The organism is Betaproteobacteria bacterium, assembly GCA_016713305.1.
Lineage (GTDB): Bacteria > Pseudomonadota > Gammaproteobacteria > Burkholderiales.
Window position 1 is genome coordinate 459,496 of the sequence record JADJPK010000031.1, and the last position, 115,343, is coordinate 574,838.

Annotated in this window: 98 protein-coding genes, 1 tRNA gene and 5 pseudogenes (1 of these 104 running past the window's edge); 58 read left to right on the plus strand and 46 right to left on the minus strand. The window is 65.2% G+C overall.

From position 1 onward, the window contains the following. The 3 genes and pseudogenes from IPK20_23690 to IPK20_23700 form a co-directional block, all read left to right on the plus strand. Positions 1 to 811 (plus strand): annotated as a pseudogene (locus IPK20_23690) (DUF1015 domain-containing protein) (it extends 429 nt beyond the left edge of the window). 86 nt (positions 812 to 897) lie between these two features. Next, entirely contained in the window at positions 898 to 1,731 is an 834-nt protein-coding gene (locus IPK20_23695; protein MBK8019381.1) for a mechanosensitive ion channel, read from the plus strand. Beyond that, positions 1,728 to 2,669 carry an esterase gene (locus IPK20_23700; GenBank protein MBK8019382.1) on the plus strand — a complete coding sequence of 314 codons (942 nt, stop codon included), beginning with the start codon at positions 1,728 to 1,730 and terminating at the stop codon, positions 2,667 to 2,669. Before IPK20_23695 ends, IPK20_23700 begins: the two co-directional genes overlap by 4 nt. A 19-nt stretch (positions 2,670 to 2,688) precedes the next feature. Here IPK20_23700 and IPK20_23705 read toward each other — a convergent pair whose 3' ends face one another. The 3 genes from IPK20_23705 to IPK20_23715 all read right to left on the minus strand — a co-directional run bounded on the left by IPK20_23705 (position 2,689) and on the right by IPK20_23715 (position 4,259). Further along, entirely contained in the window at positions 2,689 to 3,102 is a 414-nt protein-coding gene (locus IPK20_23705) for a BLUF domain-containing protein (protein MBK8019383.1), read from the minus strand. A 159-nt stretch (positions 3,103 to 3,261) separates the two neighbouring features. Beyond that, positions 3,262 to 3,337, minus strand: a tRNA-Thr gene (locus tag IPK20_23710). A 139-nt stretch (positions 3,338 to 3,476) separates the two neighbouring features. After that, on the minus strand, positions 3,477 to 4,259 hold the full coding sequence (locus IPK20_23715) for an enoyl-CoA hydratase (GenBank protein ID MBK8019384.1): 783 nt from the start codon (positions 4,257 to 4,259) through the stop codon (positions 3,477 to 3,479). Between the two features lie 153 nt (positions 4,260 to 4,412). Here IPK20_23715 and IPK20_23720 point away from each other — a divergent pair, with 153 nt between their 5' ends. Further along, entirely contained in the window at positions 4,413 to 5,204 is a 792-nt protein-coding gene (locus IPK20_23720; GenBank protein ID MBK8019385.1) for a 2-(1,2-epoxy-1,2-dihydrophenyl)acetyl-CoA isomerase, read from the plus strand. Positions 5,205 to 5,225: 21 nt separating this feature from the next. Here IPK20_23720 and IPK20_23725 read toward each other — a convergent pair whose 3' ends face one another. After that, the gene (locus tag IPK20_23725) at positions 5,226 to 5,654 is read right to left on the minus strand and encodes a transcriptional repressor (protein MBK8019386.1); all 429 of its coding nucleotides are present in this window, start codon (positions 5,652 to 5,654) and stop codon (positions 5,226 to 5,228) included. Positions 5,655 to 5,984: 330 nt separating this feature from the next. On the opposite strand from IPK20_23725, the gene IPK20_23730 reads away from it, so the two are divergent. From IPK20_23730 to IPK20_23755, 6 genes are all read left to right on the plus strand, one after another. Beyond that, a complete protein-coding gene (locus IPK20_23730) occupies positions 5,985 to 6,440 on the plus strand; it encodes a prepilin-type N-terminal cleavage/methylation domain-containing protein (protein MBK8019387.1) in 456 nt (151 codons plus the stop codon). Position 6,441: 1 nt separating this feature from the next. After that, complete coding sequence (locus IPK20_23735; GenBank protein ID MBK8019388.1) at positions 6,442 to 6,978, plus strand: GspH/FimT family pseudopilin; 537 nt, start codon at positions 6,442 to 6,444, stop codon at positions 6,976 to 6,978. A 14-nt stretch (positions 6,979 to 6,992) separates the two neighbouring features. Further along, complete coding sequence (pilV, locus tag IPK20_23740) at positions 6,993 to 7,439, plus strand: type IV pilus modification protein PilV (GenBank protein MBK8019389.1); 447 nt, start codon at positions 6,993 to 6,995, stop codon at positions 7,437 to 7,439. A gap of 9 nt (positions 7,440 to 7,448) precedes the next feature. Next, entirely contained in the window at positions 7,449 to 8,618 is a 1,170-nt protein-coding gene (locus tag IPK20_23745) for a PilW family protein (protein MBK8019390.1), read from the plus strand. A gap of 10 nt (positions 8,619 to 8,628) precedes the next feature. Beyond that, entirely contained in the window at positions 8,629 to 9,213 is a 585-nt protein-coding gene (locus IPK20_23750; GenBank protein ID MBK8019391.1) for a hypothetical protein, read from the plus strand. 88 nt (positions 9,214 to 9,301) lie between these two features. After that, on the plus strand, positions 9,302 to 13,420 hold the full coding sequence (locus tag IPK20_23755; protein ID MBK8019392.1) for a PQQ-binding-like beta-propeller repeat protein: 4,119 nt from the start codon (positions 9,302 to 9,304) through the stop codon (positions 13,418 to 13,420). 93 nt (positions 13,421 to 13,513) lie between these two features. Here the strand turns inward: IPK20_23755 and ispH are convergent, their stop codons facing one another. The 10 genes and pseudogenes from ispH to murJ all read right to left on the minus strand — a co-directional run bounded on the left by ispH (position 13,514) and on the right by murJ (position 26,680). Next, positions 13,514 to 14,437: a 4-hydroxy-3-methylbut-2-enyl diphosphate reductase gene (gene ispH / locus IPK20_23760; protein MBK8019393.1), complete on the minus strand. Its 924-nt coding sequence runs from the start codon at positions 14,435 to 14,437 to the stop codon at positions 13,514 to 13,516. A 28-nt stretch (positions 14,438 to 14,465) separates the two neighbouring features. After that, complete coding sequence (ileS, locus tag IPK20_23765) at positions 14,466 to 17,729, minus strand: isoleucine--tRNA ligase (GenBank protein ID MBK8019394.1); 3,264 nt, start codon at positions 17,727 to 17,729, stop codon at positions 14,466 to 14,468. Positions 17,730 to 17,751: 22 nt separating this feature from the next. Beyond that, a complete protein-coding gene (locus IPK20_23770) occupies positions 17,752 to 18,699 on the minus strand; it encodes a bifunctional riboflavin kinase/FAD synthetase (GenBank protein ID MBK8019395.1) in 948 nt (315 codons plus the stop codon). A 167-nt stretch (positions 18,700 to 18,866) separates the two neighbouring features. Further along, positions 18,867 to 19,676 carry a uroporphyrinogen-III C-methyltransferase gene (gene cobA / locus IPK20_23775; protein MBK8019396.1) on the minus strand — a complete coding sequence of 270 codons (810 nt, stop codon included), beginning with the start codon at positions 19,674 to 19,676 and terminating at the stop codon, positions 18,867 to 18,869. Next, the gene (locus tag IPK20_23780; GenBank protein ID MBK8019397.1) at positions 19,676 to 20,947 is read right to left on the minus strand and encodes a 50S ribosome-binding GTPase; all 1,272 of its coding nucleotides are present in this window, start codon (positions 20,945 to 20,947) and stop codon (positions 19,676 to 19,678) included. Before IPK20_23780 ends, cobA begins: the two co-directional genes overlap by 1 nt. A gap of 34 nt (positions 20,948 to 20,981) precedes the next feature. Continuing rightward, positions 20,982 to 21,968 (minus strand): sulfate adenylyltransferase subunit CysD, encoded by a 987-nt coding sequence (gene cysD / locus IPK20_23785; GenBank protein MBK8019398.1) that lies wholly within the window; start codon positions 21,966 to 21,968, stop codon positions 20,982 to 20,984. After that, positions 21,902 to 22,654: a phosphoadenylyl-sulfate reductase gene (locus IPK20_23790; protein MBK8019399.1), complete on the minus strand. Its 753-nt coding sequence runs from the start codon at positions 22,652 to 22,654 to the stop codon at positions 21,902 to 21,904. Before IPK20_23790 ends, cysD begins: the two co-directional genes overlap by 67 nt. Then, complete coding sequence (locus IPK20_23795; protein MBK8019400.1) at positions 22,651 to 23,199, minus strand: DUF934 domain-containing protein; 549 nt, start codon at positions 23,197 to 23,199, stop codon at positions 22,651 to 22,653. The genes IPK20_23790 and IPK20_23795 overlap by 4 nt, the downstream gene beginning before the upstream one ends. Further along, positions 23,192 to 24,907 (minus strand): nitrite/sulfite reductase, encoded by a 1,716-nt coding sequence (locus IPK20_23800; protein MBK8019401.1) that lies wholly within the window; start codon positions 24,905 to 24,907, stop codon positions 23,192 to 23,194. The genes IPK20_23795 and IPK20_23800 overlap by 8 nt, the downstream gene beginning before the upstream one ends. A 238-nt stretch (positions 24,908 to 25,145) precedes the next feature. Further along, a pseudogene (gene murJ / locus IPK20_23805) lies at positions 25,146 to 26,680 on the minus strand (murein biosynthesis integral membrane protein MurJ). 122 nt (positions 26,681 to 26,802) lie between these two features. Here murJ and rpsT point away from each other — a divergent pair. The 8 genes from rpsT to IPK20_23845 all read left to right on the plus strand — a co-directional run bounded on the left by rpsT (position 26,803) and on the right by IPK20_23845 (position 32,732). After that, positions 26,803 to 27,066 (plus strand): 30S ribosomal protein S20, encoded by a 264-nt coding sequence (gene rpsT / locus IPK20_23810; GenBank protein MBK8019402.1) that lies wholly within the window; start codon positions 26,803 to 26,805, stop codon positions 27,064 to 27,066. Positions 27,067 to 27,270: 204 nt separating this feature from the next. Beyond that, positions 27,271 to 28,455 (plus strand): aspartate aminotransferase family protein, encoded by a 1,185-nt coding sequence (locus IPK20_23815; GenBank protein MBK8019403.1) that lies wholly within the window; start codon positions 27,271 to 27,273, stop codon positions 28,453 to 28,455. Between the two features lie 32 nt (positions 28,456 to 28,487). Beyond that, positions 28,488 to 29,405: an ornithine carbamoyltransferase gene (argF, locus tag IPK20_23820; protein MBK8019404.1), complete on the plus strand. Its 918-nt coding sequence runs from the start codon at positions 28,488 to 28,490 to the stop codon at positions 29,403 to 29,405. Positions 29,406 to 29,470: 65 nt separating this feature from the next. After that, positions 29,471 to 29,974: a hypothetical protein gene (locus IPK20_23825; GenBank protein MBK8019405.1), complete on the plus strand. Its 504-nt coding sequence runs from the start codon at positions 29,471 to 29,473 to the stop codon at positions 29,972 to 29,974. A gap of 31 nt (positions 29,975 to 30,005) precedes the next feature. Continuing rightward, complete coding sequence (locus IPK20_23830) at positions 30,006 to 31,256, plus strand: argininosuccinate synthase (protein ID MBK8019406.1); 1,251 nt, start codon at positions 30,006 to 30,008, stop codon at positions 31,254 to 31,256. Position 31,257: 1 nt separating this feature from the next. Beyond that, positions 31,258 to 31,569, plus strand: coding sequence for a pyrimidine/purine nucleoside phosphorylase (locus IPK20_23835; protein ID MBK8019407.1), 312 nt, complete (start codon positions 31,258 to 31,260; stop codon positions 31,567 to 31,569). Between the two features lie 48 nt (positions 31,570 to 31,617). Further along, the gene (locus tag IPK20_23840; GenBank protein MBK8019408.1) at positions 31,618 to 32,199 is read left to right on the plus strand and encodes a hypothetical protein; all 582 of its coding nucleotides are present in this window, start codon (positions 31,618 to 31,620) and stop codon (positions 32,197 to 32,199) included. 47 nt (positions 32,200 to 32,246) lie between these two features. Next, positions 32,247 to 32,732 carry a YajQ family cyclic di-GMP-binding protein gene (locus IPK20_23845; GenBank protein ID MBK8019409.1) on the plus strand — a complete coding sequence of 162 codons (486 nt, stop codon included), beginning with the start codon at positions 32,247 to 32,249 and terminating at the stop codon, positions 32,730 to 32,732. Positions 32,733 to 32,760: 28 nt separating this feature from the next. On the opposite strand, the gene IPK20_23850 is transcribed toward IPK20_23845, so the two are convergent. Both IPK20_23850 and IPK20_23855 read right to left on the minus strand, forming a co-directional pair. Next, entirely contained in the window at positions 32,761 to 33,222 is a 462-nt protein-coding gene (locus tag IPK20_23850) for an isoprenylcysteine carboxylmethyltransferase family protein (protein MBK8019410.1), read from the minus strand. Positions 33,223 to 33,260: 38 nt separating this feature from the next. Further along, positions 33,261 to 33,971, minus strand: a complete 711-nt coding sequence (locus IPK20_23855; GenBank protein ID MBK8019411.1) for a type 1 glutamine amidotransferase — start codon at positions 33,969 to 33,971, stop codon at positions 33,261 to 33,263. Positions 33,972 to 33,987: 16 nt separating this feature from the next. Between IPK20_23855 and IPK20_23860 the strand changes: the two genes are divergently transcribed. Beyond that, on the plus strand, positions 33,988 to 34,635 hold the full coding sequence (locus IPK20_23860) for a TIGR02281 family clan AA aspartic protease (GenBank protein ID MBK8019412.1): 648 nt from the start codon (positions 33,988 to 33,990) through the stop codon (positions 34,633 to 34,635). A gap of 48 nt (positions 34,636 to 34,683) precedes the next feature. Here the strand turns inward: IPK20_23860 and IPK20_23865 are convergent, their stop codons facing one another. The 4 genes and pseudogenes from IPK20_23865 to IPK20_23880 form a co-directional block, all read right to left on the minus strand. Beyond that, a complete protein-coding gene (locus tag IPK20_23865) occupies positions 34,684 to 35,487 on the minus strand; it encodes a GTP cyclohydrolase I FolE2 (protein MBK8019413.1) in 804 nt (267 codons plus the stop codon). A gap of 31 nt (positions 35,488 to 35,518) precedes the next feature. Next, positions 35,519 to 37,371: pseudogene (gene dxs, locus IPK20_23870) on the minus strand (1-deoxy-D-xylulose-5-phosphate synthase). Then, positions 37,368 to 38,234, minus strand: coding sequence for a polyprenyl synthetase family protein (locus IPK20_23875; GenBank protein ID MBK8019414.1), 867 nt, complete (start codon positions 38,232 to 38,234; stop codon positions 37,368 to 37,370). The pseudogene dxs and the gene IPK20_23875 overlap by 4 nt, the downstream one beginning before the upstream one ends. 13 nt (positions 38,235 to 38,247) lie before the next feature. Continuing rightward, on the minus strand, positions 38,248 to 38,502 hold the full coding sequence (locus IPK20_23880) for an exodeoxyribonuclease VII small subunit (protein MBK8019415.1): 255 nt from the start codon (positions 38,500 to 38,502) through the stop codon (positions 38,248 to 38,250). Positions 38,503 to 38,887: 385 nt separating this feature from the next. Here IPK20_23880 and IPK20_23885 point away from each other — a divergent pair, with 385 nt between their 5' ends. The 4 genes from IPK20_23885 (at position 38,888) to IPK20_23900 (ending at position 42,697) form a co-directional block, all read left to right on the plus strand. Next, positions 38,888 to 40,003 (plus strand): aromatic ring-hydroxylating dioxygenase subunit alpha, encoded by a 1,116-nt coding sequence (locus IPK20_23885; protein ID MBK8019416.1) that lies wholly within the window; start codon positions 38,888 to 38,890, stop codon positions 40,001 to 40,003. Positions 40,004 to 40,154: 151 nt separating this feature from the next. Then, positions 40,155 to 40,991, plus strand: coding sequence for a DMT family transporter (locus tag IPK20_23890; GenBank protein ID MBK8019417.1), 837 nt, complete (start codon positions 40,155 to 40,157; stop codon positions 40,989 to 40,991). Positions 40,992 to 41,077: 86 nt separating this feature from the next. Next, a complete protein-coding gene (locus IPK20_23895; GenBank protein MBK8019418.1) occupies positions 41,078 to 42,295 on the plus strand; it encodes an STAS/SEC14 domain-containing protein in 1,218 nt (405 codons plus the stop codon). A 15-nt stretch (positions 42,296 to 42,310) separates the two neighbouring features. After that, on the plus strand, positions 42,311 to 42,697 hold the full coding sequence (locus IPK20_23900; GenBank protein ID MBK8019419.1) for a DUF2784 domain-containing protein: 387 nt from the start codon (positions 42,311 to 42,313) through the stop codon (positions 42,695 to 42,697). Between the two features lie 9 nt (positions 42,698 to 42,706). Here IPK20_23900 and IPK20_23905 read toward each other — a convergent pair. Next, positions 42,707 to 43,968, minus strand: a pseudogene (locus tag IPK20_23905) (flavin-dependent oxidoreductase). Next, positions 43,965 to 44,432 (minus strand): hotdog fold thioesterase, encoded by a 468-nt coding sequence (locus tag IPK20_23910; protein MBK8019420.1) that lies wholly within the window; start codon positions 44,430 to 44,432, stop codon positions 43,965 to 43,967. Before IPK20_23910 ends, IPK20_23905 begins: the two are co-directional and overlap by 4 nt. A 117-nt stretch (positions 44,433 to 44,549) precedes the next feature. On the opposite strand from IPK20_23910, the gene IPK20_23915 reads away from it, so the two are divergent. Then, entirely contained in the window at positions 44,550 to 45,035 is a 486-nt protein-coding gene (locus tag IPK20_23915) for a DNA-binding protein (GenBank protein MBK8019421.1), read from the plus strand. 114 nt (positions 45,036 to 45,149) lie between these two features. Beyond that, positions 45,150 to 45,506, plus strand: coding sequence for a hypothetical protein (locus IPK20_23920; protein ID MBK8019422.1), 357 nt, complete (start codon positions 45,150 to 45,152; stop codon positions 45,504 to 45,506). 335 nt (positions 45,507 to 45,841) lie between these two features. Here IPK20_23920 and IPK20_23925 read toward each other — a convergent pair whose 3' ends face one another. Both IPK20_23925 and IPK20_23930 read right to left on the minus strand, forming a co-directional pair. Continuing rightward, complete coding sequence (locus tag IPK20_23925; protein ID MBK8019423.1) at positions 45,842 to 47,134, minus strand: hypothetical protein; 1,293 nt, start codon at positions 47,132 to 47,134, stop codon at positions 45,842 to 45,844. Then, on the minus strand, positions 47,131 to 48,189 hold the full coding sequence (locus tag IPK20_23930) for an AAA family ATPase (protein MBK8019424.1): 1,059 nt from the start codon (positions 48,187 to 48,189) through the stop codon (positions 47,131 to 47,133). Before IPK20_23930 ends, IPK20_23925 begins: the two co-directional genes overlap by 4 nt. A 125-nt stretch (positions 48,190 to 48,314) precedes the next feature. Here IPK20_23930 and IPK20_23935 point away from each other — a divergent pair, with 125 nt between their 5' ends. Beyond that, entirely contained in the window at positions 48,315 to 48,866 is a 552-nt protein-coding gene (locus IPK20_23935) for an NUDIX hydrolase (GenBank protein ID MBK8019425.1), read from the plus strand. Between the two features lie 16 nt (positions 48,867 to 48,882). Next, positions 48,883 to 50,451 carry an AMP-binding protein gene (locus tag IPK20_23940; GenBank protein ID MBK8019426.1) on the plus strand — a complete coding sequence of 523 codons (1,569 nt, stop codon included), beginning with the start codon at positions 48,883 to 48,885 and terminating at the stop codon, positions 50,449 to 50,451. A gap of 70 nt (positions 50,452 to 50,521) precedes the next feature. Here the strand turns inward: IPK20_23940 and IPK20_23945 are convergent, their stop codons facing one another. After that, positions 50,522 to 51,622: a ribonuclease H-like domain-containing protein gene (locus IPK20_23945; GenBank protein MBK8019427.1), complete on the minus strand. Its 1,101-nt coding sequence runs from the start codon at positions 51,620 to 51,622 to the stop codon at positions 50,522 to 50,524. Then, on the minus strand, positions 51,619 to 54,081 hold the full coding sequence (locus IPK20_23950) for a DEAD/DEAH box helicase (GenBank protein ID MBK8019428.1): 2,463 nt from the start codon (positions 54,079 to 54,081) through the stop codon (positions 51,619 to 51,621). The genes IPK20_23945 and IPK20_23950 overlap by 4 nt, the downstream gene beginning before the upstream one ends. A 152-nt stretch (positions 54,082 to 54,233) precedes the next feature. Between IPK20_23950 and IPK20_23955 the strand changes: the two genes are divergently transcribed. From IPK20_23955 to IPK20_24000, 10 genes are all read left to right on the plus strand, one after another. Continuing rightward, entirely contained in the window at positions 54,234 to 54,626 is a 393-nt protein-coding gene (locus tag IPK20_23955) for a DUF488 family protein (protein ID MBK8019429.1), read from the plus strand. A gap of 145 nt (positions 54,627 to 54,771) precedes the next feature. Continuing rightward, complete coding sequence (locus IPK20_23960) at positions 54,772 to 54,969, plus strand: hemin uptake protein HemP (protein MBK8019430.1); 198 nt, start codon at positions 54,772 to 54,774, stop codon at positions 54,967 to 54,969. Positions 54,970 to 55,114: 145 nt separating this feature from the next. Then, positions 55,115 to 56,188, plus strand: coding sequence for a hemin-degrading factor (locus IPK20_23965; GenBank protein MBK8019431.1), 1,074 nt, complete (start codon positions 55,115 to 55,117; stop codon positions 56,186 to 56,188). Then, entirely contained in the window at positions 56,185 to 57,039 is an 855-nt protein-coding gene (locus tag IPK20_23970) for an ABC transporter substrate-binding protein (protein MBK8019432.1), read from the plus strand. The genes IPK20_23965 and IPK20_23970 overlap by 4 nt, the downstream gene beginning before the upstream one ends. 113 nt (positions 57,040 to 57,152) lie before the next feature. Further along, positions 57,153 to 58,148 (plus strand): iron ABC transporter permease, encoded by a 996-nt coding sequence (locus IPK20_23975; protein ID MBK8019433.1) that lies wholly within the window; start codon positions 57,153 to 57,155, stop codon positions 58,146 to 58,148. 50 nt (positions 58,149 to 58,198) lie between these two features. Continuing rightward, entirely contained in the window at positions 58,199 to 58,942 is a 744-nt protein-coding gene (locus IPK20_23980) for a heme ABC transporter ATP-binding protein (GenBank protein MBK8019434.1), read from the plus strand. A 15-nt stretch (positions 58,943 to 58,957) separates the two neighbouring features. Continuing rightward, a complete protein-coding gene (locus IPK20_23985; GenBank protein MBK8019435.1) occupies positions 58,958 to 59,224 on the plus strand; it encodes a hypothetical protein in 267 nt (88 codons plus the stop codon). A 41-nt stretch (positions 59,225 to 59,265) separates the two neighbouring features. Further along, positions 59,266 to 59,976, plus strand: coding sequence for a PEP-CTERM sorting domain-containing protein (locus tag IPK20_23990; protein MBK8019436.1), 711 nt, complete (start codon positions 59,266 to 59,268; stop codon positions 59,974 to 59,976). Between the two features lie 123 nt (positions 59,977 to 60,099). Beyond that, the gene (locus tag IPK20_23995; protein ID MBK8019437.1) at positions 60,100 to 62,241 is read left to right on the plus strand and encodes a TonB-dependent receptor; all 2,142 of its coding nucleotides are present in this window, start codon (positions 60,100 to 60,102) and stop codon (positions 62,239 to 62,241) included. 95 nt (positions 62,242 to 62,336) lie between these two features. After that, positions 62,337 to 62,795 carry a YbaN family protein gene (locus IPK20_24000; protein ID MBK8019438.1) on the plus strand — a complete coding sequence of 153 codons (459 nt, stop codon included), beginning with the start codon at positions 62,337 to 62,339 and terminating at the stop codon, positions 62,793 to 62,795. Positions 62,796 to 62,801: 6 nt separating this feature from the next. Here the strand turns inward: IPK20_24000 and IPK20_24005 are convergent, their stop codons facing one another. Together IPK20_24005 and IPK20_24010 are read right to left on the minus strand one after the other, a co-directional pair. Then, the gene (locus IPK20_24005) at positions 62,802 to 63,506 is read right to left on the minus strand and encodes a haloacid dehalogenase type II (GenBank protein MBK8019439.1); all 705 of its coding nucleotides are present in this window, start codon (positions 63,504 to 63,506) and stop codon (positions 62,802 to 62,804) included. A 163-nt stretch (positions 63,507 to 63,669) separates the two neighbouring features. After that, a complete protein-coding gene (locus IPK20_24010; GenBank protein MBK8019440.1) occupies positions 63,670 to 64,749 on the minus strand; it encodes a tartrate dehydrogenase in 1,080 nt (359 codons plus the stop codon). A 97-nt stretch (positions 64,750 to 64,846) separates the two neighbouring features. On the opposite strand from IPK20_24010, the gene IPK20_24015 reads away from it, so the two are divergent. Then, a complete protein-coding gene (locus IPK20_24015) occupies positions 64,847 to 65,779 on the plus strand; it encodes a LysR family transcriptional regulator (GenBank protein ID MBK8019441.1) in 933 nt (310 codons plus the stop codon). Positions 65,780 to 65,798: 19 nt separating this feature from the next. Here the strand turns inward: IPK20_24015 and IPK20_24020 are convergent, their stop codons facing one another. Then, complete coding sequence (locus IPK20_24020; GenBank protein MBK8019442.1) at positions 65,799 to 66,875, minus strand: COX15/CtaA family protein; 1,077 nt, start codon at positions 66,873 to 66,875, stop codon at positions 65,799 to 65,801. Positions 66,876 to 67,251: 376 nt separating this feature from the next. On the opposite strand from IPK20_24020, the gene IPK20_24025 reads away from it, so the two are divergent. Further along, positions 67,252 to 69,576, plus strand: a complete 2,325-nt coding sequence (locus IPK20_24025; protein MBK8019443.1) for an alpha/beta fold hydrolase — start codon at positions 67,252 to 67,254, stop codon at positions 69,574 to 69,576. A 157-nt stretch (positions 69,577 to 69,733) separates the two neighbouring features. After that, on the plus strand, positions 69,734 to 70,129 hold the full coding sequence (locus tag IPK20_24030; protein MBK8019444.1) for a hypothetical protein: 396 nt from the start codon (positions 69,734 to 69,736) through the stop codon (positions 70,127 to 70,129). Positions 70,130 to 70,187: 58 nt separating this feature from the next. On the opposite strand, the gene IPK20_24035 is transcribed toward IPK20_24030, so the two are convergent. The 6 genes from IPK20_24035 to IPK20_24060 form a co-directional block, all read right to left on the minus strand. Then, entirely contained in the window at positions 70,188 to 70,397 is a 210-nt protein-coding gene (locus IPK20_24035) for a DUF2788 domain-containing protein (GenBank protein MBK8019445.1), read from the minus strand. 9 nt (positions 70,398 to 70,406) lie between these two features. Beyond that, positions 70,407 to 71,174 carry a DUF2189 domain-containing protein gene (locus IPK20_24040; GenBank protein ID MBK8019446.1) on the minus strand — a complete coding sequence of 256 codons (768 nt, stop codon included), beginning with the start codon at positions 71,172 to 71,174 and terminating at the stop codon, positions 70,407 to 70,409. Between the two features lie 57 nt (positions 71,175 to 71,231). Next, on the minus strand, positions 71,232 to 73,877 hold the full coding sequence (locus IPK20_24045; protein MBK8019447.1) for a UvrD-helicase domain-containing protein: 2,646 nt from the start codon (positions 73,875 to 73,877) through the stop codon (positions 71,232 to 71,234). A 101-nt stretch (positions 73,878 to 73,978) separates the two neighbouring features. Then, positions 73,979 to 74,539, minus strand: coding sequence for a UvrD-helicase domain-containing protein (locus IPK20_24050; protein MBK8019448.1), 561 nt, complete (start codon positions 74,537 to 74,539; stop codon positions 73,979 to 73,981). After that, on the minus strand, positions 74,536 to 77,322 hold the full coding sequence (locus tag IPK20_24055; protein ID MBK8019449.1) for a PD-(D/E)XK nuclease family protein: 2,787 nt from the start codon (positions 77,320 to 77,322) through the stop codon (positions 74,536 to 74,538). Before IPK20_24055 ends, IPK20_24050 begins: the two co-directional genes overlap by 4 nt. Continuing rightward, on the minus strand, positions 77,319 to 77,642 hold the full coding sequence (locus tag IPK20_24060; protein MBK8019450.1) for a ferredoxin family protein: 324 nt from the start codon (positions 77,640 to 77,642) through the stop codon (positions 77,319 to 77,321). Before IPK20_24060 ends, IPK20_24055 begins: the two co-directional genes overlap by 4 nt. Positions 77,643 to 77,843: 201 nt before the next feature. On the opposite strand from IPK20_24060, the gene trxA reads away from it, so the two are divergent. The 9 genes from trxA (at position 77,844) to IPK20_24105 (ending at position 88,440) form a co-directional block, all read left to right on the plus strand. Further along, a complete protein-coding gene (gene trxA, locus IPK20_24065) occupies positions 77,844 to 78,173 on the plus strand; it encodes a thioredoxin TrxA (protein ID MBK8019451.1) in 330 nt (109 codons plus the stop codon). A 190-nt stretch (positions 78,174 to 78,363) separates the two neighbouring features. Then, a complete protein-coding gene (gene rho, locus IPK20_24070) occupies positions 78,364 to 79,623 on the plus strand; it encodes a transcription termination factor Rho (GenBank protein ID MBK8019452.1) in 1,260 nt (419 codons plus the stop codon). A gap of 517 nt (positions 79,624 to 80,140) precedes the next feature. Next, positions 80,141 to 80,407 (plus strand): type B 50S ribosomal protein L31, encoded by a 267-nt coding sequence (locus IPK20_24075; protein MBK8019453.1) that lies wholly within the window; start codon positions 80,141 to 80,143, stop codon positions 80,405 to 80,407. Between the two features lie 132 nt (positions 80,408 to 80,539). Then, complete coding sequence (locus IPK20_24080) at positions 80,540 to 82,234, plus strand: glycosyltransferase family 39 protein (GenBank protein ID MBK8019454.1); 1,695 nt, start codon at positions 80,540 to 80,542, stop codon at positions 82,232 to 82,234. A 20-nt stretch (positions 82,235 to 82,254) separates the two neighbouring features. Then, complete coding sequence (locus IPK20_24085) at positions 82,255 to 83,877, plus strand: AMP-binding protein (GenBank protein MBK8019455.1); 1,623 nt, start codon at positions 82,255 to 82,257, stop codon at positions 83,875 to 83,877. After that, a complete protein-coding gene (gene hslO / locus IPK20_24090; GenBank protein ID MBK8019456.1) occupies positions 83,874 to 84,743 on the plus strand; it encodes an Hsp33 family molecular chaperone HslO in 870 nt (289 codons plus the stop codon). The genes IPK20_24085 and hslO overlap by 4 nt, the downstream gene beginning before the upstream one ends. Before the next feature lie 675 nt (positions 84,744 to 85,418). Beyond that, on the plus strand, positions 85,419 to 85,901 hold the full coding sequence (locus IPK20_24095) for an RNA-binding S4 domain-containing protein (protein ID MBK8019457.1): 483 nt from the start codon (positions 85,419 to 85,421) through the stop codon (positions 85,899 to 85,901). A 150-nt stretch (positions 85,902 to 86,051) separates the two neighbouring features. Further along, positions 86,052 to 87,230, plus strand: a complete 1,179-nt coding sequence (locus IPK20_24100; protein ID MBK8019458.1) for an acetyl-CoA C-acetyltransferase — start codon at positions 86,052 to 86,054, stop codon at positions 87,228 to 87,230. A gap of 19 nt (positions 87,231 to 87,249) precedes the next feature. Beyond that, positions 87,250 to 88,440, plus strand: coding sequence for an acetyl-CoA C-acyltransferase family protein (locus IPK20_24105; GenBank protein ID MBK8019459.1), 1,191 nt, complete (start codon positions 87,250 to 87,252; stop codon positions 88,438 to 88,440). A gap of 9 nt (positions 88,441 to 88,449) precedes the next feature. Here IPK20_24105 and IPK20_24110 read toward each other — a convergent pair whose 3' ends face one another. Further along, positions 88,450 to 90,957, minus strand: coding sequence for an EAL domain-containing protein (locus IPK20_24110; protein ID MBK8019460.1), 2,508 nt, complete (start codon positions 90,955 to 90,957; stop codon positions 88,450 to 88,452). A gap of 127 nt (positions 90,958 to 91,084) precedes the next feature. Between IPK20_24110 and pgi the strand changes: the two genes are divergently transcribed. After that, positions 91,085 to 92,746 carry a glucose-6-phosphate isomerase gene (pgi, locus tag IPK20_24115; GenBank protein ID MBK8019461.1) on the plus strand — a complete coding sequence of 554 codons (1,662 nt, stop codon included), beginning with the start codon at positions 91,085 to 91,087 and terminating at the stop codon, positions 92,744 to 92,746. Positions 92,747 to 92,885: 139 nt separating this feature from the next. Continuing rightward, on the plus strand, positions 92,886 to 93,203 hold the full coding sequence (locus tag IPK20_24120; GenBank protein ID MBK8019462.1) for an Hpt domain-containing protein: 318 nt from the start codon (positions 92,886 to 92,888) through the stop codon (positions 93,201 to 93,203). A 13-nt stretch (positions 93,204 to 93,216) separates the two neighbouring features. Here the strand turns inward: IPK20_24120 and orn are convergent, their stop codons facing one another. After that, the gene (gene orn / locus IPK20_24125) at positions 93,217 to 93,762 is read right to left on the minus strand and encodes an oligoribonuclease (GenBank protein MBK8019463.1); all 546 of its coding nucleotides are present in this window, start codon (positions 93,760 to 93,762) and stop codon (positions 93,217 to 93,219) included. A gap of 70 nt (positions 93,763 to 93,832) precedes the next feature. Here orn and IPK20_24130 point away from each other — a divergent pair, with 70 nt between their 5' ends. From IPK20_24130 to rsgA, 4 genes are all read left to right on the plus strand, one after another. Beyond that, positions 93,833 to 95,092 carry a M48 family metallopeptidase gene (locus tag IPK20_24130; protein MBK8019464.1) on the plus strand — a complete coding sequence of 420 codons (1,260 nt, stop codon included), beginning with the start codon at positions 93,833 to 93,835 and terminating at the stop codon, positions 95,090 to 95,092. Positions 95,093 to 95,425: 333 nt separating this feature from the next. Continuing rightward, the gene (locus IPK20_24135; protein ID MBK8019465.1) at positions 95,426 to 99,067 is read left to right on the plus strand and encodes a DUF1631 family protein; all 3,642 of its coding nucleotides are present in this window, start codon (positions 95,426 to 95,428) and stop codon (positions 99,065 to 99,067) included. A gap of 77 nt (positions 99,068 to 99,144) precedes the next feature. Further along, complete coding sequence (aroG, locus tag IPK20_24140; GenBank protein MBK8019466.1) at positions 99,145 to 100,221, plus strand: 3-deoxy-7-phosphoheptulonate synthase AroG; 1,077 nt, start codon at positions 99,145 to 99,147, stop codon at positions 100,219 to 100,221. 59 nt (positions 100,222 to 100,280) lie between these two features. Then, on the plus strand, positions 100,281 to 101,216 hold the full coding sequence (rsgA, locus tag IPK20_24145) for a ribosome small subunit-dependent GTPase A (protein ID MBK8019467.1): 936 nt from the start codon (positions 100,281 to 100,283) through the stop codon (positions 101,214 to 101,216). Between the two features lie 136 nt (positions 101,217 to 101,352). Here the strand turns inward: rsgA and IPK20_24150 are convergent, their stop codons facing one another. Both IPK20_24150 and IPK20_24155 read right to left on the minus strand, forming a co-directional pair. Beyond that, the gene (locus IPK20_24150) at positions 101,353 to 102,324 is read right to left on the minus strand and encodes a CobD/CbiB family protein (protein ID MBK8019468.1); all 972 of its coding nucleotides are present in this window, start codon (positions 102,322 to 102,324) and stop codon (positions 101,353 to 101,355) included. A 123-nt stretch (positions 102,325 to 102,447) separates the two neighbouring features. Continuing rightward, positions 102,448 to 103,137, minus strand: coding sequence for an RraA family protein (locus IPK20_24155; GenBank protein MBK8019469.1), 690 nt, complete (start codon positions 103,135 to 103,137; stop codon positions 102,448 to 102,450). 486 nt (positions 103,138 to 103,623) lie between these two features. Here IPK20_24155 and IPK20_24160 point away from each other — a divergent pair, with 486 nt between their 5' ends. Continuing rightward, a complete protein-coding gene (locus IPK20_24160) occupies positions 103,624 to 106,896 on the plus strand; it encodes an EAL domain-containing protein (protein MBK8019470.1) in 3,273 nt (1,090 codons plus the stop codon). Here IPK20_24160 and IPK20_24165 read toward each other — a convergent pair. Continuing rightward, entirely contained in the window at positions 106,871 to 108,367 is a 1,497-nt protein-coding gene (locus IPK20_24165) for a PLP-dependent aminotransferase family protein (GenBank protein MBK8019471.1), read from the minus strand. The two genes, IPK20_24160 and IPK20_24165, sit on opposite strands and share 26 nt — an antisense overlap. A 186-nt stretch (positions 108,368 to 108,553) precedes the next feature. Between IPK20_24165 and IPK20_24170 the strand changes: the two genes are divergently transcribed. Next, positions 108,554 to 109,099 (plus strand): DUF2917 domain-containing protein, encoded by a 546-nt coding sequence (locus IPK20_24170; GenBank protein ID MBK8019472.1) that lies wholly within the window; start codon positions 108,554 to 108,556, stop codon positions 109,097 to 109,099. Here the strand turns inward: IPK20_24170 and IPK20_24175 are convergent. Further along, complete coding sequence (locus IPK20_24175) at positions 109,071 to 109,334, minus strand: hypothetical protein (GenBank protein MBK8019473.1); 264 nt, start codon at positions 109,332 to 109,334, stop codon at positions 109,071 to 109,073. The genes IPK20_24170 and IPK20_24175 overlap by 29 nt on opposite strands. A 50-nt stretch (positions 109,335 to 109,384) precedes the next feature. Further along, positions 109,385 to 109,783: a hypothetical protein gene (locus IPK20_24180; protein ID MBK8019474.1), complete on the minus strand. Its 399-nt coding sequence runs from the start codon at positions 109,781 to 109,783 to the stop codon at positions 109,385 to 109,387. Positions 109,784 to 110,089: 306 nt separating this feature from the next. Here IPK20_24180 and IPK20_24185 point away from each other — a divergent pair, with 306 nt between their 5' ends. Continuing rightward, on the plus strand, positions 110,090 to 110,731 hold the full coding sequence (locus IPK20_24185; GenBank protein MBK8019475.1) for a TetR/AcrR family transcriptional regulator: 642 nt from the start codon (positions 110,090 to 110,092) through the stop codon (positions 110,729 to 110,731). 47 nt (positions 110,732 to 110,778) lie between these two features. Here the strand turns inward: IPK20_24185 and IPK20_24190 are convergent, their stop codons facing one another. The 4 genes and pseudogenes from IPK20_24190 to IPK20_24205 all read right to left on the minus strand — a co-directional run bounded on the left by IPK20_24190 (position 110,779) and on the right by IPK20_24205 (position 115,139). Then, on the minus strand, positions 110,779 to 112,077 hold the full coding sequence (locus tag IPK20_24190) for a right-handed parallel beta-helix repeat-containing protein (protein ID MBK8019476.1): 1,299 nt from the start codon (positions 112,075 to 112,077) through the stop codon (positions 110,779 to 110,781). Between the two features lie 185 nt (positions 112,078 to 112,262). Then, positions 112,263 to 113,938 (minus strand): annotated as a pseudogene (locus IPK20_24195) (ubiquinone biosynthesis protein UbiB). A 69-nt stretch (positions 113,939 to 114,007) separates the two neighbouring features. After that, a complete protein-coding gene (locus IPK20_24200) occupies positions 114,008 to 114,412 on the minus strand; it encodes a translational machinery protein (protein ID MBK8019477.1) in 405 nt (134 codons plus the stop codon). Positions 114,413 to 114,497: 85 nt separating this feature from the next. Next, entirely contained in the window at positions 114,498 to 115,139 is a 642-nt protein-coding gene (locus IPK20_24205; GenBank protein MBK8019478.1) for a hypothetical protein, read from the minus strand. Positions 115,140 to 115,343 lie beyond the last annotated feature (204 nt).

Sequence of the window (115,343 nt, forward strand, 5' to 3'; positions counted from 1 at the left end):
ACCGGCCCCGTATTGCTCGCCTACCCCCCGGCGGGCGATGTCGACACACTGCTTGCCGAAGCCACGTCCGCCGCTGCTGACGATGTCGCGACCGGCCCCGGGGGCGTCGAGCACGCGTTGTGGAGCATCGGCTCGGGGAGGCTGCAACAGCAGCTATCCGATGCGTTCGAGGCCATGCCGGCGCTGTACATCGCCGACGGCCATCACCGGTCTGCTGCCGCCTCCCGGGTGGCCAGCCAATCGCCGAGAGTCAGGCAGTTCACCGGACCAACCGTCGCAACGGTTCCTGGTCGTGGCGTTTCCTCATCACCAGATGAAGATCCTCGCCTACAACCGCGTCGTCCGCGACCTCGGCCGCCATGGACCGGAAGCGTTCCTGCGTGCGCTGGAAGAGCGATTCGAGGTTCAGGAAGAGGCGCAGGCCGTGACGCCGTGCAGAGCGGCTCAGTTCGGACTGCGGCTGGGCCCTCGTTGGTACCGTCTCACGCTCAAGGCCCGATGGACTGAAGCCGGCGATCCGGTCGGGAAGCTCGACGTGAGCCTCCTCGCCGCGCACGTGCTCGAACCGCTGCTCGGCATCACCGATCCGCGGCGGGACAGGCGGATCGACTTCGTAGGCGGCATTCGCGGCGTGGCCGAACTCGACCGGAGGGTCGATGGTGGTGAATGGGCCGCGGCCTTCTCGATGTTTCCCACGCAGATGACGGATCTCATGGCTGTCGCCGACCAGGGCATGATCATGCCGCCGAAATCCACGTGGTTCGAACCGAAGCTCGCCGACGGCATGGCGTCGCTCATGCTGGACGGCTGATTCCTGCCGGACCGCCGGTGTTGGCGGCAGTCCGGCCTTTCGGACAACACGGACATCCTCCACTGAACTCGAGACATCAGAACAACATGGACGAACATCTCGAAACCCTGAGTCAGGTCAAGGTCGCAGCGGTAGACATCGCCATCCGGTTCGGTCCCAAGCTGTTCACCGCCGTCGTCATCCTCGTGGCAGGCGTCGTCGCGGGCCGATGGGTCGCCCGGGCCCTGGACGGGGGCCTGGACCGGTTCGAACTGGAGCCGCCGGTGCGCGCTCTGCTCACGCGGGTCGTGCGGATCATGGTCTTCGGCCTGTTTCTCATCATGGCGCTGCAGAATCTCGGTGTCGAACTGCTGCCGCTCATTGCGGGCCTGGGCGTTGCCGGCGCCGGCATCGCCCTGGCCATGCAGGGCGTACTCAGCAACGTGGTGGCCGGCCTCACCATCATCTTCACCAAGCCCTTCCGCGTGGGCGAATACATTTCGGTCGTGGGCGTGGAGGGCGAAGTCGCGCACGTTGCCCTGTTCAGCACGACGCTCCAGCATGTGGATCTCTCGCGCGTCGTGATACCGAACCGCAAGATCGTGGGCGAGATCCTGCACAACTACGGCCGCATCCGTCAGGTCAGGAACGTCGTGGGCGTGTCCTACGACACGGACCTCGGTGCAGCCCTGCGGGTCGTACGTGAAGTGCTGGCAGCGCACCCCAAAGTGCTCCAGGATCCGGCCCCGGACGTGCAGATCGAAACGCTGGCGGACTCCTCCATCAACATCGCGATCCGGCCCTGGGTGAACGTGCCGGACTACGGGCACGTCTCGGGCGAGCTGAACCAGGCCGTGGCCGAGGCGTTCCGCGACAGGCACATCGTGATTCCCTTCCCCCAGAGAGAAGTGCGGCTCGTGGGCGGCGTCGCATCCGCATGACCAGCCTCGCGGCTCTGCGCCGGCTCGCCGCCGCCTTTGCGACCGTGCTGATCGCGCCGTGCGTTCTGGCACAGTCGGCGCCCCTTCGCGAGACGCTTCAGCACGGGGGCCTTGCAAGAACGTACTTGATGCAGGTGCCGCGAGGTGGATCGGCCACCGTACCGCTCGTGATCCTGCTTCACGGGGGAACCCAGGACGCCGAGCGGATCTGGCCCAGGACCCGCTGGCCGGAGGTGGCAAGACGCGAAGGAGTGCTGCTGGTGGCGCCGGATGCCGTCGACGGCAACTGGAATGACGGCCGCCGCGTCTACCTGTCGGGCGGCGATCCCACCGCCATCGACGATGTGGGTTTCCTGTCCGAACTGGTGGGATCGCTCGTGGCGCGGCATCGCGCGGATCCCGGCCGGGTGTTCGTGACCGGCGCATCGAACGGCGGCGCCATGGCATGGCGGTTCGCCTGCGAACGCAGCGAGATCGTCACCGCCATCGCGCCGGTCATCGCGACGATGCTGTCCGATCCGGATCGGCGTTGCCCTGCCTCCCGGCCCGTCGCGGTACTCGCGATCTTCGGCACGGCCGATCCGCTGATGCCTTTCGACGGGTCTCCTGTCCGCACGCGTACGGGACAGATGAGCGAACCGCGCCTGTCCGCTGCCGCATCGGTTCAGTGGTGGGCGCAGCGCAATGGCTGCGGAACGACACCTGTCGCCGAGGATCTCCCCGACAGGGTCACGACCGACGGTTCGACGGTACGCCGGTTCGTCTATCCCGGCTGCCCCTTCAACGCCGACGCCATACGGATCGACGTGCTGGGCGGTGGCCATACGTGGCCCGGGGGACGGACGGGCTGGTTGCAGAAGCAGGTGCTGGGTCCGACCAACCGGGACATCGACGCGGCCGAGACTGCGTGGAACTTCTTCCGGGAAAGACGGCGCTGAGCGGCCCGAAAGCAGATGTTCAGCCGGACGATCCGAGCGAGAGCGCGTGCATGAACTTCATCGCAGCATCGGCATCGGCCGCGAGCGAGAGGAATCCGTCGGGACCTGCAAGACGCTCGATCAGCTCGCGGGACTCCCCGAGGCCGGCGTAGTTCATCGACCAGGCAGCGAACCGGCGCTGGGCCGGATAGCCGAACTGCAGGATCGTCACGTCGCGGTGCCGCGCATCCCGAAGTATCCGGTAGAAGGTCCGGCAGACGGCTTCCCGCGGTCCTTCCAGCAGTTGCAGGAACAGATCGCCCCCATACACAAGCATGCCGGTGACGCCGTCTGCGGCATTGCGCCGCCGCGAGGCCTCGAGAATGGTCATGAGTTCCCGGCTCGACGGAGCGTCCACCGCGAAACTCGTGTAGATGAGATGCACCAGTGGCATGAGTGATGTCCCCGACGAAGGCCCGATCGACGCGCGCGAAGGGCGCCGCAGGCAGAGTCGGGCGATGCACGGCGAAGTATGAGACGACCGGCGGTCCGAAGTGAAGCCTTGCCGCACGTGAAACGGGGCCCGGATCTGCATCCGGGCCCCGCGAGAACTTGGTGCTGGTGAGACGAATCGAACGTCCGACCTACTGATTACGAATCAGTTGCTCTACCGACTGAGCTACACCAGCGAAAGAGGGCGCGGAGTATATCCCACGCCCGCCGATTTCTCCAACCGGAAAAACCCCCTTCGAGGGGAAGGCGCCAGGCGTCTTCCTCGGGACCGCCGTATCGGATCCGGCCAGGGCTCATGCCCCGGACGGGACCGCGTCAGCGATGCTTGAACGCGGGCTTGCGCTTTTCCACGAAGGCCGACATCCCTTCCTTCTGATCCTCGGTGGCGAATGCGGAATGGAACAGCCGGCGTTCGAACCGGACACCTTCGGCCAGGGTCGTTTCGAACGCGCGATTGACCGACTCCTTGGCCATCATCACGATCGGTTGGCTCAACTCCGCGATCTTTGCGGCTGTCGCCACCGCTTCTTCCAGCAGACCGGCGAGCGGAATCACCCGGCTCACGAGACCCACCCGCTCCGCCTCGGCGGCATCCATCATGCGTGCCTGGCCCAGCAGCACCATCTCCATCGCCTTGGACTTGCCCACGAAACGCGGCAGCCGCTGCGTGCCGCCCGCCCCGGGGAGGATGCCCAGGTTGATCTCGGGCTGCCCGAACTTCGCGTTGTCGGCCGCCAGGATGAAATCGCACATCATGGCCAGTTCACAACCGCCGCCCAGCGCGAAGCCGGCGACCGCCGCGATGACCGGTTTGCGGCAACGGGTGACACGCTCCCATTCGGCCGTGATGAAATCGGACTTGTAGACGTCCATGTAGGACTTGGTCTGCATGTCCTTGATGTCGGCACCGGCGGCGAAGGCGCGTTCGCTGCCGGTGATCACGAGAGCGCCGATGTTCTCGTCCGCCTCGAAGGTGTCGATGGCCGAGGCAAGCTCGCGCATGAGGGCGGGCGACAGGGCATTCAGCGCCTTGGGGCGGTTCAGCGTGATGAGTCCGACCTTACCGCGGGTCTCGACCAGGATGTTTTCGTACGTCATGACCTTTCTCGATGACTCCGGCCGGCCTTCGCGACGCTTCTGGACCACGGCAAAGCGCCCTGACCGCAACCGGTGGATGGGATAATTGGGCCTCCCCGCGCGATGACCTCGCCGAGAGCAGGCGCGGCGGCACGATCGCGATGAGGATGCACGATGGACTACAGCTCGATTCTATTGGATGTCACGGAGGGCGTCGCGACCCTCACCTTGAACCGGCCCGACCGGTTGAATGCCTTCACGGCGTCGATGCACGTCGAGATCCGGGATGCGCTCACACGGATCGAAGCGCCCGGCGCGGCACGGGTGCTGGTCATCACGGGGGCCGGGAGGGCGTTCTCCGCCGGCCAGGATCTCACCGAATCCGGGAACATCGACGGTCCGGAGGCCTTCGACGCCGGCAGGGCGCTGGAGGACAACTACAACAAGCTGCTGCATCGTCTGCACGCGCTCCCCATGCCGGTCATCGCCGCCGTCAACGGCGTTGCCGCGGGCGCCTCCGCGAACATCGCGCTCGCCTGCGACATCGTCATCGCCGCGCAGTCGGCCACCTTTCTTCAGGCGTTCGCGCGCATCGGGCTGATCCCCGATGCAGGCGGCACCTACGTGCTGCCCCGGCTCGTCGGAATGGCCCGTGCCATGGGCCTTGCGATGCTGGCCGAACCCCTCTCCGCGGAACTGGCCGCGCAATGGGGGCTCATCTGGAAGTGCGTGGACGACGCATCCTTCGCTTCGGAGGTCTCCGCGCTGGCGGGCCGTCTGGCCGAGGGACCCACCGGAACCTACGCGCTCATCAAGCAGGCGCTCTACGCGTCGGTGGACAACGATTTCGCGAAGCAGCTGGCGTGCGAGGTGAACCTGCAGCGCAAGGCCGCTGCAGCGCCTGATTTCCGCGAAGGCGTGTCCGCCTTCCTGGAAAAGCGCGCCCCCCGATTCTCCGGCGGCTGACACCGCCGGCCGCGCACCGCGTCAGGCAGCGCCGTCCCTGCTGCCCTTGACGCGGATGATGAGATCCACCCCCGCGCACACCTTGCCGGAAGGAAGTTCCGGGAGTCCGGTGATCGATATGTGGGAGGCATCGATGTCGGTGATCTCGCCCGTCTCCACGTCGAACAGATGGTGGTGAGGGCCGGTGTTGGGATCGTAGAAGACCTTCGCCGGGTCGACGATGACCTCTCTCACGAGGCCGGTTTCCACGAACAGCTTGAGCGTGTTGTAGACCGTCGCCTTCGATGTCTCGGCATGCCGCTCGTTCACGATGGCCAGCACCTGGTCCGCCGAGACGTGGCTCATGCGGGAGAAGAGGGCGTGGGCAATCTCCAGGCGCTGATGCGTCGGACTGATTCCGAACGAACGCAGCCGCGCGGTGAGATTCTCGCGGGAAAGGCCATTTTTCATCATGTCCCGAAGTCTAAGATAAGAATTGGACTCTGTCTAATAACGTCGGAGCGGGCCGTGGACCTCGGTCCCGGGCACCAGGCCTTGGTGCCAAGACCCTGGTACCGAGACCCTGGTTCCCAGGAGGTTCGGGGCGGCCTTCGGCGGTCGATAGAGCCCAAGGCTGCGGCTGACCGGCCCTCGGGACCAGGCACTGAAGACTGTGGCTCGGGTCCGGAGAACCGCCGGATTCGACCGGTCGTTCCGTCAATCCGACCGCCCGTCGGGCTCCGGTGGTCAGCACGTCCCTCCCCTTCTACCCTTCCCATCGTCAAAAGCGGAGATGCGCCCATGAAGCAGCAAAGCGGTGTGACCCTCATCGAGCTCCTGATCGCCTGTGCCATCGTGGGTGTGCTCGGTGCGATTGCACTACCGGCCTATCGGGATTACGTGATCCGGGGCAAGCTGACCGACGCGCAGTCCCAACTGGGCGCCACCCGCACCCGTCTCGAACAGTATTACCAGGACAACCGCAGCTATCCACCCCAATGCGGCGGGACCGCGGCAGGTCTCCCGGCTTTCACGCTTCCGGAGACCACCAGCTATTTCGCGGTGACCTGCGCAGCCGGCGCAACTGTCGGCCAGACCTTCCTCTTGACCGCGACAGGCCAGACCGGAGGCGGCACCGGAGGCTTCATCTTCACCATCGACGACCAGGGCAATCGGAACACGACAGGCGTGCCCTCCGGCGGCGACTGGAGCACGCGGACCGGTTGCTGGGTCGTCAAGAAGCCGAACAACTGCTGACATGCGTGCCCGACAGTCTGGCGTCACCCTGATCGAGTTCATGATCGGATTCCTGATCCTGGGAATCCTGGTCGGGCTCGCCGTGCCGTCGTTCCGCGACTGGATCATCAACAGCCAGGTGCGCACCGCCACGGATTCGATCAACGATGGACTGCAGCTCACGCGGGCCGAAGCGGTCCGCCGCAACAGTCCGGTCCGCTGGCGACTGCCTGACGAAACCACGTCGGGCTGGGTGATCGAGGCGCTCAACCGCACCACGGCCGCGTGGGACCAGATACAGGTCCGAAATGCCGGGGAGGGAACCACCAACGTCGTGGTCGCTGCGTCCCAGACCACCGTCACCTTCGTCGGCTCCGGCTTCGTGTCGCCACTGCCGGCGCAGAACATCACCATCAACGTATCGAATCCCAACGGCGGTGACTGCCTCACCCAGGCAGGCGTGGGCGATGTGCGGTGTCTGCGAGTGACCGTCACCCCGGGCGGTTCGATACGCATGTGCGATCCGGCGTCGCCCTCCACCAGCGCGTCCGCCTGCTAGGAAGGTCATCTGTCATGCGCGCATCCCTCAGAACGGCAAGATCGCAGAGCGGCGTGATGATGCTCGAAGCGCTCATCGCGATTCTCATCTTCTCGCTGGGCATCCTGGCCATCATCGGTTTGCAGGCGGAGTCCATCCGCAACAGCTCGGAGGCGAAATTCCGGTCGGATGCGAGCTTCCTGGCCAATCAGGTGATCGGTTACATGTGGGCCGACCGGGCGAACCTCGCGCTGTACGCACACCGGCCCACCGGCCCCATCTGCGCACCGACGGGGGCGAACTCCGCGAACGCCAACGTGACGGCATGGCTCGCGAACGTCGCGGCGCTCCTGCCCAGCGCCACGTCCGCCAAGCAGTCGATCACCGTCAACGCGGCCAACCGCCAGGTCACGGTACGGGTGTGCTGGGAGTCGCGTACGGGCCAGCACAACTTCATCGTGACCACCCAGCTCAGCAACTGAGGAATCGCCATGGCTGAACGCTACCCGGGCCGCATCACCGATCAGCGCGGCATGAGCCTCGTGGACATCCTCGTCGGGATGGTGATCGGCCTGATCGGCATGATCATCGTGTTCCAGTCGTTCAATGCGTTCGAGGGGCAGAAGCGCACGACGACCGTCACGAACGACGCGCAGGAAGGCGGTCTCATGGCGCTCACGACCATCGAGCGCGAGATCCGGCTGGCCGGCTTCGGCATGTTCTACGCAGCCAACCCCATCTGCAATTCGTATCGCCAGTGGGCCAACAACGCCGTCGACACGGTGGCGAGCTTCATGCCGGTGACCGTGACGAACGGCGCATCGAACGCGCCCGATTCGGTGACGCTCGCGTTCAGTTCCTCCGGCTTCGGATCCACGCCCTCCCAGGTACAGGTCACTTTCAACGGAACCGTTGCCGAGATCGTGGTGGACAACGCGCTGGGCAATCGGGTCTACAACGTCGGCGACTACATCCTGGTCGGCAAGACCGGATCGGCTTGCACGCGCCTGCAGGTGAGTGGCACTCGCCCAAGTCCGGACAACCCCCAGTTCCTCGCGCTCAAGGTGGAGCCCACCACTGCGGCACCGGCCAATCCGCCGCTGGGCAATCTCGCGTCGTTGCTGCCCTCGGGCGGATACTCCAACGAGAAGATGACGCCCACCTCGCTGTCCGTGGTGAGCAACATGGGCCAGATGCGCCGGGTCACCTACGCGGTCGTGCTGGACGCCAACAACAACGGCAAGCTGCAGCAGCAGGACCTGACCGGTGGCGGTGCGGCCATCGATCTGGCCGAAGGGATCGTCAACATGCAGGCGCAGTACGGCATCTCCACGTCCGAATCGGTCCAGCAGGTATCGAGCTGGGTCAATGCCTCGGGCACCTGGGCGGCCCCGGCATTCTCGGATCAGGGCCGGATCAAGGCGATCCGCATCGCGGTCGTGGCGCGCAGCCAGCTGCGCGAGAAGGACATCGTGCAAAGCGTCAATGCGACGTGCTCCAACACCTCGGGCACGAACAACAACGGCCCCTGCGCATGGCGCGACAGCGTGGCCAACCCCGCGCCAATCATCGATCTCTCGGCGAACTCCGAGTGGCGCTATTACCGGTATCGCGTGTACGAAACCATCATCCCGCTTCGCAACGTGATGTGGCAGTACTAGGAGCTCTCCCGTGACCACAATCGCTCTTCACATGCGCAGGACGCAATCCGGTGTCGTGCTGGTGATTTCCCTGATCGTGCTGGTGGCGCTCACGCTGGCGGGCATCGCCCTGGTCCGCTCCACCGACACTGGCAACATGATTTCGGGAAACATGGCCTTTCGCATGGCCGCTCTCCAGGCCGTGGATACGGGGGTCGAATCGGCCTTCTCCGCGATCACGACGGCAGGCGGATTCGCGTCCGCGCCGACCACTCAGACAAGCACCGCGGCGGGCCGCTACTACCCTGTGCTCCTCGACGATACCGCCCCGGCGGACGGACTTCCCGACGTGGACTGGTCCGGCGTCCCCGGGACAGACATCTCCGGCAACACGGTGCGGTGGATCGTGGAGCGGATGTGCTCGCAGAACGTGTCGACATCCAGCGAGCTGGAGCAACGCTGCGCGGTCATGCCCAACAACCAGTTCGTTCAAAGCTACAAGGCGGGCGAGACGACGCCCAGTGCCAATGCGATCGTGGTGTCCTACCGGGTCACCATCCGCGTCGAGGGACCGAAGAACACGATCGTGTATTCCCAATCGGTGATCACGATGTGACGACGCGTCCTGCGCCGGATCGCTGCGCCGTCGTGGCAGCGCTGGTCGGGACGTCTTCGAGCTGTCAGGGTTTGCGAGGAAGAACGTTATGAACTCGACGTATTCGTGGAAGCGGCGCATCGGCGCCTACGCGGTGATCTGCAGCGTGACCTGGGCCCAGTTGATCCCGACGGTCCAGGCCGCGGCGACCGACATCGGCGACATCCCCATGGCCACCAAGGGTCGAGCCAAGCCGAACATGATCCTCGTGGTCGACGACTCCGGGTCCATGGACGGCGAGATGCTTCCCGTGAAGGGCTTCTCGACGAACGACGGCGCCGTGTGGTGGAACACGACGAGCCGGTCCTTCATCGGCTACGGCGCCACCTCCACCGCGAACGTGTGGCAGGGTGGGGGTACCACACCGACGGCGGGAGGAACCGGCTTCTTCAGCACGACGCCACCGACCGGTCCGATCAACTTCAACTTCGCCGGGGATGCCACGACCACCTGGCGGAAGTACATGTACCTGTTCCCGAACGGGCAGTGCGGCAGCAATTGCGAGACCCGCAGCTACTCCGATTCCGGCAACGATCACTTTGCGATTCCGCCGACGCGGGAGTTCGCCTGGACGCGCAGCCCGCTCTACAACGCGCAGTACTACAACCCGGCGATCAACTACGACCCTTGGCGCCCCTACAACAACGGCACCACGACGACCACGCTGCCCAACTACGACAACACGGCCGCGTCGTGGAGCACGGTACGCAGCCATCCGATCTACCCCACGAGCGGCACCGCCACGACGGTCAATCTGACCGCCACGCTGGCCCAGCCGGGCGATGCTTCGGCCACCAATCGCACGTTCCCCATGTTCGCCGGGATGATTCTTCCCGGCAGTTCGCGGTACAGGATCTGCGCGCAGGACGGGACAGGTTGCGGAACGTGGACGAACGCCGCCGCGAGCGAGCAGTGCATCGTCGAAACGGCAGCGCAGACGACGGACTATTGCCACTTCGCAGCCACCTACGGGGTGACCACGACCCTCGTGATCGGGGCGTCGAAGCGCCTCGACGTGCAGATCGCCTACTATCCGGCGACCTACTGGCTGCTCTCATCGGCCACCGGCCCGCTCGCTGCGGATGAGGCCTACGGTCCGGATGGACGCCGGATACAACGTGTCCAGGTGACCTCCTCGGTGACCAGCTACACCAAGCCCGCCACCCGGAGCGACTGTGTCGGCACCGTGTGCACCTACCAGGAGGAGATGACCAACTTCGCGAACTGGTACGGCTACTATCGCAAGCGGCACATGATGCTGAACGGGGCCCTCGGATTGGCATTCGATCAGCTGACTGGTCTGCGGGCCGGCTACTTCCTGTTCAACAACCAGTTCAACGTCACGATGCGCGACTTCGACAGCGCGTCGGACACGACGAACGCCAAGCGGCTGCTGTACGACCTCTACCGTACGAAAGGCGACGGCGGCACGCCCACTCGGGATGCCCTCGAGTACGCCGGGCGGCAATACCAGCGCACGGACGCAAGCGCTCCGATCACGGCCGCGTGCCAGTTCAACTCCGCATTCGTCATCACCGACGGCTTCGCGAGCAACGACGCTCCGCCGACGACATTCGCCAACTGGGATGCGACGACGTCCAACCGTTACACGATTCCCTACAGCACGACGGAACCGAACCTGAATTACGGCAATGCGACGCCGGCCGGGAACATTCCGTTGCCTCCGAGCAGTCCCCTGCCGGCCGTTACCGTCACACCGCAGCATCACTATGCCGATGCGGAAAGCAATACGCTCGCTGACATCGCGATGTTCTTCTATCTGGTCAATCCCCGGCCAGCGATGACCGCGCGCCAGGTGGCCGTGGACCTGCACGACGAGTCTCCCAACGCGGATCGCAACGATTACCTGCACATGAACACGTATGCGCTGGGCCTCGGTGTGCAGGGTTTGATCTTCGGCCGCACGGATACCGCCGACAACATCGCCATCAACGCCAATCCGTTCGACACTTCCGTGACCTGGACGTGGCCGACCGTCCGCAGCGGTGGCGGTTACCTGTCCCGACATCCCGCGGCCGTCGACGAACTCTGGCACGCCACGATCAACGGACGCGGCCTCATGCTCTCGGCCAGTTCGCCGGAGGAGACGCGCGTGGGCGTCGTCGATATCGTCAACAACGTCGGTGCGAAAGGCGGCGCCGGGGCCGCGGTCGCGGTGGCGAACCCGAACGTGGTGCCTGGCGACAACTTCTCGTATGCGTCCAGCTACAACTCCGGGCCCTGGGCCGGCGACATCAACAAGTACGAGATCGACACGGCGACCGGTGCCGTGAGTTCGTCGGCATTGTGGAGTCCCTCGCCGCAGAAACAGCTGGCCTCGCGCCCACCGGGCAACCGCGTCATCGCGACCTACGATGGCACGAACGCCATTCCGTTCCAGTGGGCCAGCCTCACCACGGCGCAGAAGAACGTGCTCACCTCCACGGTGAGCGGCGTCACCACGGTCGATCCCCAGGTGCTGGATTTCCTGCGCGGAGACCGCTCCCGTGAAGTGGAGAAGTTCCGTTCGCGCGGCCCCCGCCCGCTGGTCGACGCTGCCACGGGCGCGTATCAGCTGAGCGGCGGTTCGTACGTCTACGCCAACAACCGGATTCCCGACGACATCTCGGTGCTGGGCGACATCGTCAATGGCGAACCGGTCGTGGTCCGTCAGCCGAAGTACAGTTACTTCGACAACGGCTATCAGGACTTCAAGACGAACAACGCGTCGCGCTCCGGCGTCGTCTATCAGGGCGCGAACGACGGCATGCTCCACGCGTTCGATGTCACGACGGGCAGCGAACTGTGGGCCTACGTGCCCAGCATGCTGTTCAACAACCTGCGCAACCTGTCGGACCGCCTGACCTTCCGTCACCTCTACTACGTGGACGGCACACCCGCGGTGGGTGACGTCGATTTCTCCTATGTCGTCACGAGCGACCTGTCGAGCCCGCCGACGCCGGATTGGCGCACCATCCTGGTGGGCGGTCTGCGCAAGGGCGGCTTCGGCTACTACGCCATCGACGTGACGAACCCCAGCATGGGCAATGAGACGACGCTGGCCTCGAAGGTCCTGTGGGAGTTTCCCAACGCGCAGACCGACAGCGACGATCCCTCCATTCGCGCCAATGTCGGCTACAGCTTCGGCAAGCCGCTCATCGTCAAGACGCGTGCGGCGGGCTGGGTGGCGGTCGTCACGTCCGGCTACAACAACGGAACCGGAACCGGATCGAGCGGCGGTGACGGCATCGGCCGCGTCTGGATCCTGAATCCGGTGACGGGCCGTGTGATCCGCGAACTGTCCACCAATGTGGGCACATCCACGACACCCAGCGGACTCGCTCACCTGTCCGCATTCGCGCAACGGCCCGACGTCGATCCCACGGTCGAGGCCGCGTACGGCGGCGACCTGCTCGGAAACGTCTGGCGCTTCGATCTGTCCGGTACCACCACGGCGTCGTGGTACGTCGCCAAGGTCGCCGAACTGAAGAACAGCAGTTCCGAGTACCAGCCGGTGACGACCGAACCGGAACTGGGCGTGATCCAGGGCAAGCGGGTGATCTTCGTCGGCACCGGCCAGTATCTGGGAGACAGCGACGTGCTGAACAGTGCCACGGAGAACACGTCCATGTCCCGCCGCCGCCAGAGCTTCTACGCCCTGCGCGACGACCCCAACCACACGTCGTCCAGCACGGCCCTGATTCCGAACCGGTCGACGCTCATCCAGCAGACCGTGACGAAGTCCGGGACGTCGATCAGCATCACCTCGACCGCCGTGAGCTTCATCACCAACGCGGGGTGGTACATCGATCTACCGGAGACGGGCGAACGTGCGGTGACCAATCCCGTCCTGTCGGGCGGCATCATCGCCTTCACCAGCAACATCCCCGACAGCGTGGACCCCTGCAACCCGGGCGGCAGCAGCTGGCTGTACTTCCTCGACTACGCGACAGGCGGAAAGCTCGTCGGGGCGACCTCCGCCGGCAAGAAGCTGGGAACGTTCCTCGCGAGCCGGCCGGTGCTGATCAAGCTGCCCTCGGGTCAGATCGTCGGTCTGATCCGCACGTCGTCCGCGAATACCGTGACCGAGAATGTGCCGACGCGGCAGAACGTGACCTCAGGACGCAGGCTGTCGTGGCGGGAGATACCGGACACGTTGGACCACTAGGGAAGACCCCGTTCTCGTGCCCAGCCTGTGCGGGGCACGAGCCGCCCGGTTCGTCAGTCGAGATGCGGAGGCGGTGACCGCGTCGATGCGCGGTCAGACGACGAGTGACTTCGGCAGCGGAAAGGTGACGTCCTCCACCACGCCTTCCAGTTCCACCAGTTCGTCCGCACCGAAAGTCTTCAGCCGCTCGATGACATTCCACACGAGGATGTCCGGGGCGGAAGCGCCCGCAGTGATACCGACGGTGCCCGTGCCCTCGAACCACGCGCGCTCCAGCTGGTCCGCGTCGTCGACAAGATACGCCCGCCTGCCCGACAGCCGCGCGACCTCGCAGAGCCGGTTCGAGTTGGAACTGTTGGGCGAGCCTACGACCACCACGACTTCCGCGTCTTTCACGAGCGCCTTCACGGCATCCTGCCGGTTCTGCGTCGCGTAGCAGATGTCGTCCTTCTTCGGGCCGACGATGTCCGGAAACCGGGCACGCAAGGCATCGATCACGGAGCGAGCATCGTCCACGGAAAGCGTCGTCTGTGTGACGTAGGCAAGTTTCGAGGGGTCCGACACCTGCAGATTGGAAACATCGCGAGCGCTTTCCACAAGATGCATGCCGCCGGACGTCTGACCCATGGTGCCTTCCACCTCAGGATGCCCGCGGTGCCCGATCATGACGATCTCCCGGCCCTGGTCCCGCATCCGTCCGACTTCGACGTGGACCTTGGTGACCAGGGGGCACGTGGCATCGAAGACCCTCAGGCCCAGGGCCTGTGCCTCGTCTCGAACGCCGCGCGAAACTCCGTGGGCACTGAAGACGACCGTCGCGCCGGCGGGCACAGCGGACAACTCGTCGACGAACACGGCACCTTTGCGGCGCAGGCCGTCCACCACGAACTTGTTGTGGACGACCTCGTGGCGGACGTAGATGGGCGCACCGTGCTGGGCAAGGGCTCTCTCCACGATTTCGATCGCGCGGTCGACGCCCGCGCAGAAGCCGCGTGGATTCGCGAGAAGGATCTTCATGGCCTGTCCTGTGATGGAAGCGGCGACGTCATGACGGCTGCCCCTGCTGCGTCGACTTCCTGTCGAACACGCTGTCGAGAACCAGCAGCACGGCACCGCACGTGATGGCGGAGTCCGCAAGGTTGAACGCGGGCCACGAATACTGCTGAATGTGGAAGTGCAGGAAATCCACGACCGCGCTCAGGCGGAACCGGTCGATGAGATTGCCGACGGCGCCTCCCAGAATCATCCCCAGCGCAACCCCGAACATCCAGCGGGCCCGGTGCCGGACGATGAGGACGCTCATGAACACGGACGCGGCCAGCGCGATGATGATGAAGAATTCCCGCTGCCAACCAGACGCCGAGGACAGGAAACTGAACGCAGCGCCAGGATTGAAGATCAGGACGAGATCAAAGTAGGGCGTGATCATCACGCCCTCCCCCGGTCCCAGGTACTGCTGCACCAGGTGCTTGGTCCATTGGTCCAGCCCGGCCACGACGGCCGCGACGAGGAACCAGCGGCCGGACTCAAAAGCAAAGGCACGCGGCTCTCCGCTGCCGTACAGGTTCGCCGTGCAACGGCCGCAAAGTTCCGGATGCTCGGGATCGTGCCCGACATCGTCCCTGTAGTGCCAGCAGCGGCCGCACTTGGCGTGGCCGCTGGCCGTGATCTGCACGTACTCCTCGTCGAGCGAATCCACTTCGGCAAGAGCCGTGCGGGACGTGATCAGCACGAAGCGCAGATCGTCGCCGATGGACGCGCAGGCGGTGTAGCGGTGGCCGTGCAGTGCCAGCTCCGCCTCGGCCTGGAGCGAGGACCCGACGGTGCCGGATACGCGGACTTCCTCGATGCGTTTCTGCACCTCCGCGCGGACTTCACGCAATGTCTCCCAGCGCGCAACGACGGCGGGCTCGTCCTGCGGCTCCGGAAGCACGTGCCAGGTATGGAGAAGCACGCTGTCCTGGGGCTGGCCGCTCAGCACGGTCCACGCCTCTTCGGCCGTGAAAGTGAGGATCGGCGCCATGAGCCGCACGAGCGCCTGAGTCAGATGCCACAGCATCGACTGCGCCGCGCGGCGGGCCTCGCCCGCGGCCTGCGTGGTGTAGAGACGATCCTTGAGGATGTCCAGGTAGAACCCGCCGAGATCCTCGGAGCAGAACGTCTGCAGCCGATACACGACGGAATGGAACTCGTAGCGCGCATAGGCCGACGTGACGTCCTCCTGCAGCGCGCGCGTCATCGCCAGCGCGTAGCGGTCGATGTCAAGCCAGCGCTCCACGGGCACCATGTCAGCCGATGGGTCGAAGTCTGAAATGTTCGCCATCAGGAACCGCAGCGTGTTCCTGATGCGGCGGTAGCTCTCGACCACCCGTTTGAGAATCTCGTCCGAGATGGAAAGCTCGCCCGAGTAGTCGGTGGCGGCCACCCAAAGCCTAAGGATCTCCGCGCCCAGCGTGTCGGCGATCTTCTGCGGGACGATGGTATTGCCCAGGGACTTGCTCATCTTGCGCCCCTGGCCGTCGACGACGAAACCGTGCGTGAGCAGCTGGCGGTAGGGCGCCCTGCCGTCGATCGCGCAACCGGTCAGCAGCGAGGATTGGAACCAGCCACGATGCTGATCCGATCCCTCGAGATACAGATCGGCGGGCTTGTCCAGATCGTTCCGGCGCTCCAGCACGCTGACGTGGGTCGTGCCCGAATCGAACCAGACATCCAGGGTGTCCGGAACCTTCTCGTACTGGTCCGCATCCGCACCCAGCAACTCGCGTGCATCCAGCGCGAACCACGCCTCGATGCCGCCCTGCTCCACGCGCTGCGCCACCTGCTCCATCAGTTCCTGCAGACGGGGATGCAGCGCACCGGTTTCCTTGTGCACGACGAGCGCCATGGGCACGCCCCAGTTGCGCTGGCGCGAAACGCACCAGTCGGGCCGGTTGCCGATCATGGCCTCCAGCCGGGCTCGTCCCCATCCAGGGAAGAATTCCGTCGCCGCGACCGCAGCCCGGGCCACGTCGCGCAGGGTGCTCCCTTGGGGGCCCGTGTGCTCCATGCCGATGAACCACTGGTGCGTCGCGCGAAAGATCACCGGCGTCTTGTGACGCCAGCAGTGGGGGTAGCTGTGCTCGTACGCGACGTTCTGCAGCAGCAGCGTCTTCTCCTCCAGAACGTCGATCACGGTCTTGTTGGCTTCCCACACGGTCTGCCCGCCGACGAGCGAGAGGTTCTCGCGAAACCGCCCGTCCGCGCCCACCGGATTGTCCACTGGCAGGTCGTACTTGAGGCCAACCTCGAAGTCCTCGACGCCATGAGCGGGCGCCGTGTGCACGAGCCCCGTGCCCGCATCGAGCGTGACATGGTTACCAAGAATGATCGGAACCCTGCGCGGCTGGAACGGGTGCCACACCTCCAGGCGCTCGAGCCGGTCGCCCGTGACCGTCCCGACGATCTTGTAGTCGGCCACGCCGTACCGCTGCATGCACGATTCGACCAGGTCCTTCGCCAGCAGCAGGAAATACTTGGGCCCCTGGACCAGCGCGTACTCGAACTCCCGATGGGCCGAGATGGCCTGGTTGGCCGGAAGCGTCCACGGTGTCGTCGTCCAGATCACGACATAGGACGGAAGGGGCAGATGGGTGAAGCCGAAAGGCTGGGCGAGCTCCGTCGCGTCCTTGGCGGGGAACGCCACGTCGATGGCAGGAGACACCCGGTTCTCGTACTCCACCTCGGCCTCGGCGAGCGACGAGCGACAATCGAGACACCAGTGGACGGGTTTCGATCCCTGGTACAGATAACCGCGTGCCTGGATGCGCGCGAGCGACCGGATGATGTCGGCCTCGGTGCGGTAGGCCATCGTCAGATACGGATTGTCCCAGTCGCCCAGCACGCCCAGCCGGATGAAGTCCGCCTTCTGCCGGGCAATGTGGGAGGCGGCGTACTCGCGGCACAGCGTGCGGAACGCATTGGCCTCGACGCCCCGCCCGTGCTTCTTTTCCACCTGGTGCTCGATGGGCAGTCCGTGGCAGTCCCAGCCGGGCACGTAGGGCGCGTCGAAGCCATCGAGCGTCTTGCTCTTGATGATGATGTCCTTGAGGACCTTGTTGACGGCGTGTCCGATGTGGATGTCGCCGTTCGCGTAGGGCGGGCCGTCGTGCAGAACGAAACGCGGCCGCCCCTTGGCGGCCTCGCGAATCCGCTCGTACAGCCGGCTTTCCTGCCATTGCCGCACCCAGCCTGGCTCGCGCTTGGCGAGATCGCCGCGCATGGGAAAGGCGGTGTCGGGAAGATTGAGCGTGTTCTTGTAATCGGCCATGGGTAACGGACTTCTCGAGGGTTCAGACAGCGGCCCGCGCCGGAGGGCGCAGGCGAAAGAATTCGCGGGTGGCGCTCACGTCCAGACCGATCTGGTTCCGGAGCGCTTCCAGCGTCGGATACTTCTCTTCGTCACGCAGCTTATGCAGAAACTCGACCCGCACGCGACGTCCGTAGATGTCCCCGTCGAAATCGAGCAGGAAGACCTCCAGCGTCGCCTTCCCCGACGAATTCACCGTGGGACGCACGCCCAGACTCGCTGCGCCAATCTTCGGTGCGGTGCCGAGCCCGCGCACCGTCACTGCATAGATACCCCAGAGCGGGGGACGGTTCAGGCTCATGCGGATGTTGGCCGTGGGAAACCCCAATTCGCGGCCGATCCGGTCCCCACCCACCACCCGTCCGGTGATCGCATAGGGACGACCAAGAAGCCGCTGTGCACGTTCCAGCAGGCCACCGGCCAACGCCTCGCGGACGGCCGTGCTGGAGGCACGCACCCCGTCGACCTCGACAGTGTGCATGCTTTCCACTTCCATACCGAATTCCGGAGCGAGGCGGCGCAACAGATCCACGTCACCCGAACGGCGCGCCCCGAAGCGGAAATCGTCGCCGGTGAGCAGCCACTTCACGTCCAGACCGCGAGCAAGCGCGTCTTTCACGAATGCGTCGGCGCTCTGGGTCGCGAAGCTGGCGTCGAAGCGGCACACGTACGCCCGGTCCACCCCCAACTCGGCGAGGCGCTCCAGCTTTTCCCGGAGGGGAGACAGGCGGGCGGGGGCGTCCGCCGGCGAAAAGAACTCCCGCGGATGCGGCTCGAAGGTCATCACGGCAGCGGGGAGCTTCCTTGCCCGCGCAGCCGCAAGAAGGCGCCCGACCATCGCCTGATGGCCGCGATGGACGCCGTCGAAGTTGCCGATGGTGAGGGCGACGGGCACGTCCGCGCATCGCGGAATGCCCCGGAAGAGCCGCATGGAGGAACTGCCGGACAGCCGGAAAAGCTGCGATTCTAGGGAAGGTCTGACCAATGTGCACGGATCGCGTTGCGGCGGGCAACCGACGGTGCGGCCCGGCTGCAAACGGGACCGACTGTCCCTCGCCCCTGGAGAATCGCGCCCCCGGGGGTGAACGTGCGCGCGATTCAGAGCGCGGCCGATCGACTCTCCGTGCGTGCCGGCACCCCCACCCCCGCCGGAATCTCGTCCAGAAGCTCGCGGTACACCTCGCCCAGCAGCAGCAGGACGGGACCCTGCGACTCATCGACGGGAAGGTCTGCCAGCCGGGACAGCGTGGTGGCGCTGCGCCGCGAGCCCGGCAGGGACGCGTTCTGGACCACGACCACCGGGGTGCCCGCATCCACTCCTTCCGCCATCAGCGCCGCGGCTGTTTCGGCGCGGGCGCTCCCGGCCATGTAGAGCACGGCCGTATCCGCGGCGGCGGCCTGTGCTGCCCACTCCGAATCGCCTTCGCCAGGGCCGATTCGGGGCGTCGCGAAGGTCACGCTGCGGCTCGATCCCCGGCGCGTGAGCGACACGCCCAGGTCTGCGCTCGCCGCAGCGGCTGCCGTGATTCCGGGCACGACCTCGAAAGGCACGCCCGCCAGATTCAGAGCGTCGATCTCTTCCTGGGCACGGCCGAACATCATCGGGTCTCCGCCTTTCAGGCGCACGACGGTTCGGTGCTGGGCAGCAGCCTCGACGAGATGCCGGTTGATGAAGCGCTGATCGGTGGACACCCGACCGGCGCGCTTTCCAACCGACACCATCTTCGCCCGACAGGCCAGAGCCAGAGTGTCCGGGTGCACCAGGGCATCGAAATAGACGATGTCCGCCTGCTCGAGCAGCCGCACGGCGCGCAGCGTGAGCAGATCGGGACTGCCGGGTCCGGCACCCACCAGATAGACACGGCCGATCACCTGACGCAGTTCGCTCGCGTGCCGGGACGCCCCCATCATTCGATCAACCCCGCGGCAACGGTGTTGTTGGTGGCCTCGTCGATCACGATGAAGCTCCCGGCCGCACGATTGCGGGCATAGGGTTCGAACACCAGAGGCTGCGCCGTCTTCACGGTGACGCTGCCGATGTCGTTCATCGCGAGCGTCTCGGCGGGCTCGTTGGAAAGCGTGTTCACGTCCACTCGGTACCTGGGCTCGCCGATGAGGGCCTTTACCACGCGGGTACCGTGCTTGATCAGATACCGGCGGTTCCGGCCCAGCGGCTCGGTGTCGAACCATGCCAGCGTCGCATCGAACTCGCGCCCGACGCGTGGCGCGTGGCCGGCATGCACCAGCACGTCGCCCCGCGACACGTCGATCTGGTCGTCCAGCACCAGCGTCACGGACTGCCCCGCGATGGCGTCGGCCAAGATCACGTCGAAGGACCGGATGGCCTTGAGGCGGCTCTTGCGTCCGCCTGGCAATACGGTGACGGCATCGCCTTCGCGTACGTGGCCGGACTCGATGCGTCCGCTGTAGCCTCTTGCGCCTTCCACGCCGCTGTCTCCCGGACGCGCGACCCACTGGACCGGGAAGAAGAATTCACGCTGGGCACCGGAGCCTCCCGCATCGGCCTGCTCCAGGACCTCCAGCAGCGTGGGTCCGGTGTACCAGCCGAGCTGGTCGCCGCGTTCCACCACCATGTCGCCGACCAGGGCGGACAAGGGAATGGGATCGATGCGGTGGAAGCCAAGTCCCTGCGCGAACTCCTGGAACCGCGCCGAAATGTCGCGGAAGACGGCTTCGTCATAGCCGACGAGATCCATCTTGTTGACGGCAAGCACCACGTGCGGAATCCGCAACAGTCCGGCGATGAAGGCGTGGCGCCGCGACTGCGTGAGGAGGCCCTTGCGCGCGTCGACCAGCACGATGGCGAGATCGGCCGTCGAGGCGCCCGTGACCATGTTGCGGGTGTACTGCTCGTGACCGGGCGTGTCGGCGATGATGAACTTGCGGGTGGGGGTGGCGAAGTACCGGTAGGCCACGTCGATGGTGATGCCCTGCTCGCGCTCGGCCAGCAGGCCGTCCGTGAGCAGGGACAGATCGACCTCTTCCTGGCCTCGCCCGCGACTGGTGCGTTCGAGCACGGCGAGCTGATCCTCGAAGATCGCCTTGGTGTCGTAGAGCAGGCGCCCGATGAGGGTGCTCTTGCCGTCGTCGACGCTGCCGGCCGTGCTGAAGCGCAGCACGCCGGTGTCGATGGGAGAGAAGCGTTCGATCGCGGACATGGTGGTGTTCTCGGGGATTCGGGTGCTCACGCGCTCAGAAATAGCCTTCTTTCTTGCGCAGTTCCATGGAGGCCTCGGACGTCTGGTCGTCCATGCGCGTGGCGCCCCGCTCGGTGATGCGTGTGACGGCGGTTTCGGCGATGATCTCGGCAGGTGTGGAAGCCGTGGACTCCACCGGGCAGGTGCAGGTCATGTCGCCGACCGTGCGGAAACGCACGGTGATCTCCTCGACGGTTTCGCCGGCCCTGGGCTGAACCAGTTCAGACACGGGCAGGAGCCCGCCGGGGCGGCGAACCACGGGCCGGCGATGGGCGAAGTAGATGTCGGGGACGGCGAGCCCTTCGCGCTCGATGTACTGCCACACGTCGAGCTCGGTCCAGTTGCTGATGGGAAAGACGCGCATATGCTCGCCGGAATGCACACGAGTGTTGTAGAGGCTCCACAACTCGGGGCGCTGATGCTTCGGATCCCACTGGCCGAATTCGTCGCGGAAGGAAAAGACGCGCTCCTTCGCCCGCGCCTTTTCCTCGTCGCGGCGGGCGCCTCCTATGCAGGCATCGCACCCGTGCTCGGCGATCGTGTCGAGGAGCGTGACCGACTGGTGCGGATTGCGGCTCTCGTCCGGATGGCGCAGGCGCACGCGGCCCTTGCGGATCGATTCCTCGACACTGCCCACGATGAGCCGCTCGCCAAGCTCGCTCGCGCGGCGATCGCGAAAGGCGATCACTTCGGGAAAATTGTGGCCGGTGTCGATGTGCAGCAGCGGAAAGGGAAACCGCCCGGGCCGGAACGCCTTCTCCGCCAGCCGGAGCAGGCAGATGGAGTCCTTGCCGCCGGAAAACAGGAGGGCCGGATGACGGCACTCCGCTGCGACTTCGCGCAGGATATGAATGGCCTCCGACTCGAGCCAGTCGAGGTGCCCGAGGCGACGGGACGTGATGTCCGCAGCAGTGCTCACGCGCGTGTGCTCCCTGTCATGGTGCCGGCCCCGTCCATGACGGAGGCCACGTGCAATCCGCATTCTCGGCTGTCCGAGGATTCCCACCACCAGCGTCCGGCACGGATGTCCTCACCAGGACGGATCGCACGGGTGCAGGGCTCGCAGCCGATGGAAGGATAGCCCTTGTCGTGGAGGGGATTGTAGGGAACGTCGCGGTCCCGGAGGTATTGCCAGACGTCGGCCTCTTCCCAATCCGCGAGAGGGTTGAACTTGAAGATGCCATGCTGTTCGTCGAAAACGCGTTCCGGCAGGTCGTTGCGGGTCGCCGACTGCGAGCGACGCAGCCCGGTGATCCAGGCATCCGCAGAGGCGAGCGCCCGGCGGAGCGGTTCCACCTTGCGGATGTGGCAGCAGCGTTTGCGCAGTTCGATGCTTTCGTAGAATGCGTTGGCGCCGTGAGACGCCACGTACCCCGACACTGCCTCGGCATCCGGCCGCACGATCTCCACCGCGCAGCCGTAACGATCGGCGATCCGGTTCACCAACCCCAGCGTTTCGGCGTGAAGACGGCCGGTATCGAGGGTGAAGATGCGCACGGGGTGCGCCCCCGTGAGAATGGCGTCGGCCAGCACCATGTCCTCGGCCCCCAGGCTGCTGGCGAAGGCCACCCTGGGAAACTCGCCGGCGATCCGGGCAAGACGTTCGTGCAGGGATCGATGCAGTCCATTCGCAGATTCGACCGCACGCCCGGGCGCTGGCGTGCTCATGCGGCCACCTGCCCTTCCCCGCGGGTCAGATCCGCCTGAGGACGCGCTGCCCGGCGAAACGCCGGGAGCGGTTCATCCCAGGACCCCTGGTAGGCATCGCTGAACGCGGCGAGAGCCTTCAGCGCGTGCTCGGCCTTGCGGTCGGGCCGGAGGGCGAACGAATCGAATCCGACCCTGGCCATGTAGAAGACCTGGTCGGGCAACACATCGCCGATGGCCCGCAGTTCGCCGCGGTACCCGTAGCGGGTGCGCAGGAGATACGCCGTGGAGTAACCCCGGCCGTCGGTGAACCTGGGAAAATCGATGGCGACGAGCGCCACGCTGCCTATGAACGGGAGCAGAAGCTCCGGTTCGTCCGCAGGTGCCAGCCACACGCCCACGCCGCTCCGGGCGGACAGTTCGTCCTGCCGGGCGATCCAGAGCGCCAGCGGTACCACGATCGGGCCGTCCGGAAGGGACACGTCGGAAAGCACGGCGCCGGCCTCGGGACGAACGACGGTCCAGTCGTCCTGTACCACCTCTCTTCCGCGAATGACTTCAGGCATGGGCGATCTCCCGGGAAGCAGCGCCGGACGATGACGGCGATGGCACATCGTAGACGGCCGACTTGAATGGCGCGATGCCCAGCCGGGCCACCGTGTCGACGAACCGCTCGCCGTCGTGTCTCACTGCAACATAGGTCTCGATGAGTCGTGCGATCACGGCGGGCACGTCCGGCGCATGGAACGACGGGCCAATGACCTTGCCGATGGCACTCCGGCCCCCGCCGGCGGCAGATCCGTCGGCTCCGCCGATGGAGATCTGATACCACTCGTCACCGTCCTTGTCGACACCGAGAATTCCGATGTGGCCGGCATGATGGTGTCCGCACGAATTCATGCATCCCGATATGTTCAGGTTCAGCTCGCCGATATCGTGCAGATAGTCGAGGTCGTCGAAACGATCCTGGATCGCGTTGGCGATGGGAATGGACTTGGCGTTGGCAAGGGAACAGAAGTCTCCGCCGGGGCAGGCGATGATGTCGGTCAGCAGGCCCGCATTGGGCGTCGCCAGTCCGGCCTCCTTGGCCTCGGTCCAAAGGCGGAACAGATCGGTCAGCCGCACATCCGGAAGGATGAGATTCTGTTCGTGCGACACGCGGATCTCGCCGAAGCCGAAACGTTCCGACCAACCGGCCACCAGTTCCATCTGCTCGGCCGTGACATCCCCGGGTGCAATGCCGTTTGGCTTGAGGGATAGCACGACGGCGCGGTACCCCGGCACACGATGAGGTTTCACCGAACGACCCGCCCAGCGGGCGAACGCCGGGTTCGAAGCAAGCGTGGCAGACGTGTACTCGTCCTCGTCTGCAAGCGGGGCATACTCGGGCGCCGTGAAGTGCGCCTTCACGCGCTCCAGTTCCTCCCCGGTCAGGGTTCCCGGGCCACCTTCGAGATGCGCCCACTCCGCCTCCACCTGTCGCGCGAATTCCTCGGAGCCCAGCGCCTTCACCAGGATCTTGATCCGCGCCTTGTACATGTTGTCGCGGCGACCGTGCCGGTTGTAGACGCGGAGGATCGCCTCGACGTACGTTGCCATGTGCTGCCACGGAAGGAAATCGCGAATGACCGCGCCGAGGATCGGCGTGCGCCCCATGCCCCCGCCTGCGAGCACCCGCAGACCGATGCTGCCGTCCGCCGCCCGGACCACATGCAATCCGATGTCGTGGAACGCCACGGCGGCGCGATCCTCCTCCGAACCGCTGATGGCGATCTTGAACTTGCGCGGAAGAAAGGCGAACTCGGGATGGAAGGTCGACCACTGCCGCAGGATCTCGCAGTAGGGACGCGGATCGACGATCTCGTCGGGCGCGATGCCGGCGTATTCATCCGAGGTGATGTTCCGCACGCAGTTGCCGCTGGTCTGGATGGCGTGCATTTCCACCGCTGCAAGATCGGCGAGGATGTCGGCGGAGTCCTCCAGCCGGGGCCAGTTGTACTGGATGTTCTGACGGGTGGTCAGGTGCCCGTAGCCCCGGTCGTACTTCCGCGCGATGCCGGCAAGCGCCCTGAGTTGGCCCGCGGAGAGCAGGCCATAGGGAATCGCGACGCGCAGCATGGGCGCGTGTTTCTGGACGTAGAGGCCGTTCTGGAGGCGCAGAGGCCGGAACTCGTCCTCGGACAGTTCCCCCGCGAGGTGCCGCGCGAGTTGATCGCGGTACTGGGCGACACGCTCCTGCACCAGGGTGCGGTCGATGTGGTCATACACGTACATCGTCGTGCTCGTTCCTCGGGACAGATCGCGCGCGGGCGACCGGATTTGTGCAATGGCAGACGCCGCAGGAGAAATAACCCGGCGAAGCGTGGGCGGGATTTCAGTCGTGGTCCGCGGTACTGAATCGCGGAAGGACGGCGAGCGCTGCTGTTCGAGGACTGGATACTAGGAGGGAGGGAATATATTCTCTACGACTTTTTCGTAGATAGTTTATCGATGCCAGGCATAAGCGGCTCGGTCACGCGGCGCGCTTCTGGAAGTCCGAGGGACGCACGCCCAGAGCGAACAGCGTGGCGAAATAGGCGATCGCACCGGCCACGACGACGACCGTCAGCCGGATAGACCGCGCGACCACACTGCCCTCCAGCCAGTACTGGTCGGGGCCGGCGGCGAACCAGATCACGCATCCCATCACGGCCATGGCGACTGCCAGCCTGCCGAAGAAGCGCAACCAGCCGGTCTGCGGAGCGTAGATGCCCTTGTCGCGCAGTTTCCGGTACAGCAGACCGGCATTGAGACAGGCGCCCAGGCCGATGGCGAGCGCGAGTCCCGCATGGCCCAACGTCCAGACGAAGGCGAGATTCAGGACCTGCGTGACTGCCAGCGTCACGACGCCAATCTTCACAGGGGTCCGGATGTCCTGGCGAGCATAGAAACCCGGGGCGAGCACCTTGACCAGGATGAGCCCGATAAGTCCCAGGCTGTAGGCCGCGAGCGCCCTGCGGGTCATCTCCACGTCGTGCGCAGCGAAAGCGCCATGCTTGAACAATGTCGCCACGAGCGGCAGCGAGAGCAAGGCCATGGCAAGAGCCGCGGGGGCCGCCAGCAGCAGCGTGAGCCGCAGCCCCCAGTCGAGCAGTCTGGAGTATTCGGCCACCGACCCCGATGCGTGGCTGCGGGAAGGCTCGGCAGCAGGATGGTGCCGAGGGCCACGCCGAGCACCCCGGTGGGAAATTCCATCAGCCGGTCGGCGTAGTACAGCCACGACACCGAGCCCGTCTGCAGGAACGAAGCGAAGATCCCATTGATGAGCAGCGATATCTGTCCGATCGACACCCCGAAGATCGCCGGCCCCATGAGCTTCAGGATGCGCCACACACCTTCGTCGTGCCAGTCGATCCGGGGCCGCGGCAGCATGCCGATGCGCTTGAGGAAGGGAAGCTGGAAGCCCAGCTGCAGAATCCCGCCGAAGAACACGGCCCAGGCAAGCGCCATGACCGGCGGGTCGAAATACGGGACGAGAAACAGGGAGACGACGATGAACGAGACGTTGAGCAGCGTCGGGGTGAACGCCGGAACGGAAAAACGGCTCCACGTGTTGAGGATGGCCCCGGCGAAGGACGACAGCGATATGAACAGGATGTACGGAAACGTCACCCGCAGCAGGCTGGTCGTCACCCGCATCTTGTCCGGATCGCTCGCGAAACCGGGGGCAGTGGCATAGACGATGAACGGCGCGGCGACGATGCCGATCACGGTGACGGCGAACAGCGCAAGGGCGAGCAGCGTGGCGACGTGATCGACGAGGTCCCGCGTCGCCGCGTCGCCGCGCCGACCCTTGTACTCGGCGAGCACGGGAACGAACGCCTGGGAGAATGCGCCTTCCGCGAAGATGCGGCGCAGCAGGTTGGGCAGCTTGAAGGCCACGAAGAACGCGTCGGTGGCGAGCCCCGCCCCGAAGGACCGCGCGATCACGGCATCGCGGACGAAGCCCAGAATGCGGGACAGCAAGGTCATGCTGCTGACGGTGGCCAGCGCCTTGAGAAGATTCACCGGAGTTTTCGTTCTTCGACAGGAATGGGTCCTGGGTGGAGCGGCCGCCCACCTTGCGTGACCCGGGAAAGGCCGGTAGTATCGCGCACTTTTCCTGAATTTCCCAAGGATCGGTAACCGTCATGGCCAATACGGCACAAGCCCGCAAGCGCGCGCGCCAGACCGAGAAGCGCCGGCAGCACAATGCCAGCCTGCGTTCCGAAATGCGCTCCGCCATCAAGAACGTCCGCAAGGCAATCATCGCCGGCGACAAGACCGCTGCCCAGAACGTCTTCGTCAAGGCTCAGGCCGCGATCGACTCGATCACCCGCAAGGGCCTGTTCCACCCGAACGCAGCATCCAGGTACAAGAGCCGACTGTCGAGCGCGGTCAAGGCGATGGCCTGACGCGACGCACAGTCCGCAGGACGCCGCCGAGGAGGCAATCCCGGCGGCGTTTTGTTTTTCCCGGAGCGCCGTCGCACCTGCCGGGTCGGCAACCTGATGGCGAGAAGGGCCGAAAGCGGCACAATGCTTCTTTCGTGAATGAAACCCGAGGGCGGCAATGCAGCTGCCGGATGGCCATGTCGAGGTGTTGAAACGATGCACCTGATGAACACCTATGCCCGTCTGCCGGTCGCCTTCGAGCGCGGCGAGGGAGCGTGGCTCTGGGACACGGAGGGGCGGCAGTACCTGGACGCCCTGAGCGGCATCGCGGTCTCGGGCCTTGGTCACGCGCATCCCCGACTGGTGGCGGCCATCGCGGCCCAGGCTGCCCGCCTGATCCACTCCTCCAATCTGTACCGCATCCCCGAGCAGGAGCAGCTTGCTGCGACACTGTCCCGGCTGGCCGACATGGATCGGGTGTTCTTCTGCAACTCCGGCTGCGAGGCGAACGAAGCGGCCATCAAGCTGGCCCGCCTTCACGGCCACCAGCGGGGCATCGATCAGCCGGCCATCGTCGTGATGGAGAAATCCTTTCACGGCCGGACCATCGCCACGCTCTCCGCAACGGGCAGCCGGAAGGTGCAGGCCGGCTTCGAACCGCTGCTGGGCGGATTCGTCCGGGTTCCCTACAACGACCGACACGTCATCGAACAGGTCGCCGCCCACAATCCCGGCATCGTGGCCGTCCTGGTGGAGCCGATCCAGGGGGAAGGGGGTGTCAATGTTCCCGACGATGGATATCTCGCCTACCTGCGGCAACTCTGCAACGAGCGGGGCTGGCTCCTCATGCTCGATGAGGTGCAGAGCGGGATGGGCCGCACCGGCAGGTGGTTCGCTCACCAGTGGACGGGCATCCGGCCGGACGTGATGACCCTGGCCAAGGGTCTGGGCAACGGGCTGCCGATCGGTGCCTGCCTCGCCAGCGGTGCCGCAGCCGATGTGTTCTCGCCCGGCAAGCACGGCTCGACGTTCGGGGGCAACCCGCTGGTCTGTGTCGCCGCGGCAACGACGCTGCAGATCATCAAGGACGAAGACCTTCTGCTCAACGCAGCACTCATGGGCGAGCGGATTCGCACCGGGCTCGCCCAGTCGCTCACGGGATTGGACCTGGTCAAGGACATCCGTGGCATGGGACTGATGATCGGCATCGAACTCGATCGCCCGTGCGGCGAACTGGTGCAACAGGGCCTCGCCGCCGGCGTGCTCCTCAACGTCACGGCGGATACCGTCGTGCGCCTTCTCCCCCCGCTCATCCTTCAGCCGGCGCAGGCCGATCTGCTCGTGCAGAAGACGGCGGAACTGATCCGCGCACTTGCGCGCACTCCCGTGCCCAGCGCGGCAGCCGGCTGAGACCGGACAAACGTTCGACGGGCATTCGAGCCATGGCCACTCCAAGACACTTTCTGCAGTTCCGGGATCTGGACCGCGACACCATCGACTACCTCTTCGACCGCACGAGGTGGATCAAGGAACGGTTCGCGCGATACGAGCGGTACTGGCCGCTGCAGGATCGCACGCTGGTGATGATCTTCGAGAAGCAGTCCACCCGGACCCGGCTTTCGTTCGAGGCAGGCATGCAGCAGTTGGGCGGTGCGGCCATCTACCTGAACACGCGCGACACACAACTGGGCCGGGGCGAGCCCGTCGAGGACGCGGCCCAGGTGATTTCCCGCATGTGCGACGCCGTGATGATCCGGACCTTCGAGCAGGAGATCATCGAGCGCTTCGCGCGCAACTCGCGGGTGCCGGTGATCAACGGACTCACCAACGAGTACCATCCTTGCCAGATCCTCGCCGACATCTACACCTACGTGGAGCACAGAGGATCCATCCGCGGCAGGACGGTTGCGTGGATCGGCGACTCCAACAACGTGTGCAACACGTGGCTTCAGGCGGCCGAGATCCTGGATTTCAACGTGCATGTCTCCACTCCACCCGGCTACGAAGTGGAGGCCGAGCGCGCGGGACTGTACGGCAACGACCACTACGAGCAGTTCACGGATCCCATGGAAGCCGCGCGCGGCGCGGATCTCGTGACCACCGACGTGTGGACCAGCATGGGTTTCGAGGCGGAAAACGAGGAACGCCGCCGGGCGTTCCAGGACTGGCAGGTGGATGCCGACATGATGCGCGCCGCCTCGCCCAGTGCCCTCTTCATGCACTGTCTGCCGGCTCACCGGGGCGAGGAAGTCACGGCCGAGGTGATCGACGGGCCGCAGAGCGTGGTGTGGGACGAGGCCGCCAACCGGATGCACACTCAGAAGGCCTTGCTGGAATTTCTCCTGCTGGGCAAGGTGTGAGCCTGCCGGCCGGGATCCGTGCCCGGTGGCGGGGACTGGGCAAACTTCACGGATAGGAGCACACCATGTACTTCGCGACCTTCCTGCGCGCTTTCGCCGGATTTCTCATGCTGCTGCCGGCCGCGGTGCCGGCCGACGAGAACGTCAACTACATCCGCGACCAGAATGGCTGCGGAATCGTGAATCCCTCGCCGCGTGCGGAAGAGACCGTCACCTGGTCGGGTGCGTGCAAGGACGGCCTGGCGGAAGGCACCGGCGTGCTGCAGTTCTACCAGTCCGGTGTGGCGGACGAGCGCTACGAGGGCGAGATGAAGGCCGGCTACGCGGAGGGCAACGGCGTCCAGACCATGCTGGACGGCGGGCGCTACGAGGGAGAATTCTCCCAAAGCCGCCAGCATGGCGAAGGGACCTTCTACGCGGCGGACGGAAGCATCTACAAGGGCGGCTGGAAGAACGGCAAACCCCACGGATTCGGCTCGTATCGGACGCCCGAGGGGCGTGTGATGCGCGGCCAATGGATCGACGGAGAATTCCAGAACGAGGAACCGGCCGATCCGAACCGCACCTGATCCACAACTCCAAGACGACGAACAACGGAACATGAGCGCCATCAAGAAAGTGGTACTCGCCTACTCGGGCGGGCTCGACACCTCGGTCATCCTCAAGTGGCTGCAGGACGTCTACAAGTGCGAAGTGGTCACGTTCACCGCCGACATAGGCCAGGGCGAGGAACTCGAGCCGGCACGCAAGAAGGCCATCCAGATGGGCATTCCGCGCGCCAACATCTTCATCGAGGATCTGCGCGAGGAGTTCGTGCGCGACTTCGTGTTCCCCATGTTCCGGGCGAACACGGTGTACGAGGGGGAATATCTGCTGGGAACGTCCATCGCCCGGCCGCTCATCGCCAAGAACATGGTCGAAGTGGCCAGGCGGGTCGGTGCCGACGCCATCTCCCACGGAGCCACGGGCAAGGGGAACGATCAGGTCCGATTCGAACTGGGCGCCTACGCGCTCATGCCGAACGTGAAGATCATCGCGCCCTGGCGCGAATGGGATCTGCTCTCGCGCGAGAAGCTGCTGGCCTACGCGGACAAGCACAAGATTCCGGTCGACTTCAAGAAGCGCAAGGGCGGCGCCCCCTACTCCATGGATGCCAACCTCCTGCACATTTCCTACGAAGGCGGCATTCTCGAGGACCCCAACTACGCGCCCGAGGAGTCCATGTGGCGCATCACCGTTTCGCCCGAGAAGGCGCCCAACCGGCCCGAGATCCTGGAACTGGAGTACGAGAAGGGCGACATCGTGGCGATCAACGGCAAGAAGATGACGCCCGCCAAGGTGCTCGCGACGCTGAACACCGTCGGCGGCAAGCACGGCATCGGACGCCTGGACATGGTCGAGAACCGTTACGTCGGCATGAAGTCGCGCGGCTGCTACGAGACCCCGGGCGGCACGATCATGCTGAAAGCGCATCGTGCGATGGAGTCCATCACCCTCGACCGCGAAGTGCTCGCGCTCAAGGACGACCTCATGCCGCGGTACGCCCGGATGATCTACAACGGATACTGGTTCAGCCCCGAGCGCGTGCTGCTGCAGGGGCTGATCGATGCGTCCCAGGCAAGCGTCAACGGCGTCGTCCGTCTGAAGCTCTACAAGGGCACCATCATGTGCGTCGGCCGCGAGTCCAAGAATTCGTTGTTCGACGCCAGGATCGCGACTTTCGACGACGATCAGGGCGCCTACAACCAGGCTGACGCGGCCGGTTTCATCAAGTTGAACGCGCTTCGCATGCGCATCGCCGCCAATCTCCGCAAGCCGGCGCGCCGCGCGGCAGTCCGCAAGGGGAAGTGACATGGACAAGTTCGACAACGTCGCCGTCGTCAAGAAAGCCAACATCTATTTCGACGGCAAGTGCGTGAGCCATACGGTCGTGTTCCCCGACGGCACGCGCAAGTCGGTCGGTGTGATATTTCCCAGCAAGCTCGTGTTCAACACGGGGGCGCCGGAGATCATGGAACTGAACGCGGGCCGTTGCCGGGTCAAGCTGCCCGGCACCGCGGAGTGGACCACCTACGGTGCGGGCGAGAAGTTCAGCGTGCCGGCCAATTCGTCGTTCGAGATCGAGACCGTCGAAACGTTGGACTATGTCTGCCACTTCGGCTGACCGGCGCGGCAGGACCGTTCCCGGACCCGGGTTCATGGGTGAACCGCCATGACCACGGTGGCCGTCGTCCGCAAGAACGGCATCGCGGCCATCGCGGCCGATACGCTGACCAAATGGGGGCCGGTCAAGGAATCGGCCACCTATGTGGTCAACCACGAGAAGATCCTGCGGGTGGGCGAGAGTTACATCGCGATCACCGGCAACGCCACGTTCAAGCACATCGTCGCGGACTACTTCGAAGGCTTCGAGGAGGCACCGCGCCTGGATTCCGTCGGAGAGATCTTCCGGGTCTGGAACCGGATGCACGCGGACTTCAAGGATCGTTACTTCCTGCAGTCCGAGGAGGACAAGGAAGAAGCGATCGAGTCGACGCGTCTGGACGCGCTCATCGCGAACTCCAGCGGGATCTTCGGCGTCTCGGGCCAGCGCACCGTGCAGGAGTTCGCGAAGTTCTATGCCTACGGCAGCGGCAGCGACTATGCGTTGGGCGCTCTCTATTCGGTCTATGACCGGCCGGAACTCGATGCGGCCGCGGTTGCCCGGCATGCCGTTCGTGCCGCGTCCGAGTTCGACGATGGCACCGGCGAGCCCATCCACTGTTTCACCGTGCCCCTGCTGCAGAAAGTCTGATCTGCGGGGCACACATCATCGTCACTTGAAGTAGCGGAGTATTGACCATGCCTTCCTTCGATATCGTCTCCGAGGTGGATCAGGTGGAAGTCCGCAACGCGGTGGACCAGTCCAACAAGGAAATCACCAACCGTTTCGATTTCAAGGGGTCGGACGCCCGCGTGGAACAGGCGGAGAAAGTGCTCACCGCCTTTGCCGACGACGATTTCAAGCTGAGTCAGGTGCGCGATGTCCTGACCGGCAAGCTCGCCAAGCGGGGCGTGGACATTCGCTGCCTCGATCTCGGTCAGATCGAGAAGATCAGCGGCAACAAGGTGAAACAGGTCATCACGGTGAAGACGGGCGTGGAAACGGAACTCGCCAAGAAGATCGTGAAGCTCATCAAGGACAGCAAGCTCAAGGTGAGCGCGTCCATCCAGGGAGACGCGGTGCGCGTAACTGGCGCGAAGCGTGACACATTGCAGGACACCATCGCCCTGGTTCGCAAGTCGATCACGGATTTCCCGCTCCAGTACCAGAACTTCCGCGACTGAGCGGGCCAGGGGGGCGATCCGGCCCCGATCAGAACACGAAGGGAACCAGCCGCCAGGACCTCGACCGGTAAGCCGCGTAACCGGGGAAGTGTCGCAGCAGCAGCCGCTCCTCGAACGAGAGCTTGGCGACCAGTACCAGAGCCAGCACCAGCACGACCGCAATGGAACGCGCCGAGGGTTCCACGATCGCCGGCGGAAGCGTCACGGCGAGAATGGATGCGTACATCGGGTGCCGGATCCAGCGATAAGGCCCGTCCTGCACGAGGTGGGAGTGTCCCGTCGGATCCGGCGAGACGCGGAACAGCCGCCTCTGGGCGCGGGACATCGTGACGAATGCCCACCCCGCGAGCACCAGGCCGCCGGCTTGAACGGCCAGAGCGGCCGTGCCCTGGGCAATCGTGGCGCGGCCCGTCAGCCAGAGACCCAGCAGCAGGAACTGCGCTGCGACCAGCCCGCGCGCATACCAGCTTTCGCGCCTTGAGACGGACACGGTCTGGCCAACGTGGCTGTCTGTCACCGGCGGGCCCGTCAGGTCCTCGCCACGCCTTCCATCCAGTGATCGTAAAGGCGCTCAGCGACGGCGTGCAATGCCTGGACCCGGGAATCGATGTCCTTGTGAATCTGGGCCCGGTTCTGCACTGCGGGTCCCGGGCTCGCCTCGATTTCGCCCTGCCCGCTCTCGCACCAGGATCCGATCAGTTGCTGCGTCATTTCGACGTGGCATTGCATCCCCAGATGCTTGCCGATCGCAAAACCCTGATTGCCGCAATACTCGCTCGCCATGATGCGGATCGCGCCAGGCGGCAGGGAGAAAGTCTCGCCGTGCCAGTGGAACGACAGGAACTCGCGTATCCCGGGCCCGAACCAATCATGAGCCACGGGATTGTCCTCCACGACGATGCGCCCCCACCCGATTTCCTTGGTGGGATTGCGCGATACCACCCCGCCCAGGGCCTTGGAGATCAGTTGCCCCCCGAGGCAATGTCCGAGCAGGGGAACATCCGCGCCGGCAGCGGATCGGATGAGTTGCAGCTCCTGAGGAATCCACGGAAGATCGTCGTTGACGCTCATGGGCCCGCCCATGAAGACCAGTCCGCTGTAGCGGGTGGCATCGTCCGGCACGGGCTCGCCGGCGTCCACGGCGACGAGTTTCCAGGGGACGAGGTGGCGATCCAGATACTCGGCGAAATAGCCGGGCCCTTCGGTGGGAGAGTGGCGGAAGATGGCGATGGGCTTCATGCGGTTCCCTGCGGCAATGCGGCGTTGCATCAATGCTAGTGCACTTATCGCTGCGGCGACAATGCCGTGTGCGAACGCATGGTGCACGGAGGTCCAGGTCGTCGGCCTGTTCAGCGACAAGGCGCTGGTCGTGATCGACGGCGGGCGGCCCAAGGCGATGTCGGTGGGGCAGGCAATCGGTGGCGTGAAGCTGGTCTCCGCCTCCTCGGATTCCGCCATTTTCGAGATCGACGGCAAGCGCCGGACCCTGTCCTTGGGCACCACCTCGATCACGGGCAACTACAAGTCCAGCCAGCCCTCCGTGACGCTTTCGGCCGATCACGGCGGCCACTACTACGCCGATGGGACCATCAACGGCGCGCCCATCCGGTTTCTCGTGGACACCGGGGCCACCATGATTTCCATCGGAAATTCCGACGCACGGCGCATGGGCATCAACTATCTGGCGGGCGAACGGGCCATCAGCCACACGGCGAATGGCCCGACCGTGGTCTACCGGGTGAAGCTGAACGTGGTGAAGGTGGGCGCGATCACGCTGAACGGCATCGACGCCCTGGTGCACGAGAGCAACGACTTGCCGTTCGCACTTCTGGGCATGAGCTTCCTCAACCGGCTGGAACTCAAGCACAGCGCCCAACAGCTGACCATGACGCTGCGCTTCTGAACGCCAGCCAGGTCGACGCGCTGCAGCCGCGGCGAACCGTCCGGAACGTCAGACGGCCCGCTTGTCCTTCTCGATGCGGGCGTAGGCGGAGTGGTTGTGAATGGACTCGAAGTTCTCGGCTTCCACCACGTAAGCCAGCACGCGGGAATCGCGGTTCAGCACGGTGGCGACATCGCGGACGATGTCTTCGACAAACTTGGGATTGTCGTAGGCCCGCTCGGTCACGTATTTCTCGTCGGGGCGCTTGAGCAGCCCATAGACCTCGCAGGAAGCCTGTTCCTCGGCCACCCGGATCATGTCCTCGATCCAGACGAAGCCCTCGGTCACAGTGGAAATCGTGACGTGCGAGCGCTGATTGTGGGCCCCGTAGTCGGAGATCTTCTTGGAACACGGGCACAGGCTGGTCACCGGTACCACGACGGTCATCCTGAACGTGTACTCCCCCTTGTCCACCTCGCCGACGAAGGTCACTTCGTAGTCCATCAGGCTGCGCACGCCGGACACCGGTGCCGCCTTGTCGATGAAGAAGGGGAAGGTCATCTCCACGTGGCCGGATTCCGCCTCGAGGCGATCTACCATGTGGCGCAGCATCGCCTCGAACGAATCGACGGCAAGTTCGCCCTCGTGATCGTTGAGGATCTCCACGAACCGGGACATGTGCGTGCCCTTGAAGTTGTGGGGCAGATGCACGTACATGTTGAACATGGCGACGGTGTTCTGGACACCGCCGTTGCGGTCCCTCACCCGTACGGGGTGCCTGAGTGACTTGATGCCGACCCGGTCGATGGCGATGCGGCGGGTGTCGTGCGACCCTTGAACGTCGGGAATCGCCATGTGCTCTCTGGAATTCATGGACCGATTATAGTCGCCCCGGGGCCTGCCTTCAGCGATGGAGCCAGGGCTGGATGGATCGGTGGATGCCCTCGGCGTCGAGTCCGCAGAGCGAAAGCAGCGAGGCCGGATCCCCGTGTTCGACGAAAGCGTCGGGCAGTCCCAGACGCAGGACACGCCGGTCGATCTTCTGCCTGGCCAGGCTTTCCAGCACCGCGCTGCCTGCTCCGCCGTCCAGGACGTTCTCTTCGACGGTCACGAGAAGCTCGTGGGACAGCGACAGTTCCGCCACGAGGGCGTCGTCGAGAGGCTTCACGAACCGCATGTTGGCGACCGTGGCATTCAGGCGCTCCGCGGCCGCCAGCGCCGGCATGAGCATGGCTCCGAAGGCGAGGATCGCGACGCCCTGCCCCTTGCGGCGAATCTCGCCCTTCCCCACCGGCAGGGCCTGCATGGCGGACTCGAGCGCCACGCCGGGACCGGTGCCTCGGGGATAGCGCACGGCCGTCGGACTATCGAGCATGAATGCGGTATAGAGCATCTGCCGGCATTCGTTTTCGTCCGAGGGCGCCATGACCGTCATGTTGGGCAGACAGCGCAGGAACGACAGATCGAAGGCGCCATGGTGAGTGGGCCCGTCGGCCCCCACGAGCCCGCCCCGGTCGAGCGCGAAGACGACCGGCAGATTCTGGATGCACACGTCGTGGATGAGCTGGTCGTAGCCGCGCTGGAGGAACGTCGAATAGATGGCGACAACGGGCTTGAGCCCCTCGCAAGCCAGCCCGGCTGCGAAGGTGACGGCGTGCTGCTCGGCGATGCCCACGTCGAAATACCGGTCCCGGAACTGCTGGGAGAACCGGACCAGGCCGGAGCCCTCCCGCATCGCCGGGGTGATGCCCACCAGGCGGGAATCGAGTGCGGCCATGTCGCACAGCCAGTCGCCGAAGATCTGCGTGTACGAAGGCTTCGTGGCGGGCTTTGGGACGATCCCGGCGGCGGGATCGAACTTGGCCACGCCGTGATAGAGGATGGGGTCGTCCTCCGCCAGGGACATTCCCTTGCCCTTGCGGGTGATCACGTGGAGGAACTGCGGCCCGTCCAGCTTGCGCACGTTGCGCAAGGTCGACACGAGCACCTCCAGGTCATGGCCGTCGATGGGGCCGATGTAGTTGAATCCGAATTCCTCGAACAGCGTGCCCGGCGTCACCATGCCTTTCACGTGTTCCTCGGCGCGCCGAGCCAGTTCCCACGCAGGCGGCACAGCCCGCAACATGCGTTCGCTCGCCTTCCGTGCGGTCGTGTAGACCCTTCCTGACAGGAGACGGGCAAGATAGTTGTTCAACGCCCCCACGTTCTCCGAGATCGACATCTCGTTGTCGTTCAGCACGACGAGCAGATTGGCGTCGGTCGCCCCGGCGTTGTTGAGCGCCTCGAACGCCTGCCCGGCGGTCATGGCGCCGTCGCCGATCACAGCGACCGAATGGCGGCGTTCGCCCTTGAGCCGGGAGGCCATGGCCATGCCAAGCGCCGCACCGATCGATGTGCTCGAGTGCGCGGTACCGAAGGTGTCGTAGCGACTTTCCTCCCGACGGGGAAAGCCCGCGAGGCCGTGCAGCTGGCGCAGGGTCGACATGGCCTCGCGCCGTCCCGTGAGCACCTTGTGCGCATACGTCTGATGACCCACGTCCCAGACGATCCGGTCATCGGGTGTGTCGAACACGTAGTGCAGCGCGATCGTGAGCTCGATCGTGCCCAGGTTGGAGGACAGGTGTCCGCCGGTACGCGACACCGAGTCGATGATGAATTCCCGCAATTCACGCGCGAGCTGGGAAGCTGGCGGCGATCGAGCTTCCGCAGATCGGCCGGGTCGGAGATGTTCTCAAGCAGCCGCGGCGGCTCTGTCATGACTTGCGCGTCACGATGTAACGTCCCAGCTGCTGGAGCCGCGCCGCCCGTTCACCGAGCGGGCGCAGGCCGCTCAGCGCGTCCGCGAGCAATTCGCCGGCAAACTCCCGGGCTCGTTCCACGCCCAGTACGCTCACGTAGGTCGCCTTGTCGTTGGCCGCATCCTTCCCGGCCGTCTTGCCCAGGGTTTCCGTCGATTCCGTGGCGTCGAGAACGTCGTCGACCACCTGGAATGCCAGACCGACGAACTTGGCGAAGTGCGAAAGACCTTCCAGTTCATCGCCGGAGAGGCGGCCGCAGGCGGCTCCGAGGGTCACGGCGGCACGGATGAGCGCCCCCGTCTTGTGGATGTGCATGAATTCCAGCTCGGGCACCGTCAGCGTCTTCCCGGTGCTCGCGAGGTCCACGGCCTGCCCACCTGCCATGCCGCGGGATCCCGCAGCCCGTGCGAGCAGGCCCAGCATATCGACCTGAGCGGCCGCATCGTCCGTCAGCGGAACGCCGGTCAGGCATTCGAACGCGAGACTTTGCAGGCTGTCCCCCACGAGCAAGGCCGTCGCCTCGTCGTACGCCACATGAACCGTGGGGCGCCCGCGGCGCAGGACGTCGTCGTCCATGCACGGAAGATCGTCGTGGACCAGCGAGTAGACATGGATGAATTCCACTGCCGCGGCTGCGCGGTCGACTCGCGCCGGATCGGCGCCTGCCGCCTCCCCGGCCGCATAGGCCAGCAGAGGCCGCACGCGCTTGCCGCCGCCGAGCGCCGCATAGCGCATGGCGTCGTGCAGGCGTTCGGGCGCAACGGTGGCCGCCGGCAGCAACGTCTCCAGGACGGTTTCGATGCGTGCCTGGTGCGTGCGCATCCAGGCGGAAAGATCACTGCTGGGAGTCTGCACCCGGGAAGTCACGCAAGGTGTCGCCCTCGAGCACCTTGATCTGCTGCTGTGCATCTTCGAGGACGGAACGGCAGAACCTGAGCAACTCGGCCCCGCGCCGGTAAGCGGCAAGCGACGCTTCCAGAGTGAGCTGCCCGCTTTCCATGGACGCGACGACCCCTTCCAGTTCGCTCATTGCGGATTCGAAGGAGGCGGAGCCGGCCGGCTGACAGGATTCTGTGGATGGAGGAGCCATTTGGCGCCCGGAAAACCTGTGAATCTACCCGAAGCCTCGTCGGGGGGTCAACGAACCGGTGCTCCCTGGCGCAGGCGCTGGACCGCTGGCCCGTTTCCACTGGCCCTGCCGCCGAGCGGCCCCATACGGCGTTACTGCCGCATCCGAGTCCTCACAAGAGGTCTGCAGCTTGCCCCGCTCCCGGAATGAGGGGAGAATCCACCGGCTGGGGTATGGGGTTTTGTGACTGCGTATCAGGACCTTGCTCACATATCCCGGAGTGTGGGCCGTTCCACGCATGGTAGCGGGGGCGGCTTTTTCATTTTCATCCGACACAACGTCGAAAGCGGTTGCCATCCCGGTTGGCGCGGATGCGGCCGCGGACTTAGGAGGTGGCACGCGCATCATGACCGATCTGGCCAATCTTTCGGCTCTCACCACGACGCCCACCCAATTGCCGGTGGACTGGTACTTCGACCGGGGGATCTACGAACTGGAGCTGAAACTCCTCTTCGACCAGGGGCCCGGCTACGTCGGCCATGAGCTGATGGTGCCGGAGACCGGGGACTATCACACGCTGGAGTGGTCAGGGCACGGCAAGACGCTGTTCCGCAACGCGAACGGCATCGAACTGCTGAGCAATGTGTGCCGTCATCGCCAGGCGATCATGCTGAAGGGCCGCGGCCGCAGCGAGAACATCGTCTGTCCGCTGCATCGGTGGACTTACGACACTCAAGGCAAGCTTCTGGGCGCCCCGCACTTCCCGGGCAATCCATGCCTGGATCTGGGCAAATCGCCCCTGCAGAACTGGAACGGACTTCTTTTTTCCGGCAAGAGGAACATCGCGGCCGATCTGGCAAGCGCGGCGCTCAGGCGCGATTTCGACTTCTCCGGCTATCTGTACCACAACACGGTGATCGAGGAATACCCGATCAACTGGAAGACCTTCATCGAGGTGTACCTCGAGGACTACCACGTCGTGCCGTTCCACCCGGGACTGGGGCAGTTCGTGAACTGCGACAGCCTCAACTGGGAGTTCGGCGACTGGTACAGCGTCCAGACCGTAGGTGTCTTCCAGCGCCTGGGCAAGCCCGGCACGAACACCTACAGGCGCTGGCACGAACAGGTGCTGAAGTACTACGGAAACCAGACGCCTCCCCAGGGTGCGATCTGGCTCACGTACTACCCCAACATCATGGTCGAGTGGTACCCGCACGTGCTCGTGATCTCCACCATCATTCCGCGCGGCATCGAAGCCTGCACCAACGTGATCGAGTTCTACTATCCGGAGGACATCGCGCTCTTCGAACCGGAATTCGTGGCTGCCGAACAGGCAGCGTACGACGAGACGGCGGTGGAGGACCGCGAGATCTGCGAGCGCATGCAGGAGGGCAGGCGCGCCCTGTGGTTGCGGGGGGAGAACGAAGTGGGGCCTTATCAGTCGCCGATGGAAGACGGCATGGTCCACTTCCATGAGTTCATCCGGCGCCACCTCGAACCCGCTCTGACGTCGTTCAAGTAGTACCGTACCGACAACGCGGGGAGGTCCGCCTCCTCGCGCCGGTATCCTCCGGTTGTCCCGGTTTCCTTGCCCGGCCCGACCGGCGTCCGCCCCCCTCCGTACCCTACCTCACCCATCGTTCCTTCCGCCGATCGCCATGGGATCGCTCTGGATGCTCGCCGCCGGACTGGCCTTCGCCAGCATGGGCGTGTTCGCGAAGCTCGGTGCCGAGCATTTCTCCAGCGCGGAACTGGTCTTCTACCGGTCGGTGGTGGGCACGGTGACGCTTGGCGCCCTCGCCAGGTTTCGCGGCTGGCGGATCGCCACTCCCCACTGGCCGCTGCATCTGACCCGGGGACTGTTCGGCGTGGTTTCGCTGGGCCTCTATTTCTACTGCATTGCACACCTGCCGCTCGCGACGGCCGTCACGCTCAATTACACGTCGCCGCTCTTTCTGGCCGTCATCACCATGGTCCTCCTGCGTGAGCGGCCCCATGGACCGCTCGTGGTGGCAGTCCTCGTTTCGTTCTCGGGCGTGTTGATGCTGCTCGAGCCCACGGTGAGACAGGAACAGCTCTTCGAAGGCGCGCTCGGTCTGGGGTCCGGTCTGCTGGCAGCCTTCGCCTATGCGAACGTGAAGCGTCTGGGCGCCAGCGGCGAGCCGAGCTGGCGGGTGGTCTTCTACTTCACGGCGTTCTCCACGGTCATCGCAGCGATTGCCATGGCTTTGACGGGGGTGCATGCGCTTGGCTGGCACAACCTCTGGATCGTTCTGGGCATCGGGGCCACGGCGACGATAGGTCAGTTCGCGATGACCCGGGCCTACCACACGGGCAACACGCTCGTGGTCGGCGCCCTGTCCTTCTCCACGGTGGTGTTCTCGGCCCTGCTGGGGTGGACACTCTGGGACAAAACCCCGGCGGCGGCCGGATGGACGGGCATCAATCTCATCGTCGCCGGAGGTCTCATGAGCCTGGGTACCATGGGCCGATTGCCCAGGAAGACCTGAAGCGCCGCTCCCGGCCGCCCGCTCGAGCCGTCCGTCTGCAGTCACGGTATGCTCCGCCTGTCCAGGCCAATACGCGTTCCCACACCATGATCACCATTCAGCACGAAGGCGCACTCATCACCGTCGGAGTCTTCGGCGAGTTCGCCGTGAACGACTATCGCGAATTCGAGAAGGAAGTGCTCGCGACCGTGCGTCTTTCCGGAAAGGTCGATCTGCTCGTGGACCTGCGGGACATGATGCGCTACACGCTGGACGTCGCATGGGAGGACATCCGCTTCGTCCGTGCCCATGCGCACGATTTCCGCCGGGTCGCCGTGATCGCGCGCGACGAGCTGACCGTGTGGCTGGGATGGCTCACCCGGCTCATTTCCGGCGCGGACGTCCGCGTGTTCGACGACGAGTCGCAAGCACGCGAATGGCTTGCCGAGAACGTTCCCTCAACACTTCCACTCACCACGATGAACTTCACCTCGCTCATTTCGATCGCCGATCTCGCCCGCAACCTCGGTGACCCCGGCCTCGTTGTCTTCGATTGCCGCCACGATCTCGTCAACAAGACGATCGGCACCGAGTCCTACGCCAAGTCACATCTGCCTCGCGCCCGCTTCGCGCACGTCGACAACGATCTCGCGGGGGCCCTGACGGGTACGAACGGCCGCCATCCTTTTCTTGAGCGGGACGCGTTCGTGGCATGGCTGGGCCGCATGGGCGTCACGCGCGACACCCAGGTCGTGGGTTACGACGCCAGCGGGGGCACCTACGCAGCACGCCTGTGGTGGATGCTCAAGGTCTGGCTCGGCCACGAGAAAGTGGCCGTGCTGAACGGCGGCTGGGACGCCTGGGTGCGAACCGGCCATCCCACGACCGTCGACGTGCCCTCGCCCAGCCCCGTCCGGTACGAACCGCGGGGCGGCGCAGATCTGACCGTGGATGCCGATCAGATACTCGCGCACATCGGCAAGGGCGAACTCCTGGTGATCGACGCGCGCGCGGCAGACCGCTTCCGGGGTCAGAACGAAACCATCGACCCCGTGGGAGGGCACATCCCCGGTGCAGTGAACCGCTTTTTCCGGGACAACCTCGATCCCATGGGGTTCTTCAAGCCGGCCGAGGAACTGAGGGCCGCCTTCGCCCCCCTGGTGGGGTCCCGTCCGCTGTGGCAGGTGGTGAATTCCTGCGGTTCCGGCGTCTCCGCCTGTCACAACCTGCTGGCCCTCGAGATTGCCGGCATGGGAGGCACCAAGCTCTATCCCGGTTCCTGGAGCGAATGGTGCGCCGACCCGGCTCGGCCTGTCGAAACCTGACCCCCGGTCTCGATCATGGCGTGGGCGGCCGACCTGGTGCTGGTGGTCCACGCGGCCTTCGTGCTCTTCGTGACCGGAGGCTTCGCGCTGATCTGGCTGGGCCATTGGCGACGCTGGGGCTGGATCGGGAATCGTGTATTCCGCTCCCTTCATCTGGCCGCCGTCACTTTCGTCGCGATCGAAGCGCTCATCGGGTTGGCGTGCCCCCTCACCGTGTGGGAGGACGCCCTGCGGGGGCACACGGACGATCGTTCCTTCGTGGCCCGTGTGCTGCATGCGGTGATCTTCTACGATTTTCCCGAGTGGGTCTTCACCGCGGCCTACGTCGCGTTCGCTGCAGTCACCATTGCGACCAACCAGGTCGTGCCCATGGACGGCTGGCGGAGCCGGCGACGGCCGTGATATCCGGTTTCATGCTCCGGCCGTCCGCCCCCGGTTGACCGACTCACGATCGAATCCTGCCGTCTGCTTGTAGCTCCGGGCGATCTCCTCGAGCTCCGTCCGCGGAATCACCTGAAGGATGTCGTCGAAGCCGTTCGGCGCTCGGTCCTCCGCCAGTTGCAGCACCCGGTCGGGCCCCCCCTTGCGGTTGGCGTGCACGACCGCGGGCGTGGCGGGAAGCCGGGCAGCCTCGTAGGCGGCGAGCGCGTCCTCGACCGTCGGCGCGGAAGTCCACTGCCGTGCCAGTTCCGCCGCATCGAGAATGGCTTGCGATGCTCCGTTGGAACCCACCGGATACATGGGATGCGCGGCGTCCCCCAGCAACGTCACGCGGCCGTACGTCCATCGCGGAAGAGGATCGCGGTCGACCATCGGGAATTCGAAACAGGCCTCCGCCCCGTCGATCAGTTCGGGCACGCTCAACCAGCCGAAATCCCACCCCGCGAACGGTTCCCGGAACACCGACTTGTCGACTTTGCGGTTCCAGTCGCTGCGGGGCGGCGTGAATTCCAGCGGCACCTGCAATTCCGCGATCCAGTTGACCAGCGAGCGGCCACGCCTGCGTGCGGGCTCGGAAATGGGATAGCACACGAACTTCTGCCGGTCGTGGCCGGCCCACACCATGGATCGCCCGGTCAGGAACGGGGCTCGCTCCGTGGTCGCCCGCCAGAGCATTCTTCCCGAGAATCGAGGCAGACCCTCGTCCGGATAGAAGGCACGCCGGACCATCGAATGGATGCCGTCCGCGCCGATCAGCGCACAGCCTTCCACATCCACGTGCGTGTCCGAATCGCGATCCAGGAAGCGCGCGGCCACCCCTCCTTCGAGTTCTCGAACGCCGACAGCGTGCACCCCGTCCGGACCGATCCTGGCGGCAACGCGGCCATGGCCGCCCGATGGAGGATCATCTGCAGTTCGCCGCGGTGGATGGAGTACTGCGGCACCACATAGCCCGCCGCACGCCCCCTCGGCTCCTGCCAGATGTGCTGGCCGAACTTGTTCACGTAGATCAGTTCGGCCGTTTCGATCGCCGTGCAGGCAAGCGCCTCCTCGAGACCCAGATCGTGAAGCACCCTCACGGCGTGGGGCTGGAGATTGATGCCCACACCCAGAGGCCGCACTTCGGCAGCCGCCTCGTAGACTTCCACGGCTGCTCCGGCGCGATGCAGACACAGCGCCGTGACGAGACCGCCGATGCCGCCCCCGGCGACGATCACCTTGCCTTCATTCATTCGTGCGCTCCCTTGTCCGCTTCCCCGGGTGTCCGCGTTTGCCGACCGGCCGGCATGACGGCCATGGTGATCCGCGAAAGACAGACGCGGCGTCCCTCCCCGTCCCGAATATCGATCTGCCACACGTGAGTCGACCGACCAAGGTGGATGGGGTCGGCTCTCCCGTGAACCCACCCGTCACTCACGCTGCGCAGGTGGTTGGCATTGATGTCCAGCCCCACGCAGTAGAACCTGTCGCGGTCCAGGCAATACGCGGCTGCGCAGCTGCCGAGCGTCTCCGCGAGCAGCACCGATGCGCCTCCGTGGAGAATGCCGTGAGGCTGTCTGGTGCGCCCATCGACAGGCATCCGGGCCGCGAGGAAATCGTCTCCGATCTCGGTGAATTCGATGCCCAGTGCCTCCACCGCCGTATGGCGATGGCTTGTGGCGAGTTCCTGCAGGGTGGGGCGCGTCATCCAGATCATGGGGGAATGCCGATAGAGGGAATCCAGGCCCAAAGATATCCGGAATCCGGAACCGGTGCGGGTCCGTTCGGCATCCGCCCCGTCGATCCGACGTCCGCCGGAGAGTACCCTTCACGGATGGAAACCTGGCCCCTTCGTCTGAAACCGGGAACGGATCTGCGGCAGGAACTCGAAGCCCTGACCAGGGAGAAGGCCTGGATGGCCGCCTTCGTGGTGGCGGGCATAGGCAGTCTCTCGAAGGCGTCCCTTCGCCTCGCATCCGCGCCGCTCGCCTGCCGCATCGACGGAAATCTGGAACTTCTCTGCCTCTCCGGAACGCTCTGTCCCGACGGTGCGCATCTTCATGCGAGCGTATCCGACGCTGACGGCCAGATCCTGGGCGGGCACGTGGGACAAGGATGCATCGTCCGCACGACGGCGGAGATCCTCGTTGCCGTACTGCCCGAGTGGCGCTTCGCGCGGGAGTTCGATGCATCCACAGGCTACGTGGAACTGGTGATCCGCGAGGCCACGGCACACTCGACGTCTGAGATCGCGTATGGCAGTCCCGGTTTGGTCCCCCAGCCCGACGGCGCGCCCCGCCGTCAATCGCCGCACGATTGACGCATGTCAGCATGCATGTCGGTACTGCACGGTAACGTGGCGGTGAATCAGGTAAGGGCGTTTGATCGCGCCTTGTCTGGCTGACGCAACATCACATCACCGGGAGAAGCGCACATGAACGACAAGCCGGACACGTTGGGCCGCCGCCGGACTTTGCTCGCGGGTGGCGGGTTGGGTTGCGCACTCGCAGCCCTGGGCGGTGTCGTCCTTTCGGCCCGTGCGGATGAGCACTCCGCGCATCGTGCGGGAGCCAAGGGTGTTCCGGCCGTGGTGGTGGATGGCACGCGGGAGGGCATCTGTGCAACCTGCCGGTTCTGGGGAGGAATGCGAAGGGTCGCCGACGACCGGAAGTCCGTGTTCGCGGAATCGCTCGGCTGGTGCAACAACCCGGACAGCCCGCACTTTCAGTCAATGCGCTCGCCGGAAGCGGGACCCATGAAAGGCTGGCGGAAGTGGGAGGCGCTGGGTTGAGGCGGGCCTGACTCGCGCCTGATCCGCTCGCGGCGCATGGCCGGAGATGCGGGTCAGGCAAGGTCCGATGCAAGTGGAATGGGCGCGGTCGCAACGCAGGCAGCGGCGTGGCGGATGTTGCGAATGACAGTCAGCTGCATGCTGGAGCACGCCAGGCTCCGGCAGACAAGGTCAGCCGGCCGCCGGGCCGCGCCCATGCCGGTGGTACTGGACCCCGGCGCTGGGAGCGTTGGATGGTTCGGCGAGATGTCCCATCTCACCGCGACCTCCCGCCCTGCCATCGCCCGATTCCGCGTGTCGCACGATTGGGTCGTACATCGGAACCGACCTTCCCGTCAGTTGAGCTGCACGCGCTCTCCGAACGGTACCGGCGCCCGTCCCTTGACGAGCCACAGCACCGGATAGGGGGGCGCGCTCTCCGGGAACTCGCCCTGCGCATCGGTGAAGTAGATCAGAACGTCGGGGCGCACCCTGTCGGCCTCCACCCAGTCGAAGACCGGCGTGAATCGCGTGCCGCCGCCTCCTGCGAGCGTCTGGGGAAGCGCGACGGGCTCCCAGGGATCGAATATCCATGGCCCTTCGGGGGCGAGCCGCTCATCGCACGCGTGCAGGACCAGTTCCGCCCGGACCTGCCCTTTCAGGGCGTCCAGTTCGCCGGTGAATTCGTTCAGCTCGCGCGCGGTGATGGAGCCGCTGGTGTCCAGAATCGCGACCACGCGCAACGAGCCCCGCGCCAGCCGTGGAAGGATGGCCTCGCTTTCCCGGCGCGGAGGTTGCTGGAACGTGTAGTCGTCCCGGGCAGCGGTGACCAGGAACCGGGCAAGCAACGCCCGCCACGGCAGTGGCGGCTCGATGAGCGCCTCCAGAATCCGCATCCACGATCGGCCGAGCCGTCCCGCCTCCCGCGCCTCCTGGGCCGCCGTCGCCAGGCGTGACTTCCACCACTGTTCCAGTTCGGCCATGTCCATCGCCGGCGGCGCCTCGGAGAAACCAGAGTCGGATGGAGCGGAACGCCGCGCTTCCTGTCCTGCGTCGTCCCAGCCCTCGACAGTGTCGACCTGCGCTCCGAGGTCCGCCCCTGGTTGCGCCACGGTTGCGCGGTCGCCTCCCTCCCGGCCATCGCCAAGCGCTTCTTCGCCCAGCCAGCCGGACAATCCTCCGGCCGAAGTGCCTTCCTCGAACGCATGGAGGTCCAGAGGCGGGGTTGCCCCCGACTCGGGCATCAGCGGATAGATTTCCTCGGCAGACAATCCACGGAAGGACGGATCCACGATCACCGTGCGCGGAACGAGGAATCCGTCGTCCTGCAGCAGGGCGTTCACGGCGTGATCGCATGCGGCGTCCCAGCGGTCACGCACGCGATGGCGCCGGCGCGCGAAGTGTCCCAGCGCGCAGTGGAGGGCAGCATGGGCGAGCCAGAACTGCAGTTCCGGCATGGCCACCGATTCGACGAAAGCGGGATTGAACCAGAACTGTCTGCCATCCGTCCCTACGGTGGGACATGCGGCGGGATCGGCCGGCCGTTCGATCAGGTGCAGCGAGAGCGCGCCGACAAAAGGACGATCGAGAATGAGCCGCGTACGCGCCACCGCAAGCCGGGCACGCGCGCGGTCCAGGGTTTCGCTCATTCGCCGGGCGCCGCCCGATCGTTCAGCACGAGATCGCCGAGGCTTTGCGCCCAGTCGGAGAACCCCGGCACGTCGATGAGCGGTCTGCCGATCGAGCGCTGCAGATCGGCCACCAGCATCACGCCCAGCTCGCGCTGCGGCAGCAGGCTCGCGTACCTCAGAACGCTGGACAGGCCTGCGGTGCCGCCGGCCGCCTGGGACTTCACGGCGCGGCGGACAAGCGCCGCCGCGACGCCGTATTGGAGATCCACGGACTGGGGAACCGGCTGCGCTTCGCCGCGAATGATCGCGTCCACGTCGGGCAAGCGGTCCATGTGCTCGACGAATGCCACGAGTTCGGCGGCCGCCGCCTTGCCGACACAGGCCTCCAGCGCCCCGGCCAGCAACGTGGACCGGCCGGAAAACTTCTCCAGTGCGCGGTGCGCGTATTCCCAGGTCCGGGGGGAAGGAAACGCGATAGGACTGCGCGCCGGTTGGAAATCGAACAGCAATTCCGGACGAAAGCGGATGAAGGCGACGATCCGGCTGTCGATTCCGTGTGCGTGAGCCCAGGCCACCCAGTCGTCCACGTGCGGCTCCAGCTCATAGTGCGTGAAGCGATTGGCCAGAGGGGCGGGCATCGCGTAGGTGACGCCGCGATCGCCCTGCCGGTTTCCGGCCGCGAAGATGGCCCAGCCCTCGGGCACGGCGTAGTCGCCAAGACGGCGGTCCAGTATCAGCTGATAGGCGGCCGCGGTGACCGTGGGCGCGGCAGCGTTGATCTCGTCCAGGAACAGGATGCCCTGGCTGCCGTGTCGCGCCGACTCCGGAAGCAGGGACGGAACGGACCACTCCACGCGCCGCCCTTCCCTGAAGGGAATTCCGCGCAGGTCCGTAGGCTCGAGCTGTGAGAGGCGCAGATCGATGACGCCCACGCCGGCCCGTCTTGCGGTGTCGCGCACGAGCTCGCTCTTGCCCACGCCCGGTGGCCCCCAGATCATGACCGGCGTGTGCAATCCGCCGGCGGTGGCGGCGAACTCGCGTTCCAGGATGGCAGCAACGTGCAGGGGTCTCATGAATCGAATCAGTGAAGGCGACGTGCGATTCTACGGCGGCGGCGGAGGCGGCAGTCAGCGACGGCGAGTGATGACGAACCAGTCCTTTCGAGGATAATGGAGTCATCCATCCAAGCGCATGCGCCATGAAATTCTGCAGCGAATGTGGTGACCGGGTGTCGCGCAAGACGCCTCCGGGGGACAACCTTCCCCGCTGGGTGTGCGATTCCTGCGACACCATCCACTACGAGAACCCCAAGCTGGTGGTCGGCTGCATCCCCGAATGGGAGGACCGCATCCTGCTGTGCCGCCGCGCCATCGAGCCCAGGCACGGATTCTGGACGGTACCCGCAGGTTTCATGGAGAACGGAGAGACCACGGCCGAAGGGGCCGCCCGCGAGACGCTGGAAGAGGCGAATGCACGCGTCGAGAATCTGACGCTGTACGCCATCTACAACATCCCGCACATCGACCAGGTCTACATGCTGTTCCGCGGACGTCTGCTCGACCTCGACTTCCACCCCGGTTCCGAGACGCTCGAGACCCGTCTGGTCAGCGAGACCGAGGTTCCGTGGGACGCGCTTGCGTTCGCGACCGTCCGCAACACGCTCAAGCACTACTATGCCGACCGGCTGAAGGGCGAATACCGCTTCCATATCGGCACGATCGAGCCGATGGGTACACCGAGAAAGACATGACCAGGAGGAGCTTGCCGTGATCCACCGCAGCCCGTGGCCGGATGTGGCCGTGCCCGATGCCGGCCTGTACGAAACCGTCACCGCCAGATTCGCCGAATTCGGGGACCGCGCCGCGGTGATAGACGGTCCTTCCGGGCGCGTGCTCTCGTACGTGCAGCTCCATCGGGATATCGACCGCATGGCAGCATCGCTGGCGGCGCGAGGCTTCGCCAAGGGCGACATGTTCGCCATCTGCAGCCCCAACGTTCCGGAATACGCCATCGCGTTCCTGGCGGTGAACCGTGCCGGCGGCACGGTCACGACGATGAATCCGCTCTACACGGCGGAGGAGATCGCTCACCAGTTGGAAGAAACGGGGGCGAAGTTCCTGCTGACGGTCGGCGCGCTCGTGGAACGGTGCGCCCAGGCCGCGAAGGGCACGGCGGTCGAGGCGATCTTCGCGCTGGGTGCGGCCGAAGGCGCGATCGAATTCGGGGAACTCCTGCAGGCAGCTGTGCCTCCCGCACCGGTGCAGGTGGACCCGTCCAACGACCTGGCGGCGCTGCCTTACTCGAGCGGAACGAGCGGTGTGCCCAAGGGCGTCATGCTGACTCATCGCAACGTCGTGGCTCAACTCGTCCAGGCGGAATCGTTGCTGCAGCGGGACGCGAGCACGGTGTCGATCGCGGTGCTGCCGTTCTATCACATCTACGGAATGGTGCTGATCCTGCTGCATGGCCTGCGAAACGGCAGCACGCTGGTGTCCATGCCGCGATTCGATTTCGTCCAGTTCCTCGAGTGCGTGCAGAAGTACAGGGTGACGTATGCGCCTCTGGTCCCGCCCATCATCCTCGGCCTCACCAAGCACCCCGCCGTCGACCAGTACGATCTGTCGAGTCTCAAGCAGATCGGCTCCGGTGCAGCGCCGCTGGGCGCGGAGGTGGAGCAAGGGTGTGCGAAGCGGCTGGGTTGCTCCGTGATGCAGGGCTACGGCATGACCGAGTTCGCGGGGGCATCCATCTCCAAGCACGAAGGCCCCACGCCGGGCAAGATCGGGTCGGTGGGCTGGTGCTGGCCCAGCATGGAGGCCCGCATCGTCGACGTCGAAACCGGCCAGGATGTCGGCGTGGGTGACCGTGGGGAGCTGTGGATGCGGGGACCGAACGTGATGCGTGGTTACTTCAAGCGGCCCGACGCCACCGCCGACATGCTGCTGGCGGACGGCTGGCTGCGCACCGGCGACATCGCGTTCGTGGACGCCGACGGGGAGTTCTTCATCGTCGATCGGGTCAAGGAACTCATCAAGCACAACGGCTATCAGGTGGCACCCGCTGAATTGGAAGCCGTGCTGCTGCGCCATCCGGCGATCATGGACGCCGCCGTGATCCCGAGCCCGGACGAGGAAACCGGCGAAGTCCCCAAGGCGTTCGTGGTGCTGAAATCTCCGGTGGAGACGGATGCCATCCTCGCCTTCGTCGCCGAACACGTCGCACCGTACAAGAAGGTGCGGCGCATCGCGGTCGTCGATGCGATTCCGAAGTCGCCTTCGGGAAAGATCCTTCGCCGCGTGCTGATCGAACAGGAGAGAGCGTCGCAGTCGCGCTGAATGCCTGCGTCACCGGCGCAAGTGGTGCAAGCCGGGTGGAGGAACAAGGACGGCGCTCTGCACACGTTTGCTACGCCCGGCGACTTGACGTCAAGAACGTCCGGGCGGCAGTGGACCGCGCCACCGCCCGCATGATGAACCGGTATCGGTCTTGACCTTCGTCAGATCCTCGGACGCAGAGCCTCAGACGCCGGTCGCCGGGCCGTGTCCCCTGCCCGCAGAAGGGGCAGACGCGAAAAGCGGGCTGCCGGCCTCGCATGAATTGAGCAGTTCGATGATCGATGCGAGCGAGATCAGATCGTCCCGGTTGTGATCGAGGATGCGGGGAATCGCCTCCGCGTCTGCGCGGGTCAGCCAGCGCTGCCACGCTCCGGGCACTTCCGGAACCCGGAAGATCGTCCGTGCGGTCGAAGCCCAGCGCGCGTGACTCCGTGGTCTTCAACCGGCAGTCGGGCCAGTCCCGCTTCAACAGCCGCCGCGAGGCATGCAACAGATCGCCGTGCAGTTTGCCGGCAAACGGATCCTCCCGGCGGGCCAGTGCGCACCGCGTTCTGAGCACCGGCACGTCGAACGACTTGCCGTTGAACGTGACGAGGCATTCCGAATCCCGCAGTTCTTCGGTCAACGCATCCAGAAGCCCGGCTTCTCCCGCGAACCCTGTGGCAAGGTACTGCCGCACGGTCAGCGCTCCATCACGGACCTTCGCCAGACCCAGCAGGAACACGAACGTGCCGGTCCCGCCGGAGAGGCCACTCGTTTCCGTGTCAAGGAACAGCAGGCGTTCCGCCGGCACGGTGACCGAGAGTCTCGCCCGCACCGGCACACAAACCGGCCCCCCGAGCGCGGGCCCCAGGCGCACGCGCCCATGCATCGAAGGTAGCGCCAACGTCTTCTCGGCCAATGCGAAGCTTTCTCCCAGCGGACGAGCGCCCGTCAGACGAAGCAGCTGGGCGAGTCCCTGCGCTCGCGATGCACTGCGTGCCCGAGCCATGCGTCCCAGACGCTCCGACAGCGATCGCCGGTTCTCCGCCTGTTCCGCCGGTGCGTTCAGACCAGGATCGGCCACGTCCGCCGGTTCGGCCGGAAGAGAGCACGCGGGTGCCTTCCCGGTGTCGGTAGCGCCCGCCTGACGGCGCAGTGCCGAGAGCCGGTTCCGCAGCATCGTGGTCACTGCGTCATCTGCGGTAGTCCGGCAGCCGTATCGCCCTGCATGAGTGCCAGAATCCTGAGCGCGGAAGACTTGGGGGAATGTCTGGCCCGCGCATCGGGCGGCAACACCGGTCCGATGCACGCAGGACAGCCATGGGTGCACGGGCAGTCGCGAACCAGCTCCGTGGCGCGCTGGACGACAGCCGATCGCAGATCGAACAGCGGCGCGCTCAGGCCGATGCCGCCCGGATAGTTGTCGTACAGGTGCACGGCCGGGTGGAATGGAAGATGCGCCGCGCCGATATCCACGGGCTGCCCGTCGAGCGACTGCGCGCTGGGCCGCCCCTGGGCATCGAGCGTCGCCGACCACCCGGCCTGACCGTCGCCGACCGAACGTCCGATATCCCGCAGTTCTGCGAGACTCAGCATGGCTGCCATGTGGTGCAAGGCGTAGGCCGCTCCGAGAAATCCGTCCAGCGCCTCGAAGCGGCTCGCGAACTCCGCAGCCAGGATGTCCGGCTCGAGCTGCCACCAGACGGCGGTCGTGTGCATCTCGTGGTCCGGCAGATTCACGTTGCCGTAACCGATGTTCTCGTGGGTGTAGTAGCGAATCTTCTTGTACCCGGCCACCCGCCGCACGACGTGCACCTCTCCATGCCTGCAGGAGCCGTCGGCATGATCCTGACGCTCGAATTCGTCGAGCACCTTCAGCTTCGTGTAGTCGATCGCATCGGTGTAGTAGTCGACGGCCACCTTTCTCGCATAGGCCTTGCGCCCTACCCAGTCGAGCTTTTCCACCTGCCAGGGGGATGCCTGGATCAGATGAATGGCACCTTCGTAGAGTGTGACCGCTGCCGCGGAGTAATCGACTTCCGCGATGATGCGCTTGGCACCGTCCGTGATGTCGACCACCAGGAAGTTGCCTTCCGCGATGGATCGCAGACTCACGGCGTTGGCGGGATAGCTGTCGGCGATCCAGTGCCAGCGGTTCGCCTCACGATGCAGTACGCCCTGCTCTTTCAGATAGTCGAGCGCCTCGCTCACGGCGAGGCCGCCGAAGGTTTCGCCGTCGTCGAACGGCAGTTCGAACGCGGCGCAGCGCACGTGATCCATGAGGATCAGCAACTGATCCGGGTCGATGCGCGCGTGTTCGGGGCTCGCCTCCAGAAAGAACTCCGGGTTTCGTGCCAGGTACTGATCGAGCAGATTGCTGGAGCACACCAGGACACCCAGTGCAGGCCTGTTGCGGCGGCCGGCCCGGCCGATGCGCTGGAGTGCACCGGCGATCGTTCCCGGATAGCCGTTCAGTACGCACACATCCAGGGCACCGATATCCACGCCCAGTTCCAGAGCGGACGTCGCGACCACGCAATCGATGCGCCCGGCTCGCAGTCTCTTTTCCTTGTCCCTGCGGTCTGTCGGCAGATATCCGCCACGATAGGAAGCCACACGCGGAGGGGTGCGGGGATCATTGTCGAACGTGTCCTTGAGGTACTTGGTGAGCACCTCCACTTCCAGCCGCGAATTCGCGAACACGATGGTCTTGAGTCCCATCCCCACGGCTGCTTTCGCGATGCGGGTGGACTGGGAACGTGCCGAGGCCCGGAGCCCAAGGTCGGCGTTGACCACGGGGGGATTCCAGACGAGCAGCTGTTTGCGCCCGTGAGGGGCGCCCGATTCCGTCACCGCGCTGACCGGCGATCCCAGGAGCCGTTGCGCGAGTTCCGCCGGATTCGCGATGGTGGCCGAGCACAGGACGAACTGCGGTTCCGCCCCGTAGAACCTGGCGATCCTCCGCAGCCGGCGGATCACGTTGGCCATGTGCGAACCGAAGACGCCACGGTACGTGTGCAGTTCATCTACCACGACGAAGCGCAGGTTCTCGAAGAACTGCGCCCACTTGGTGTGGTGCGGCAGGATGGCCTGGTGCAGCATGTCCGGGTTGGAGACGACGATGTCCCCGTGCGTCCGTACCGCGCGCCGTGCGTCGCCCGGCGTATCGCCATCGAAGGTCATGGCGCGAATGCCGAGGTTCCCCGCGGCGTTGAGTTCCAGGATCTCCGCCACCTGGTCCTGTGACAGCGCCTTGGTGGGAAAGAGATACAACGCCTTCGCACGCCCCGACAGCGCCGCCTGCAGCACCGGCAGGTTGTAGCAGAGCGTCTTGCCCGAGGCGGTGGGCGTGACGACGACCACATGATTCCCGTTCGCCACGTGATCCCAGCACTCGCGCTGATGGCTGTACAACCGCTCGATGCCACGCTCTCGAAGGGCGCCGACCAGGCAGGGATCCAGCCCCGGAGGAAACTCGGCATGGCGCGCCTGTCTTTCCGGTACGACGAGTTCGGCGACGATGCGCTCCGGATGCCGGCGCTTCAACGCAGCTGCCAACGCATCGGCGCTGCGAAGGCGGGGATGGAAATCCGTGTCGGGCACGAGATCGAAAAACAGGTCGCCACCGCCTGCGCCGGACTGTTCCATGGCTGTTGCTCCTCGCATTCCTTTGCAATCATTGTGTGCATCGGGGTGGCTCATGGGATGAGCCACCCCGGTTCGATGCGGCCGGTATCGCGCGCAAGATCCGGCTCGGCCCCTCGGGTCAACCACCGCGCAACGACAAAGGAGGTCTGGCCATGGCAATCAGCATCGTCCGGCTCGGTTCGCCCCGCGAACCCGGAGAGGGACTGCGCCTGGGAACGGTCCGCAGGCCGCCCCGAGGCGTGCCCAAGGCCGAGTTCTCGTCAAGGGACTTCTACGATGTCTGGCTTCCGTCGCTCGCACCGAGCGAGGTGTTGCTGAAGGAAGCCCGCCTGGCCGGAGACGAGCGGGCCTGGAAGGCGTTCGTCCGGCGTTTTCGTTCCGAGATGAAGCAGCCCGATGCCGCCCATCTGATCGCCCTGCTCGCCGCTCTTTCTCACACCACGGACTTCTCCGTGGGCTGCTACTGCGCCGACGAGGCGCACTGTCACCGTTTCGTTCTGCTCGAACTGCTGCGCGCGGCAGGCGCGCGGCTTCGGGAGGTCTGACGATCGGATGAGTGTCGCCGGTCACTCGGTGGGCGGCCGACCTCTTGGGAGTTCTTCCCAGTCAGATCGTTGAAAGCACGGAGAATCCTGCCCTGCAACAGCACGATGGTTGACACGCGTTAATGAGAACGATTATCGTTACTTCATGCGTGATCAATCAGACCAGCCCGACGGCGATTCGCGGGGAAACCGTGCCGGCAACGGCAACGCGCCCCTTGCGTCCGTTCGCCGGGTGACATCCAAGGAACTGATCGGCCCGGCGGGAATGCTCGAGATCGAGCACGCGGGCCGCATCTACTGCCTTCGCATCACGCAGCAAGGGAAGCTGATTCTGACGGCCTGACCGTTCGCCGCCTGTCCTCGACGGAACAGGCGGGTGTCCGTGCCGGGTGTCATCGTCAGCGCTCCGCCAGCCAGCCGCACCGGTTCCGGTGCCTGCCAGCACGCCGAGCAATTCGATTCGTGACTGGAGGTGACGAGGAATCGCCATGGAGATCATCCGGGGTGTGATCGAACCGTCCGCGCTGCGCGGGCGCTGGGAGCAGTTGAAGGCAGAACGCAAGGTCCGCAACCGTGAGGCGGCATCCTTGCTGGGCGTCAGTGAAGGGCAGCTCATCGCCTCTCTTTGCAAGACGGCGGCAACGCGGCTTGATCCGCGTTTCCCCGAGATCCTCAAGTCCCTGCAGAACGCAGGCCGCACCATGGCGCTCACGCGCAACGAAGCGTGCGTGCACGAGCGCGTCGGCGTCTACGAGGACGTGTCGCACGACGGGCCCGTCGGCCTGGTCCTCGGTCCGGACATCGACCTGCGCATCTTCTACCGCGGCTGGTCCGCCGGCTTCGCCGTCGACGAGTCGCACGATGGCGGTCCGGGCCGCAGCCTGCAGTTCTTCGACAAGCACGGCCAGGCGATCCACAAGATCTACATGCGCGACGAAGGCGCCCGGGGCGCGTGGGAGCAGGTGTCGCGCGAGTTCGCCTTCGGCGACCAGTCGGGAACCCTGGCCGTCGAGACCTACACCCCGCCGGTGAAGAACCTGCGTCCCGACGAGGCGGTCGACGTCCCCGGATTCCGCAAGGCGTGGGCCGGACTGCAGGACACCCACGACTTCTTCGGCATGCTCAAGAAGTTCGATGTCGCGCGCACCCAGGCAATGCGGCTTGCCGACCGGCAGTTCGCGTGCCCCGTGCCCCTGGACGCTCCCACGCAGGTCCTGCGCGCCGCCGCGGAATCGGGAGTACCGATCATGGTGTTCGTAGGCAACCCCGGATGCATCCAGATCCATACCGGCGCGGTGAAGAACGTGCAGGCCATGGGACCGTGGATCAACGTGATGGATCCGGAATTCAACCTGCACCTTCGGCAGGACCTGGTGGCGGAGGCGTGGGTGGTACGCAAACCCACCGTCGACGGCATCGTCACTTCGCTGGAGATCTTCGACAGCGAAGGCGAACTGATCGCGCAGTTCTTCGGCGCCCGCAAACCGGGCATTCCGGAGAAGGCCGAATGGCGCGACCTGCTCGACGCGACCTTTCCCGCCCTGATCGGCACCCGGCAATGAGGCAGGACCGCAGACGCCTCCTCGCGGCGCTGTGCGCCGCGGGAATGGTGTCGCCATTCGTCGCATACGCAGGTCCGCCGCGCCGCGTGGTGTCGGTCGGCGGGGCAGTCACGGAGATCGTGTACGCACTCGGCGCGGGCGACCGTCTCGTCGGCGCGGACTCGACCAGCCTGTTTCCCGAGGCGGCACAGAAGCTCCCGCGGGTCGGCTACATGCGCCAGATCTCCGCCGAAGGCGTGCTGTCGCTCCGTCCGGAACTCGTGGTCGCGACGGCGGAGGCCGGGCCCCCGGCCGTGCTGACCCAGATCGAATCGGCGGGGGTGCCGATCAAGCGGCTGCCGGTGCGGCATTCGTTGGAATCGCTGCGGGACAACGTCCGCGAAATCGCGGGCGTCCTGGGCATGCCTGAAGCCGGCAGCCGTCTGCTCGCGGATCTGGAGGTGCACTGGTCGAGGACGTCCCGGCGCGTGGCGTCCTTTCCGGGCCGGCCCAGGGCGCTGTTCATCCTGGCGCATGGCGGAGGCGCTCCGATGGTCTCCGGCGCTGGCACCGCGGCGGACGCGATGATCGGATACGCCGGCGCAGTGAACGCCGTGCAGAGCCTGGAGGGCTACAAGCCGCTCACGGCGGAGGCGGCCATCGCCTCGGCACCCGACGTGATCCTCATCACGAGCCAGGGGCTGGACGAAACCGGCGGCATCGACAAGCTGCTGGCCCGGCCCGGCCTTTCGCTGACTCCTGCGGGGCGCAGCCGGCGTGTCGTCGCCATGGACGCGTTGTACCTGCTGGGTTTCGGTCCGCGGCTGCCTGAAGCGGTGGCGGATCTGTCGGAGAGGTTGCGCAAGTCGTGACCGCCGCACAGGCCCGGGCACAGGATGCCCGCATCCGGGGCTTTCTGCCTTCGCCCCACTCCCGGCACGGACGGCAGCGGCTGCTGGCCCCGGTACTGACCGTGCTCGTCGCGATGCTGTTCATCGCGAACCTCAGCACGGGCGCCTTCGCGATTCCCGCCATGGAGGTGGTCAGGGCGCTCGTCGCGATGAGCGGCCTCGGCAGCAGCCTGGATGTCGGTGCGCAGGAACTGGCAGTGCTCACCGGCATCCGGCTGCCCCGGGCGATCATGGCGGCCGGGACCGGTGCAGGCCTTGCCCTGGCCGGCGCGGTCCTCCAGGGCCTGTTCCGCAATCCGCTCGCCGACCCTGGCGTCATCGGCATCTCCGGCGGTGCCGCCTTCGGCGCTGCGGTCGCCATCGTCGGCCTGGGCTACCTGCCGACCGGCTGGAGGGAAACGCTGGGCGGCTACGCGTTGCCTGCCACCGCTTTCGTCTTTGCCCTGATCACGACGCTCGTCGTCTACCGGTTCGGGCGGGCCCACGGCGGTTCGTCTGTCGCCACCATGCTTCTCGCGGGCATCGGATTCAACGCCCTGGCGCTGTCCGGAATCGGGTTCCTGTCTTTCATCGCATCCGACGAGCAGTTGCGCAATCTCGCTTTCTGGAACCTCGGCAGCGTCGGCGGGGCGACCTGGAACCAGCTCGCCCTGAGCGCCGTCGCGTGCGTTCCGGCAGGCATCGTCCTGCTGCGCCTCGCTCCGCCGCTGGACGCGCTGGCACTCGGATTCGCCGAAGCGCGGCACGTGGGCGTCGACGTGATCCGCCTGCAGAGGACGGTGGTGGTGCTGTCCGCGCTCATGGTGGGATGTCTCGTGGCTTCCACCGGAGTCATCGCTTTCCTGGGACTCATCGCGCCCCACATCGTCCGCCTGGCGATCGGACCGGCGCATTCCCGTCTGCTGCCTGCCTCCGCGCTGCTCGGCGCCGCGTTGCTGCTGGCCGCGGACCTTGCCGCGCGGACCCTCTTCGCTCCGGCCGAATTGCCCGTGGGCATTCTGACGACCGCGGCCGGCGCGCCGTTCTTCCTCTGGCTGCTGCTTCGCTCGCGACGGGAGGCCTTCGCGTGAGTGCGCCGCTCGTGGAGGCCAGGGGCGTGCGGTGCCGCCTCGGGCGGCGGATGGTGCTCGACGGCATCGATCTGTCGGTGCGCTCGGGTTCCCTCATGTGCCTCCTGGGACCGAACGGCGCGGGCAAGTCGACCTTGCTGCGCATGCTGAGCGGCGAACTGGCCGCGGGTGAAGGCACTGTGCAATTCGACGCGCGGGATCTCGCGTCGTGGTCCCCGGTTGCACTCGCCAGACGCCGGGCGGTCATGTGCCAGAAGCCCAATGCGGCCTTCGAGTTCCACGGCACCGAAGTCGTGCTGCTGGGCCGCTATCCGCACTGCGAGGGCAGGCCCGGGCGAACCGACGAGCGCATCGCGGAAAGGGCCCTGGCCGACGCGGAGGCGGCGCACCTCGCCTGGCGGATCGTGACCACGCTGTCGGGAGGCGAGAACGCCCGCGTGCATTTCGCCCGCGCGCTCGCGCAGGTGGCCTACGAGGAAGACGGGTTGCCCCGCGCGCTGTTCCTGGACGAACCCACCGCCAGCCTGGACCTCGCACACCAGCACGCGCTCATGCGGCTGGCGCGAGATCTTGCACACGGACAGGGACTGGCGGTGGTTGCCGTGGTGCACGACCTGAACCTGGCGGCCCGCTACGCCGACGAAGTCGTGCTGCTCTCCGACGGACGGATTGCCGCCGCGGGAACGCCGCGCCATGTCCTGACCCGGGAGCACGTCAAGGCGTGCTTCGGCGTCGACGTGATTGCCGTGACTGCCGCGGGACAGGATGCACCCGCATTGCTGGTGACGGCGTGATGAGAGGCCAACGACATGAATCCCCGAGATGACGTGAAGGCCAGATTGCTGGCCGTGTACGAAGAACTCCTCCGGCACGAAGGCTACGGCTCCTTCAAGGTGGAGATGCGCATCCTCAAGCGGGGGCAGAAGGAAGTGATCGTCGATTGCGGCAAGCAGTACCGCTTCGTCGTCGACTTCCGGCCGGCATCGGCCCTTCACGAGTTCAAACCCGGCGACGAGGCGTCGCGGGACATCCCCGAAAGAACGCAGCTGACGGAGCTGCAGGGCCTGTCAGCCTGACACGGGTCGGGTGAAGGTTCGAACAGATGGAGACTGGACGCATGAACACCAAGACTCTGCCGCGCATCGCGGCACTAACGGCAATGCTGGCGATGGCCGGCAGCGCCTCCGCGGCGACGGGAATGTGGGATACCGCGCTGGGACCGGGCAGCGGAAACGGCGCCACCAGCGCGACGCCATGGATCGCCTCCCCCGCCGCCGGCAGCCTGTACGCCGAGTGGAATTTCTTCAACGACAGCGACTCGTCGACGCCGCTCACGATCCAGGATGCCACGCCCGACATTGCGGCCGCAGGATTGGGCAGTGGTGTGGCCCAGTTCGCGGAGACGACGGGCGGTGCATTCATCACCGGCGGCGGAAACGTCTACAGCCCCACCGTGGCAACGGCCTTCACGGTGAGTCTGCCGGGTGTATCCGGAGCGACGGAGGTGTGGTTGCGCGCGGCCACTCTGGGCTCGCTCCTGGAAGCGTCCGCCACCCTCAACGGCGTGGCGGCGGAGGCGCAGGAGAGCTACAGCGTGCCGATCCCCGGAGGCGGCTTCGGCGGTGACGAGAAGGAGTGGTACTGGCGCTGGACCCTGCCCACCGCCGCCAGCTCGCTGCAGTTCTCGTTCGCCTCGTCGGCCTCGTCGGTAAGTCTGGACCAGGTCGCGGTCTATGCGGCACCGGTGCCGGAGCCCGGGACCTACGCGATGTTCGGTCTCGGACTTGCCGGCCTGGCAGCCTTCGCCCGCCGCTGCGCGAAGCGCTGATCGACGTATCCGCGGCACGGAGGGGAACGTGCCTCTGTGCCGCGGCCGGGCCGCTCGGCCATGTCCGCCGTCGGCTCGCTCTTCCGACGGCTCCCTCCACGACCACTGCGCGGGCCGGCTCGCGTGACCTTCGCCGGAATGCGCCCGTCCTTCCCACATCTGCTGTTCGCCGCCTCGGCACTGCTGTCCATCGCGGCGTCCCCGGTTCGTGCCCAGGTGACGGCTCCCACCGTGACGGTCACGGGCGCGACACCCGGGGAAACGGATGCGGCAAAGGCCACGTCGGTCACCAGGATCGACCGGACGCGGATCGAACGCTGGCAGCCGAGCACCGTCTTCGAGGCGGTTCAGGGCACTCCCGGGGTGGCGCTGAACGGTGGTCCCCGCGCAAGCGGCATGTCCTTCAACATCCGCGGCTACGGTGACAGCGAGGACGTGCTCATCAAGCTCGATGGTGCACAGAAGAATTTCGAGAAGTACCGCTTCGGCGGCACGTTCATCGAACCGGAACTGCTGAAGGGCATCGCGATCACGCGCGGGCCCGATCTTCTGTCGGGTGCCGGTGCGCTGGGCGGAACCGTCTCCGCCACGACGCGCGATGCCGCGGATTTTCTCCGGCCCGGGCAGAGATTCGGAGCGCGACTCAAGTACGGCACGGCCACAGGCAACGACCAGATCGAGCGCAGCGCCATCGGGTTCGCACGTCCGCGCGAGGACGTGGACCTCGTGGTCGCGGCGACCCGCCGCACGGCGGGTGACTACCGGATCGCCGATGGCACCACCCTGCCCGACTCCAACCTCAATCAGCGCAGTCTGCTGGGGAAGGGCACCTGGTTCGTGACAGAGCGCCTGTCGCTGGGCTGGTCGAGCGCCACCGTCGACAACCGCAGCCGCGAGGCCTACGACGCGACCGGCGGCGTCCCGGGGATCTTCGGCAGCGTCGTGCGCGATACCGAGGATGCGACACACACGTTCAATACGCGCTACGAAGGTGCGGGCGGGCTCGTCGATTTCGCCGGCACCGCCGGCCAATCGACCACGCAGGTCAAGGATCTGCACCGGCCCGGGCAGTCCCTTTTCGCCAACAACATCACCGGGAATCTCAACGATTCCTTCGACTACGACGTCACCACGCTGGACCTCAAGAACACGGCGCGATTCCGCACGGGCGCCGTCTCCAACGAGCTGGTGACGTCGATACAGGGCGTGCGCAATGCGCGGGAAGTTCGCCGGGTCGCGGACAACCCGGCCATCAATGCGTCCCTGTACCCCGGCGGCTTCAACCCCGCCCAGCCGTCCGGCACGCGGGAAAGCATGGGCCTCGTCGCAGTCCACACGTTCGGCTGGGGACCGTGGACATTCTCGCCAGGCGTGCGCTGGGATCACTACCGGGTCACGGCCGACGGCCGCGCGCGCGAGAACATGATCCGGTTCGGCCAGGCGTGGGAAATCACCGAGGTCGAGAAGAGCGGCAGCCTGGCGGGCACCTGGCGTCTGCCCGTGTCGGTGCCCCTGCTGCTCGGCTACCGCTACGTCCAGGCCTTCAAACCCCCGCTCATCGACGAGTACTTCACGCAAGGCGCTTTCAGCCGGTGCACGGTGCCGAATCTGGGGCCGCTCACGCCCGCGTCCGGCATCTGCGGCTCGCTGTATCGCCCGGAACGGGCGGACACCCAGGAATGGAGCCTGACGCTCCCCGCGCTCGCACTCTCGGGGGGAATCAAGGTGGACAGCCGCCTTGCCTACTTCCGCAACGAGCGGCGCCATCTGCTCTTGTCGCTCAAGCGGGTCGGGAACGAGGTGGGGCAACCGGGCTGGGAACACCGCGAAGGGTTCGAGTTCGAGGCGAACGCGACGGGCCGCGTTCTGTTCGCTTCGCTCGCCTACACCGCCATTCACGGCCGCGTGTACGACGGCATCTTCCACACCGACCTCTTCGACGCGCCAGGCGACACGGCAGCGGTCACTCTGGGTGCCCGTTTCCTCGGCGGCATCTTCGACGCCGGACTCAGGTACCGCGACGTGGGGGCGCGCTCCGTTGCCATCGGCCTCACCACCGGCAACCGGCCCGTCGTGGGGCGCCAGGAGGGCTACGAACTGGTGGACCTGTTTCTGGGTTACCGGCCTTCGGCCGACGTGGAAATCCGCGTCGCTCTGGAGAACGCGACCAACGAAGCGTACTTTCTCAACAACGGATTCGGTGGCAGCATCGGGGCACCGGCGCCGGGCCGGAGCCTGCGGTTCGCGGCGGCGCTGCAGTTCTGATCGATCGTACCGGGGTCGTCACGGCGCCGGATTCCGCGACGTCGCGACACCGGGGAGCGTTGCCCCCCCTCCGCCTTCGTTCACGCTGCAACCCCATGGATTCACCGCCCCCCGATTACAGCGACGAAGTCCGCAAACACCGGTCGTTCACGGTGCGTGTCGTCCTGGTGGTCATCGGGTCCGGATTCGTGGTGCTGGGGATCGTGGGCGTCTTCACGCCCGTGCTGCCCACGACGCCTTTTCTACTGGTGGCCGCGGGTTGCTATGCGAGAGCATCCACCCGCTTCTACAACGCTCTGCTGCGGCAGCCCACGTTCGGACCGCTCATCCGGGAATGGCAACGGCACCGCAGCATCCCCTATCGCACCAAGCTGCTGGCGATCGCGATGATGGCGGTATCGCTGTCGGTGTCGATCGTCTTCTTCGTGAAGCCGCCATGGCTTCAGGGAGCATTGGCCGTGATGGGCGCGGGGCTCGCAGCCCGGATGTACCGGATTCCGTCCCGGGACCATCCCGCGCCGCCGCATCGGCGGCGGCGGCAGCGGGAACCCTGACGTCCCTCAGGGAGCCATCTTCGCGGCGAACTCCTCGAAGGAACCGGCAGACACGTCGACCCGGACGGTGGGCCCGGGTTCGCCGGTCGACGGGCCGAACTCGTCGAGTTGCGCCACGTGCGCCGTGCTCAGACCCGCGGCACCCGCAGCCTCCAGGTCGTTGCTATGGGCTGCGACCATCATGCACTCCTTCGGCACGAGGTTGAAGGCTTCCGCGGCGACCAGGTAGACGCGAGGCTTCGGCTTGTAGTCTCCCGCGATCTCGGCGCCCAGAATGGCGTCCCACGGGAAATTGTTGCGCCGGGCCAGATCCGCCATGAGCGCGATGTTGCCGTTGGAGCAGGGCGCGAGGAGATAGCGGGAACGCAGCTGATGAAGAGCGGCCGTCACGCCGGGCCACGCATCGAGCTTGTGCCAGGCGAGATTCAGGGTCTGGAGCGTCGCCTCGTCCAGCTTCTGCAGCCCGAATCGGGGACGGATGCGTTCGAGCATGCCTCTGTGAACGATGTCGAGCTTGGAGAACGGCTTCCTGCCGGAGCGGATCTCCTCCATCCCCGGCTGATACTCCGCCCGCCAGGCATCGGCGAAGGCGATCCAGTCCAGCTTGTAACCGAGCGGCTCGAGCAGGGCCTTCGACTCGCGCGCCACGCCCGTGCGCCAGTCGACCAGCGTGCCGAACACATCGAAGACCATCGCTTTCACACCGTTCATGGGTTCTCCCGCTTGCGTTTTCGACCAGGCGGGGCGAGCCCCCGCCACTTCCAATCCCCCGAGCAATGCCGCCGTGCCCAGCATGCCGGCTCGGCTCAGGAATGCCCGGCGTGGTACCGAGTTCATGAGAGATTCTCCCTTTGGGTTCTTGACACGGGCTCGCCTACCGATGCGTTGGCGCTCCGACGGCTTCGCATACCGCGGCAGTCACGTCGTCCGTCGTGGCCGTGCCACCCAGGTCGCGGGTGTGCAGCGCGGGCATGGCGGTCACCTGTTCGATGGCGGCCATGACCCTGCGCGCCGCGGCCTGTTCCCCGAAATGTTCGAGCATCATGACCACGGACCAGAACGTGCCGATGGGATTGGCGAGTCCCTTGCCCATGATATCGAAAGCAGAGCCGTGTATCGGCTCGAACATGGACGGAAAGCGACGTTCCGGATCGATATTGCCCGTCGGCGCGATGCCCAGGCTGCCCGCGAGCGCCGCGGCCAGATCGCTGAGGATGTCCGCATGCAGGTTGGTGGCGACGATCGTGTCCAGGGACGCGGGCCGGTTCACCATACGGGCCGTGGCCGCATCCACCAGTTCCTTGTCCCAGGTCACGTCCGGAAACTCCCGGGCGACCCCGGCCGCCACTTCATCCCACATCACCATCGCGTGACGTTGCGCATTGGACTTGGTCACCACCGTGAGCAGCTTGCGCGGACGCGACTGCGCCAGACGGAAAGCGTAACGGATGATCCGTTCCACCCCGGCACGGGTCATGATGGTGACGTCGGTGGCCGCCTCGATGGGAAAGCCCTGGTGGACCCGGCCACCGGCTCCCGCGTACTCGCCTTCTGAGTTCTCGCGGACGATCACCCAGTCCAGCGCACCCGGGGCACACCTCTTCAAGGGGCCATCGATGCCCGGCAGCAGGCGCGTCGGCCGCACGTTGGCGTACTGGTCCAGTCCCTGACAGATGCGAAGGCGCAGGCCCCAGAGGGTGACATGGTCGGGAATGTCCGGATCGCCTGCGGATCCGAACAGAATGGCGTCCTTGCCCTTCAACTGCTCCAGCCCGTCGGCCGCCATCATCACACCGTGCCGGCGGTAGTAGTCGCCTCCCCAGTCGAAATTCTCGAATTCGAAAGCCAGGTTGTCGTCCGCGGCGGCGAGAGCCTCCAGGACTCTCCGGCCTGCGGGCACGACTTCCTTGCCGATTCCGTCTCCGGGGATGGTGGCGATGCGATACGTGGTCATGGATGGCTCGGTGAACGTGAAGGAAACGCTAATGTAGGATCGGACATCATTTCACGAACGTGCCGAAAGTGAATCCACCGTTAACTGGAACTCAACAATGGCGCTGACCCGCCCGACCGTCGTGCCCACCGATCTGAGCTTCTTCGCCGCGCTGGCGGCGTGCGGCAGTCTCAGCGCGGCGGCGCGGGAACTGGGAGTGACGACTCCCGCCGTGAGCAAGCGGCTCGCGCTGATGGAAACCCGGCTGGGCACGGCGCTGGTCAACCGCACCACGCGCCGGATGAGCCTCACACCGGAGGGAGAGCTGTTTCTCGAGTACGCTCGGCGAATTCTCGGCGAGATCGACGAACTGGCCGAATCGTTGAGCGTTGCTGCCGCCGAACCGAAGGGCCTGCTGCGCGTGAACGCCACGCTCGGCTTCGGGCGGCGGCACGTGGGTCCCGTCATTTCCCGCTTCGTACGTCAGCATCCTCAGGTGCAGATCCAGTTGCAGCTTTCGGTGGACCCGCCTGCCCTCACCGATGACAGTTTCGACGTATGCATCCGGTTCGGCGCCCCGCCGGACGCGCGCGTGATCGCCACGCGGCTCGCCCCCAACCGCCGCCTGCTGTGCGCGTCTCCCGCCTACATCCAGCGGCACGGACAGCCGCGCACCCCGAACGATCTGTCCAGGCACAACTGCATCTGCATCCGCCAGGGGGATGACGCCTACGGGGTGTGGACGCTGTCGGGCGGCCGCGGCGGAAAGCACGTGGAGACGGTGAAGGCGCGGGGAAACCTCATCACCAACGACGGCGAGATCGCCGTGCGGTGGGCGCTCGACGGGCATGGCATCCTGATGCGCGCGGAATGGGACGTCGCCCCTCACATCCGTGCCGGCCGCCTGGTGCCGGTACTGTCTGCCTACCGGACCGCCGATGCCGACATCTACGCCGTGTACCCGCGGAGGCGGAACATCGCCACGCGTGTGCGCGCGTTCGTCGACTTCACCGCAGAGGCATTTGCCCGGAGCCTCGAAGCCGCCAACTGACCCGCCCCCGCGGCGATCGTCAGCCGTGGCGAAGCGCGTGCGCCGTCCACAGCGCCAGGGCGAACAGCACCAGGGCGCCACCCTGGTGTGCGGCGCCGAGGGCCACGGGCACATGCATCAGCAGAGTGGAGATGCCCAGACCCAGTTGAACGAACAGCATGGCAAGCAGGAGATTCAAGGGCCGCCTCGCGGAGGCGGGGAGATCGGCCTTGCGGGCTCGCCACCAGAACAGCGGAATCGCCACGAACAGACCCCATGCGATGAGGCGGTGGTCGAACTGCACCGTGGTGATGTTGTGGAACAGGTTGTCCCACCACGGTTCCATCGCCCCGAGTCCGGGCGGCACGACATGGCCGTCCATGAGGGGGAACGTGTTGTAGGCATATCCGGCTCGCGTGCCGGCGACCAGTGCGCCGGAGAGGACCATCACGAACACGGCCGCAGACAGCCACCCCGCCAGCCGCGCGAGCCGCGCCTGATCGGCCGCGGGACGGAACCTGCCGCCGTCCGGCGTCAGCAGTCCAAGCGCGGTCCACCACATGGCCGCGAAAATGAGGAAAGCCATCCCCAGGTGAATGGCCAGGCGCACGTGGCTCACGCGCGGCGTATCGATGAGCCCGCTGCTCACCATCCACCAGCCAATCGCACCCTGGAGTCCGCCAAGGCAGAAGATCGCCAGGAGCCGGGGAATCATGGCCTTCTCGACCCGGCGCCGGGCCAGAAACCACAACAGCGGAACGATGAAGACGATCCCGATGGCTCGCCCCAGCAGGCGGTGGATGTACTCCCACCAGAAGATTCCCTTGAACTCGGGGAGACTCATGCCCTGGTTGACCTTCAGGTACTCGGGCGTCTGGCGGTACTTCGCGAACATCTGTTCCCACTCCGCCTCGTTCAGGGGCGGAAGCGTGCCCGCGATGGGTTGCCATTCGACGATGGACAACCCGGAGCGCGTGAGCCGCGTGACGCCGCCGACGACGACCATGACGAACACCAGGGAACAGCAGACCAGCAGCCAGAGGGCGATGCGGCGCCGCGAGGCGGCGGATCGGGCCGGCGCGGAGCCGGAGGCGAAAACGGAGAGTGTGTGATCCATGGGGGAATTCTAGCCCGGGCCACAGAGCAGGCCGGGGTTCGACATCGCCCCGTGTCGAGCGCTTGCGCTTGGCCGGATCCTCTTTGACCTTGAAGGAGCGGCGCGCGACCACCATGTCCCGGAGGAGGCCATGGCCGCCGGCCGCGTTTCGAGCTGCGCTAGGCCGAGTCGCATATCGACGCGGGATGCGCGCCGGCGCACGCTGGCAACGACCCTGCCAGCAGCGTCTGCCGCCTCCATGACGGCCGGCCCGAAACTCGCTTCTCGTTGCGAGGGGTCTTTCCGGTGATTTCGATCCTCGTTCACCGGGACACCGTTTGACGGTCGGACACGGGCGCGCCCGATGAGGCGCCAGGACGACCGGGGAGCCATGCCGATGCCGTCTGAACTCGATCTGCCGATCAATCCTTCCGCCTACGAATGGAGCGGCCGGTTCATGCGGTTCCTGCGGCGAGTGCTCAAGGTGAACATTCGCCTGCATCACGACGAAGGCCAGATCGATTCCGGCGACATCTTCGTCTTCAACCACTTCGCGCGCTTCGAGACGTTCATCCCGCAATACCTGTTCTGGGAACATTCCGGCGCGTACTGCCGCTCGATCGCGGATCGAGGACTGTTCGCCCGCCGCGATCGGTTCTCCCAGTATCTGCAGGCTGTCGGCGCCGTCCCGAACGATCATCCGCACCTGCTCACCTTCCTGGCGGCGGAAGTGCTGAGGGGCCGCAAGATCATCGTGTTTCCGGAAGGGGGAATGGTCAAGGACCGGCAGGTCGTGGACGTCGACGGCGAGTACAGCATCTACTCGCGCACGGCGCAGGAGCGGCGCAAGCAGCACAGCGGCGCGGCTGTCATCGCCATGGCGCTGGAAGTGTTCAAGAAGGCCGTCGTGCTGGCAGCGGAACGGGATGACCGCGCGCGGCTGGACTCGTGGTGCTCGCTGCTGGGTGCCGAAAGCCATGACTCGCTGCTCGCGAAAGCCAGGCGTCCCACCCGGATCGTGCCCGCCAACATCACCTTCCACCCCATGCGTGTGCAGGCCAACGCGCTGCAGCGTGGCGTCGAACTGTTCAACCGGGGCATCAGCCCGAGGATGCGCGAGGAACTCCTGATCGAGGGAAACATCCTGCTTCGCGACACCGACATGGACATCCGCCTGGGCGATCCGCTGCGTGCGACGAGTTTCTGGACGCAACGCGAGCATCGGATGGTCGCCGAAAGGGCGGCACGGCTGGGAATGCTGGAGGATGCCTTCACGGCACACGGGGACCGGGCGGACCGCCGCATGCACGCAAACGCCACGAGGCTGCAGCCTGAAAAGCTGCGCGATGCCTACATGCACGAGATGTATCAGCTGCTGACGGTGAACCTGGGTCACCTTGCGGCGCTCCTTGTCTATCGTCACCTCGACGGCGGCGAGACCTCTGTGCCGGAGCTCGCGTTCCATCGCACCCTCTACCTCGCGATCAAGTATCTGCAGCGGGAAGACGGCGTCCACCTGCATCGCAGCCTTCGCAACCCCGATCGCTACGCCGGCCTGCCGGACGGCGCCTGCGTGACGCTGCAGGAATTCATGGCCACCGCGGATCGCCTCGGCCTCATCCGGCGGGAAGATGGCAATTACCGGTTCCTGCCCAAATTGCGGCAGGACCATCACTTCGACGAAGTGCGCCTCGAAAACCCCATCGAGGTGTCGGCGAACGAGGTCGCACCCATCCGCGCCGCGCGGGACTGCGTGGACCGCGCAATGCGTGACGCGGCGGCGCTCTCGGCGCCGGATCTGGCAGGGCTTCTCTTCGACGACGAGCGACGCTCGCACGACTGGGACCGCAACAGCTTCAGCAAGCCCCGCCACGCGGCCATCAACGCATTGCAGACCCATCGGGAGGATGCCGCTCCCTTCCTTCACCATGCCGACGCGCCCCGCCGAATGGGCGTTCTGCTGGTCCACGGATTTCTCGCCTCGCCCGCCGAAGTGCGCGAGTTCGGCCGGCACCTCGCTCAGCACGGATTCGTCAACATGGGGGTTCGTCTGAAAGGCCACGGCACCTCGCCGTGGGATCTCAACGAAAGGACGCGGCACGAGTGGATTGCATCGGTGCGACGCGGCTACGAACTGCTGGCCCCTCTGGTCGACGAAGTCTGCGTGGTCGGGTTCTCGACCGGAGGTCTGCTGGGGCTCGAGCTGGCTTCAACGCTTCCGGCCCGGCTCGCCGGCGTGGCGGCGATCTCCGCACCCGTGCGCTTCCGCAATCGCAACATGGCCTTCGTACCTCTGGTCCACGGCACCAACAAGCTCGCGAACATGGTCGGGCGCAAGGGCGTGGTCACCTTCCGGCCGAACGCGTCCGAGCATCCGCACATCAACTACGTGCACCTGCCCATCCGCGCACTGTACGAGCTCGGACGCCTGGTCGACCAGGTACGCCGCAGACTCGCCCTCGTGCAATGCCCGGCGCTGATCCTCCAGGGCGATCGCGATCCCGTCGTCGATCCGCTGAGCGCCATGCTGCTCTTTCGCGATCTGGGGACCGGCGACAAGCGGGTCCGCATGTTGCCTTCCGCTCGCCACGGGATTCTCTACGAGAACGTGGGCGGCACCTGGACGGAAACTCTGGCTTTCCTGCAGCATTGCGAAGCCCGCCCGGCGATGCCCGAAGTTCCGGATGGCATTTCCGCCATGCCGGTCGAAGCCGTGGCCTGAAGGGCCGGCACCGCTCAGGCCCGCGGCCCCGCGGGCCGATCGGCCCGCGCGCGCGAATCGACGCAGGCCGGTCAATCGCTGCTAACCTTCCGCTTTTATGTTCCGAACCCAGGTGACGACCATGTCCGAACGTCCCGACGAATCGATGGATGCCGAAATGGATGCATCCGACCTTTACCGCGAAGAAATGATCACCGACCGCCGCGTCGGAACCATTCGCGTCCTGCAACCGATCACCGCGGCAGGCGCGCCCGATCCTGCGCGCAAGGCGCAGTACATCGGAGAGGCGCAGATCATGACCTCGATGGGCGCCCTTCCGCTCAGCTTCGAACTGCCCGACGATTCCCTGGCCGCGGCCGTGGCCGGTTACGGCGCCGCCGCCAAGACAGCGATGGAGCGCGCGATGCGGGAACTGCAGGAACTTCGCCGCCAGGCCGCGTCGTCCATCGTGCTCCCGCAAGGCGGGGCCGGCGGTGCGATGGGAGGCGGCGGATTCGGCGGAGGCGGATTCGGCGGACCAGGCCGGGGGGGCGGCAAGCTCCAGATGCCCTGAGCGGCATCACCGGACGGCGGATCTCCTTGCGGCGCGGTGATGCAGGCACCGCGCCGCGTCAGAGTCCCATGAGCCAGGTCATGATCGACTTGGCGATGAAGCCCAGCATTCCGAACGACAGGACGAAGAAGAGCACGAACGTCCCCAGCCGGCCCGCCTTCGATTCCCTGGCGAGATTCCAGATGATGAAGAGCATGTAGCCGATGAAGGCGGTCAGGCCGAAGGTCAGGCCGAATTCCGAAACCTGCTCTTCGCTCAGACCGAACATCGCATCGTCCTATCGCCGCAGAGGCAATCCATCGGTGTCCACGAGATCCAGATAGGCATGCCAGGTGGCGTGACCGATCAGGGGGATCGTCACGATGAATCCGAGCAGGCCGGTTGCGAGAGACAGCATGGTGGCGGCGAGAATGATGCCGGCCCACAGAGCCATGGCGACGGGGTTGTCCCCCACCGCGCGGACACTCGCCAAGAGCGCGGGCCGCAAGGCGATATCCCGGTCGAGCAGCAGCGGCACCGACACGGCCGTCAACGCGAACACCACGGCAGAGCCGAGCCCGCCGAGAACCAGCCACAGGGCGAAAAGACCTTGGCCCTGCGACACGAGCGCATAGCGCAGGAACTCGGCGGGTGTGGCGAACCGTTCGCTCACGAACAAGCCAAACAGCAGGGCGGATACGACGACCCAGGCGGTGGCAGCGGCGAGCAGAAGCAATCCGAGCTGGACCAGCGGCCGCGTTCCCCTCCGCCATGAAGCAACGACGTCGGAGAACTCCGCGGGCCGCCCGAGCCCACGAAGACGGCTCAATTCGTACAGCCCGGTGGCAAGGATGGGCGCTATCAGCACGAACCCGGAGAACGTCCCGGGCAGCAGCGGCCAGAAGACAAGCGTGACGGCGAGAATGACCCATCCACCAGCCGTGACGGCGACGCCGTGGGCAACGCTGGGCCACCCGACTGTCAGGAAATCACGCCATCCGCGCGCAAGCCACTGCAGCGGGCGCGCTGTGTCAACGATGCGGGCGTTGGGAATGGCGACGTTCATGGGTGGGGTCCCTCCGCAGTGCGCGGCAGACCCCGAAAGGGCAGGGGCTCGTTCATGTCAGGCATCGATCTCGTGGAGAAAACCATCGGAGGCGATCAGCGCGGTGCGGATCCGCAAGCCCGGCCAGAGCAGCGATGCGGCTGCCCGGTACTCGCGCAACTGGACGATCCACGGCGAGTCCGCCGGCAGATCCTGGCGCAACGACGTTTCCCCTGTCTTGTAGTCGATGACCCACAGCTCGTCCTGCAGGCACACGACGCGATCCATGCGTCCCAGCTCGCCGTCCCCTCGAACGTAGGCGACTTCGTTGCGAGCCCACCGGTATTGTCCGGGATCGAAGAAGCGTTGCAACCCCGGGGATGAAAGCACCGAGCGCGCGACCTGCAGCGCCTCCTCGAAGAGTTCTCCCGATACGCCGAGCCGGCGCCTGATCCACGAAAGGTCCGCGACCGATGCGGGCGGTGCGAGATGCTGCAGCAGCCAGTGGATCCGGCTGCCGCGTTCCGTCGCGGGAGTGGAATCCTCGTTTCCGCGAGATCCGAACTCGCCGGTCCACACCGGGAATTCGTCGAGGACAGCCTGCGACGCTTCTGCCACGGTCGGTCCGCCCTGGGCGTCGGATACCTCTTCCAATCCGGCGCCGTGGCCGTACTCGTCCCCCAATGCGCAAAGAGCGGTCTCGATACGCCGATACCAGGTCGACGGTGCGGGCCGGGAGGACGAGGTTCCGCTCACGACGAGCATCTGTTTCGCGCGCGTCATCGCGACGTACAAGGCGTTGGCTTCCTCCCGGTTCGCATTGGCGGCTGCGGAGTCGAGCAACGGCCGTGCAGACGGGACGTCCTCTTCGCGCCTGGTCCGCGCGTGAAAGCGGGAAGGCGACCGACGGCCGGCCGGCCACTCCACGAGGATGTGAAACGAGTCGGTCCTGTCGAAGACATGTGCATCCACGACAAAGACGATGGGCGCCTCGAGACCTTTCGCCCCATGGACCGTGAGAAGCCGTACGGCATCCTCGCCGGCGTCGGCGATTCCTTCATCCGGCGCTTCGTCGTCCGTGCCCCCGAGGAGGTCCTCCAGTGCATGCAGGAATCCCGGCAGGCTCGGATAGCGCCCGGAATCCAGCGCAAGGGCCAATTCCAGGAACGCATGAAGGTTCGCGGTCACCGATTGGACCAGGGCCGGCGGAACCGCCGCGCGATATCGGCGGACCACGTCCGCGTCGAAGAAGATACGATCGAGAAGATCGTGCACAGGCAGGCGGTCCGCGACTGCGAGCCAGGACTGCAGAAGTCGCCGTGCCCGGGCAAGTGCCGGACTCGCGCGGCCCGCGACGTCGATCGACTGCAACCGTACCCACCAGGTCTCTCCGTCCGACGCGGCAATGGCCTGAAGGTCGGCATCGCTGCAGGAGAAGACCGGCGAGCGCAGCGCACGTGCGAGATCCAGGTCGGCGAACGGCGTGATGAGGAAACGGAGCAGCGCCTGGAAGTCGCCGCTCTCCAGACGCTCGAGCAACCCGCCCTGCCGGCTCGTGACATAGGGAACGCCGGCAGCGCGCAGCGCCGCTTCGAAAGCGTCCAGGTGCCTGCGTTTGCGGATGAGGATCATCACATCACGGTAGCGGGCCGGGCGCGCCACGCCCCGGTCATCCACGAGCATCCTGCCCACGATCTCAGCGATTCGCAGGGCCACCTCGCCGGCCTCCGCGGCGCGCGGACCTCCACTGAGCGTGGGCGGGGGACGGCTCAGCGGATCGGCCTGTCCCATCCCTTCTCGAGGCACATCGTGGTCGATCTCCGGCACCGGAGCGAGCGGCAGCAGTTCGACCCGGCCGCGCAAACCTTGCCGGGCGGACTCGTGGGGGACGAAGCCGTCGTATACGCCGTTGTCCCCGAACACCTGGTTCACGACGTCCAGTACCGCAGAAGCACATCGATACGAGACATTCTGTTCGCTCACTGCCGCGCCCCGATGAGACCTGAGGTGTTCGCGAGCCTCCCGGAAGAGACGTGCATCCGCCCCACGGAAGGCATAGATGGATTGCTTGGGATCTCCCACGAGGAACACAGTCGGTCCACTGCCCGCTTCCTCGGCCGCGCGCAGCCATGCGAGCAGCACCTGCCACTGCAGAGGATTCGTGTCCTGGAACTCGTCCACCAGAATGTTTTCGTATCGCGCGTCGAGCCGATGCAGCATGTACTGCGCGTTGTCGGACCGCGAGACGAGCTGGTGGACCCGCCATTCCACGTCGGTGAAATCGACGAGCCGGCGGTGGGCCTTGAGTTTCTGCAATTGGTCGAGACAGGCGGCCCCGCAACGGAACACGGCCGCGTTGACGCGGAAGGCGGACTGTTCCGCCCGCTGGGTGCGGACCTCCATGAACCGGTCAGCACACGACGCGTGGAGTGCGAGAAAGCGCTCCTGACCAGCCACACCCAGGCGATTGGCCCCTGCGTTCGTCGCCTTGCACTGGAAGGGATCGCCCCGGCCACCTTCCTTGAACAGGGCCTGGCACACGTGCTCGAAGAAGCTGTCGTCGTCCTCGCTGTCGAGCGCATTCAGCAACAGGCGGGCGCGGCTTTCGTCGCGCGCAACACCCTTTTCCCCACTCACGGCAAGCAGTTCCGCCAGCTCGCGCAGCTCGGCCACGGCTTGCGCGGACGACCGGGCTTCCGCGATCAACGGGGCTTCGGGATCCACGGGCGCTTCCTGCCGCAGCAGACGCAGCGCCGAATCGAGCGCATGTTCGCCTCCGCCCGTCCATGCCCACCAGTCCGCCCGCCGCCGGACGAACTCGCCGATCAGTGCGTGAGTGTTGTGAAGATCGTACCGATCGACCAGGAAGTCGAATGCGGCGACGAGTGCGGGATCCTCCCCCGGGCGACTTCCTCTGCGAACAAGCGACGAGCTTCCTTCAGCAGCGGCGACAACCGTTCTTCCAGCATGCCACCCACGGAAGGTTCGTCGAGGGGTGCGCGCTGCAGGAGTCCCAGGAACCAGCCGTGAAACGTGCTGATCGTGATGCCGGGCACCGCATCCATCGTGCTTTCGAGCAGCGCTCGCGCAGCGTCGATGTGCGTCGCCGCCTCGACCGGATCGACCGCGCGCTCCTCCAGAAAGGCGAGTATGGTGCGATCGTCGGCGCGTGCCAGCTCGCGCAGCCAGGTCCGCAGGCGCGACTGCATCTCGAGCGCCGCCTTGCGAGTGAAAGTGATCGCAAGAATCGACGAAGGTCTGGCCCCCGCGAGGAGGAGCCTGACGATGCGGGAGACGAGCAGCCATGTCTTGCCCGAACCCGCGCACGCTTCGACGACCACGGATCCGGAAGGATCGAGCGCAGTCCCGTTCCGGGAGATCGTCATGGATCGTTCCAGTGATCCTTGCGGCACAGACCGCGCATCTCGCAGTATCGGCACGCGGACTCATCGCCGTTCGCAGGCAAGGGAACGCCCGCGCGCACGTCGGTGAAGACACGGCGCAACCGTTCGATCTCAAGCCGGGCAGCCGCCCCGGCCTCCTCCGTCAGAGGAAGCTCGACGACCTCGCGGTCGTCGATGCAGACATAAGCGGCATGTGTGGCGTCCGGCTCGAGAATGGCATAGCAGGCCAGCTGGACGTCACTGCCGGCTTTCAAGGCATCCTGGAGACTCTTGCGGGCCCGGGTCTTGTAATCGAGCACGGCCGTGTGCCGACGCACATCGCCATCCCGGCGCTCGTCGATACGGTCGATGCGTCCATGCAGCCGGACCGTCCCGCCGTCATCCAGCGCGATGTCCGCCGCGCGTCTGACTTCGGAGTCTGCCCAGCGCCAGCCGGCATCCTCCCGTTCGCGCTGAAACTGCAGATACGCGGGAATGTGCTTGCGCCATTTGCGTTCCCACGCACGGGCGAGGGGGTCGCGATGTGCCGCCTCCGCGAAGACATCCCCGGTGATCGACTCCAGCTCTTGCTGCAGGCGCGGCCCATCCTCCGCGGCCATCAATGGAAACCGTCTATGAAAGCGATCCAGGATCCGATGGACGAGTTCACCATATTCGCGCTTCTCCAGATCCTCGCGCAGCGCCTCGAGGTCCTGCAGCCGCAACAGTTCCGCCGCAAAGTAGCGATACGGACAGGCGATGAGCGCCCCGTATGCGCTCACGGATACGAAGTGCGTCGCGGCAATGCCGGCGACGGGCGCGGGCGCCCGCGTGCGAACGGGCACTTCGGAGACATCCGGCACGGCATGGGAATCGCGCAGCCAGCGCCGGAACCAACGATCGTCGATGAGCCGCCCGCCGAAGACTTCCTCGTGCAGCGTATCGAGCAGCTCGAGCCACGGGCTCATCGGAACGGGTTCCCCAGCGTCTTCGCTCTGCCAGACGGCGAACACATCCCCCGCATCGGCCACGAGCGCCTCGAGGTCGTCCAGCAGGACGCGCCTGCGCTGACGGGACGTGGGCAACCCCAGTTCGGAACGCACGTTGTCGTTCAGGAACAGCCCGGTCGTCTCCGCGGCCGGCAGGCGTGTCACGTCCGCACCGAGCAGCAGCACTGCCTCGAACACCCGCCCCCGGGCCGCGCCGAGATGCGTGATGATCACCGGGCTGCGGATGTCGCGATCACGAAAAAGTGCCGACTCGAACGCCGTATCCAGCCACTGCCGCCATTCCGCCAGCGACAGGAGCACCTTGTCACCCTCCACCGCATCGCGCAAGGATTGCAGCCGGTCCAGAACCTGCCGTCCTGCGGCGTCCTGCGCAAGCCCGGCCCGCACGCCCAGGGTCTCGAGTGTCCTCTCCAGCGCATCGAGCCACTTGCCTGCGCTGCGGCGTCCCGCGGGCCAGCTTCGCACGGCGTCGAGCAGCCGCGACACGGCCTGCTCACCGGGCAGGCCCGTCGAACCCCCGCCGAGCGCTCCACGCAGTCCCTGGAGGCCCGACACGAGATTGCGGGAACGCACGCCGCGTTCGATCTCCACGATCGCCGCCTTGCGCGTTCGTTCCGGCCAGTCGGTGAACAGGTAGGGGGACTTCGTGAGATCGAGGAGGTCCCGATGGTGGAAATCCCCCGTCACGCAATCGAGCCAGCGAGCGATCACCGTCGACGCCGCCACGGTGGACAAGGTCCAGCCCGTTTCGTCCTGCACGAGCACGCCGGCGCGTTCGAGAAGCGCACGAAGCCTTCTGGCCGCGACACGGTCGAACGCGACGATGGCGATGCGTTGCGTACCCTGCGCGAGCCAGTGCCGGATGCGCAGATCGGCAGTGCCGGCCTGCGCTTCGAGACTGGGCGTGCCGCACAGCGCGATCGACCGCACCGGCGATTCCATCGCCGTTCTGTCGTGCAGACGAGCAGCGCGCACCTTGAGGGAATCGCGCCGGTCTGCCGACCACGCCGAATGAAGCACTGCGTCCCTGGCATCGTCCGACATGCCGGTGACGCCCCGGATCACTCTCACGGGTTGGCGCGCATTCCACTTGCCGATGAATTCCTGCTCGACCGGAAGCAGTTCCGCGGAATCGAGAACCCACAGTTCGCCCTGGGCACACTCGGCTGCACGTGAGAGGCCGGCCGAGTAGATGAAGGCAGCATCGGGTTCTCCCGCCAGATGCCGCCATGCCTCGAAGGCCACACGCGCCTCGAATTGGACCGTACGACCCACCTGCATGCCGTAGTACCGGGCGAGCTTCTCCGTGAATGCTTCCAGCGTGGGCGCGAGGCCGATCCGATGCCGCGAAAGCTCGTCCATGAGCCGGGAAAGTTCGCCGGTCGCCTGCCACAGCAGGCCGGGATCGAGGAATGCCTGATCGCGCAGGATGCTGAAGAGCGTGAGCTGACGACGCACGTCGGAAATGAGGGCATGAGGGACAGGCTGGGCTTCGGCGAGCTGCCCGAAGGTGGTGATCGTGGGCAGCGTCAGGGCCGCGCAGCGGGACTCGGCGACAAGCATCCGGGCGAATTCCGATGCTGCCTGGACACCCGGCAACACGACCGTAACGCTGGAAAGATCCGGCAGGAGATGCCGGTGCCGGTCGACGATCAGGGACGCGACCGCCTGCAGAAGGCCACGTCGAGGAAGAATTGCGTGATGAACCGTACCGCCGGCGGACGTGACCCACGCCGCCGGTCCCGCGCCGGCCGGCTCGGCCGGCCGCGCCCTCACTTCTGGAGGTGCTTGCGCTTGTCCTTGGCGTTCTTCCACTGTTCCGCGTCGGGGAGGCCGTCCTTCTTTTCGATGATCGGTTCCCAGGCTTTCGACAACTCGCGGTTGAGTTCGATGAAGTCACGCTGGTCCGCCGGAACGTCGTCCTCCGCGTAGATCGCCTCCACCGGGCATTCCGCCACGCAGAGGGTGCAATCGATGCATTCGTCGGGGTCGATCACCAGGAAGTTCGGGCCTTCCCGAAAGCAATCGACGGGACAGACGTCCACGCAGTCGGTGTACTTGCACTTGATACAGGGTTCGGTGACGACATAAGCCATGGTTTTCGATATCCAGTTTCGGCCGTTGCGGGTCCGGATTTTGCGAGTTCCTTCCGGGCAATGTCCCGGTTGTGGGGCGCGATTGTAACGCGATGCGCCTTTTCAACGACTTCGAATTTGGGCTAGCATTGAGGCCTACCTCTCCCCGACCGCTCCGTCCGGAGCGCCGGTTTCCTGTTCAAGTTCCCGAGATTTCAGCCGATGAGTAGTGAACACATTCACCATGTGACCGACGAGAGCTTCGACACGGACGTTCTCCAGGCCGAAACGCCCGTGCTGGTGGATTTCTGGGCCGAATGGTGCGGCCCTTGCAAGATGATCGCCCCGGCGCTGGACGAATTGGCATCCGAATACGCTGGCCGGCTCAAGATCGCCAAGCTGAACATCGACGAGAACCAGGCAACACCCCGCAAGTTCGGAATCAAAGGCATTCCCACCCTGCAGATCTTCAAGAACGGCAGTCTCGAGGCCACGAAGGTCGGAGCAGTCCCCAAATCCCAACTGAAGGCTTTCATCGACAGTGTCATCTGAGTCCATCAGCGTACCGAATGGTGCCCCGGAGGCTCCCGCCGAGGAAATCGTCGTAAACAATAACAATGCCGGCAACGGCAACAGCAGCGAAAAAGGTCCAGCCTCGCAGCGCTCCGGCCCTCCTCCCCGGTCCTCCAAACACCACAAGCATCAGCAGAACCAGGCGCCACGTCCGTCCAACGGCCCGGCGATGCATCTGTCCGATCTGAAGCAGATGCACGTCACCGAATTGGTGGAGATGGCGCAGGCGAACGAGATCGAGAACGCCAATCGGCTTCGCAAGCAGGATCTCATCTTCGCGCTGCTGAAGAATCACGCCAAGCGTGGTGACAGCATCTATGGCGAGGGGACGCTGGAGGTGCTGCCGGACGGCTTCGGGTTCCTGCGCTCGCCCGACACGTCGTATCTCGCGGGCCCTGACGACATCTACGTCAGCCCTTCGCAGATCCGCCGCTTCAACCTGCACACCGGAGATTCCATCCAGGGCGAGATCCGCACGCCGAAGGATGGCGAGCGCTATTTCGCGCTCGTGAAGGTGGACAAGGTCAACAGCGAAGCCCCGGAGAACGCGAAGCACAAGATTCTCTTCGAGAACCTGACGCCGCTTTTCCCCACGGAGCAATTCTGTCTCGAACGCGACATCAAGTCCGAGGAGAACCTGACCGGCCGCATCGTCGACATCATCGCGCCGATCGGCAAGGGGCAGCGCGGCTTGCTTGTCGCCAGCCCCAAGAGCGGCAAGACGGTGATGCTGCAGCACATCGCGCACTCGATCATGTCCAATTATCCGGACGTGTACCTCATCGTGCTCTTGATCGACGAGCGCCCCGAGGAAGTGACCGAAATGCAGCGTTCGGTGCGGGGCGAGGTGGTGTCGTCGACGTTCGATGAACCCGCCACTCGCCACGTGCAGGTCGCGGAGATGGTGCTGGAGAAAGCCAAGCGCCTGGTGGAGCACAAGAAGGACGTCGTGATACTGCTCGATTCGATCACCCGGCTTGCGAGGGCGTACAACACTGTCGTGCCTGCCTCCGGAAAAGTGCTGACCGGCGGCGTAGACTCGAATGCGCTGCAGCGCCCGAAACGGTTCTTCGGCGCTGCCCGCAACGTCGAGGAAGGCGGATCGCTCACGATCATCGCGACGGCGCTCATCGACACAGGCTCTCGCATGGATGACGTGATCTACGAGGAGTTCAAGGGCACGGGCAACATGGAAATCCATCTGGACCGCCGGATGGCGGAAAAGCGGATCTACCCGGCCATCAACGTGAACCGGTCCGGCACCCGGCGCGAGGAGCTTCTCATCCGACAGGAAATCCTGCAGAAGATCTGGGTCCTGCGAAAACTGCTATATCCGATGGACGAACTGGAAGCCACCGAATTCCTGACGGACAAACTGCGGGCGACGAAGAACAATTCCGACTTCTTCGACTCCATGCGGCGGGGCTGACGGCTCCGAAGCGAAGTCCACGCCGCGCTGCCCGCTCCACGCGCTCCGCGCCTCCGTGTCCGCGCGGCACTTCTTCGACTCCATGCGGCGGGGCTGACGGCTCCGAAGCGAAGTCCACGCCGCGCTGCCCGCTCCACGCGCTCCGCGCCTCCGTGTCCGCGCGGCACTTCTTCGACTCCATGCGGCGGGGCTGACGGCTCCGAAGCGAAGTCCACGCCGCGCTGCCCGCTCCACGCGCTCCGCGCCTCCGTGTCCGCGCGGCACTTCTTCGACTCCATGCGGCGGGGCTGACGGCTCCGAAGCGAAGTCCACGCCGCGCTGCCCGCTCCACGCGCTCCTCCGGGTCTGTGCGATTCCTTCTGAACAGCCGCTGTGACGTCATGCCCGTCAAGAAGGTTGCCAAAGGACTGAATTTCCGGGATGATTCGCGGTTCTCTGACGCTCGACCAGAGTCGGGCGCCGGTTCGATATTTCCGGGCGGTCGGCAATCGCCCGCATCCTTGAGAGAAAGACCATCATGAAACAGGGCATCCACCCCGAATACAAGGAAGTGATCTTCCACGATCCCGGTGCGAACTTCAGCTTCCTCACGCGTTCCACCATCGAGACGAAGAATCGCGAAACCATGAAGTGGGAGGACGGCAAGGAGTACCCCGTCGTCCGCGTTGAAATTTCTTCGGCGTCGCACCCGTTCTATACGGGCAAGCAGAAGATCATGGACACCGCGGGGCGTGTGGAGAAATTCCGCCAGCGCTACAGCCGCACAGGCCGGACCACGAAGTAGGCTCAACTGGTCGAGCAATGACAAAGGCAGCCGACGGCTGCCTTTTTCACTTTTTCGGGCGGCTTGACGAACGCCTCCCGCAGGCTCAGTTTCCTGCCATCGAATCCCGAACAACCGGCACGTTCAATTCCCGTGATCCTGGGTGCTCAGAAGTTCCGCTTCGAATCGATCGTGACCGTCCTGGAAGACAGACGCGGCTGGATCGTCGGCGCGCTTTGCCTGCTCTGGATGATCCCCGGGCTCGTCGCGCGAGAACCGTGGAAGCCGGAGGAGGCCTACATCTTCGGCGTCGTGTACCAATGGCTGGAGACCGGGGACTGGCTCGTACCGGGGCTGGCTGGCGAACCCTTTCTTCGCCACCCGCCCTTCTACTACTGGACCGCGGCCATCGCCGGCAAACTGCTGTCGCCCGTGTTCGCCTTGCACGACGCTGTCAGGCTGATCAACGTGCTCTATGGCGCCGCAACCTTTTCGCTGATGGCCGCCACCGTCGCGCACCTCCAAGGACGGCTACAGGCCTGGCTCGGGCCATTGGTGCTGGTGGGCTGCATCGGACTTCTGCAACCCGCCCATCAACTGGTGCCGGAGAACGCAGTGCTGCTGGCACACGCACTGGGGGCCTATGGCCTGGCGACGTTGGGAGCCGCCCGTGCGCCCGCAGCATTGTCGCTCGGTTGCGGCATCGGCCTCGCATTTCTCTCCCGTGGCGTCATCAGTGCGCTGCCTCTCGCACTATCGGCCTTGATGCTGCCGATCGTGCTGCCGGCGTTGCGCAACCGGCAGTACCTTCGGTTCCTCCTGCTTTCATTCATCGTCGCCTTGCCTTGGCTCACGCTGTGGCCGGCGGCGCTCTACGCGCACGACGCCCATCTCTTCCATGAATGGTGGTGGATCCAGCAGATAGGACGATTCCGCACCGATCTTCCAGGCGCGGGGCACGGGTCACCCGCCTATTACCTGAAAGCTTTGTCCTGGTTTGCGTGGCCCGTGCTGCCGTTCGCTGCGTATGCGCTCTGGCTTGCACGGGGCGAGTGGCGCAGCAACATTGCCGTGACGATGCCGGCAATGCTCTTCGCGACAACCCTCGTGCTGTTGAGCGTGAATCATGACAAGCGCGAGGTCTTCGCCTTGCCCATGCTTTTCCCCCTCTCTCTCCTTGCGACCGCAACCGTCCCGGCGTTGCGTCGAGGGGCTGTGAACGCGTTCTTCTGGTTCGGGATCGCCTTCTTCCTCTTCTTCTTCGCGGCACTATGGTTCTATTTCGCGGCGATCGATTTCGGGGTTCCCGAACGTGCAGCACGGCACATGGCCAGGATGGAACCGGGATACGTGCCCGGTGTTTCCCTGGCATCCATGGTCGCGGCAGCGGTGCTCACGGCCATCTGGGTGCTGACCCTGTTCAACATCCGCCGCTCGCCCGCACGGCCGTTCGTGACCTGGGCTGCCGGGGCGGCGGCATTCTGGACCGCCCTGATGCTCCTGATGATAGGGTGGGCCGACAACGCGAAGTCCTATCGGCCCATGATCGCGTCGCTGTCCCATGCCCTCGCCGGCCATGAAGGCTGCGTCTCCAGCCTAAGTCTCGGCGAGTCGCAGCGCGCCCTCTTGCACTATTACGCCGGACTCAAGACGAAACGCGTGGAAAGCGGAAACCGGTCGGACGCCTGCGCGTATCTCCTCGTGGAAGGCACGGTTGGAGAAGGCCCGTTGGGTTCTCCCTGGATGCTGATGTGGGAGGGCCATCGCGCCGGAGACGACCAGGAGAGGTTCCGGCTGTATCGGCAGGGTGTTGCCGCGCCTCCGGCAACAGGGGGCGCAAGACAATGAAGATCACGTTGGACGAAGGCATGCTCCTGCCTCGGGACGCATCGGACTACACCTCGCTGACCGAGCAGTTCCGTTGGGACGTCCCCGCGCGTTTCAACATCGGAGTGGCCGTGTGCGGACGTCACGCGATGGAACGTGAGCGCTTCGCCCTGTACTTCGAGGACGAGAGCGGCGACGCCCGCGCTTATACGTTCTGGGACATCCAGCGCGAAGCCAATCGTCTGAGCAATGCGCTCCGCGCATTGGGCGTGGGGCGCGGCGATCGCGTAGGCCTCCTCTTGCCCCAGCGGCCTGAAACGGCGATCGCGCACGTGGCGTGCTATCAGATGGGCGCGGTCACACTGCCTCTATCACATCTGTTCGGCCCAGATGCTGTGGGCTATCGCCTTGAGGATGCGCAAGCGTGTGTGGCGATCGTCGATCCCGAGACATTGCCTGCCCTGGACGCAGCCCGTGATGGCCTGACGAATCTCCGGCATGTGATCGGTGTGGGTGGCGCCCGGGGGACCGATATCCTCCCTTGGGAGGATCTGCTTGCCAAGGCAAGTGTCCACCACCATCCCGCAGAGACTTCGGCCAGCGATCCCGCGGTGATCATCTACACCAGCGGCACGACGGGCTCTCCGAAAGGAGCCGTGATACCCCATCGGGCGCTCATCGGAAACCTTCCGGGCTTCTGCTGTTCACACGATTTCTTTCCGGAAAGGGGCGACATGTTCTGGTCGCCGGCCGATTGGGCCTGGACCGGAGGCCTGTTCGATGCGCTGTTGCCCACCTGGTTCTTCGGCATGCCTCAGCTCGCGTATCGGGGACGCTTCGATCCCGAGAAAGCCTGCTGGCTCATGGAACGCTATGGCGTGCGCAATGCTTTTCTCTTCCCGACGGCGCTGAAGATGATGATGAAGCACATCGAGTCGCCGAGGGACAGGTTCGACATCCGGTTGCGGACCATGATGAGCGGCGGCGAGGCCGTCGGCGAGACGGTGATGCAGTGGACGAAGGAGCAGTTCGGAGTGACGATCAACGAGATCTTCGGCCAGACGGAGATGAATTACGTGATCGGCGGTTTTGCCCGGTTGTTTCCTCCGAAGCCGGGTGCGGTCGGTCGTCCGTATCCCGGACACCGTATTGCCCTGCTAGACGACGGCGGCAACATCCTGCCGGATGGCGAACTGGGCGAGATATGCGTGCACCGCGAGAACGATCCCGTGATGTTTCTCGAGTACCTCAACCGCCCGGAGGACACGGCGGCAAAGTACCAAGGCCCTTGGGCGCGAACCGGCGATCTCGCGGTACGCGACGAAGAAGGTTACTACTGGTACCGAGGCAGGACGGACGATGTGATCAAGAGCGCGGGCTACCGCATCGGCCCGGCGGAGATCGAGAACTGCCTGTTGAGGCACGCTGCTGTTGCCAACGTCGCCGTGATCGGAACGGAGGATGCGACTCGGGGACAGATCATCAAGGCGGTCATCGTGCCCTCCCCTGGCGTTTCGCCCTCGCCTGAACTGGAGCGAGAACTGCAGGAACACGTTCGGGGAAGGCTCGCGCCATATCAATGCCCCAAGGCTTTCGAGTTCGTTTCGAGCCTGCCCATGACCACCACCGGCAAGATCCAGCGGCGCTTCCTTCGCACTCCATGACCGATTCCCTGCAACGTTTCCTGTTCGAGAACACGCCCATTCGCGGGCATCTCGTGCACCTGGATGCCACCTGGCGGGCGGTACTCGAACGCCACGAATATCCCGAACCCTTGCGGTCGATCCTCGGGGAACTGATGGCCGCAGGCGCCCTGCTCTCGGCAACACTCAAGTTCGACGGATCGCTCATCATGCAGATGCAGGGCGACGGGGTGGTCAAGCTGGTGGTCGTGGAAGTGACCAGCGAAGGCACGATGCGGTCCACGGCAAACTGGGAAGGGGAGATTCCCGTCGCACCACTCAAGACACTCCTTGGGTCAGGCAGATTCGTGATCACGCTGGTCCCACGTGATGGACAACAGTCCTATCAAGGCGTGGTGGCGCTGGAAGGCGAATCGGTCGCCGCGGTGCTGGAGCATTACATGAGTTCCTCGGAACAACTCGAGACACACATGTGGCTTGCCTGCGACGATCGTCAGGCAGCCGGCATGCTCCTTCAGAAATTGCCGTCGGGAGAATCGGACGACGCGGACGCGTGGAATCGCGTGTCCCATCTCGGTTCTACGGTGTCGGCCGAGGAACTGCTGCGCCTGCCGGCCAGAGAAATCCTGAGGCGCCTCTTCCACGAGGAAGACGTGCGGGTCTTCGAGGCGACCCCTCTGTCCTTCCGGTGTTCATGCTCGCGCGAGCGGGTCACCGGCATGCTCAGATTGCTCGGCCCCGAAGAGGTCCGTTCCATCGTGACCGAGCAAGGCAAGATCGAAGTGACGTGCGAGTTCTGCCGCCGGCGGTATGTTCTGGATAGCGTTGATGCCGAGCAGGTATTTGCCACGGACATCCAGACCCAGGCGGGATCCACCCGTCACTGAGACAGTGCGAGACCGACGTGGGGACGCCCCATTCCGACGATCGGATCAGACTGGGGGGGGGGGGCGGGGCGGGGGGGCCGCCCTGGGGCCGATGCAGACGGAGTGATTCTGACGAACGCATCAGATTGGCAAGTGGCTATGGGCGGGCGCGACGGACACGGCGGCCGCTTGCGGCTTGGGGCGGGGAGTCGCGCGTGAGGGCCGCCCCTCGGGGCCGATGCAGACGTGAGTGATTCAGACGAACGCATCAGATTGGACAAGTGGCTATGGGCGGGCGCGACGGACACGGCGGCCGCTTGCGGCTTGGGGCGGGGAGTCGCGCATGGGGGCCGCCCCTCGGGGCCGATGCAGACGTGAGTGATTCGGACGAACGCATCAGATTGGACAAGTGGCTATGGGCGGGCGGGACGTACACGGCGCGCGCGTGCGGCATGGGGCGGGAGTCGCGCGTGGGGGCCGCCCCTCGGGGCCGATGCAGACGTGAGTGATTCGGACGAACGCATCAGATTGGGGGGCGGGGCAAGGGATAGAGAACCACAGAGGTGGCTATGGGCGGGCGCGACGGACACGGCGGCCGCTTGCGGCCAGGGCGGGGAGTCGCGCGTGGGGGCCGCCCCTCGGGGCCGATGCAGACGTGAGTGATTCAGACGAACGCATCAGATTGGACAAGTGGCTATGGGCGGGCGCGACGGACACGGCGGCCGCTTGCGGCTTGGGGCGGGGAGTCGCGCGTGGGGGCCGCCCCTCGGGGCCGATGCAGACGTGAGTGATTCGGACGAACGCATCAGATTGGACAAGTGGCTATGGGCGGCCCGCTTCTTCAAGACCCGCTCGCTGGCCACGGAGGCCGTCGATGGCGGCAAGGTCCAAGTGAACGGAGAACGGGTGAAGCCGGCACGTGCCGTCCGGGTCGGCGATCAGATGTCGGTCCGGATCGGACCCTACATCTGGGGAATCGTCGTTCGCGGCTTGTCCGATCGACGCGGCCCCGCTCCTGAAGCGCAGAGGCTCTACGAGGAAACACACGCCAGCCTGACCGAGCGCCTGGCGACTGCGGATCGGATCCGCGCCGCCCGCCCCATGAACCCCTTGCAGAAGGGCCGCCCGACCAAGAAAGACCGCCGGGAATTGGACCGGCTACACGACCCGGACGACTGACGGGGGCCCCCGTCCATACACCTGACGCGCCTATGCTGTACCGCACAACCCGTCTCGACATTCCCTGCCGGGCGCGCGTAGACTTTCGCTCTTGCAGTGCACAACCAGGCGCCCGCCCCGCCTCGCGCCGATGCATAGGAGAAGGCAGTCATGGATGAGATCGTAATCGTCGGCGCTGTCCGGACGGCGGTCGGAAAGTTCGGCGGCTCACTGGCCAGGACGGCAGCGCCGCAGCTGGGTGCAGCGGTGATCAAGGCTCTGCTGGAGCGGACCGGTGTCAAGCCCGAGATGGTGAGCGAAGTGCTGCTGGGCCAGGTGCTCACCGCCGCTTCGGGCCAGAACCCTGCGCGTCAGGCAGCTCTTGCCGCGGGGCTGCCCGACATGGTGCCTGCCATGACCATCAACAAGGTGTGCGGATCGGGACTCAAGGCAACCCACCTGGCAGCCCAGGCGATCAAGGCCGGGGATGCGGAAATCGTCATCGCGGGGGGGCAGGAGAACATGAGCCTGTCTCCGCACGTGCTGCTGAATTCCCGCGATGGATTCCGCATGGGGGACACCAAGCTCGTGGATTCCATGATCGTCGACGGGCTGTGGGACGTCTACAACCAGTACCACATGGGCATCACGGCGGAGAACGTCGCCCGGAAGTGGGGAGTCAGCCGCCAGGAGCAGGACGAATTCGCCGCGGTTTCGCAGCAGAAGGCGGAAGCTGCACAGAAGGCAGGCAAGTTCAAGGACGAGATCGTCGGCATCGAACTGCCTCAGCGCAAGGGGCCTCCAGTCATCTTCGACGCGGACGAGTATCCCAAACACGGAACGACGGTCGACACCCTCGCCGGATTGCGGCCCGCCTTCGACAAGGAAGGTTCGGTGACGGCAGGTAACGCCTCGGGAATCAACGACGGTGCGGCAGCCGTGATGATGATGTCGGCTCGCAAGGCCGAATCGCTGGGGCTGAAGCCCCTCGCGCGGGTTCGCGCGTATTCGTCGGCTGGCGTGGATCCGAAGTTCATGGGAATGGGCCCGGTTCCCGCCTCCAGGCTTTGTCTGTCCAAGGCAGGCTGGACACCGCAGGACCTCCACCTCATGGAGATCAACGAAGCGTTTGCCGCCCAGGCCATCGCGGTCAATCGCGACATGGAATGGGACACGTCCAAGGTCAACGTGAACGGAGGCGCCATCGCCATCGGCCATCCCATCGGAGCGAGCGGTTGCCGCATTCTCGTGACCCTGCTCCACGAGATGATCCGGCGAGATGCCCGCAAGGGCCTGGCCAGTCTGTGTATCGGCGGCGGCATGGGCGTGGCCCTGGCCGTCGAGCGTTGAATCGCGGGAGAGGGCGGACATGAGCAATGCGCGTGAAGTGGTCGTCGTGAGCGGCGTGCGAACGGCAATCGGCGATTTCGGCGGGGCCTTGAAGGATCTCTCGCCCACGGAACTGGGCGCCCGGGTGACCCGCGAGGCAATCAGCCGTGCAGGGATCGAAGCGGCAGAGATTGGCCACGTGGTATTCGGCAACGTGATCCAGACCGAGCCCAAGGACATGTACCTCTCCCGGGTCTGCGCGATGAATGGCGGCATTCCTCAGGAAACGCCGGCAATGACCCTCAACCGCCTGTGCGGCAGCGGCCTGCAGGCGATTGTCAGCGCCGCCCAGAGCATCATGCTCGGCGATGCCGACATCGCCCTCGCGGGTGGAGCCGAGAGCATGAGCCGGTCCAACTACGTGATGCCCGCTGCCCGCTGGGGCCAGCGCATGGGCGACGAGCCTCTGATCGACTGGATGACGGGGGCCTTGTCCGATCCGTTCGACAAGGAGCACATGGGCGTGACCGCGGAGAGAATTGCCGAGCGATGGAGCCTCTCGCGCGAGTTGCAGGACGAGTACGCGCTCGAGAGCCACCGCCGGGCCGCGGCTGCCATCGCCGCCGGTCATTTCAAGTCGCAGATCCTGCCCGTCGAGCTCAAGGGCAAGAAGGGTACGGTGATCTTCGACACGGACGAGCACGTGCGTCCCGATGTCCAGCTCGGTGACATGACCAAGTTGCGAGCCGTGTTCCAGAAGGACGGCACGGTGACAGCCGGCAACGCGTCCGGCCTCAACGATGCCGCAGCCGCAGTCGTGCTGATGGAACGGGGCATCGCAGAGAAGAAAGGGCTGAAGCCGCTCGCGCGGCTGGTCTCCTATGGTCACGCGGGCGTGGATCCGAAGATCATGGGTATCGGTCCGGTTCCCGCAGTCAGCAACGCCATGCGAAAGGCGGGTCTTACCGTGGCGCAGATGGACGTGATCGAATCCAACGAGGCGTTCGCGGCACAGGCATGCGCAGTCGCGCGGGATCTCGGCTTCGACTCCAGGAAGACCAATCCCAACGGCGGCGCGATCGCCCTCGGTCACCCCATCGGGGCAACGGGTTGCATCATCACGTTGAAGGCCTTGTACGAACTGCAGCGCACGGGTGGACGCTATGGTCTCGTCACCATGTGCATCGGGGGCGGGCAGGGTATCGCCGCCATCTTCGAACGCGCCGTCTGACCGACTGGATCACATGCCCAGCGAAAGCTGGGCCGGACCCCGAACCGAATGCAGCCAGGTGGGGACCATGTCGGGGGGCATGGGCCTCGCCAACAGGAATCCCTGGCCTTCGTCGCAACCGTGACGCCGCAGGAATTCCAGTTGTTCCTGCGTCTCGATTCCCTCGGCCAGCGTGCGCAGTCCAAGGGTTTTCGCCAGACCGATGATGGCCACCGCAATGGCGGCGTCCTCGGGATCCTCGTCGATTCCCTGCACGAAAGTACGATCGATCTTGAGCGTGTCCAGGGGAAGACGCCGCAGGTACGCAAGCGACGAATAGCCGGTGCCAAAATCGTCCACGGCAAGACGGACTCCCCGTTTGCGCAACTCCGATAGCGTGGTGCGCGCGGTTTCCGCATCGCTCATGATGGCGCTCTCGGTGACTTCCAGTTCGAGCAGGCGGCTGTTCACGCCCAGTTCCTCCAGCGCGGACATCACGCCGGCCGCGACGCCTCCCTGACGAAACTGCACAGCGGAGATGTTGGTGGACACGGGCACGAGCGGCACCTCCTGCAGCGTCCACTCCTTGAGGTGTCTGCAGACCCTGCGAATGCACCAGTTGCCCAGTTCCACAATGAGTCCCGAATCCTCAGCGACGGGGATGAATCTTTCGGGCGGAGTGAACCCGCCGCCACCATCCGGCCACCGCAGGAGCGCCTCGAGTCCAGCCACGGCCCGCGTGGCGAGATCGAAGCGCGGCTGGAACCACAGCTGCAGTTCGCCCCCGTGCAACGCGCCCCTCAATCGTGACTCGATCTCGGCCCGCTCGAGCACCCGGGCGTTGATTTCCTGGGTGAAGAACTGGAAGTTGTTCCGGCCGAGCGACTTGGCGTGATACATCGCGGCGTCCGCATTCTTGAGCAGCGTCGGAAAGTCCGCTCCGTCGTCGGGATAGATCGCAATGCCCACGGAAGGCGTCACGTTGAGCGCCAGCCCCTGGAAGACAAAAGGCTCCGCCACGACTTCCAGCACCTTGCGGCAAACGGCGGCCGCCTGTTCGGGAGCATCCAGATCCTGGAGCAGCACGACGAACTCGTCGCCGCCTTGCCGGCTCACGGTATCGGCTGCGCGTATGCAGCCCGTCAACCTGCGTGCAACCTGCTTCAGCAGCGCATCGCCGACCTCGTGCCCCAGCGAGTCATTGATGATCTTGAACCGGTCGAGGTCGAGAAACATCACTGCCAGCCGGTTGCCGCTCCGCTGCGCCAGGGGGATGGCCTGCTTGAGCCTGTCCTCCAGCAGGGCACGATTGGGCAACCCGGTGAGGAAATCGTGTTGAGCGAGATGCCGGATGCGATCGTCCTGCGCCTTGCGTTCCGAGATGTCCTCGAACGCAAGGAGACAGTGAGTTGGCGTGCCGTCCACAGCCCGCACCACGTTCGCCCGCAACCGCGCGGGAAACACCAGTTCGTCTCGGCGTCTCAACCAGACCTCGCCTTCCCAACCCGCATCGCGGTGCGCGTGTTCCCACAGCGATTCCACGAACGCCTGATCGTGACGCGCCCCGTCGAATACGGGCAGCGGCGTTCCCTTCACCTCGTCGGCACGAAAGCCCGTGATGGCGGTGAACGCGCGGTTCGCGGAAAGAACGGCACCCGAGTCATCCAGGATCATCACGGCCTCCCGGGTGCCTTCGAATACCTTCGCAGCGAGCATGAGTTCCTGCTCCGCGAGCTTGCGGTCGGTGATGTCCAGCATCACCCCGTTGTAGACGATCTCCTCTGCCGTCACGCGGGAGGGCCGCGCAATACCCTGCCACCAGCGGACAGTGCCATCCGGATAGAGCAGCCGGCCCTCGAAGTTCCACACGGACGAACGGCGATTGGCCTGTTCGATGGAGGCCACCCACCGCGGCCGGTCATCCGGGTGGATATAGTCGGCAATGCTGCTGATGGCATTGCGGTCGATGTGGAAGATCTCCTCCAGCCGCGGACTCACCCAGAGAAAGCCGCGGCTGCCATCCGCCCGCTCGACCCACTGATAGATCACGCCCGGAACGTTGGCGGCCAGATCGCGGAATCGTCGCTCGCTTTCCAGCAGCAGCGTGTGGGCCCGCTTGGTCTCGGTAATGTCCTGCGCGATGAGCGCTGCGCCGGCGATCGTTCCGTCGCGGTCGCGCAAGGGAGCGAACATCATCGAATACAGGCTGCGGGCAAGCGAGGCGTCTCCCAGTTCCGCCTCGACGGTGAACGACTCTCCACCGGCCGCCCGCCTGATCAGGCCGTGGAGACGATCCCATTCCTGCGGCAGTTCGGCCAGGTATTCGTCCAGTCGGGACAGGGGTTCCAGTGGACGGCCGTACAACCTGGCGAACTCGTCCCTGCATGTCGCATTGCAGGACATCACCACGCCCTCGGCGGTGAATGCCGCCATGGGCTGGGCAATGGCATCGAGAAACGCATCCAGCAGTTCCACGGACGGCGGGGAAGCCGTCCCGGCCTTGCCGTGCGAATGCGGATTGATGGAGGGCTCTGTCATGACTCGATCCGGGGAGCGGCGATTCTAGCGGCGATGTGACAACGGTGCGACATCCGGGGCAAAGCGGTTCCGCTGGCCCATCGCGGGACCGTTAGAATCCGTGCGTGGCCTCCGTTCTCCATCTCCCATGAGCACATTGACGAAATCTCCGGCATGGCAAGCGCTGGAACGGCATCGCGACCGGCTGGCAACGACGACACTGAGGCAATTGTTTGCCGATGAGAACGATCGGTTCGAGCGCTTCAGCCTCCGAGCCGGTCCCTTGCTGCTGGACTGCTCCAAGAACTGGATGACTGCCGAGACGCTGGATCTGCTGGTGTCACTGGCGCGGCAGCAGCAGCTGCCGTCATGGATCGAGCGCCTGTTCTCGGGATATCACGTCAATCACACCGAAGGCCGGGCGGCCTTGCACATGGCGCTGAGGAACCGGTCGGAGCGGCCCATGTCTGTCGACGGGAAGGACGTGATGCCCGCCGTGCGCGATGTTCTCGGGCGCATGCGCCGTTTCTCGGCGGGCGTTCGCGAAGGCAGACTGCGCGGAGCCACGGGAAAGGCGTTCAGGACCGTGGTGAACATCGGCATCGGCGGTTCGGATCTGGGCCCTTGCATGGTGTGCGAAGCGTTGCGGGCCTATGCGGCGGATGCACCGGATGTCCGTTTCGTTTCCAACGTGGACGACTCCCATCTGATGGAAGCGCTGCGAGGTGCAAGTCCTGAAGAGACGCTGTTCATCGTGTCGTCCAAGACCTTCACGACCCAGGAGACCATGGCCAACGCCGAATCCGCACGGCAGTGGCTCACCGGTGCGCTGGGGAACGATGCGGTCGGCCTGCACTTCGCCGCCGTCAGTACCAATGTCCCGGGCACCACGGCCTTCGGCATTTCGCCGGACCGCGTCTTCGAGTTCTGGGACTGGGTCGGCGGACGCTATTCCCTGTGGTCTGCCATTGGCCTGCCTGTCGCCATGGCGGTGGGAATGGATCGGTTCGAGGAGCTCCTCGCGGGAGCCCACGCCATGGACGAGCATTTCCGGACGACGTCACTGCATGCGAATGCCCCGGTGATGCTCGGTCTGCTCGATGTGTGGTACGCGGACTTTCACGGATGCGGCACGCGGGCGGTGCTGCCCTATTCCCAGTACCTGCACAGGCTCCCGGCCTATCTCCAGCAGCTGGACATGGAAAGCAACGGCAAGCAGATCGACCGCGAAGGCAACCGTGTCGATCACCCGACCGGCGCCATCGTCTGGGGAGAACCCGGCACGAACGGCCAGCACGCGTTCTTCCAGCTTCTCCACCAGGGCACGCAAATCGTGCCGTGCGATTTCATCGTGGCCGCCGTGGGCGCGCACGAGTCGGGCAGGCACCACGAGATGCTGCTGGCAAACTGTCTGGCCCAGACGCAGGCGTTGGCCTTCGGCAAGTCCGGCGACGAAGCCCAGGACGAGATGCTCGCTGCCGGAATGCCGGCCGAGCGAGCCTCGTTCCTTTCGCCGTATCGCTCGTTTCCCGGCAATCGCCCCAGTACGACGATCCTGCTGGAACGGCTGGACCCGTACGCGCTCGGTGCCCTGATTGCGCTCTACGAGCACAGAGTGTTCGTGCAGAGCGTGCTATGGAACATCAATGCCTTCGATCAATGGGGAGTCGAGCTGGGCAAGCAGCTCGCGGGCAACCTGCTGCCGCGCATCTCAGGGAGAGACGCAGACGAGGGACTCGATGGTTCCACGGCCGGGCTGCTCCATGCGATCAGGAAGATCCGTTCAAGTCGGGGTCCGGCAAGCCGTTAACGACTTGGATCAACCGAGGAAGCACCCCATGATTTCCCCCATGCCATCACCGTCCCTTGAGACTCTTGCGCACTCTTCACCAGGGATAGGGGCACCGCATTCCGGAGTACGTCTGTTCGGTCGTGAGGAAGCCCTGGACATGATCGGCGGGGACGAGGAACTCCTTCACGACGTGGTCACCATCGCGCTGGAAGAACTGAGCCGGCAGCTTGCCGCACTTCGTGACGCTCTCGCGGCCGGAGATGCTCCCACGGCCCGGCGCCACGCCCACACGATGAAGGGCACCGTGGCCACGCTCGGAGCGGGCGCCGTCCGCGAGAAGGCGCTCGAAGTGGAACATGCCGCACGGGACGCGGACCTGCCTTCGGCACGCGTGGGGCTCGAAGCGCTGGAACCCCTCGTGGGGAGACTTCTGGAAGAACTCCGCCGCTATCAGGCAGGGGCCCATCCCGCCTGAATCGAGGCGCCGCTCACAGCCGGATGAAGTTCTCCCGGTAGTACTTCAGCTCCTCGATCGATTCGTAGATGTCGGCGAGCGCTTCGTGCTTGCCCCGCTTGGAAAACCCGCCCATGAGTTCGGGCTTCCACCGCTTGGCCAATTCCTTGAGCGTGCTGACGTCCAGATTGCGATAGTGGAAGTAGGTTTCCAGACCGGGCATGTAGCGCGCGAGGAAGCGGCGATCCTGACAGATGGAGTTTCCGCACATGGGTGAGACGGCCCCGGGAACATGCTCCCGCAGGAATGCCAGCATCTGCGCCTCGGCATCGGCTTCGCTCAACGTCGACTGACGGACACGCTCGGTCAGTCCTGACCGGCCGTGCGTCGCGCGATTCCAAGAGTCCATGCCGTCGAGCACGGCCGCTTCCTGATGAACCACCAGAACCGGACTTTCCGCGACGATGTCCAAGCGGGAGTCCGTCACAACGGTCGCGAGTTCGAGGATCCGGTCGCTGTCGGGGCTGAGGCCGCTCATTTCCATATCGATCCAGATCAGCCGGTTTGCATCCTGTGCCATAATATTTCTCGGAAATTCAAGCGTATAAGTTTGTCATAACGGTACCCACCACAGCAACTTGATCCCTCTGATGACTCCTTTCGGTCTGCTCTTCCTTCTGCTTCTCCTGGCCGGCACAGGTCTTCGCCTGTGGCTTTCGTGGCGGCACATTGCCCATGTCCGCGCGAATCGTTCGCAGGTGCCCGAACCCTTTGCCCCGCAGATCGATCTGGGCGCGCACCAGAAGGCTGCCGACTATTCCGTGGCAAAGAGCCGGCTCAATTCCGTGGGGCTCGTCGTTGACGCCGTCGTGTTGCTGGCATTCACGCTGGGAGGCGGTTTCAATGCCCTGAACGACATCGCGCAGAGGATGTTCGAAAGTGCAATCGCTTCGGGCGTCGTCTTCATCGCGGCGGTGGGCATCGTGACTTCGCTGGTCGAGCTGCCATTCAACATCTACCGCGTCTTCGTGCTGGAGGCGAGGTTCGGATTCAACAAGATGACTCCGGGAATGTTCATTGGCGACCTGTTCAAGCAGACGCTGGTGGCCGTCGTGTTGGGACTTCCGCTGGTTCTCGCCGTGCTTTGGCTCATGCAAGCCATGGGATCGCTCTGGTGGCTCTGGGTCTGGGGCGTATGGGTGGGGTTCAGCGTCGTGATGCTCGCGGTGTACCCGACGTTCATCGCTCCGCTGTTCAACAAGTTCTCTCCCATGGAGGACGGCGACTTGCGCCGCAGGATCGAGGCGTTGCTGCAGAAGTGCGGTTTTCGTTCGCAGGGGCTGTTCGTCATGGACGGTTCCCGCAGATCGAGCCATGGCAACGCCTATTTCACAGGGTTCGGCAAGGCGAAGCGGATCGTATTCTTCGACACGCTGCTCAGTCGCCTGGATCCGGGCGAGATCGAAGCGGTACTGGCTCACGAGCTGGGCCATTTCAAGTTGAACCACGTGTTCCGGCGGATGGCCTGGACCTTTGCCGGGGGCCTGGCTTTTCTGTGGGCGCTTGGCATGCTGCGCAATGCGGCCTGGTTCTTCGATGGGGTCCATGCGCCGTTTCCTGCCTCCGATGCGGTGGCTCTCGTGGTTTTCTTCATGGTGGTACCGGTGTTCACCTTCCCGTTCCGCCCATTGATCGCCATGTACTCCCGCAAGCACGAGTTCGAGGCGGATGCCTATGCGGCGCGCAATGCATCGCCCGCAGATCTGGCACAGGCCCTGGTCAAGCTGTACAAGGACAACGCATCGACACTCACGCCAGACCCTCTGCACTCGGCTTTCTATGATTCCCATCCGCCCGCAAGCGCGCGGATTGCCCGGCTCAGGCATTTCTCCGGGGCCTCGGCGAGCTAAAGTTTCTGCCTGCAGCGCAGATATAGGATCAGGATGAGGTGGAATTCGGGTTCCGAGAGGGCGGCAGGGGAATTCTCGCTCGCTCGTGCCTTTCCCCGGATGGCAGGAGACATGCGCCGGCGTGGATGCGGGCAGGAGTCGTGCTATCTTTCGACTACACATATCAGGATAACGAAGAGTGCGACAGGGTGCCGTTCCCGGTCAATCTAACGGACTCGATCGCGTGAAGCTGGATCGCGAACCTGAAACCGCCGCGGGCATTCCGGCCATCACCGGCCAGGGCGTCCTGTCACGCTCATGCGGCACCGCGCTTCCCGAGACGCGTCGGCCAACATGACTACCTCGGGGTCGAACATCGTCAGTTTTCCTTCCTCCCGCAGTGACGCTCCGGACGAGCCGCCGCCCGACAGCCTGATGGGGCAGATCCGCTCGATCTCCCTCGAGAAGATCTGCGCAGGCGCCTCCACCGGCTTCGACAAGCTGATCGACGAGATCTACGACCTCGCGGAGCATGCGCTCGACCGCGACACGCGCGACTTCTATCTCAAGGCGAAGGAGGAATGGCCGCGGCAGCGCAAGGCCATCGAGACGGAGCTTCGGAACAACCTCGTCAAGCGTTTCGTTCCTGCCACGAGCGGCAAGTCCGGCACGGGCGCGCAGTTCGCGGAGGTGAAGTCGAGCTGGAGCGAGTTGTCCCTGGTCGACGACGGCGTGCTCGAGGAAGACATGCGGTTCACCGAGATCGCGAACCGCATCCGCAACGGCGCGGACGAGGAACTGGCAGCGTTGGATCAGCGCATTGCCATCGTGCTCGACCGGCCGGAGATGGACAGCAACGACAATCCGCTCGCCCCGGGCGGCATTGCAGACGCATTCAAGAACGCCCTGTCCGCCGCCAATCTCGAGATCAAGATCAAGCTGCTGGTCATACGCGCGCTCGACGAGGGCACGCGGCCGGAAATCCTGAAGCTGTACAAGGAAGTCAACAACCTCCTCAAGGAAAAGGGCGTTCTGCCCACCGTGCGCTACGGCGCATCGAAGAAACCTCAGTCGGGTGCGGGTCCGACCACCGGCCCCCGGACGGAGGGGCCTCAGGTGGTCGGAAGCGTGACGCTTCCCATCGTGAGCGGCGGAAGCTCAGCAGGAGGCGCAGGTATCGTCACCGCCCAGATACCGCTCACCGCTGGTGGCGCCGGACACGCCGCGGGGTTGGCAGGCGCGGGAGCCGCGGGTATCGGCAGCCCGGGGACCGCCATTCCGGGCGCGAGTGTGTCGCTGTCGATCCCCACCGCGGGCGTCCCTGGTTCCGGGAGCGATGCGGCGACCGATCCTTTCGCGATGCTGCAGCAGCTGATGATGATGAACCTGGGAGCCGGACGCGGCGTGCCGGGGGCCGGAGCGATTCCCCCCGGCGCCTCCGCTGGCCTGCCCGGGGCCCCCGGCCAGGCCGGACCCTCCGCCGGATCTGCCGGCGCAGGGTATCCGGGCGGCTATTCCCCTGACGCCAGCGGCGCCTACCCCTCGATCAGCCCCAATTTTGCAGGGGTGCCGGGAGGACCGGGCGTTCCTGGTGCCGGAGGCATGGGTGGTGTGGGGGTGCCGGGGTATGGCGCTCCGGGACAGCCGGGGACCGGGGGAGCAGGTGGTGCCGGAACCCCAGGCTATGGAATCCCGGGACAACCTGGGCCGGGGATGGCTACGGGTGGGTATCCCGCGCACCCCGGCGGAGGCGGGGTCGGTGGCTACGGCGCGGGCGGTGGCGGACAGTTTCCCGGCACGGGAGGAATTGGAGGTGGTGCCGGAGGCGCGGGTGCGCCAGCGGGCGGTGTGCAGGGATTCGGAGCTCCGGGAACGCAGGGCGAGGCCACGGGCGGTATCGTGACGCCGGCGGGTTTTCCCCCCGTGCCTCCCGGCGGGACAGGGCTGCCGGCGGCTCCAGGCGAAATCACCTCGACGTTCGGGGCACTCGCCGGAATGCTTCCCGGCGGCCATGGCTCACCCGGTCAAAGTGCAAGGCTGACAACCTCCCATTCGTACGCGCCGGGCTATCCCGGAGCGGTAATGCCGCAGGGGGCAAGCCTCATCGGCTCCCTGACCCGGTTGCAGCAAGGGGATGTGGGAGCCCTGCCGGACGCGCCTCCGGATTTCGGCGCGTGGCTGGGCGGACAGGCCCCGTCCATGCTGACCGGCGAACTGCCTCCGCCGACACCGAACGTGCTGCGCGCGCTCAAGTCCACCAGCCTTGGACAGCAGATGGGGCAGATGGACACGGTGACGCTGGACATCGTCGCCATGCTGTTCGATCAGATATTCGGCGATGCCCGCATTGCGCCTGCGATGAAGGCACTCATCGGCCGGCTGCAGATTCCGATGCTGAAAGTCGCCGTCCTGGACAAGACCTTCTTTTCGCGGAAGGCACATCCGGCCCGGCACATGCTGGACACGCTGGGTGAACTGTCCATGGGGCTGGGCGAGGGATTCGCTCCCGGCACACCCCTGTATCAGCGCATCGAATCCACTCTGAGCTCGCTGGTGGAGCAGTTCGAGGAAGACTTCGGCGTCTTCGATCGCATCACCGCCGAGTTCGAGGCGATGATCTCCGAACTCAACCAGACGGCGGACGCCGCGGGAAAGAAGGAATCCAAGCGGATCCAGGACAAGGAACGTCTGGAAGTCGCCCGCCTGTTCGCCCAGAACGAACTGAAGCAGCACATCGAGGGGCAGACGCTCCCGCGCGCGATCCTCCGGTTCCTCTCCACCGAGTGGATGAAGCTTCTGATTCTCGCCTACGCGAAGGGCGGCCGGGAAAGCCGCGCTTGGCACAGTCTCGTCGAAACGCTGGACATCCTGGTATGGAGCCTCACGCCCAAGCACACGGTCGACGAGCGCAAGCGCATGGTGTCGATCCTGCCGGGACTGCTGAAGCGGCTTGCGAAGGGAATGGAAGTGATCGGAACGGACCGGCTGGTGCGTGAGCGCTTCAACGCCGTGCTGATGCGCTGCCATGCCCGCACGATCGCGGGGGCAGAGGCGACATCGCTGTTCCAGCGTTCGCCCGCGCCGCCCACCCGAACCGTCACCGGATCGATTCCCATCCCTCCGCAGTTGGCGGCCAGCGATTTGCGGTCGATCGGTCCGACGCCGTCCCCGGCGGCACCGTTGGATGCACGCACGGACGCTCCTCCGACCGAAGAAGCGCTGCCAGCGCCGATCGACATCACTATGGCGGAGGCGCATCCCGAGCAAGCCGGGCCCGTTCCGGAGCACCCCGCCGATCTGTCGATACCGCCCGCGGCGGAGTTGACTCGCGTCGAAGAAGTGCCAGCGCCCTCGGCGTTCGTCGGGGCCGATGGCGGCGATTCCATGATCGTGGAGGAGGTCGCGTTCGATTACCCGGGAGCTGCCCAGGTTCACGACATCACCGCGCCCATGAACGAAGGCGAACGCGCAGCCGAACCGGAACGGAATGTCGAGGCCACGACGTTGCCACCCACGGTGCAGCTCGTGGAGGCGTTGCCGCTGCAGGAAGAAATGTCCGCCGAGGCGGCGCCCGAGGTGTTCCCGGCGGTGAAGGTCCGCAATCCTTTCGGGGACGGCGAGATCGAGGTGGAGGAAGTGTCGTTCAACGATCTACCCGGTTTCGCCGGCGCCGGATCGAGCATGGCCGCACCCTTGCCCGCGCCTGCAGGCGACGAATTCTCGCAGCTGGCCGCAGGTCTCAAGGAAGGCGATTGGGTGGAAATCCAGCAGGATGGGAAGGAAATCGTCCAGGCCCGCCTGTCGTTCATCAGTCCCTATCGGAGCACGTTCGTCTTCAGCAACCGCAAAGGCCAGAAGGTGGCCGAGTACTCCTCGTATCAGGTCACGAGCTATCTCCGGAATGGGCGTCTCGCGATACTCGAGGACATTCCGCTGTTCGACCGCGCGTTCGGCAACCTGGTCAATATTCTCCGCAAGGGCGCCGAGGCCGCCTGACGAACGCTTGCCTCACGCCCTTGCGGCGGGTGCGGTTCTGTGGCTTCATTCCCGGCCGCCCATCCCCCGGATCGACCATGCAGCCCCGTACCGACGACTTGAGAATCCGCGAGATCAAGGAGCTCTCGCCGCCTTCGCACCTCTTGCGCGAATTGCCTTGCACCCCGGGCGCGGCCGAAACCGTGAGCGGCAGCCGCGAAGCCATTCATCGCTGCCTGCATGGCATGGATGATCGTCTGGTCGTGGTGATCGGGCCCTGCTCCATCCACGACACGTCAGCCGCCCTGGAGTACGCGGGAAAGCTCAAGGAAATCAGGACGACCCTTGCATCGGATCTCGAAATCGTCATGCGTGTCTATTTCGAGAAGCCGCGCACGACGGTCGGTTGGAAAGGACTGATCAACGATCCCGATCTGAACGGGAGCTTCCAGATCAACAGAGGCCTGCGGATCGCCCGCGAATTGTTGCTGGATATCGCAGAACTGGGTCTGCCCGCGGGCTGTGAGTATCTCGACATGATCACGCCCCAATACATTGCCGATCTGGTGTCGTGGGGGGCGATCGGCGCGAGAACCACCGAAAGCCAGGTCCACCGGGAACTCGCATCGGGGCTCTCCTGCCCGGTGGGCTTCAAGAACGGGACCGACGGCAACGTGCGCATCGCCGTCGACGCCATCAAGGCGGCGCAGCAACCTCATCACTTCCTGTCGGTGACGAAGGGGGGTCATTCCGCCATTGTCTCGACGAGCGGAAACGAAGACTGCCACGTCATCCTCCGCGGCGGGAAAGCCACCAACTACGACAGTGCGAGCGTGGAGGCTGCGTGCCAGGCACTGGCGCAAGGTGGGCTGGCCCCCCGTCTCATGATCGACGCGAGCCACGCGAACAGCCAGAAGAACCACGTGAACCAGTTGCTCGTGTGCGAAGACATCGGAAGACAGCTCGCCGCGGGCGAGATGCGCATCTTCGGCGTCATGGTCGAAAGCCATCTCGTGGCGGGCCGCCAGGATCTCGTCGCCGGGCAACCGCTCACCTATGGACAGAGCATCACCGACGCGTGCCTCTGCTGGGACGACAGTGTCCAGCTGCTGGAACGGCTCGCCTCCGCCGTGCGCCAACGTCGCCAGGTACAGGCAGACGCGGAGCGGGCCTGACCGTTCCATGAGGACACACGGTTGAACGGTTCGAGCGGCGCCCGTTCCCGCGGGAACCGATGAGTCGCGGCCCCGGGCGAAAGGGCTCGCGCGCAGGCTCGGATGGGTACCTGTCCGGGACCATCACGGCCGTGCACGGCCGCAGCTACAGGGTGGAGATGGATGCCCCCTTGGCACAGCTCACGTGTTTTCCGCGGGGCAAGCGAAGCGAACTGGCCTGCGGCGATCGCGTTCGGATCGAGCCCGTGTCCGCGGACCAGGGCGTCATCGAATCCGTCGAACCGCGTTCGTCGCTGTTCTACCGCGCCGATGCCTTTCGCGAGAAACTCATCGCCGCCAACGTGACGCAGGTGATGGTGGTGCTGGCCTCCGAGCCGACCTACTACGAAGAACTCCTCAATCGCTGCCTGGTCGCCGCCGAACACGCGCGAGTACGCGCCGTGGTCGTACTCAACAAGGCGGAACTGCCCTCTGCACCGGCCGCGATCGACCGGCTGGAGCTGTACCGGCGCCTCGACTACCCCGTGGTGCCGCTGAGCGCACGGTCAAGCACCGACGCGCTGCAACCCTTCCTGCAGGATCACACGACTGTTCTTGTCGGGCAGTCCGGCATGGGCAAGTCCACCATCGTGAACGGTCTGTTTCCCGCTGCTCGCGCTGCCACCGGCGACATTTCCAAGGCTCTCGATTCCGGCCGTCACACGACCACCCATGCCACCTTGTACCGGCTCCCATCCAACGGGGCAATCATCGATTCGCCCGGCCTGCAAGCGTTCGGCTTGAGACATGTGGGAATCGAGACTCTGGACGCAACGTTTCCGGAATTCCGGCCGTACATCGGACAGTGCCGGTTCGCAAACTGCCGGCATCTTGCGGAGCCAGGTTGTGCCATCGTCGCTGCGCGTCTCGACGAAACGATCGACGTTCGGCGCTTGGATGCCTATCGGTCGATCGCAAAGGAGATACTGCAGATGATCGCCAACGCCGAGCCCTGACCGGGCAGGACAGGCTCATCCGGAACGGGATCCCGAGCGCAAGGCGGGATTCGGACAGACTGCTGAGTGCTTGCGGCGAACGGCAGAGTCGTCCAGGCCTCACGGCAACCCTCGCGGGGACGTCGGGCATTCCATTTCAACTTACCCAGCTGGCGACCGTCATGAGCGCGATCACCAGGACCCACAGCACCAGGGTTCTCCAGATGAGTCCGACCGCGCTGTTCAGATGTTCGAGATCGGCCTCGTCACCCAGTCCCAGTTCAGGTCTGAAGACGAGTACGCCGTCACGATGGAGCGACTCGCCCAGCCGTACTCCCAGGGCGCCGGCCCCGCTCGAGAGAACCACGCCCATTTCCCGGTCCAGCCACTGCGCGGCCTGGGAGCGCCAGCAGTACACCGCATCCTCGAAATCGCCCACGATGGCGAAAGACAGCGCGGTGATTCGCACGGGCACCCAGTCCAGCACGGCGAACACATCCCGGGCCATGCCTCCGAAGACCCGGAAATCCTCCTCGTGGCGCTGCCCCCATCTGACCGCGACAATGCTCGAAAGCCGGTAGAGAACCGCGCCGCCGGGACCGCACAGCAACGCACCAAGGAACCCCGGGAGGATCGTTCCCAGCACGGCGGGAAGAAAGACGTACCACGCAATCACACCGAAAACGTGCCGGTGCGCACTCGCGAGACCGAACTCGATGGCGATCTTGGTCATGTCCTGAGGCGTGTACTCGCTGGTATCTTCCCCCTTCCATTCGCGCAGCAGCCGGCGCGCATCATCGTGCCGGCCTTCGCGCAGCGCCTCCTGAACGGCCGTGAAGCCGCCGCTGAACTGCCGCAGCCCCATGGTCACGTACAGCACTCCGACGCTCCAAGCCAGCCCGAGGACGATGCTCAGGTTGTTCAGCATCACAAAGACGACATCCGCCAGGATGACCCAGGGCAGGACGGCCAGGACCCAACCGAACAGACCATGACGCCGTCTGCCCGCGTTGAAATTCCTCGCGATCAGATCCGCGTATCGATCGAACGCCCCAAACGGAAAGCCCCGGGGATCGACGGGACGCAGTTGCTCCAGCAAGAGGGAAAAGATGAGCGAAAGGAGTGACATCGGTACGGTCAGACTAAGCCAGCCCGGTCGCGCGTGGCCGCGATCCCGGACTGCATGGAAATTCGTCGGCGCACAGGCGGTGCCGCGCAGCGTCTCTCACGAGCATGATCGTTGGGGCCGGCGTCAGTCCACGTAACGGACAGCTGAGCGGGCCTGCAAGGCGGCCTCGTTCCAGAATCCGAGTTTTTCGCCCGCCTTGACCTTGGCCAACGCCTGCGCCTCCTTCTCGCGAACGAGATCCAGCCGTTCCGCCACGGCTTGCGCCTGTTCCAGCGGGACCGCCACGACACCATCCTGATCACCCACGAGGATGTCTCCCGGTCCGATCTGGACACCGCCGCACGTCACGCCCATGTTCACCTCGCCCGGACCGTTCTTGAAACCGCTGTTGGGGCACCAGCCCCGCGCGAACACGGGCAAGTCCGCGTCGAGCAACCCGGGCAGGTCGCGCACCAGTCCATCGACGATCACGGCAACGGCGCCGAGGCGCCGGGCCCACATCGCCCAGAGATCGCCGATGATCGCGGCATGGTCATCCCCGCCTGCGGAGATGACGATCACGTCGCCGGGCTCGATGAAGTCGAGCGAGGCCATCGCGGCCAGGTTGTCCATGGGACCACACAGTGCGGTGACGGCGGTGCCGCAGAATTTCATCGCCGGGCGCAGAGGCTTGATGCCGTGGTGCAGGCTGCCTCGCCCGTTGAAGGCATCCGTCACGAATCCCGTCGGGGTGTCGCGGAAGCGTTGAAGAAGCTCCGGTGCAGGGCGTGCAATCCTGCGCCGGATCGTTAGGGCAATAGGGTCGCCGATCATCGCTCGCTCACCTGTTCGTTCGAAGGAAAACCAACCGCCACCACGGCAGGGGGCCGCCACGCGAAACGAGAACAGCGTGGCAAGCGCACCTCACCGACCGGAGTCCCGAGAGGACAGTGAGCGTACGCGGTGCTGCCGCAGCGGGCGCCCGGGTCGATCGCGTCGAAGTGACGCCAGGCCACGCGGACCGGGCCGCCTCGACTCGGCCATCGTGTCGTGGAGGAACCCGCGCCGGCACCTCTTGCGCGCGATACTTTGCTCGCCCCTTGGTTCGCAGGGAGCATGACATAGCCTTCGGCGACACGGAATACCCGCGGGCGGAATGCGTGCCCCTCGCTTTGCCGTGCAGACGCCCCGACCGGATCGATTCACCCCGTCCCTCGCACCAACGCATGTCCGGAAGCCGTTTCGGCAACCGCATGGCGTCTGTCGCAGATCTGCGACGGGGGCTATACTCCGTGCAAAAGGACCGGATCTCTCACAGCCATGTCTTCTCTCCCGCCGGGAGATCCCGCAGCAGAGCGGCCCGGCGCCGATCTCTCGAATCCGTCGGCAGACGCTCCGCGCCCACGCCGATCCTTCCCCGACAGCGGGCCCCTTCTCCAGTACAAGATCGAACTGCTGTACGCCAACGCTGCGGCGGGACTGGCGATCAACATGGCAGTCAGCACCCTTCTCGCACTGGCTCTCTGGCCGGGTGCCAGTGCCTGGCTCGTGAGCGCATGGCTGCTGGCGTTCTACGTGGTCACGGGCCTGCGCGCCTGGGATCGTCTGCTGTACAGCCGTCAGACCGACGCCCGCACCTCCCTGGAATGGAAGCGGCGTTTCCGGCTGGGCGCCACTGCCACTGGCATGTGCTGGGGAGCGAGTTGGATGCTGTTGCCCGCAGACGTCGCACCGACTTCGGAACTGTTCGTTGCCATCGTCCTGGCGGGGATGATCGCCGCAGCCATATCGCACCTCGCGGTCGTCTACTCGGTCTTTCGGAACTACGCCGTCCTCGCCCTGTTGCCGGCCATTGCCTATTTTCTTGCACGCGGTCACGCGCAGGCCACCTTCATCGGACTCATGTCCGTCGTCTATCTGTTCGGAGTCCTGAACAGCGCCAGCCGTTTTCACCGGATGGCCCATCGCACGTTCGAGGTCCGGTCGCACAATGCAGGTCTGGTGGACTCCCTCCGTGCCACGAACGCCCGGCTGCAGACGCTCACGGACGAACTGGAACAGCGCGTGAAGGAACGCACGCGCGACCTCGAAGTGGAACTGGCCGAACGCCAGAGGGCCGAAGCTGCGTTGAAGGGCAACGAGGCGATGTTCAGACTCATCACGGACAACGTCTCGGACATGATTGCGGTCTGGGACAGGCACGGCGAACAGCTCTACGGCAGCAGATCGCTGACGCGGGCGATGGACAAGGGACAACCGGCAGACTCGACTCCAGGCCTGGCCCACGTTCACGCCAGCGATCTCTCGCGTCTGCGTGAAGCGCTGCGAGATACGCTGCATACCTCCACGGGCCGCCGGCTGGAGCTACGCCTGAAGCAGGAAGATCACGATCCGCGGATCATCGATTGTTCGGTGGAACCGGTTCGCGATCCCAGTGGAGAACCGGACAAGGTCGTGATCGTCGCCCGGGATGTCACCCAGCGAAGACGGGAGGAAGCGTTGATCCGCGACGCCAAGGAGCGCCTGGCGCTCGCCATCCGGGCCACGGGACAGAACCTTTTCGACGTGGACTGCCGCCGCAAGCGCATCTACCTCGATGCGGGGTGGGCGGGGATCATGGGGCGGTCCCCGGCCGAGTCCGAGACGACCTTCGACGATCTGCTCCCCCTGGTGCCACCGGAAGAGCGCGTGCCCATGGGCGACCACTACATTGCCACCTTGAAGGGAGAGATCCCTGAATACTGCTTCGAGCACCGTGTACGGGCGGACAGTGGCGAGTACCGCTGGATTCTCTCGCGGGCAAAGGTGGTGGAGCGGTCGGAGGACGGCACTGCCCTTCGGCTCATCGGCACCAATGTGGACGTCACGGAGCGGCGCCGCGCGGAGAGCGCGCTTCGTCTCGCACGCAGCGCGATGGACAGCATGGCCGAAGGGCTGGTCATCCTGGACTCCGCGTGGCGCATTCAGTCCGTGAACCCGGCGTTCACGCGCATCACCGGTTTTGCAGGGCATGAGGTCGTCGGAAAGGTGAGCGATCTCTGGCGCCGCCACGTGCGCAACGACGAACTGGCAAGCACCATCGTGGCGGAGATCTGCCGCAGCGGTCACTGGGATGGACGCGTGCTGGACCGGCGCAGAGACCGGTCCACCTACCCCGCGCGGCTCAGTGTGTCCGCCATCCGGGATGACACCGGGCGGCCCACTCACTTCGTCATCCTGTTCAGCGACGTGACGCGCCAGGAGGAGGACGACGAGCGCGTCAGGTTCCTCGCTCACCACGATGCGCTCACCGGCATCGCCAACCGGTCCCTGTTCTTCGACCGTTCGGAGGATCTCATCCGGCGGGCTCAGCGGCATGGACGCAAACTCGCGGTTCTCTTCGTGGACCTCGACCAGTTCAAGGCCGTCAACGACCTGCTGGGTCATCACGCGGGAGATGAACTGCTGAGGGAAGCAGCCAAACGCCTGCAGGCGGGCCTGCGTGATCTCGACATGGTCGCCCGTCTGGGTGGCGACGAATTTGCCGTCCTGCTGGAGGAGATCGACGAGCCGTCGGATGCGGCGACCGTGGCGACCAAGCTTCTGGCCACCCTTGCCGAGCCCGTGCATATCCGCGGTCACTCGCTGAAGATCACCGCCAGCATCGGCATCAGCTGTTTCCCGGACGATGCGGGCAGTGCGGAGGTGCTGGTGCAGCAAGCGGATGCGGCGATGTACTCGGCGAAGGAGGAAGGCCGGAATCGATTCCGGTTCTTCGCGCCGGACATCACCGCGCGCGTCATGCTGCGGCTTGCGATGGCGAACGGCCTGCGCAGCGCCGTCGAGCGCGACGAACTGGAGCTCTACTATCAGCCGGCCGTCGATGCCCGCGGAGGGCAGATCGTCGGATTGGAAGCGCTGTTGCGCTGGCGGCACCCTCAGCGCGGGATGCTGCTTCCCGGCGAATTCATCGAGGTCGCCGAGGAAACCGGCGCCATCGACAGCATCGGCCGGTGGGTGCTTTCGGAAGCCTGCAGGCAACTTTCCGTGTGGCAGAGCGAAGGCCACGTGCATCTCACCATGAAGGTCAATCTTTCAGCGCTGCAGTTTCGCCAGCCGACCCTTCTGCAGCAGATTCGCGAAATCCTAGATCGGTCCGATCTCGTTCCAGGCACGCTGGAGTTCGAAATCACCGAGAGCGCAGCCATGGACGATCCCGAACGGTCCGAGAGCGTCCTGCGCGAACTGCGCACGCTCGGGATCCGGATCGCCCTGGACGATTTCGGCACTGGCCACAGTTCCCTCGCTCAACTGAGCCGGTTTCCCATCCAGTGCCTGAAGATCGACAGATCCCTGGTGGCGGGCCTGCCCTACGACCGCAAGAACGTCGTGATCGCATCGACCGTCGCCAACCTGTGCCGCAATCTGGGGCTTGAGATGATCGGCGAAGGCGTGGAATCCCAGGCACAAGCCGCGTTCCTGCTCGCGCAGGGCTGCCAGCAGATGCAGGGTTTCCTGTTCAGCCCCCCTGTGGACGCGACCCGGCTCAGCGCTCTGTTGAACGCCGGCGTTCATCCGGACTGGGCCATCAGCGGCCAGACGCAGATGCACTGATCGACCCGCTCGTCTGCGAGCCTCCATGGCCGGCGGCCATGCCCGCAGCGAGCTTCCCCAGGATTTCTATGGCGCGTTCCACGTTCTCGTCGTGGACATTGCCGCACGAGATCCGGATGTGATGCGCGTATCCCCCGCTCGGGGAGAACATGACCCCCGGTGCGATGCTCACCCCATGCTCCAGGGCTTTCCAGAACAGATCCATGGCCGAGACTGCCCGGGGCAACTCGATCCAGAGGACGAACCCGCCAGAGGGCCGCGTCACCTTGCAGCCGGCGGGGAAGTGCCGCTCTATGGATTCGGTGACTCTGCGCACCTGGGTGGCGAATAAGGAGCGAAGCCGGCGTACGTGCCGCAGAAAGCCGCCGGAAGAAAGCAGCTCGGCCACGGTCGCCTGCGCCACCTCCGCTGTCGTGACGGACGTGGTGAACTTGAGAAGCGCGATTTCTTCCCCGAAGCGTCCCGGGGCCATCCAACCCACCCGCAATCCCGGCGCCAGTATCTTGGTGAAAGAGGAACAGAGGATGACATTGCCTTCACGGTCCCAGCTTTTCATGGGGCGCGGACGCACGTCGCCGAAGTGCAGCTCTCCATAGACATCATCCTCGACGATGGGGATGCCCCGTTCGGCCATCATGGATACTACCTGGCGCTTCGCCAGGTCCGGCATCAGACTACCCAGGGGATTGGAGAAATTCGGTGTCAGCACCATGGCGCGAACGGCGCCAGGCCGTCGCGTCGCGAGTTCCAGTGCTTCGACGGAAACACCTGTCCGCGGATTGGTCGGGAGTTCGAGAACACGCGCGCCGAGGCTCTCGAGAATCTGGAGCACGGAAAAGTACGTGGGCGATTCGATCGCGACGGTCTCGCCCGGCCGCACGAGGGCGCGCAAGGCAAGCGTCAGCGCTTCCATGCATCCATTGGTCACGACGATCTCGTCGGGCTCCAGGAGACACCCATACGCAAACGCGAGTTGCGCGATCGATCGCCTGAGCGGCTCGTATCCGTTGCCCATTCGATAGGAGGTCGCGAGCCCCGGGTCGCGTCTCAGGCGCGTCGCGGCAGCCCGACTGCAAAGGTGTGCCGGCACCATCAGCGAGCCACTGGGGCAGGCCGCTGCCAGCGGAACCACGGACGGGTCGCGCGCCGCTCCCAGAATTTCCATGATGAGCCGGTTGACGCCCACTGCAGAGGACCTCGTGGCCGGGCGCTTCGAGGCCCCCGGCTCGGGCAGGACGGCACGCCTTGGCGAGACGAAATAGCCACGCTTCGGGCGAGCCTCGACCAATCGTCTGTCTTCAAGTTCGCGGTATGCGGCGACGGCCGTGGCAATGCTCACGCTCTCGCGTCGAGCCAGTTGCCGGACGGAGGGAAGTCGGTCGCCCGCGCGGAATGCCCCCGCATCCAGCGAGCGTGCGAGCCGTGCGGCAAGATTCTGATAGAGCATCGGCTGAGACTTGGAGGGTTGCATGTCCGTTCCATGATGGAGGCTGCCGGTGGGGCGATACAGAGACAGATCCGCATTCAGTGAAGCAGCACAGATCCATGTGAACGAGACTGTACTGCCGGAACATCGTAGCGGGTGTGTCTGCCACCCCGCATCGGATCGACGTACCGTGTCCAGGAGCGGTCCAAATGACTGCGCCGAGGAATCGCCATGGGTCGTCATCCGCGAATTCGGATCGAGAAGCTGTCAGACGAACTCGCACTGGATCTTTCCCGGGCAAGGGAATCTCGCGTGCTTGCACAAGGCAGCACCTTCCTTCTCTTGGCGAGACCTGCGGAGGAGATGGTCTGTCTCTCCGGCGTGCTGTGGATCACCTTGACAGGCGATCGGAACGACTACTTCCTGCGCCCTTGCGAGTTCTTGCGCACCTTCAAACGCAGCAGGATTATCGTGGAGCCTCTGGCTGGCAGCTGCGAGTTCGCGATATGCCGGACTGGAAGATCGTCACTCCGGGCTTGGTCCGCAGCTGTTCGTCATGCAGCGGGGCGGTTCGGCACACTGGAAGCGATCACCGCGCGAACCTGGCACTGGCTGTCCAGCCCCGAGGAATACTCCGGGCACGGCAGGAAAGAACCCCGATCCGCCGGGACGAATCCGGCAGACTCGGGGCCAAGGGGAGGAGGAAGCGATGCCGGAGATGTGTTCCCCGGCATTCGAGGCGGGAGCTTCAGGAACGGCCGAAGCGTTGTGCGTTGAGTTCCGCGCGGATGTGTCCGCCCTGCCGCTGTGCGGACCGATTGACCGGCACGTCCCGACCGAACACCTGCACGTGTTGGACGTCCGGCGACGGCAGTCTGGTGACGGCGACCTGGGGCACGCCGTCTCGGCCGAACTGGGCCGGTACGACTTCGGCATTGGGCGCCGCGAATGCGGCAGCCGAAGCAAGCGAGGCGCATGCGAGAACAACGTTGGCAAGATGACGATGATTCATGATTTTCTCCTTGAGTGTTGATGCAGATGTCGATCAGGGATCAGTAGCGTTCAGGCACGCCCGAACCGGTATGCGGTCGGCGCGGCGCCCGAACGGGATTCACGTCGGTTCCCCTCGACTCCCGCCTGGGTGTCCCGTCCGGAGCGGCTGTTCACGCCGACGTCGGCACGTACCGGCGTTGCGGCAGGACCAGCAAAGGCATCCCGGCCGAAGGCCGCGGATGCGCCCGCGGAACGAACGGGACGGTTGAAGGCAACCAGATCTGCCGGGATGTCGTTGCCATTCCAATGACGGCTCTGGAATTCGAGCAGTTCCCGGGAATGAACGCCCCCCAGTTCGCTGGCGTGCGCGACCGACCCTGCGAACGCAGCAACTGCGGCGACGGCCAGCAGCACCGTCCTGCTCTTCCGTGTTTCGATGGCAGAAGCAATGGCCTTGATGTTCTTCATGTCGATATCTCCTTTGGTTCACCCGACAGCTGCAATCGCAGCGATCTTTGAAGACACTGTCCCGGGTACGGCAGCACCCTCATCCAGCGGATCGAGGCATGGCTTCGCCTCGGCCAATTTTCTTGAAAATCTATTTCTCTCAGTAACTTGCCATCAACACCGGAGTCGACTAGACTGTTTTCTCCTAAGTGACTTCAGATCACTGAGTGAACGGCGTTTACTTTAATAAACGCAGTTCACTTCGTCAACACTTTTTTTGGGACTGCCATGGGTACAACCGAAAGACGAGCGCGGGAAAGAGAGGAAATGCGCAATCGCATCCTCGAAGCCGCCCGCGATCTGTTTGCGCAGGAGGGATACGACGCGGTCACGTTGCGGAAGGTGGCCGACTGCATCGAGTACTGCCCAGCGACGATCTACAAGTATTTCAAGGACAAGGACGAGATGGTCCGGGCGCTTTGCGAGGAAGACATCGCCGCCATGATGGCGACGTTTCGTCCGGCGATGCAGCAGTTGACGCCTCTGGAGCGTTTACGGAGCTTCGGGCGGCGATACATCGACATGGGACTGCAGCAGCCCAACCACTACCGGCTGATGTTCATGACCCCGTTGCTTCCCAATGACGATCCGCTGTACGTGGAGAAGCGAAACAACCCCGAGACCGATTCCTACGGACTCTTCCTGAGCGTGGTGCAGCAGTGCATCGATGGGGGCGTCTTCCGGCCGGAACTTCGGGACGCCGAGTGGATTGCCCAGACAATCTGGGCTGGCCTGCACGGGGTTCTCGCTCTGCATATCGCGCTGGGACTCGAAGCCGGCGTGCAATGGCATCCGGTGCAGGAACGCGCCGTCTATATGCACGAACTCCTTCTGTACGGAATGCTGTCGGACCCCTATCGCGGCAGCGCCCCGAGCCCTGTGGAAGCACCCGTGGCGACAGCTGCCTGAGCTATACCCCGCCGCCCGCCACTGGCCCTCGCGGCTGTGCGCAGGCTTCAGCGGCCGGGAGACACACGAGGCACGAAGCGCTCGTCCACGGCCCCCGCCACGCGGCGAACGCGCGGGTCACCGGAATAGTCCAGGTCTCCGTCCGGAAAGACAGGATCCCGCCACTTCAAGCCACGACTATCCCTGACAAGTCTCGCCAGAGGCGTTGCGTCGAGTCCCGGCAAGCTTTCGTCGACATGCCTGAGGTACTCGTTGGCCTCGGCCAGGCTGCCGCGAACGTTTCCGGACGCGGCGATTCCCTCGACCGGCGTTCGCGCGAGGATGAGATTGCCGTCGACACGCTGACGGTACGCCGTATCGGCACCCAAGAGGCGCACCCCGGTGTCCCGGGCGATGATGGTGTTGCCGACGACCTCCACCTCCAGCGGCAGGCGATTGTGCGGTTGAATCGCGACCGCGCTTCCTTGCACGTTGACCAGAATATTGTTGTAGAAGGCAATGTTCCCCTCGCCCTGGAACAGGGATTCAGACGGATTGCCGAGAAAGACGTTGCCGTAGACCACGTGGACATCGGTCGAGCCCGCTCCCTCCTTCGGCTGATGTCCCACGAGAACGCTGGGGCGCGCGGACTTTCCCGATGAACTGTTCGACCCTTTGACGAAGACGTTGAACCGGATGACATTCAAGCGGCGTCCCGCGGATTTCCCGTCCGGATCGGGACGTGAACTCTGGTGCTTGATCTGCAAGTTGTAGCCGATCGAGCCGCGCACCACGTTGTTCTCGACGACGCCGTCGAAGAACGGCGCCGAACCGTCCGAATTGCCCAGGTAGAGAGCTGTCCCCGCGCCCTCGATTTCATTGCCCTGAATCTTCCAGCCCCAGGCCGGACACTTGGTCGATACGGCCACGGTGTTCTGGTCCGCACCGTGTCCACGTATGCGCAAGCCCTGCAGCGTGATGTGATGTGCCCACCGCGCGTGCCCTTCCGCCTTGACGGCATCCACCGCAAGCCCGAGGCCGTCGATGTCCAGTTGCCGGATCTCCACGTACGCCGAGTCGACGATGCTCACGGTGTTGTGGCCTTGCCTGGCAATGAAGCGTGGACGCCGTGAAGCGTCGGACGCCTCGATCCTTATGGGAGCGCCTTCGGTTCCGACCAGGCCATGCACGGGAAGACCGTTCATGTAGTCGCCGGGCGCAAGCCGCAAGGTGTCGCCTGCCATGAGACGGCTCAGAGCGCTCCGGTACTCGGATGGTCCGGTGTCGACCGTCGCTGCGGAGACGGAAAAGGCCGGAGACATCGCGACTGCAAGGAGCAAAGGCGCCAATGCACAAGACCAGTTCATGATTTCTCTCCCGGGACCGTCTGCGAGGGGATAAGTTGAACCTTGACCCGCCGTTCATGGGCGGGACCGATCTGCCGGGCCGCAGCGAAGTATTCCGCCGGTTCCTGCAAGATGGGCGATCATCGATCATCGGCCGTCTGGCCGTGGCACACCTGTCGCTACCGGCGCAGACGCGGCGCTGTACGTCACTCCCGATTCGAGCGCCAGATCGAGATTGCGAGCCAGACGGCGTTGAGGCTGGCCACTACGAATCCGATCAGTCCGAGCACAGGCAGACCGAAAAGCTCTGGCCCACCTTTCACTGTCATGACGATGGATGACCCCACGATCAGCGCCGCTGTCACCACACCCAGCGTGAGCCGGTTGGCGCTGTGGTCGATCTGATGCCCGAAGTGATCGAGGCGCTTGAGATCGAACTCGACGCGCAGGCGGCCCTTTCGGGCATCGCGCACCAGCCTGACAAGATCGGACGGGAGTCCGCCGACGGCAGCGAGCGCATCGGAAAGGCTGTGTCGCAACCGTTTGGTCATGGATCTGGGCTCGTAGCGGGCGAGAATCACCTGCCGGACAAACGGTCGCAGGTACTCGACGAGCCGGAAACCCGGATCCAGCCGGCGCCCGAGTCCCTCCAGAGTGATGAGCGCCTTGAAGAGCAAGGCCAGATCTGCAGGCAGCACGATGCAGTGATCCCGCATGATCGCCGTGACGTCTGAGAGCAGCTGACCGATGTTGATGTCACGCAGTTCGAGATGCTCGTAGTTGAAGACCAGTTCACCGAGATCGAGAGCGAGCCGTGACTCGTCCACGGCCGCCTCGCCAGTCCAGTCGAGCAACACGTGCATCATTCCGCTTTCGTCGCGCCGAGAAAGTGCCGCAAGCAGATCCACGATCTGATCACGACGAAACTCCGACAGCCTGCCCACCATGCCGAAATCCAGCATGCCGATACGGTTGCCAGGGAGGTAGAGCACGTTGCCCGGGTGCGGGTCGGCATGGAAGAAGCCGTCGATCAGGATCATCTTCAGAACTGCCGCGGCACCGCGGTCGGCGAGAACCTTTCGATCCAGGCCCGCGCGTTCGACCAGTTCCAGATCGTTGCCCGGCACGCCTTCGAGAAAATCCTGGACGTTCATCAACTGCGACGTGTGCTGCCAGTGAATCCCCGGGATGACGACGGTGTCGTCACCCGCGAAGTTCTTCGCGAACCTGTCCTGGTTGCGCGCCTCCAGAGCCAGATCCAGTTCTCGCGCGATGGACTTGCCGAACTGGGCGATCATCTCCACGGGCTGGAAGCGCTGGAGTTCCGGCAGCTCGCGTTCGGCGACGCGCGCGAGCGCGGTCAGAATTCGAAGATCCGCCTCGATGATCGGACGGATGCCTGGCCGGCGCACCTTCAGGACGACGGCCTTGCCGTCCTGAAGACGCGCCCGGTAGACCTGCGCGATGGAGGCTGCAGCATAGGGAACCGGCTCGAAATCCCGAAAGACTGCCTCGGGCGGCTGACCGAGGGCCTGCGCGATCTCCGCGACCACGGCATCCCTGGGGGCAGGCTCCACTGCCGACTGGAGCCGTTCGAACTCTGCGATCCACTCCGGGGGAACATGTCCACCCTCGTGCTCATCACCTGTCCGAACTTGACGAACGTGGGCCCCATGGCCTCGAGTGCCATGCGTATGCGGACGGGCAATTCCAGATGACGCAGCGAGTCATCCTGGCCTGCGCTGAGGAGTTCTCCCGCCCTTTCGAGCACTGTGCCGACACCGGCACGCCGAATGACTTCTCCGAAGCCGTGCCGGATCAGTATGGTGACCAGTTCCCGCAGACGGGGAAGATCCTGAAATGCGTGGAGCGATTCCAGCACGGGGCAGGGTCCGGGCGGACGGAAACCGCCCGGTGACTCAGGTCAAATGCGAAAGGCAGTCTGCATGGATCAGTGCAGGTGCCCGCCCTGATCCCGCATCCTGTCCTTGGCGTCGAAGTGCTTCCGCGCGTACGCGACCAACTGACCATCGCTTGGATGATCCACGCTCTCCACGCCCAGAACGCGGTCCACGAGGTCGTGGTGATGCTTGTGCACGTACTTCACCAGTTCGAGCTTTGCCTGGCCCGGTCCGACGACAAGAATCTCCTGGGCCCCTCCGAGCATCTTCACGATCTCGCCGAAATACTGCGCGTCTTCTGCACGATGGCCGGATCCCACAGATCCGCGCTTGTGATGAAGATGGGGATGCTTGTCCGAGGAATGCGCGGTGAACTTCTCGACCTCGTCCTTGGAAAAATGCATGACATGGGCTTCGGTGTGGTCGAGCCAGACGACTGCGTGATAGTGCGACATCGCATTCTCTCTCTGTTATGGATGATGAAGTACCCTGTGGCCGTACCCGGCCTGCGGACGGACCTCCCTGCCGGTTTCGCCGCAATCAGTGTTTGGTCGTCTTGTCCTTGCTGGCGAGGGCGTCCGAGAGGCCGGCGAGGAATCCGCTTGTCGCTTCGGCAAGACGTTCGCTCAACGCCTTGGCGGCGTCGACGCCTGCCTGGGTTGCTTCGCCTGCCGTGCGGGCGAACTGATGGGAGAAGTCCGACATCGTCTTTGCGATGACTGCACCCGTGTCGGTGCCAGCACGCGCGGCGTGCGCAGCGAGTTCCTGCATCTCTTCCTTTATCCGGCCGCCGGTCTTCTCTGCCGAGCCCGCCAAGGTTGCCAGAAGGTCCTTTTCCAGTTTGCGCATCGCTTCGAGCGTCGCTCTCACTTCCGAGTCGTTGAATTCGCGCCCCTTGGAGACCAGCTCGGACAGCGCCAGCTGCGTCGCCTGCGCCGACTTGCTGAATGCCTCGTCCATGCCCCGGTAGGCATCTCCAAGCGCCTGCTTCAGGTCTTCCCCGCGGCGCTCCGCGCCGAGGGTGATGCCGTCGGACACCTGATGCATGACGTCCTTCATGCCGGCAAAGTCGAACTTCCGTTGCCGGATGGCTGCCAGGGTAAGTTCTCTCACCCGCTCGCGGATGTCGCCAGAGCCCTCCATGGACTTGGCTGCTGCGCTCTTGAGATCGTCGGAATCCATTGCCGCACCTCCGTGATCGATGCTCGGGGAAATTATCGGCGACCGGGCGACCCAACCGATTTGACTTGCGTCAACGCGGCCCGTTTCCCTACATCCCGGCACACCGTGTTCGGGCCCTTCGGCAATGATATTGCACACCCGCATGTCTCGTGATGGCATCCTTCCCAGCGCCATCGCCCTGGACAGAGCCGACTCCGCGCAACC

Excerpts from the sequence above, each read along its gene's own strand:
- IPK20_23845 (MBK8019409.1), top strand. The coding sequence starts at position 32,247 with ATGCCTTCCTTCGATATCGTCTCCGAGGTGGATCAGGTGGAAGTCCGC.
- IPK20_23965 (MBK8019431.1), top strand. The coding sequence starts at position 55,115 with ATGGAGATCATCCGGGGTGTGATCGAACCGTCCGCGCTGCGCGGGCGC.
- IPK20_24180 (MBK8019474.1), bottom strand. The coding sequence starts at position 109,783 with ATGAAGAACATCAAGGCCATTGCTTCTGCCATCGAAACACGGAAGAGC.
- IPK20_23835 (MBK8019407.1), top strand. The coding sequence starts at position 31,258 with ATGGACAAGTTCGACAACGTCGCCGTCGTCAAGAAAGCCAACATCTAT.
- IPK20_24105 (MBK8019459.1), top strand. The coding sequence starts at position 87,250 with ATGAGCAATGCGCGTGAAGTGGTCGTCGTGAGCGGCGTGCGAACGGCA.
- hslO (MBK8019456.1), top strand. The coding sequence starts at position 83,874 with ATGACCGATTCCCTGCAACGTTTCCTGTTCGAGAACACGCCCATTCGC.
- IPK20_23970 (MBK8019432.1), top strand. The coding sequence starts at position 56,185 with ATGAGGCAGGACCGCAGACGCCTCCTCGCGGCGCTGTGCGCCGCGGGA.
- IPK20_24150 (MBK8019468.1), bottom strand. The coding sequence starts at position 102,324 with ATGTCACTCCTTTCGCTCATCTTTTCCCTCTTGCTGGAGCAACTGCGT.
- IPK20_23795 (MBK8019400.1), bottom strand. The coding sequence starts at position 23,199 with ATGCCTGAAGTCATTCGCGGAAGAGAGGTGGTACAGGACGACTGGACC.
- rho (MBK8019452.1), top strand. The coding sequence starts at position 78,364 with ATGCATCTGTCCGATCTGAAGCAGATGCACGTCACCGAATTGGTGGAG.
- IPK20_23930 (MBK8019424.1), bottom strand. The coding sequence starts at position 48,189 with ATGAGACCCCTGCACGTTGCTGCCATCCTGGAACGCGAGTTCGCCGCC.
- IPK20_24085 (MBK8019455.1), top strand. The coding sequence starts at position 82,255 with ATGCTCCTGCCTCGGGACGCATCGGACTACACCTCGCTGACCGAGCAG.
- IPK20_23920 (MBK8019422.1), top strand. The coding sequence starts at position 45,150 with ATGAACGACAAGCCGGACACGTTGGGCCGCCGCCGGACTTTGCTCGCG.
- IPK20_23875 (MBK8019414.1), bottom strand. The coding sequence starts at position 38,234 with ATGCGCACGCACCAGGCACGCATCGAAACCGTCCTGGAGACGTTGCTG.
- IPK20_24030 (MBK8019444.1), top strand. The coding sequence starts at position 69,734 with ATGGATGCATCCGACCTTTACCGCGAAGAAATGATCACCGACCGCCGC.
- IPK20_24185 (MBK8019475.1), top strand. The coding sequence starts at position 110,090 with ATGCGCAATCGCATCCTCGAAGCCGCCCGCGATCTGTTTGCGCAGGAG.
- IPK20_23980 (MBK8019434.1), top strand. The coding sequence starts at position 58,199 with ATGGTGCTCGACGGCATCGATCTGTCGGTGCGCTCGGGTTCCCTCATG.
- pgi (MBK8019461.1), top strand. The coding sequence starts at position 91,085 with ATGAGCACATTGACGAAATCTCCGGCATGGCAAGCGCTGGAACGGCAT.
- IPK20_23755 (MBK8019392.1), top strand. The coding sequence starts at position 9,302 with ATGAACTCGACGTATTCGTGGAAGCGGCGCATCGGCGCCTACGCGGTG.
- IPK20_23885 (MBK8019416.1), top strand. The coding sequence starts at position 38,888 with ATGACCGATCTGGCCAATCTTTCGGCTCTCACCACGACGCCCACCCAA.
- IPK20_23900 (MBK8019419.1), top strand. The coding sequence starts at position 42,311 with ATGGCGTGGGCGGCCGACCTGGTGCTGGTGGTCCACGCGGCCTTCGTG.
- IPK20_23895 (MBK8019418.1), top strand. The coding sequence starts at position 41,078 with ATGATCACCATTCAGCACGAAGGCGCACTCATCACCGTCGGAGTCTTC.
- IPK20_23855 (MBK8019411.1), bottom strand. The coding sequence starts at position 33,971 with ATGAAGCCCATCGCCATCTTCCGCCACTCTCCCACCGAAGGGCCCGGC.
- IPK20_23910 (MBK8019420.1), bottom strand. The coding sequence starts at position 44,432 with ATGATCTGGATGACGCGCCCCACCCTGCAGGAACTCGCCACAAGCCAT.
- IPK20_24170 (MBK8019472.1), top strand. The coding sequence starts at position 108,554 with ATGGGTCGTCATCCGCGAATTCGGATCGAGAAGCTGTCAGACGAACTC.
- IPK20_24135 (MBK8019465.1), top strand. The coding sequence starts at position 95,426 with ATGACTACCTCGGGGTCGAACATCGTCAGTTTTCCTTCCTCCCGCAGT.
- IPK20_24005 (MBK8019439.1), bottom strand. The coding sequence starts at position 63,506 with ATGAACGGTGTGAAAGCGATGGTCTTCGATGTGTTCGGCACGCTGGTC.
- aroG (MBK8019466.1), top strand. The coding sequence starts at position 99,145 with ATGCAGCCCCGTACCGACGACTTGAGAATCCGCGAGATCAAGGAGCTC.
- IPK20_24130 (MBK8019464.1), top strand. The coding sequence starts at position 93,833 with ATGACTCCTTTCGGTCTGCTCTTCCTTCTGCTTCTCCTGGCCGGCACA.
- ileS (MBK8019394.1), bottom strand. The coding sequence starts at position 17,729 with ATGGCCGATTACAAGAACACGCTCAATCTTCCCGACACCGCCTTTCCC.
- cysD (MBK8019398.1), bottom strand. The coding sequence starts at position 21,968 with ATGCGGATTGCACGTGGCCTCCGTCATGGACGGGGCCGGCACCATGAC.
- IPK20_24165 (MBK8019471.1), bottom strand. The coding sequence starts at position 108,367 with ATGCAACCCTCCAAGTCTCAGCCGATGCTCTATCAGAATCTTGCCGCA.
- IPK20_23815 (MBK8019403.1), top strand. The coding sequence starts at position 27,271 with ATGAACACCTATGCCCGTCTGCCGGTCGCCTTCGAGCGCGGCGAGGGA.
- IPK20_23715 (MBK8019384.1), bottom strand. The coding sequence starts at position 4,259 with ATGACGTACGAAAACATCCTGGTCGAGACCCGCGGTAAGGTCGGACTC.
- IPK20_23730 (MBK8019387.1), top strand. The coding sequence starts at position 5,985 with ATGAAGCAGCAAAGCGGTGTGACCCTCATCGAGCTCCTGATCGCCTGT.
- IPK20_23705 (MBK8019383.1), bottom strand. The coding sequence starts at position 3,102 with ATGCCACTGGTGCATCTCATCTACACGAGTTTCGCGGTGGACGCTCCG.
- IPK20_24010 (MBK8019440.1), bottom strand. The coding sequence starts at position 64,749 with ATGACCACGTATCGCATCGCCACCATCCCCGGAGACGGAATCGGCAAG.
- IPK20_23890 (MBK8019417.1), top strand. The coding sequence starts at position 40,155 with ATGCTCGCCGCCGGACTGGCCTTCGCCAGCATGGGCGTGTTCGCGAAG.
- IPK20_24075 (MBK8019453.1), top strand. The coding sequence starts at position 80,141 with ATGAAACAGGGCATCCACCCCGAATACAAGGAAGTGATCTTCCACGAT.
- IPK20_23700 (MBK8019382.1), top strand. The coding sequence starts at position 1,728 with ATGACCAGCCTCGCGGCTCTGCGCCGGCTCGCCGCCGCCTTTGCGACC.
- IPK20_24000 (MBK8019438.1), top strand. The coding sequence starts at position 62,337 with ATGGATTCACCGCCCCCCGATTACAGCGACGAAGTCCGCAAACACCGG.
- ispH (MBK8019393.1), bottom strand. The coding sequence starts at position 14,437 with ATGAAGATCCTTCTCGCGAATCCACGCGGCTTCTGCGCGGGCGTCGAC.
- IPK20_23950 (MBK8019428.1), bottom strand. The coding sequence starts at position 54,081 with ATGGAACAGTCCGGCGCAGGCGGTGGCGACCTGTTTTTCGATCTCGTG.
- IPK20_23720 (MBK8019385.1), top strand. The coding sequence starts at position 4,413 with ATGGACTACAGCTCGATTCTATTGGATGTCACGGAGGGCGTCGCGACC.
- IPK20_24175 (MBK8019473.1), bottom strand. The coding sequence starts at position 109,334 with ATGAATCATCGTCATCTTGCCAACGTTGTTCTCGCATGCGCCTCGCTT.
- IPK20_24205 (MBK8019478.1), bottom strand. The coding sequence starts at position 115,139 with ATGGATTCCGACGATCTCAAGAGCGCAGCAGCCAAGTCCATGGAGGGC.
- IPK20_24200 (MBK8019477.1), bottom strand. The coding sequence starts at position 114,412 with ATGTCGCACTATCACGCAGTCGTCTGGCTCGACCACACCGAAGCCCAT.
- IPK20_23745 (MBK8019390.1), top strand. The coding sequence starts at position 7,449 with ATGGCTGAACGCTACCCGGGCCGCATCACCGATCAGCGCGGCATGAGC.
- IPK20_23960 (MBK8019430.1), top strand. The coding sequence starts at position 54,772 with ATGCGTGATCAATCAGACCAGCCCGACGGCGATTCGCGGGGAAACCGT.
- IPK20_23780 (MBK8019397.1), bottom strand. The coding sequence starts at position 20,947 with ATGTCCGCGATCGAACGCTTCTCTCCCATCGACACCGGCGTGCTGCGC.
- IPK20_23825 (MBK8019405.1), top strand. The coding sequence starts at position 29,471 with ATGTACTTCGCGACCTTCCTGCGCGCTTTCGCCGGATTTCTCATGCTG.
- IPK20_24025 (MBK8019443.1), top strand. The coding sequence starts at position 67,252 with ATGCCGTCTGAACTCGATCTGCCGATCAATCCTTCCGCCTACGAATGG.
- IPK20_23990 (MBK8019436.1), top strand. The coding sequence starts at position 59,266 with ATGAACACCAAGACTCTGCCGCGCATCGCGGCACTAACGGCAATGCTG.
- IPK20_24035 (MBK8019445.1), bottom strand. The coding sequence starts at position 70,397 with ATGTTCGGTCTGAGCGAAGAGCAGGTTTCGGAATTCGGCCTGACCTTC.
- pilV (MBK8019389.1), top strand. The coding sequence starts at position 6,993 with ATGCGCGCATCCCTCAGAACGGCAAGATCGCAGAGCGGCGTGATGATG.
- IPK20_23830 (MBK8019406.1), top strand. The coding sequence starts at position 30,006 with ATGAGCGCCATCAAGAAAGTGGTACTCGCCTACTCGGGCGGGCTCGAC.
- IPK20_23925 (MBK8019423.1), bottom strand. The coding sequence starts at position 47,134 with ATGAGCGAAACCCTGGACCGCGCGCGTGCCCGGCTTGCGGTGGCGCGT.
- rpsT (MBK8019402.1), top strand. The coding sequence starts at position 26,803 with ATGGCCAATACGGCACAAGCCCGCAAGCGCGCGCGCCAGACCGAGAAG.
- IPK20_23865 (MBK8019413.1), bottom strand. The coding sequence starts at position 35,487 with ATGAATTCCAGAGAGCACATGGCGATTCCCGACGTTCAAGGGTCGCAC.
- trxA (MBK8019451.1), top strand. The coding sequence starts at position 77,844 with ATGAGTAGTGAACACATTCACCATGTGACCGACGAGAGCTTCGACACG.
- cobA (MBK8019396.1), bottom strand. The coding sequence starts at position 19,676 with ATGGGGGCGTCCCGGCACGCGAGCGAACTGCGTCAGGTGATCGGCCGT.
- IPK20_23860 (MBK8019412.1), top strand. The coding sequence starts at position 33,988 with ATGCGGCGTTGCATCAATGCTAGTGCACTTATCGCTGCGGCGACAATG.
- IPK20_24015 (MBK8019441.1), top strand. The coding sequence starts at position 64,847 with ATGGCGCTGACCCGCCCGACCGTCGTGCCCACCGATCTGAGCTTCTTC.
- IPK20_24040 (MBK8019446.1), bottom strand. The coding sequence starts at position 71,174 with ATGAACGTCGCCATTCCCAACGCCCGCATCGTTGACACAGCGCGCCCG.
- IPK20_23955 (MBK8019429.1), top strand. The coding sequence starts at position 54,234 with ATGGCAATCAGCATCGTCCGGCTCGGTTCGCCCCGCGAACCCGGAGAG.
- IPK20_23985 (MBK8019435.1), top strand. The coding sequence starts at position 58,958 with ATGAATCCCCGAGATGACGTGAAGGCCAGATTGCTGGCCGTGTACGAA.
- IPK20_23975 (MBK8019433.1), top strand. The coding sequence starts at position 57,153 with ATGCTGTTCATCGCGAACCTCAGCACGGGCGCCTTCGCGATTCCCGCC.
- IPK20_24190 (MBK8019476.1), bottom strand. The coding sequence starts at position 112,077 with ATGAACTGGTCTTGTGCATTGGCGCCTTTGCTCCTTGCAGTCGCGATG.
- IPK20_24095 (MBK8019457.1), top strand. The coding sequence starts at position 85,419 with ATGGGCGGGCGCGACGGACACGGCGGCCGCTTGCGGCTTGGGGCGGGG.
- IPK20_23695 (MBK8019381.1), top strand. The coding sequence starts at position 898 with ATGGACGAACATCTCGAAACCCTGAGTCAGGTCAAGGTCGCAGCGGTA.
- IPK20_24110 (MBK8019460.1), bottom strand. The coding sequence starts at position 90,957 with ATGACAGAGCCCTCCATCAATCCGCATTCGCACGGCAAGGCCGGGACG.
- IPK20_24020 (MBK8019442.1), bottom strand. The coding sequence starts at position 66,875 with ATGGATCACACACTCTCCGTTTTCGCCTCCGGCTCCGCGCCGGCCCGA.
- IPK20_24120 (MBK8019462.1), top strand. The coding sequence starts at position 92,886 with ATGATCGGCGGGGACGAGGAACTCCTTCACGACGTGGTCACCATCGCG.
- IPK20_23735 (MBK8019388.1), top strand. The coding sequence starts at position 6,442 with ATGCGTGCCCGACAGTCTGGCGTCACCCTGATCGAGTTCATGATCGGA.
- IPK20_24155 (MBK8019469.1), bottom strand. The coding sequence starts at position 103,137 with ATGATCGGCGACCCTATTGCCCTAACGATCCGGCGCAGGATTGCACGC.
- IPK20_23915 (MBK8019421.1), top strand. The coding sequence starts at position 44,550 with ATGGAAACCTGGCCCCTTCGTCTGAAACCGGGAACGGATCTGCGGCAG.
- rsgA (MBK8019467.1), top strand. The coding sequence starts at position 100,281 with ATGAGTCGCGGCCCCGGGCGAAAGGGCTCGCGCGCAGGCTCGGATGGG.
- IPK20_23725 (MBK8019386.1), bottom strand. The coding sequence starts at position 5,654 with ATGAAAAATGGCCTTTCCCGCGAGAATCTCACCGCGCGGCTGCGTTCG.
- IPK20_23935 (MBK8019425.1), top strand. The coding sequence starts at position 48,315 with ATGAAATTCTGCAGCGAATGTGGTGACCGGGTGTCGCGCAAGACGCCT.
- IPK20_23790 (MBK8019399.1), bottom strand. The coding sequence starts at position 22,654 with ATGAGCACGCCAGCGCCCGGGCGTGCGGTCGAATCTGCGAATGGACTG.
- IPK20_23880 (MBK8019415.1), bottom strand. The coding sequence starts at position 38,502 with ATGGCTCCTCCATCCACAGAATCCTGTCAGCCGGCCGGCTCCGCCTCC.
- IPK20_24160 (MBK8019470.1), top strand. The coding sequence starts at position 103,624 with ATGTCTTCTCTCCCGCCGGGAGATCCCGCAGCAGAGCGGCCCGGCGCC.
- IPK20_24100 (MBK8019458.1), top strand. The coding sequence starts at position 86,052 with ATGGATGAGATCGTAATCGTCGGCGCTGTCCGGACGGCGGTCGGAAAG.
- IPK20_23770 (MBK8019395.1), bottom strand. The coding sequence starts at position 18,699 with ATGCGGCTCTTCCGGGGCATTCCGCGATGCGCGGACGTGCCCGTCGCC.
- orn (MBK8019463.1), bottom strand. The coding sequence starts at position 93,762 with ATGGCACAGGATGCAAACCGGCTGATCTGGATCGATATGGAAATGAGC.
- IPK20_24060 (MBK8019450.1), bottom strand. The coding sequence starts at position 77,642 with ATGGCTTATGTCGTCACCGAACCCTGTATCAAGTGCAAGTACACCGAC.
- argF (MBK8019404.1), top strand. The coding sequence starts at position 28,488 with ATGGCCACTCCAAGACACTTTCTGCAGTTCCGGGATCTGGACCGCGAC.
- IPK20_23800 (MBK8019401.1), bottom strand. The coding sequence starts at position 24,907 with ATGTACGTGTATGACCACATCGACCGCACCCTGGTGCAGGAGCGTGTC.
- IPK20_23840 (MBK8019408.1), top strand. The coding sequence starts at position 31,618 with ATGACCACGGTGGCCGTCGTCCGCAAGAACGGCATCGCGGCCATCGCG.
- IPK20_24050 (MBK8019448.1), bottom strand. The coding sequence starts at position 74,539 with ATGACGATCTCCCGGAACGGGACTGCGCTCGATCCTTCCGGATCCGTG.